General features: G+C 39.7%; 80 protein-coding genes and 1 pseudogene. 9 read left to right on the forward strand and 72 right to left on the reverse strand.

The features are described 5' to 3' along the window. Positions 1 to 141: 141 nt before the first annotated feature. Together MLD65_RS18110 and MLD65_RS11075 are read right to left on the reverse strand one after the other, a co-directional pair. On the reverse strand, positions 142 to 273 hold the full coding sequence (locus MLD65_RS18110) for a hypothetical protein (RefSeq protein WP_279326049.1): 132 nt from the start codon (positions 271 to 273) through the stop codon (positions 142 to 144). A gap of 178 nt (positions 274 to 451) precedes the next feature. Beyond that, positions 452 to 595, reverse strand: a complete 144-nt coding sequence (locus MLD65_RS11075; protein ID WP_243291933.1) for a YwzD family small protein — start codon at positions 593 to 595, stop codon at positions 452 to 454. Between the two features lie 294 nt (positions 596 to 889). On the opposite strand from MLD65_RS11075, the gene MLD65_RS11080 reads away from it, so the two are divergent. The 3 genes from MLD65_RS11080 to MLD65_RS11090 all read left to right on the forward strand — a co-directional run bounded on the left by MLD65_RS11080 (position 890) and on the right by MLD65_RS11090 (position 5,692). Then, the gene (locus MLD65_RS11080) at positions 890 to 2,506 is read left to right on the forward strand and encodes an SWIM zinc finger family protein (protein ID WP_243291934.1); all 1,617 of its coding nucleotides are present in this window, start codon (positions 890 to 892) and stop codon (positions 2,504 to 2,506) included. Further along, positions 2,499 to 5,243 (forward strand): DEAD/DEAH box helicase, encoded by a 2,745-nt coding sequence (locus MLD65_RS11085; RefSeq protein ID WP_243291935.1) that lies wholly within the window; start codon positions 2,499 to 2,501, stop codon positions 5,241 to 5,243. Before MLD65_RS11080 ends, MLD65_RS11085 begins: the two co-directional genes overlap by 8 nt. 200 nt (positions 5,244 to 5,443) lie before the next feature. After that, positions 5,444 to 5,692 carry a hypothetical protein gene (locus tag MLD65_RS11090; RefSeq protein WP_243291936.1) on the forward strand — a complete coding sequence of 83 codons (249 nt, stop codon included), beginning with the start codon at positions 5,444 to 5,446 and terminating at the stop codon, positions 5,690 to 5,692. Between the two features lie 237 nt (positions 5,693 to 5,929). Here the strand turns inward: MLD65_RS11090 and ssb are convergent, their stop codons facing one another. After that, a complete protein-coding gene (ssb, locus tag MLD65_RS11095) occupies positions 5,930 to 6,289 on the reverse strand; it encodes a single-stranded DNA-binding protein (protein ID WP_243291937.1) in 360 nt (119 codons plus the stop codon). A gap of 685 nt (positions 6,290 to 6,974) precedes the next feature. Between ssb and MLD65_RS11100 the strand changes: the two genes are divergently transcribed. Then, positions 6,975 to 7,415 carry a YwpF-like family protein gene (locus MLD65_RS11100; RefSeq protein ID WP_243291938.1) on the forward strand — a complete coding sequence of 147 codons (441 nt, stop codon included), beginning with the start codon at positions 6,975 to 6,977 and terminating at the stop codon, positions 7,413 to 7,415. Positions 7,416 to 7,500: 85 nt separating this feature from the next. On the opposite strand, the gene MLD65_RS11105 is transcribed toward MLD65_RS11100, so the two are convergent. The 11 genes from MLD65_RS11105 to spoIIQ form a co-directional block, all read right to left on the reverse strand. Beyond that, positions 7,501 to 7,764, reverse strand: a complete 264-nt coding sequence (locus MLD65_RS11105; protein ID WP_243291939.1) for a hypothetical protein — start codon at positions 7,762 to 7,764, stop codon at positions 7,501 to 7,503. 1,585 nt (positions 7,765 to 9,349) lie between these two features. Next, the gene (gene fabZ / locus MLD65_RS11110) at positions 9,350 to 9,772 is read right to left on the reverse strand and encodes a 3-hydroxyacyl-ACP dehydratase FabZ (protein ID WP_243291940.1); all 423 of its coding nucleotides are present in this window, start codon (positions 9,770 to 9,772) and stop codon (positions 9,350 to 9,352) included. A 109-nt stretch (positions 9,773 to 9,881) separates the two neighbouring features. Next, the gene (locus tag MLD65_RS11115; RefSeq protein WP_243291941.1) at positions 9,882 to 10,148 is read right to left on the reverse strand and encodes a DNA-directed RNA polymerase subunit beta; all 267 of its coding nucleotides are present in this window, start codon (positions 10,146 to 10,148) and stop codon (positions 9,882 to 9,884) included. A 68-nt stretch (positions 10,149 to 10,216) separates the two neighbouring features. Continuing rightward, positions 10,217 to 11,032, reverse strand: a complete 816-nt coding sequence (locus tag MLD65_RS11120) for a flagellar hook-basal body protein (RefSeq protein WP_243291942.1) — start codon at positions 11,030 to 11,032, stop codon at positions 10,217 to 10,219. A gap of 27 nt (positions 11,033 to 11,059) precedes the next feature. Further along, complete coding sequence (locus tag MLD65_RS11125; protein WP_243291943.1) at positions 11,060 to 11,881, reverse strand: flagellar hook-basal body protein; 822 nt, start codon at positions 11,879 to 11,881, stop codon at positions 11,060 to 11,062. Between the two features lie 313 nt (positions 11,882 to 12,194). Further along, the gene (mreB, locus tag MLD65_RS11130) at positions 12,195 to 13,196 is read right to left on the reverse strand and encodes a rod shape-determining protein (RefSeq protein WP_243291944.1); all 1,002 of its coding nucleotides are present in this window, start codon (positions 13,194 to 13,196) and stop codon (positions 12,195 to 12,197) included. Positions 13,197 to 13,349: 153 nt separating this feature from the next. After that, the gene (gene spoIIID / locus MLD65_RS11135; protein ID WP_243291945.1) at positions 13,350 to 13,625 is read right to left on the reverse strand and encodes a sporulation transcriptional regulator SpoIIID; all 276 of its coding nucleotides are present in this window, start codon (positions 13,623 to 13,625) and stop codon (positions 13,350 to 13,352) included. A 392-nt stretch (positions 13,626 to 14,017) separates the two neighbouring features. Beyond that, on the reverse strand, positions 14,018 to 14,515 hold the full coding sequence (locus MLD65_RS11140; protein WP_243291946.1) for a DoxX family protein: 498 nt from the start codon (positions 14,513 to 14,515) through the stop codon (positions 14,018 to 14,020). Positions 14,516 to 15,098: 583 nt separating this feature from the next. Then, positions 15,099 to 16,760, reverse strand: a complete 1,662-nt coding sequence (locus tag MLD65_RS11145) for a sodium:solute symporter family protein (RefSeq protein WP_243291947.1) — start codon at positions 16,758 to 16,760, stop codon at positions 15,099 to 15,101. Positions 16,761 to 16,824: 64 nt separating this feature from the next. After that, positions 16,825 to 17,127 carry a DUF4212 domain-containing protein gene (locus MLD65_RS11150; protein ID WP_243292005.1) on the reverse strand — a complete coding sequence of 101 codons (303 nt, stop codon included), beginning with the start codon at positions 17,125 to 17,127 and terminating at the stop codon, positions 16,825 to 16,827. Positions 17,128 to 18,172: 1,045 nt separating this feature from the next. Further along, the gene (spoIIQ, locus tag MLD65_RS11155; protein WP_243291948.1) at positions 18,173 to 19,003 is read right to left on the reverse strand and encodes a stage II sporulation protein SpoIIQ; all 831 of its coding nucleotides are present in this window, start codon (positions 19,001 to 19,003) and stop codon (positions 18,173 to 18,175) included. Positions 19,004 to 19,131: 128 nt separating this feature from the next. Between spoIIQ and MLD65_RS11160 the strand changes: the two genes are divergently transcribed. Then, on the forward strand, positions 19,132 to 19,542 hold the full coding sequence (locus tag MLD65_RS11160; protein WP_243291949.1) for a VanZ family protein: 411 nt from the start codon (positions 19,132 to 19,134) through the stop codon (positions 19,540 to 19,542). 64 nt (positions 19,543 to 19,606) lie between these two features. Here the strand turns inward: MLD65_RS11160 and spoIID are convergent, their stop codons facing one another. The 15 genes from spoIID to MLD65_RS11235 all read right to left on the reverse strand — a co-directional run bounded on the left by spoIID (position 19,607) and on the right by MLD65_RS11235 (position 33,784). Beyond that, positions 19,607 to 20,626, reverse strand: a complete 1,020-nt coding sequence (spoIID, locus tag MLD65_RS11165; RefSeq protein WP_243291950.1) for a stage II sporulation protein D — start codon at positions 20,624 to 20,626, stop codon at positions 19,607 to 19,609. A 340-nt stretch (positions 20,627 to 20,966) separates the two neighbouring features. Next, positions 20,967 to 22,274 (reverse strand): UDP-N-acetylglucosamine 1-carboxyvinyltransferase, encoded by a 1,308-nt coding sequence (gene murA / locus MLD65_RS11170; protein ID WP_243291951.1) that lies wholly within the window; start codon positions 22,272 to 22,274, stop codon positions 20,967 to 20,969. 32 nt (positions 22,275 to 22,306) lie between these two features. Continuing rightward, positions 22,307 to 23,050 carry a YwmB family TATA-box binding protein gene (locus MLD65_RS11175; RefSeq protein ID WP_243291952.1) on the reverse strand — a complete coding sequence of 248 codons (744 nt, stop codon included), beginning with the start codon at positions 23,048 to 23,050 and terminating at the stop codon, positions 22,307 to 22,309. An 85-nt stretch (positions 23,051 to 23,135) separates the two neighbouring features. Beyond that, complete coding sequence (locus MLD65_RS11180) at positions 23,136 to 23,369, reverse strand: DUF1146 family protein (protein WP_243291953.1); 234 nt, start codon at positions 23,367 to 23,369, stop codon at positions 23,136 to 23,138. An 83-nt stretch (positions 23,370 to 23,452) separates the two neighbouring features. Then, positions 23,453 to 24,916 (reverse strand): NADH-quinone oxidoreductase subunit NuoN, encoded by a 1,464-nt coding sequence (gene nuoN / locus MLD65_RS11185; protein ID WP_243291954.1) that lies wholly within the window; start codon positions 24,914 to 24,916, stop codon positions 23,453 to 23,455. Between the two features lie 7 nt (positions 24,917 to 24,923). Further along, positions 24,924 to 26,432 carry a complex I subunit 4 family protein gene (locus MLD65_RS11190; protein ID WP_243291955.1) on the reverse strand — a complete coding sequence of 503 codons (1,509 nt, stop codon included), beginning with the start codon at positions 26,430 to 26,432 and terminating at the stop codon, positions 24,924 to 24,926. Beyond that, positions 26,432 to 28,294 (reverse strand): NADH-quinone oxidoreductase subunit L, encoded by a 1,863-nt coding sequence (gene nuoL, locus MLD65_RS11195; RefSeq protein ID WP_243291956.1) that lies wholly within the window; start codon positions 28,292 to 28,294, stop codon positions 26,432 to 26,434. The genes MLD65_RS11190 and nuoL overlap by 1 nt, the downstream gene beginning before the upstream one ends. 24 nt (positions 28,295 to 28,318) lie before the next feature. Further along, complete coding sequence (gene nuoK / locus MLD65_RS11200) at positions 28,319 to 28,633, reverse strand: NADH-quinone oxidoreductase subunit NuoK (protein ID WP_243291957.1); 315 nt, start codon at positions 28,631 to 28,633, stop codon at positions 28,319 to 28,321. Beyond that, positions 28,630 to 29,139, reverse strand: coding sequence for an NADH-quinone oxidoreductase subunit J (locus MLD65_RS11205; RefSeq protein ID WP_243291958.1), 510 nt, complete (start codon positions 29,137 to 29,139; stop codon positions 28,630 to 28,632). Before MLD65_RS11205 ends, nuoK begins: the two co-directional genes overlap by 4 nt. Beyond that, the gene (gene nuoI, locus MLD65_RS11210) at positions 29,136 to 29,555 is read right to left on the reverse strand and encodes an NADH-quinone oxidoreductase subunit NuoI (RefSeq protein ID WP_243291959.1); all 420 of its coding nucleotides are present in this window, start codon (positions 29,553 to 29,555) and stop codon (positions 29,136 to 29,138) included. The genes MLD65_RS11205 and nuoI overlap by 4 nt, the downstream gene beginning before the upstream one ends. Positions 29,556 to 29,573: 18 nt before the next feature. Further along, on the reverse strand, positions 29,574 to 30,578 hold the full coding sequence (nuoH, locus tag MLD65_RS11215; protein ID WP_243291960.1) for an NADH-quinone oxidoreductase subunit NuoH: 1,005 nt from the start codon (positions 30,576 to 30,578) through the stop codon (positions 29,574 to 29,576). After that, positions 30,578 to 31,678 (reverse strand): NADH-quinone oxidoreductase subunit D, encoded by a 1,101-nt coding sequence (locus tag MLD65_RS11220; RefSeq protein WP_243291961.1) that lies wholly within the window; start codon positions 31,676 to 31,678, stop codon positions 30,578 to 30,580. Before MLD65_RS11220 ends, nuoH begins: the two co-directional genes overlap by 1 nt. 3 nt (positions 31,679 to 31,681) lie before the next feature. After that, positions 31,682 to 32,905 (reverse strand): NADH-quinone oxidoreductase subunit C, encoded by a 1,224-nt coding sequence (locus MLD65_RS11225; RefSeq protein WP_243291962.1) that lies wholly within the window; start codon positions 32,903 to 32,905, stop codon positions 31,682 to 31,684. 1 nt (position 32,906) lies between these two features. Then, positions 32,907 to 33,419, reverse strand: a complete 513-nt coding sequence (locus tag MLD65_RS11230; protein ID WP_243291963.1) for a NuoB/complex I 20 kDa subunit family protein — start codon at positions 33,417 to 33,419, stop codon at positions 32,907 to 32,909. Further along, on the reverse strand, positions 33,410 to 33,784 hold the full coding sequence (locus tag MLD65_RS11235; RefSeq protein ID WP_243291964.1) for an NADH-quinone oxidoreductase subunit A: 375 nt from the start codon (positions 33,782 to 33,784) through the stop codon (positions 33,410 to 33,412). The genes MLD65_RS11230 and MLD65_RS11235 overlap by 10 nt, the downstream gene beginning before the upstream one ends. A gap of 589 nt (positions 33,785 to 34,373) precedes the next feature. Between MLD65_RS11235 and MLD65_RS11240 the strand changes: the two genes are divergently transcribed. Beyond that, positions 34,374 to 35,357: an ornithine cyclodeaminase family protein gene (locus MLD65_RS11240; RefSeq protein WP_243291965.1), complete on the forward strand. Its 984-nt coding sequence runs from the start codon at positions 34,374 to 34,376 to the stop codon at positions 35,355 to 35,357. Between the two features lie 225 nt (positions 35,358 to 35,582). Here the strand turns inward: MLD65_RS11240 and MLD65_RS11245 are convergent, their stop codons facing one another. The 24 genes and pseudogenes from MLD65_RS11245 to prfA all read right to left on the reverse strand — a co-directional run bounded on the left by MLD65_RS11245 (position 35,583) and on the right by prfA (position 56,697). After that, positions 35,583 to 35,981 (reverse strand): F0F1 ATP synthase subunit epsilon, encoded by a 399-nt coding sequence (locus MLD65_RS11245; protein ID WP_243291966.1) that lies wholly within the window; start codon positions 35,979 to 35,981, stop codon positions 35,583 to 35,585. A 28-nt stretch (positions 35,982 to 36,009) separates the two neighbouring features. Continuing rightward, entirely contained in the window at positions 36,010 to 37,431 is a 1,422-nt protein-coding gene (gene atpD, locus MLD65_RS11250) for a F0F1 ATP synthase subunit beta (RefSeq protein WP_243292006.1), read from the reverse strand. Positions 37,432 to 37,465: 34 nt separating this feature from the next. Then, on the reverse strand, positions 37,466 to 38,323 hold the full coding sequence (atpG, locus tag MLD65_RS11255) for an ATP synthase F1 subunit gamma (RefSeq protein WP_243291967.1): 858 nt from the start codon (positions 38,321 to 38,323) through the stop codon (positions 37,466 to 37,468). An 86-nt stretch (positions 38,324 to 38,409) separates the two neighbouring features. Further along, positions 38,410 to 39,918 (reverse strand): F0F1 ATP synthase subunit alpha, encoded by a 1,509-nt coding sequence (atpA, locus tag MLD65_RS11260; protein WP_243291968.1) that lies wholly within the window; start codon positions 39,916 to 39,918, stop codon positions 38,410 to 38,412. A 15-nt stretch (positions 39,919 to 39,933) separates the two neighbouring features. After that, the gene (locus MLD65_RS11265) at positions 39,934 to 40,473 is read right to left on the reverse strand and encodes a F0F1 ATP synthase subunit delta (protein WP_243291969.1); all 540 of its coding nucleotides are present in this window, start codon (positions 40,471 to 40,473) and stop codon (positions 39,934 to 39,936) included. Further along, the gene (gene atpF, locus MLD65_RS11270) at positions 40,470 to 40,991 is read right to left on the reverse strand and encodes a F0F1 ATP synthase subunit B (RefSeq protein ID WP_243291970.1); all 522 of its coding nucleotides are present in this window, start codon (positions 40,989 to 40,991) and stop codon (positions 40,470 to 40,472) included. Before atpF ends, MLD65_RS11265 begins: the two co-directional genes overlap by 4 nt. A gap of 156 nt (positions 40,992 to 41,147) precedes the next feature. Continuing rightward, positions 41,148 to 41,360 carry a F0F1 ATP synthase subunit C gene (atpE, locus tag MLD65_RS11275; RefSeq protein WP_044896341.1) on the reverse strand — a complete coding sequence of 71 codons (213 nt, stop codon included), beginning with the start codon at positions 41,358 to 41,360 and terminating at the stop codon, positions 41,148 to 41,150. An 81-nt stretch (positions 41,361 to 41,441) separates the two neighbouring features. After that, a complete protein-coding gene (atpB, locus tag MLD65_RS11280) occupies positions 41,442 to 42,176 on the reverse strand; it encodes a F0F1 ATP synthase subunit A (RefSeq protein WP_243291971.1) in 735 nt (244 codons plus the stop codon). 6 nt (positions 42,177 to 42,182) lie between these two features. Further along, a complete protein-coding gene (locus MLD65_RS11285; RefSeq protein ID WP_243291972.1) occupies positions 42,183 to 42,566 on the reverse strand; it encodes an ATP synthase subunit I in 384 nt (127 codons plus the stop codon). 8 nt (positions 42,567 to 42,574) lie between these two features. Continuing rightward, complete coding sequence (locus MLD65_RS11290) at positions 42,575 to 42,796, reverse strand: AtpZ/AtpI family protein (protein WP_243291973.1); 222 nt, start codon at positions 42,794 to 42,796, stop codon at positions 42,575 to 42,577. Between the two features lie 199 nt (positions 42,797 to 42,995). After that, a complete protein-coding gene (locus tag MLD65_RS11295) occupies positions 42,996 to 45,245 on the reverse strand; it encodes a S8 family serine peptidase (protein ID WP_279326051.1) in 2,250 nt (749 codons plus the stop codon). Between the two features lie 120 nt (positions 45,246 to 45,365). Continuing rightward, positions 45,366 to 45,995 (reverse strand): uracil phosphoribosyltransferase, encoded by a 630-nt coding sequence (upp, locus tag MLD65_RS11300; RefSeq protein ID WP_243291974.1) that lies wholly within the window; start codon positions 45,993 to 45,995, stop codon positions 45,366 to 45,368. 514 nt (positions 45,996 to 46,509) lie between these two features. After that, entirely contained in the window at positions 46,510 to 47,751 is a 1,242-nt protein-coding gene (glyA, locus tag MLD65_RS11305; protein ID WP_243291975.1) for a serine hydroxymethyltransferase, read from the reverse strand. Positions 47,752 to 48,212: 461 nt separating this feature from the next. After that, positions 48,213 to 48,785 (reverse strand): TIGR01440 family protein, encoded by a 573-nt coding sequence (locus tag MLD65_RS11310; RefSeq protein WP_243291976.1) that lies wholly within the window; start codon positions 48,783 to 48,785, stop codon positions 48,213 to 48,215. 12 nt (positions 48,786 to 48,797) lie between these two features. Continuing rightward, positions 48,798 to 49,244, reverse strand: coding sequence for a ribose 5-phosphate isomerase B (rpiB, locus tag MLD65_RS11315; protein ID WP_243291977.1), 447 nt, complete (start codon positions 49,242 to 49,244; stop codon positions 48,798 to 48,800). 17 nt (positions 49,245 to 49,261) lie between these two features. After that, entirely contained in the window at positions 49,262 to 50,209 is a 948-nt protein-coding gene (locus tag MLD65_RS11320; protein ID WP_481748523.1) for a methyl-accepting chemotaxis protein, read from the reverse strand. After that, positions 50,201 to 50,395 (reverse strand): annotated as a pseudogene (locus MLD65_RS18430) (HAMP domain-containing protein); the annotation flags it as partial. The pseudogene MLD65_RS18430 and the gene MLD65_RS11320, both read right to left, overlap by 9 nt. Before the next feature lie 167 nt (positions 50,396 to 50,562). Then, positions 50,563 to 51,009, reverse strand: a complete 447-nt coding sequence (locus tag MLD65_RS11325; protein WP_243291978.1) for a low molecular weight protein arginine phosphatase — start codon at positions 51,007 to 51,009, stop codon at positions 50,563 to 50,565. 446 nt (positions 51,010 to 51,455) lie between these two features. Beyond that, on the reverse strand, positions 51,456 to 52,001 hold the full coding sequence (locus tag MLD65_RS11330; RefSeq protein ID WP_243291979.1) for a manganese efflux pump MntP: 546 nt from the start codon (positions 51,999 to 52,001) through the stop codon (positions 51,456 to 51,458). 63 nt (positions 52,002 to 52,064) lie between these two features. Further along, positions 52,065 to 53,114: an L-threonylcarbamoyladenylate synthase gene (locus tag MLD65_RS11335; RefSeq protein ID WP_243291980.1), complete on the reverse strand. Its 1,050-nt coding sequence runs from the start codon at positions 53,112 to 53,114 to the stop codon at positions 52,065 to 52,067. A 172-nt stretch (positions 53,115 to 53,286) separates the two neighbouring features. Next, positions 53,287 to 53,724, reverse strand: a complete 438-nt coding sequence (locus tag MLD65_RS11340) for a GNAT family N-acetyltransferase (protein WP_243291981.1) — start codon at positions 53,722 to 53,724, stop codon at positions 53,287 to 53,289. Positions 53,725 to 53,788: 64 nt separating this feature from the next. After that, positions 53,789 to 54,457, reverse strand: a complete 669-nt coding sequence (gene spoIIR, locus MLD65_RS11345; protein WP_243291982.1) for a stage II sporulation protein R — start codon at positions 54,455 to 54,457, stop codon at positions 53,789 to 53,791. 296 nt (positions 54,458 to 54,753) lie between these two features. Then, a complete protein-coding gene (gene prmC / locus MLD65_RS11350; protein WP_243291983.1) occupies positions 54,754 to 55,623 on the reverse strand; it encodes a peptide chain release factor N(5)-glutamine methyltransferase in 870 nt (289 codons plus the stop codon). 3 nt (positions 55,624 to 55,626) lie between these two features. Further along, complete coding sequence (gene prfA, locus MLD65_RS11355) at positions 55,627 to 56,697, reverse strand: peptide chain release factor 1 (RefSeq protein WP_243291984.1); 1,071 nt, start codon at positions 56,695 to 56,697, stop codon at positions 55,627 to 55,629. A gap of 222 nt (positions 56,698 to 56,919) precedes the next feature. Between prfA and MLD65_RS11360 the strand changes: the two genes are divergently transcribed. Beyond that, entirely contained in the window at positions 56,920 to 57,426 is a 507-nt protein-coding gene (locus MLD65_RS11360) for a MerR family transcriptional regulator (protein WP_243291985.1), read from the forward strand. Positions 57,427 to 57,452: 26 nt separating this feature from the next. Here the strand turns inward: MLD65_RS11360 and MLD65_RS11365 are convergent, their stop codons facing one another. The 9 genes from MLD65_RS11365 to MLD65_RS11405 all read right to left on the reverse strand — a co-directional run bounded on the left by MLD65_RS11365 (position 57,453) and on the right by MLD65_RS11405 (position 66,349). Then, complete coding sequence (locus MLD65_RS11365; RefSeq protein ID WP_243291986.1) at positions 57,453 to 57,878, reverse strand: hypothetical protein; 426 nt, start codon at positions 57,876 to 57,878, stop codon at positions 57,453 to 57,455. A 96-nt stretch (positions 57,879 to 57,974) separates the two neighbouring features. Then, positions 57,975 to 58,616: a thymidine kinase gene (locus MLD65_RS11370; RefSeq protein WP_243291987.1), complete on the reverse strand. Its 642-nt coding sequence runs from the start codon at positions 58,614 to 58,616 to the stop codon at positions 57,975 to 57,977. Between the two features lie 411 nt (positions 58,617 to 59,027). Next, positions 59,028 to 59,228 carry a 50S ribosomal protein L31 gene (rpmE, locus tag MLD65_RS11375; protein ID WP_243291988.1) on the reverse strand — a complete coding sequence of 67 codons (201 nt, stop codon included), beginning with the start codon at positions 59,226 to 59,228 and terminating at the stop codon, positions 59,028 to 59,030. Between the two features lie 142 nt (positions 59,229 to 59,370). Further along, a complete protein-coding gene (rho, locus tag MLD65_RS11380; protein ID WP_243291989.1) occupies positions 59,371 to 60,654 on the reverse strand; it encodes a transcription termination factor Rho in 1,284 nt (427 codons plus the stop codon). Between the two features lie 687 nt (positions 60,655 to 61,341). Then, positions 61,342 to 62,304 (reverse strand): class II fructose-bisphosphatase, encoded by a 963-nt coding sequence (gene glpX, locus MLD65_RS11385; protein WP_243291990.1) that lies wholly within the window; start codon positions 62,302 to 62,304, stop codon positions 61,342 to 61,344. Positions 62,305 to 62,336: 32 nt separating this feature from the next. Next, the gene (locus tag MLD65_RS11390; RefSeq protein ID WP_243291991.1) at positions 62,337 to 63,626 is read right to left on the reverse strand and encodes a UDP-N-acetylglucosamine 1-carboxyvinyltransferase; all 1,290 of its coding nucleotides are present in this window, start codon (positions 63,624 to 63,626) and stop codon (positions 62,337 to 62,339) included. 551 nt (positions 63,627 to 64,177) lie between these two features. Beyond that, entirely contained in the window at positions 64,178 to 64,822 is a 645-nt protein-coding gene (gene fsa, locus MLD65_RS11395) for a fructose-6-phosphate aldolase (RefSeq protein WP_243291992.1), read from the reverse strand. 113 nt (positions 64,823 to 64,935) lie between these two features. Further along, on the reverse strand, positions 64,936 to 65,796 hold the full coding sequence (locus MLD65_RS11400; RefSeq protein ID WP_243291993.1) for a class II fructose-bisphosphate aldolase: 861 nt from the start codon (positions 65,794 to 65,796) through the stop codon (positions 64,936 to 64,938). A gap of 181 nt (positions 65,797 to 65,977) precedes the next feature. Continuing rightward, positions 65,978 to 66,349 (reverse strand): response regulator, encoded by a 372-nt coding sequence (locus tag MLD65_RS11405; protein ID WP_243291994.1) that lies wholly within the window; start codon positions 66,347 to 66,349, stop codon positions 65,978 to 65,980. Between the two features lie 309 nt (positions 66,350 to 66,658). Between MLD65_RS11405 and MLD65_RS11410 the strand changes: the two genes are divergently transcribed. Then, a complete protein-coding gene (locus tag MLD65_RS11410; protein ID WP_243291995.1) occupies positions 66,659 to 67,177 on the forward strand; it encodes a DUF2529 domain-containing protein in 519 nt (172 codons plus the stop codon). A 325-nt stretch (positions 67,178 to 67,502) separates the two neighbouring features. On the opposite strand, the gene MLD65_RS11415 is transcribed toward MLD65_RS11410, so the two are convergent. The 9 genes from MLD65_RS11415 to MLD65_RS11455 form a co-directional block, all read right to left on the reverse strand. Then, positions 67,503 to 69,104, reverse strand: a complete 1,602-nt coding sequence (locus tag MLD65_RS11415; protein WP_243291996.1) for a CTP synthase — start codon at positions 69,102 to 69,104, stop codon at positions 67,503 to 67,505. Between the two features lie 413 nt (positions 69,105 to 69,517). Beyond that, positions 69,518 to 70,045, reverse strand: a complete 528-nt coding sequence (gene rpoE / locus MLD65_RS11420) for a DNA-directed RNA polymerase subunit delta (protein ID WP_243291997.1) — start codon at positions 70,043 to 70,045, stop codon at positions 69,518 to 69,520. A 296-nt stretch (positions 70,046 to 70,341) separates the two neighbouring features. Beyond that, positions 70,342 to 73,599 carry a fused isobutyryl-CoA mutase/GTPase IcmF gene (icmF, locus tag MLD65_RS11425; protein ID WP_243291998.1) on the reverse strand — a complete coding sequence of 1,086 codons (3,258 nt, stop codon included), beginning with the start codon at positions 73,597 to 73,599 and terminating at the stop codon, positions 70,342 to 70,344. Positions 73,600 to 73,662: 63 nt separating this feature from the next. Next, positions 73,663 to 74,280, reverse strand: a complete 618-nt coding sequence (locus tag MLD65_RS11430) for a TetR/AcrR family transcriptional regulator (protein ID WP_243291999.1) — start codon at positions 74,278 to 74,280, stop codon at positions 73,663 to 73,665. Positions 74,281 to 74,300: 20 nt separating this feature from the next. Further along, positions 74,301 to 75,440, reverse strand: coding sequence for an acyl-CoA dehydrogenase (locus tag MLD65_RS11435; RefSeq protein WP_243292000.1), 1,140 nt, complete (start codon positions 75,438 to 75,440; stop codon positions 74,301 to 74,303). 186 nt (positions 75,441 to 75,626) lie between these two features. Beyond that, positions 75,627 to 76,763: an acyl-CoA dehydrogenase gene (locus MLD65_RS11440; RefSeq protein WP_243292001.1), complete on the reverse strand. Its 1,137-nt coding sequence runs from the start codon at positions 76,761 to 76,763 to the stop codon at positions 75,627 to 75,629. Positions 76,764 to 76,787: 24 nt separating this feature from the next. Beyond that, entirely contained in the window at positions 76,788 to 77,639 is an 852-nt protein-coding gene (locus tag MLD65_RS11445; RefSeq protein WP_243292002.1) for a 3-hydroxybutyryl-CoA dehydrogenase, read from the reverse strand. 220 nt (positions 77,640 to 77,859) lie between these two features. Further along, complete coding sequence (locus MLD65_RS11450) at positions 77,860 to 79,038, reverse strand: acetyl-CoA C-acetyltransferase (protein ID WP_243292003.1); 1,179 nt, start codon at positions 79,036 to 79,038, stop codon at positions 77,860 to 77,862. A gap of 350 nt (positions 79,039 to 79,388) precedes the next feature. Then, entirely contained in the window at positions 79,389 to 81,503 is a 2,115-nt protein-coding gene (locus tag MLD65_RS11455) for a (Fe-S)-binding protein (RefSeq protein ID WP_243292004.1), read from the reverse strand. Between the two features lie 428 nt (positions 81,504 to 81,931). On the opposite strand from MLD65_RS11455, the gene MLD65_RS18435 reads away from it, so the two are divergent. After that, positions 81,932 to 82,132 (forward strand): sigma factor, encoded by a 201-nt coding sequence (locus MLD65_RS18435; protein ID WP_481748522.1) that lies wholly within the window; start codon positions 81,932 to 81,934, stop codon positions 82,130 to 82,132. On the opposite strand, the gene MLD65_RS11460 is transcribed toward MLD65_RS18435, so the two are convergent. Beyond that, the coding region (locus MLD65_RS11460) for a transposase (RefSeq protein WP_243292009.1) at positions 82,115 to 82,211 on the reverse strand (97 nt) is incomplete at its 5' end. The two genes, MLD65_RS18435 and MLD65_RS11460, sit on opposite strands and share 18 nt — an antisense overlap.

Raw genomic sequence — 82,211 nt, forward strand, 5'->3', positions numbered from 1 at the left:
GAGCGTGGTATTCTTTTTCATAGGGGACACCTCTTCCTTGGTTTGTTGGTTGGTACTTACATTCTACAGGAAAGGTGTCCTTTTTTGTTGTTTTTTCTGGATTTTATTGGTTAATCAACACTCGTGAAATCAGCCATTTGTTTAGAGATTTAACAAAACTGAAATGCCAGCACCGAGGATTACGGCTACTAATGGTAAAGATAAATACAAAATTTTCTTATTCCAATTTTTCTTCGCCTCTATTTCTTCCGGCGTTAACCAAGTACGGCCCAAACCCATTTACCTCCTCATTTTCTCATAGAAGGAAAACATCGATCGTTTTTTTGATGTTTACCTGTCAGGAAAATTTACACTCTTTTTGTAATATCGGCCGCACTTCGCTACTTTTAAGCGATTTTAAAGAAATAAGAAAAAAGCCACTGAAATGCCAGCGACCTTTTTCACAGTTTATTTAAGAAGCATAAACATTTTTAATTTCAAGTTCAATGAGCTTTAGCATTTCTTCTGTTGTCACATTCTTGGAAGTTTCACCTTTTTGGTAGGCGTTTAAGAGAACTTTTAATAAATCCTCTTGTTTCATCATTTTTTCTTCCATTGTCCAGAAATTCCTTTCATTTTACATTTTTAATCAAAATATACAGAAATTATACTAGATGTCGGGCTTTTTTGACAATAACCTCTTTATACCATTCGGAAAGTTGACAAATTTTCCTTCTCTTTTTTGAGAAAAAATTTACGGTATAATAAAGAAAAGCGGAATCGCCTTGATCATTGCAAAACGTAAAGACACTTTGCCTTTCCTTCTGACTAAAAGGGCTAGGCGACTTTCGCTAGATGAGAAAAACGATGGGCAACATTTTCTTTTACTTTAATAAATAGGAGCGAAAACATGCTGACTCGTGATTTGAATAAAGAGCAAGTTCTTCAGTTTGGGGAGCAAGTGCTGAATGTGTTATCTCCCGCTCAAGAAGAACATCAACAACGAATGAAAAAAGGCCTTTTGTTGTATCGCCAAGGTCTTGTTTATAACGTGAAGGTGAAGGATTCGATTGTTTCAGCAAATGTCCAGGATGTAACGCCTGTTCAAGTCGGGCTTGACTTAGATTATTTTTCACTTAGTACGTGCAGCTGTCCGAATTCTTTCCCTTGCCGCCATATGATTGCGGTTTTTTTATATGTATATGCAAGTATGGATCGTCTTGGTTCCTTCCTTAATGCTTGGAAAGAGGGAGAAGAACATAGCAAAGTCGCCCAATTAAAAAAAGCTGGACTCATAAAAAAAGCAAGTGAGCATCTCGATGATTCCTTGCAAGCTTGGTACACCTATTTTGAAGCAGAATGGGAAAAAGACATGCAACTAACACGTTCATCGCAGCAGCTTGTCCAGCATATTCACTTAAAGTTTTACCCGAAAATGAAACGAAATGTCCCGTGGAAACAAGAATTAAAGCCGATGTATTATCTCCACGCGGCCCTTTTTTCATTGAATAAAATGTTGCATTCACTTAATAAGACGCATGTGAGTGACTTTTTGTTGCACCAAATTGTTTATCCGTATGTGGATGAGTTTCGTGAAGAGATTTATGCAAATGTAGGTGCGTTAAGTCGGTTGCGAAATTCGTATTCCTTGCAAGGTTATTTCCATGAAACGATTCCGAAAATACGTGAGCTTTTAGCAAGCAGTTCGTACTTTCGTTTCGAGCGACTCGCTATTTATCGCTTTATTTGGATGCACTTATTCAACCAGCTCGAATGGGTGGAAAAAGAAAAAGCTTGGCTCGAGGAACAACTTGCGAAAGAAAACGGATCATTGGTCATCGAGTATGATATCGCGCTTCTTCACGCTTACTTCCTACAAGAAAATGATGAATATGTCACAAAACGGTTAACCGATTATGAAGCGATGATGATTCCGTATTCATTTGACTGGTTTGGTGAAATCGTTCATCAAAAGGACTGGGCGCGGTTTCAAGTATGGTCATCGTATTACGTTGATTGTATCGGGAAGTTTTTACAAGAAGAATTTACTGTTTCCATGAAGCGACAAGCCGTATCATTTTTAATTGACATGTTTGAAGAATACAGTGATAAAACAGGTGATAGCGAAACGTTTGAAAAAGCGTGTAAAATAATGCTTCCGTACAGTTATGCCGTTTACCACCTCATGTTAGTTAAAAAACAAGACTTTAAAGGGTGGCTTGAGCTTCAAGATTTATTGAAATTTCATGTGGAAGAAATGAGCACATCCATCTTGAAAGAAGTGGAAAAACAATCACCGGAAAGCTTACTTCCCCTCTTACATCGAGCGGTGGCAGCATTGATTGCCGAAAAGAAGCGCGACAGCTATAAACGTGCAGTAAAACAGTTAAAGAAGCTAAAACGTGTTTATAAAAAATTAAAAAAACCGGAAGTATGGGAAAGCTATTTTACAAACTTAGTCGAACAACATAAACGACTCCGCGCTTTCCAAGAAGAGCTGAAGAAAGGAAAGTTGTTGGATGGTTAAACTGTTAACATGTCAAATAAGTGGTGACAGACTAAAAGATTATCATTATAAACTCATAGGCTATGACGAAAGCGGAATTCCGCTCAACACAACTAAATGGACGAATCACGTATTCCTCCATCATTTGTCATCGTATTACGGGACAACGTTTGTTGATAATGAAGGATTTGCTTTAATTTTGTCGCCATGGATGGCACTGGAATTTTTTGCTCGTGACGTCACGAATTCATTCGTCCACGTTGAGATGGACGAAGCATTTCAAAAAGAGATGGACGTTGCGCCTCTCATGTTCGAAGCGATCCAAAACGGGCAATTTGCGCCTGATTTTGCCGCGTTTCAACAGGGCGAGCTCCGCTTTAAACCGCTCGATCTTTCGTTAGAAGGATTTGCCCTTGAATGGTTTTCTAGAAGTGTATTTGACGTGATCGAACGAAATCCGAAAATTCACGAAGCATGGCGTACCATTTTAGCTGAATACCCGGTTCTTGAGACGATGGACGGTCACTTTTTAGATGAGCGTGATTTTTTCGAACGAATCGGTTTGATCGTGAATCATTTGCCGTTTACAATCGGTCTCCGTTTAAATGAACCGGATTTTGACGGCGATGAGTGGAAAATTGAATTGTTTTTACGAAATCGAAAAACGGATAAAGTGATCTTTTTTGAAGGAGAACAAAGCTTACCGGCTCGTTGGAAAAAGTACTTACCAATGATCGAACGAGAGCAAGAGCGCTTTGAACAAATCGTTCCATGGCTGTCGATTCAGCATGGCGTTGCTTTATTATCAGAAGACGAAGCGTGGCGCTTTTTAACAGAAGCAAGTGAGACGTTCGTTCATATGGGAATTGAAATTCTTCTTCCTTCTTGGTGGGAAGTCGTAAGAGAAGCGAAAATGACGTTAAAGGCGAAAATGTCTCCATCTTCTCGTGGCCCATCGTTTGTCGGTATGAACAGCCTCATTGATTTTGACTGGCGCTTTGCCACAAACGGAGTCGAGTTATCTGAAGAGGAATTTTTAAAGCTCGTTGACGAAAACCGCCGACTCGTGAATTACAAAGGACAATGGATTAGAATTGATCCGGAGTTTATTCAACAAATGAAAAACGTGTTGAAGCGTGCCGAAAAAGAAGGGTTACACGTACAAGACATTTTACAACAAGAATTGATCGAACGTGAGGAAACCGTCGAAGATAGCGACGATTTACGAGCATTTGCGAATATCCAAATTGAACTGAACGCTCATATGAAAGCACTCGTTGAGCAAATGAAGAAAATCGACAATATTCCCGTTGTTCAAGTTCCGAGAAGTTTCCAAGGTGAGTTAAGGCCGTACCAGCACCAAGGTGTAAACTGGCTATTATTTTTACGTAAGTTTGGCTTTGGAGCTTGTTTAGCCGATGATATGGGGCTTGGGAAAACAATACAAATGATCACGTATTTCCTTTACGTAAAGGAACACGAAAACGTAGAAGCTCCTGCGTTAATTATCGCGCCGACATCCGTACTTGGAAACTGGCAAAAAGAGATTCAAAAGTTTGCACCTAGTTTACGTGTCAAGCTTCATTACGGATCAAACCGGAAAAAGGGGGAAGATTTTACCCCATTTGTTGAAGGAGCCGATGTGATCATTACCTCTTACGGTTTAAGTCACGCTGATTCGGATGAGCTTATCTCTATTACGTGGAGTACGATTTGTCTTGATGAAGCGCAAAATATTAAAAATGCCCATACGAAGCAGTCTCGAGCGATTCGAAAATTAAAAGGACTTCACCACATTGCCTTAACTGGCACACCGATGGAAAACCGCTTAACCGAATTGTGGGCCATTTTTGATTTCATTAATAAAGGCTATTTAGGCACGTTGCATCGCTTCCAGCAAAGGTTCGTGTCTCCGATTGAAAAAGATCGAAACGAAGCGAAAATTGACGAGTTACGGAAGCTGATTAAACCGTTCTTACTCCGCCGGACAAAACGCGATGAACAAGTGCAGCTTAACTTGCCGGATAAGCAGGAGCAAAAAGAATACATGCCACTTACCATTGAGCAAGCTTCGCTGTATGAACAGCTCGTCAAAGACACGTTTGAGCAAATGTTAGCGTTGACTGGCTTTGAGCGGAAGGCGCTTATTTTAAAAATGCTCGGGAAATTAAAGCAATTATGTAACCACCCTGCGCTATATTTAGGCGAAGAGCGGGCAACACACCTTATCGAACGCTCCCATAAGCTCGAAAAGCTTGTCGAACTTGTTCGTGCAATTCAAGAACAAGACGAAAGCTGTCTCATTTTCACCCAATATATTAAAATGGGCGACATGATGAAGGAATTGCTCGAAAAGGAATTCGACACGAAGGTGTTATTTTTAAACGGAAGCTTGTCGAAGACAGAACGCGACCGACTTGTTGAGGCATTCCAAAACCGAGAATATAACATTTTTATTTTGTCCTTAAAAGCTGGCGGAACGGGCCTTAACTTAACGGCCGCCAACCACGTCATCCATTATGACCGTTGGTGGAATCCAGCCGTTGAAAACCAAGCGACAGACCGCGCGTACCGCATCGGCCAAAAACGGTTCGTTCACGTTCATAAGCTAATCACAACGGGAACGATCGAAGAAAAAATCGACCAAATGATTGAAAAGAAACAATCCTTAAACGACGAAATTATCCAAAGCGACAACTGGATTACTGAGCTTTCTTCGGATGAGTTGAAGGAATTGTTTACATTATCGGTTGATTAGGAGGTTAAAACATGGCAAAAGAAAAGAAGTCCCCTGCTTGGGAGAAGTTTTATGAGTTGATCCAGAAAACGGTAAAGAAATAAGCCTATGCACCCGCTTTTGGCGGGTGTTTTTGTATGCAATAAAATTATTTAAACTTTCAATTTATTTAAAAATCTTGTAAAATGGTAACTAGTTAAAGCAGAAAAGGGGAATGCCTCATGGAAGTCCCATTTTATCGAAGTATGTACGTATTCTTTCATCAAGAAGTACTCCAAGTCGAATATTTCGAATATTCAAACTACACTCAAGTCGTCATTAGCAAAGAAACAAAGAAGGAATTCGTTTCAAGCAGCGCTTCAGATGTATGTCGAAAACGTGCATACCGCTTTGCACTTGAGCAGTTTAAGCAAAAAGCTGCCGCTTCTTTCGCGAATGCGAGCATTGGTTATCAACAAATTAAGATGTAAGTTTATGGATTCACACTGCTAAACGAAGTCGCAGTAAGCGAGTACAAACTGTACCATTTCAGGGGGAGATAAAGGCGACGAAATGAGGAGTTTTCTAGCCACAACCAACTATGAACAAAGTTGTACACAGGTTGCGATTTCATAAAAAAATACCAGTCATAATTATGACTGGTTCATTGTGAGGAGCAGTGGGGATGCCGATTGATTCTTTGTAATGAGGTCGTGTAATGTTGAACGCTACTCTTGCGACACTAATTCTCTTGCCCGAACTTGTGAAGGCGGTGTGCCCATAAATTGAACGGAATCTGCCAATACTTCCGTGACATAAACCCTTTTTCCTTCATTATTCTCGTAATTTCTCGTTTGGATTCTTCCTGTTACTCCTACGATAGATCCTTTTCGACAATAATTGGCCGTATTTTCAGCTGTTTTTCTCCACAATGTACAATTCACAAAATCTGTATCAATTTCACCTGCTTTATTTCGGTATTTGCGACTAACGGCTAACGTAATATTAGCAACCGCTTTGCCATCACTCGTATACCGAATATCTGGGTCGCGCGTAAGGCGGCCAACAAGTGTCACTTGATTAATCACATTGTCCCTCCTTTCATTTACAGCTTCATTGTAATCTATTTCGTAATCGTTGAAAAAAAGCGAATTTTCAATTTCTCTCTTTTATTTATTCCTGAAAATACAAATTTCGCAAACATTTTTCTTCATTTTTAGGCTCATTTTTTTTCGTTTTTTAAATTTTGAGGCCTTTTGCGATAATTTGGATAAAGTGAAACTTCATTCAATGGTTTTTTAACCGCCTAATGGCCCTTGTGACCTACAGGATGTGGGTGACACAGACGTTGCAACAGGACGTGGCTCTCTTAGTCTGTGTTCTTTATGTTTCGACCTTTACGGGCAGTTGTCCACCTTTCCTTGTTTACATTTTACTGCCCGTCCAGAGTGGGAAGAACGATCATGGAGAGGGGAAAACTTGTCCACTTCCGTAATAAGTCAGCACGATTATGGTATAATAAAGTGAAACTTCATTCAGTGGGGTTTTTTCAACCTTCACTAAATTACACAGACGTGGTCACAGGACGTAGCGTTCTTAGTTTGTGTTCTTTATACTCGGACCTTTACGGGCAGCTGTCCACCTTTCCTTGTTTACAAAATCTTGAAGTTGGGGTTTTTACTGCCCGTTCAGAGTGGGATAAAGGAACGTTCCCATTCTTTTTCAAAAAGTTGGATTTGAAAGTGAAATCATCAAAATGGTGGGGGGCAAACAGTGAAAACATTTAAGCTTGTCGGTTTAAAGATTGAACGGAAAGAACAGGAAGGCCGAATCGAAGAAATTCCTTTTGCAGATGGTCTCATTATCAATAAAGAAGACGGGGAAAATTCTTGGCTGATCGAAGCCCTTTTATCGAAACGGTATCGCTATTACTTTGAGCTAAATGCACAACACGAATCAGAACTTCGTCTCTTTGTAACGATTTCAAAGAAAAGCAACACACCTGCCCAAATCATCGCGAAAGTAAAGTCGATTACAACTCTAGAAGACCACATTTCCGTTTTGTTAGAAGGTCGGATGTACAATCTCCGTGCTGCAAAATTTGATGCAGAAAAAATTTTAAATGACCTCATTGCAACAGGATTGTCTGGAAATGAATTGTTAGACTCCTTTAAAAAGAAATTGTATAAACCTGATTCGAATTCGAAAGCATAAAGTGGTATTGAACCCCTTCACCTTAAGAGTGAGCTTTTTTACATAAGAAAGCCGTTTGCCTATATGGGAGCAAACGGCACTTTTATTATTCGTTTTCTACATCTTCTTTCGCTTCGTCCTCTACTTGATCTAAATCATCTTTCATCTCATCTTTCATATCTTCTTCTTGCTCTCGATCTGTTTCATCTACTGGTGGGAGCTCTTCTTCTGGTGTAACATCTTCATCAACACCGTTTTCTTCTATCTCATCATCTTCTGGTGGCGGTGGCTCATCATTGACATTACAACCTACCGCAAACATAGCCGCCATAAATGTACTCATGAAAACAAGTAACCATTTGTTTTTCATCGTATAATTGCTCCTTTCTATTCTCTTTTCAAGTGTAACCAATTGTTATCATTCCCAAAAGGAGACGAGACATGCATGATATATAGAGTTAATTTTAATTGTGGGAGTAAATGGGGAATCGGAGTTGTGGGGTAATTGTTGTGGCTTGGAGTTTCTTTTTTGAAATTGGGGGTTAGTTTCATGAATTGGGGTTTTCTTTCATAATTTGGGCGTTAGTTTCATGAATTGGGGTTTGCTTTCATAATTTGAGCTTTATTCTCATGAAATTGGGGTTTGCTTTCTGAACTTGCAAATCTCTTTATAATTTGGGACTGCTTTCTGATTTTGGGGGTTAGTTTCACAAATTGGGGCTTTCTTTCATAATTTGAGCTTTAGTTTCATGAATTGGGGTTTTCTTTCATAATTTGGGCTTTATTCTCATGAAATTGGGGTTTGCTTTCTGAACTTGCAAATCTCTTTATAATTTGGGACTACTTTCTGATTTTGGGGGTTAGTTTCACAAATTGGGGTTTTCTCTCAAAAATTGGGGGTTAGTTTCACGAATTGGGGTTTGCTTTCAAAAATTGGGGGGTTAGTTTCACGAATTGGGGCTTTCTTTCATAATTTGAGCTTTAGTTTCATGAATTGGGGTTTGCTTTCATAATTTGAGCTTTATTTTCATGAATTGGGGTTTGCTTTCTGAACTTGCAAATCTCTTTATAATTTGGGACTGCTTTCTGATTTTGGGGGTTAGTTTCACAAATTGGGGCTTTCTTTCAAAAATTGGGCGTTAGTTTCATGAATTGAGGTTTTCTTTCATAATTTGGGGTTTATTCTCATGAATTGGGGTTTGCTTTCTGAACTTGCGAATTTCTTTATAATTTGGGACTGCTTTCTGATTTTGGGGGTTAGTTTCACGAATTGGGGCTTTCTTTCATAATTTGAGCTTTATTTTCATGAATTGGGGTTTTCTTTCATAATTTGGGCTTTATTTTCATGAATTGGGGTTTGCTTTCTGAACTTGCAAATCTCTTTATAATTTGGGACTGCTTTCTGATTTTGGGGGTTAGTTTCACAAATTGGGGCTTCCTTTCATAATTTGAACTTTATTTTCATGAATTGGGGTTTTCTTTCATAATTTGGGCTTTATTCTCATGAAATTGGGGTTTGCTTTCTGAAATTGCGAATTTCTTTATAATTTGGGGATGCTTTCTGATTTTGGGGGTTAGTTTCACGAATTGGGGCTTTCTTTCATAATTTGAGCTTTATTTTCATGAATTGGGGCTTTCTTTCATAATTTGGGCTTTATTCTCATGAAATTGGGGTTTGCTTTCTGAAATTGCGAATTTCTTTATAATTTGGGACTGCTTTCTGAATTTGGGGGTTAGTTTCACGAATTGGGGCTTTCTTTCAAAAATTGGGGTTAGTTTCACGAATTGGGGTTTTCTTTCATAATTTGAGCTTTATTCTCATGAATTGGGGTTTGCTTTCTGAAATTGGGCCTTTCTTTTACAATTTGGGCCTAAATCCTGCTTTTTTGGGTTTTTCTCCCCGCTTTCACGAAAAAATCCCGCAGCAAGCACCACGCAGCGGGATTTTCAACTTTTTATTTAATTGCAAACATTAATTCAGCTTCACAAGCGATTTCACCGTCAACGGTTGCAACAGCTTTCCCTTTTCCGATCGGACCGCGTTGGCTAACAATTTCGATTTCTAGGCGGAGTTGGTCGCCAGGGCGAACTTGTTTTTTGAAGCGACATTTGTCGATTCCGGCAAATAATGGAAGTTTCCCTTTATTTTCTTCTTTACGAAGCATCGCGACTGCTCCAACTTGCGCTAGCGCTTCCACGATGAGTACACCTGGCATGACAGGGTAATCTGGGAAGTGGCCGTTAAAAAATTCTTCATTTGCTGTCACGTTTTTGATTCCTACCGCACGCACACCTTCTTCAATTTCGACAATGCGGTCCACTAATAAAAATGGATAGCGATGCGGGATTGTTTCTTTAATTTGTTGAATATCTAACATAGATATAGCCTCCTTATGTATAAAGTGAACTTCATTCATCTTCTTTAAGAATGGAATCAAGACAAAAGGAAGGCGATTGCATGCCTTCCCTTTAAAATAAAGTATATGACTATTCCTTTTCTTTTTCAACAAGATCGACGATATGTTGCCATGTTGACGGCTTTAACGCATCTAATGGCTTTCCATCACCTAAAACTCCGTAACCAACCATAGCACCTATTACAACACTGATGGCCATGGCAAAAACGACTAGAATGAGACGAAGCCAAATGGGAATTAAACGAATTCGGACTTTCTTTGGCTCCGTTTGCTCTTCAGTTTTTGTTTTATTCTCTTTTTTCGATTGTTCACGTATTGAAATTCGTTCCGCACTCATTCATTTAACCCCATTTCTTACGGACGTTTGTATACGGCAACAAGTTTATACGTTTAATTTGACCTTTTTTAACGTACATTATTTATTAAACCGAGCATTTGGTCACCAATTGTAATGGATTGGGCGTTCATTTGATAGGACCTTTGGGCCACTAATAAGTCCGTCATTTCCGTTGTTAATTGGACATTTGAGCTTTCAAGGGCTCCTTGTTGCACATTAATTTCTGTGCGAGCATTTCCTTCTAAATAGGTAATATATGCTGGGTTTGCTTGTGTAAATCCGTACATATTATTTCCCAAGGCAACGAGTAAATCCGGGCGGTTCATTTGAACGACACCTAACTCGGCAACTTGCGGCTCATCCCCTTCCTTTCGAGGGATGGCAGTAATGGTGCCGTTTGGAGAAATAGAAAATCCTTTTACGTCATCACGGAACGTAATCGGATGTTGATTTTCGTCGACAACTGGGTGCCCATCACTTGTAACGAGCATAAGTGTCCCATCATTCATCGGTGATAAATAAAGGGCTCCATCACGAGTATAACGGATTTCACCGTTTACATCTACTTGTAAAAATTGATTCGGTTTTGTAAAAGCAATATCAAGCTCACGATCGGTTCGTTTAATAGAACCTTGCTCATAAACTGTTTTTGTACTGAGCTTAGCTCCTGTCCCTTGCCGTATGCCGAAATCGGTTTGGCGACCGATTTCTTTTTCTTTATCCGGCTGATTGTTTAATTGTTGCTTTACGAGTTCTTGAAAGCTCGTGCTCGTTTTTTTGTAGCCATTTGTATCTAGGTTGGCCATATTATGACCAATGGTATCGATTTGCTTTTGCAGTTGATTCATCGTGTTTGTTGCTGTAATCATAGAACGAAGTAGCATTTATGAGGGCCTCCTTATTCATCCGAATTATCGAACGCGCCCAATTTCATTGACCGCTTTATCCATACTTTTGTCATACGCTTGGAGAACTTTTTGGTTTGCTTCAAACGAACGGTAAGCAGTGAGTAAATCCGTGTAAGAACTTGCGATATCAACATTTGATGTTTCTACATATCCTTGTTTTAACGTATATTGAATGGCACCATTCCCTACAGCACTTGGTAACGCTTCTTCACCGACCGTACGATACAATCCGTTTCCTTCACGTACTAAATTGCGTACATCGCTTGCAAAGCGAACATCCAATTGCTGGCCAGTTGGCTCTCCATTAACGGAAATACGTCCATCGCTCGAAAAAGCATAGTCAGATTCCGTTAATACAATGGGGCTTCCATTTGTGGATAAAACGAAGTTACCACCTAACGTTAAGCGCCCATTTTCATCGAGTGAAAAATGACCGTTTTTCGTATATTTTACTTGTCCTTCTGGTGTTTGGACGGCGTAGAAAAGCGATCCTTTTACGTTTGTCTCTTCTAAAGTTGGCACGACCTCTTCGATTAACGCTACATCGCTTTTAACCTTTGTTTCTTTTAAATCACCTTGTGTATAAAGGGGAATGATTTCTTGCAAATAAGCACCTGTATGTAAAGGACCGATTTCTTTTTGTGTAACATGACCATTCTTGTTTGTTTCAATATGTGAGAGCAGCAGTTCAGGAAAGGCACGAACAGTTCCTTGCTCCGCTTTAAAACCTGGTGTATTAGCATTGGCAATATTATTCGAAAGCATTTCTGCTCTTCGCTGTTGTGCCAACATCCCTGATGCTGCTGTATAAAATCCACGTAACAATCGTTTCACCTCATCCGCAAAATTCCGACACATTTCTCTTATTTTATTATAAAGGACTTTTTGATGATTCTCATTATAAAATTATTCGTCTCCTTGAAGAAAATGATCTTCTCTGACCTTTAATTCTACGTTCTGACATTTCATTTTAACGCTTCTTTAGATATTTTCGTCATTTTCTCAGATTTTTTTATCACTTTGTCCATTTTTTTCATCACTTTCGCTCATTTTTTTATCACTTCGTCCATTTTCCATCAAACGTCCATGATTTCAAGATTAAAAAAAGTCTGTCAGATGACAGACCCTTCAATATCTTTTAAACAAATTTTCTCTTCGGAAGCTTGTCCACGTTTTCTAGCATAATGCCTGTCCCAACTGCAACACAATGTAACGGATCTTCTGCAATGAAAACAGGTACTTTTAGTTCTTCTGCAAGTAATTGGTCAATGCCATTGAGTAATGCACCACCGCCCGTTAAGATGACACCGCGATCAATAATGTCGGCTGATAGTTCTGGTGGCGTTTTTTCTAATACGCTTTTTGCAGCTTGTACAATTGCATCTGCTGGTTCACGTAAAGCTTGCTCAATTTCTTCTGATTTGATTGTGATCGTGCGTGGTAATCCTGTCACCATATCACGGCCACGAATTTCGATTTCTTCACTTCGTGCACCTGGAAATACAGTCGCTACTTTTATTTTAATTTCTTCTGAAGTACGTTCACCAATCAGAAGCTTGTATTCTCGTTTAATGTAGTTTAAAATTTCAAAATCAAAACGATCTCCAGCCACCTTAATTGAAGAGGCGGTTACAATATCACCCATTGACAGAACGGCTACATCTGTCGTTCCACCACCAATGTCGACAACCATATTGCCGCTCGGTTGGAAAATGTCCATCCCAGCGCCAATTGCTGCAACTTTTGGCTCTTCTTCTAAAAAGATTTGTTTACCACCACTTTTTTCTGCCGCCTCTTTAATTGCTTTTCTTTCGACTGATGTAATGTTAGTCGGACAGCAAATAAGAATTCGTGGTTTTGATAGTATCCCTTTCACATTTAACTTCCCAATAAAGTGCTTAAGCATCGCTTCTGTCACTTCAAAATCCGCAATGACACCATCTTTTAATGGCCGGATTGCAACGATATTGCCAGGTGTACGACCAACCATTCGTCTTGCTTCCTCACCAACTGCTAGTACTTTCCCACTATTTTTATCAAGCGCTACTACCGATGGCTCATTTAATACAACACCCTTACCTTTAACATGGATCAGCACATTTGCTGTCCCAAGATCAATTCCAATATCTCTTGATAACATTTTTATTAAGATCCTCCTTGCCAATCAAATCGCCAATATCCAACTAGTATCCTAATTTTATATTGTAGCATAAATTTCATAAAATAGTATGATTTTGTAAATGTTTTGTAAAGATTTTTGTAACATTTTGTCGATTGGCATAGAGGATATTTTTTACTTTACAGGTTCTTCCTTCATTGATTCTTCTTTTTTGTATTTCATCTTGGTCGCTTCCCCACCACGAAGATGGCGAATAGATTTATGGTAGTCCAAAATTCTTTTCACTTCATTTGCTAGCTCGGGATTAATCTCGGGTAATCGTTCGGTTAAATCCTTATGAACAGTACTTTTGGAAACGCCAAATTCTTTCGCGATCACACGAACGGTTTTTTTCGTCTCCACGATATACTTTCCAATCTTGATTGTACGTTCTTTGATGTAATCGTGCACACCACTCGACCTCCCTAATATGGATGTGAGAAGTGTGAAATGAGACTCGCATATCCATTATTCAAAGCCATATCATAGATGTATAAAGGAATGTTGATTTCCCTACTGCGATCAAAATCTATTTTCACGATCCCTCACCTCAAACACTCTCTTTGTTAGGTTTGTAACATTTTATTAGCTTGGATGTGAATATATGCTTAAAAGTCAAGAGGGACAAGGGATTTTACACAATTTTTTTAATTTTTTAATAAAAAAGGAGAGATTCGACACATACTCTTCTCATTTTTATTTTCTGGGAAATTTGTCGAACATGTTGAAATACGTGTTCGGATTTGAATCACAAAAAAACCTAGAGAAATCTCTCCAGGCTTTTCATGATTAGTATTTAAACATTAATGAGCATGTATCTCTTTTTGATGATGGCGATAATTCCATTTATCTCGTAATATCGGTAGCACCATTCGATCAACTCCGTAGAAATAAGCGGCTGTGCCTGCAAACATTAGGAGAATAGCTACTGTATATAAAACTGGGTTTGTGCTTGTTGTACCCGCTAACATAAAATTCAAATTCATGAATGCACCGGCAAGTAATGCTGGAATCGTCATAAACCCAAGAATAAGTCCAATCCCGACGAATAGTTCGCCATACGGAATTAATATATTAAATGCACCCACGTTTGGAATGGCTACATTTTCTAAAAACGCTGCATACCAACCTTGAACAGCAGGATGGTCACCAGTTGACTTCGCAACGGCTCCCTGTAAAAACCCTGTAGCATCAAATCCACCTGTTATCTTGTGAATTCCAGACTCTAACCATTGAACACCTAACCAAATGCGAAGAATTGTCCAGATAATTGCAACCTTTGGACCTTTTAACCCGTTCATCAATGTTCATCCCCTTTACTGTTCCCTTTAGCAAAAAAAGTTTATGTAATATTTCACTTTCCTCTTTTATCATACGCTCAATCTACAAATGCGACAATACATTTGTGAAATAATTCACAAATCATTAATAATTTAATAGATCTTTAATACACGCTCATTTATCTGAACCTACTTATGTTGAGATTTATAATGAAAAACTTTTCGATGTTTTCGTGATTAAAAATATTAATTAAATCGCTTTATTTAAAAAGAATATCGTTGTTTAAGAACAAAAGCGCGAGAGCTTCGCTAAAGTAGCGTGCAAACTGTACCATTTTAGTTGGAGATAAAGGAACGTTTTAGTCGATGTTGACTTATTGTACAGATGAAATCGTTTACCAACCGCTAGACGTAAAACACGATGAACTAAGTTGTCCACAGGTTCGAAATTTATAATTTCCTTAAGCCGATGGCTTTCGCTGGACATCGAAAACTCCATTTACCCTTGAACAAAGATCCTAAAAAAAGAGACCTTCTCGTCATTTTGAAGATCTCCAGCCATAAAGATATCGTTCATCCCTCCTCTCGTCAATTCGATTGGTTTTTATGAGCTTTTTTTCGAAATATAAACTTCACCATCCTTATAAACCATTTGTTCTGGATAACGTAAGTTGATGACATCCTCTTGTAGTTGCTGAGATGGTGCAGGTGTTAAAAGCGAGACGATAACATTCGTTAAGAAGGCAGCGATGGCTCCGAAAACGCCGGCACCTGTGTCAATGATGCCTAAAATCGTCATCCCACCGTATTTCGCCGCAAAAATGTAAGCTAATGTCACAACTAAACCAACAATCATCCCCCATGTTACACCATGTTTATTCGAGCGTTTCCACCATACACCGAGCACTAATGCAGGGAAAAACGTTCCTGTTGCTAACGCAAATGCCCAAGCAACAATTTGGGTAATCACGCCTGGTGGATTTAGGGCGACAAGTCCCGCTAATACGGTTGCCGCTACAATCGAAATTCGGGCGATGGCTAATCGGTTCTCTTCTGTCGCTTTCGGATTTAAAACACGATAATAAATGTCGTGAGCAAAAGACGAGGATATGGCAATCATGAGCCCTCCCGCTGTTGATAAGGCAGCGGCCATCGCACCTGCTGCTACTAACCCGATGACAAATAAACCTAAGTTGGCAATTTCCGGTGTCGCCATGACGACAATATCATTTGATATAATCATTTCATTCCACTGTAAAATACCATCGCCGTTCGCATCTGCTAGCTGCAGCTTCCCTGTATCGATCCACGACTTTGTCCACGCTGGAAGTGCATCAAACGGCTGATTGGCGACATTTTTCATTAAAATAAAGCGAGAGAAGGCCGCATAAGCTGGTGCCGATAAATAGAGTAGTCCAATAAACAATAAAGCCCATGCACCGGACCACCGAGCCGCTTTCATCGTGGAAACGGTATAAAATCGAACAATAACGTGAGGAAGTCCTGCAGTCCCCGCCATTAAAGTAAACATAAGCGCTAAAAACTGCCACTTTGAGCTTTGTTCAAACGGGGCAAAGTATTCGGAAATGCCTAGTTGCCGGTCCAGCTCCCCCATCTCATCGATGACATGGCCGTATGAAAGCCAAGGAACCGGATTACCAGTTAACTGGAGGGACATAAAAATAATTGGTATTAAATAGGCAAGGATTAATATAATATATTGGGCCACTTGCGTCCACGTTATGCCTTTCATTCCACCAAAAGCTGAGTAAAAAGCAATAAGGACAACCCCAATCATCGTACCTACCTTCGCATCGATTTCAAACAGGCGACCAATTACCACCCCTGAACCAGATAACTGACCGATCGCATATGTAAAACTAATAATGATTGTACATATGGCCGCAATGACGCGGGCAGGATGACTTTCAAACCTATCGCCAATAAACTCAGGAACCGTATACCTCCCGTATTTACGCAATTGTGGAGCTAACAAAAACGTAAGGAGCAAGTACCCGCCTGTCCACCCCATAATATAAGCGAGTCCATCGTAACCGAGAATCATAATAGTACCCGCAAGACCGATAAATGAGGCTGCACTCATCCAATCGGCTCCGATGGCCATTCCGTTAAAGATAGGTGGTACGCCACGCCCCGCTACATAAAAATCAGATGTAGCACGGGCTTTGTTATAAACAGCGATCCCGATATAAATAGCAAACGTTACTAAAATAATTGATAAAGACACGAGAAATTGTGCATCCATGAAAGGCTTCTCCCCCTTAAATCATGACAAATATGACCGTAAGCTGTGTTGATTATCTAACACTTTAATGTTCCAAGACTTTTCCGTAACTGACCTCTTGATTCACCTCTTCATCAATCCCGTATTTGCGATCAATTCGATCACTTACTTTTGCATTGACAAATAAAAGAATAATAAAGACAACAATCGAGCCTTGTGCTCCCATAAAATAATGAAGCGGGAAACCGTTCAATGTAAACGCACTTAATTTTTCTGCAAATGCGACCATACCAAAGGAAACAATGAACCATATAACGAGGTACAATACCATATAAGCTGTTCGCTCTTTAAAATACGCATCAGCTATTTTTTTATCGATTTTTCTCAGGACGCTTCACCCTTTCAAAAATAGTTCTAGGATAAACTAAAAATAAACTTCAGAGTATCAAAAAACGGTGCAGGTACTAACGCTATTTCAACGACGAAGTAAAGAAATATGGATAGGATTGGGAATAGTAAAAAATGAGGTTTTTTGAAACGTAAGCTTAAAAATAAACTCAACCCGATGATAAAAAGAATTACATACATCATATACCATCACTCCTATTAAAAATTTTTTATTACAAGTCACCTCCAAGTTTTATTGTAATTTTACAAATTTTCTAACAATTATTATTATGAATGGACAAGCATGAAGCGTCAACAGGCTAAGCAGACTTTTCGTACTACAATTATCGACAAGATGTAAGAACAAAAGCACGAAAGCTTCACTAAAGCGGCGTACAAACTGGACCATTTTAGAAGGAGATAAAAGAAACTCTGGCAACGTTTCAGTCGATGTTGACGTAGATGTTAACGTATCGGGAAGTTTCCTAGCCGCTAACGACCGGAGCGAGACTCAAGCCAACTACGAACAAAATTGTCCACAAGTTGCGTTCTTTTTTTATGAACTTGCGGATTATTTTCATCACTTGTGGAGTTATGATCAAACCTTGAGCAAATTTGAACCTCACTTGCGGATACGCCAGAATACGCAACTTCATTCAGTGGGGGTTTAAGAGTGGGATATATTTATTAATGTAGCAATGTTTTACCTACATATTCTCAATGAAAGCGTCGCCAAACTTAAAAAACTAGTATTTTATTCTTTTTATCCATTTCTGGTAAATGACAAAGGTGAGATCCATGATAATTGCACGAGTATTAGCATTAATTGCACCACTTTTAGCAACTTTTGCACGAACTTACCCCTTAATTGCACGAATCTTAAAATAATTGCACATGTTTTTCCTATTTTGCATATTTCATCGTGTATTTGCACATAAATGTTTATAATTGCACGAACCTCTCGTACCGTAATCAATCTTTTTCCGATAAAAAATAGTCTACTCAATATATTTGAGTAGACTTATCGTTATACTTAATTTTTCCCATTAAGATGTCATTGTGTCGAGAGATGCCTCTGGTTCATTTGGTTTTGTACTAGAGTTTTCATCTTCTTTTTCATCCTCAGAAGGAGTTTCGTTTTCTTCCTCTTCGGTTTGAGTACCCTCTTCGGCAGCTTCTTTTGTTTCAGTTTCATCAGCAATACTTGTCATTGGTTTTTCCATATAGTTTAATGGATTATAGGCTTTTCCGTCTTTACGAATTTCAAAATGCGCATGGACGCCAGCTTCTTGGTTAAATTGGTTTTTACCAGCTTTTCCGATGACTTCACCTTGTTCGACTTGATCTCCCTCTTTTATATCAACATTTGCAAGGGATTGATAAACGGTGACAAGGTTGTCATCATGTTCAACTTCAACCACATAACCTAATAGCGGATCTTTTTGAGCTTTCGTCACAGTACCGCTTAAAGAAGCAACGACTTCAAACTCTTTACCATCCTCTCTCGCAAGATCAATTCCTTGGTTTTGATGATACGTATGATCATAGAGGACGAGTGCTTCTTCCTGTTCTTCACTAGATGCGTTAAAGTCATAGAAATTCGTTACGACTTTTACGGCATCTGGATCAATTGCTGGCATTTTAAAATTCTCGACAGAGCGGTTTACTTCAATTGCTGAATCGTCACGATAGGATAAATCTTGCGTATCTTCTGTATTTTCATCCATGATATCGTCACGAACAGCTTGATACCAAAGAACGGCTGTTAATATGACAGCTGCACTTAGTAAATATACTGCTGGGAAAAACCATTTTTTTCTGAAAAACTGCTGAAACTTAGCGCCTTGAGAAGTACGTTTCTTTTCTTCCTCTCTCATTGTTCATCACCTCAGCAATCATTTTGAACAAGTTTGAGAGATTCTATACATAAAATGAAAAAATTTCTTTAGTTTTTGCATTGATTTCGATTTTCATGCAAGAAATTTATATATAGGAGGCAAAAAAGTTGCGAGGGCTTTTTACAACGTTACCATTTCTATATATGGGGCTCATCTGGTTTTTATCGAGCCACCCATCTGATGCCATTGTGGAAACACCTTTTTCGTTTGATGATTTATTAAAAGAATCGCTTCACCTTGTTGAGTTTGGCATTTTGTATTGGTTATTTATTTTCATGCTTGCTTGTCACGGAAAACTTTCACAAAAGGCGAGCATGATTGTCGCTGTGATTTCTATTTTTTATGGAATAACGGACGAAGTTCATCAAGCCTTTGTCCCTTCCCGCTCTGCTACTTTTATAGACTTTGTGAAGGATACGATTGGGGTTTGGGTGTCTTTTTTCCTTGTACGAAAGTGGTATTTTGAAAAGAAGACAAGCCGACTCCGAAATTTCTTAGACGGCTTATCAAAAAATTAAAATGGTCCGTTTTTGTATTCTATTAAAAAACCTCAGTGGGAAACGAAGATCCCACCTGAGGTTTTTATTGCTTCGCTGTGTAGGTTGCTAAAAACTTCTCGGCTTCTGCGACTTCGATTCCTTTATAAAAGTACGTTACGATGTCTTTATAGTTTTTCCCTTCTTCAGCCATAAAGTTTGCACCGTATTGGCTCATGCCGATTCCGTGTCCATTTCCTTCCGTTGTGACAACGATTTGGTCTCCTTTTAACTCCATGGAGAAGTCTGTCGATTTAAGCTCTAATTTTTCCCTTACTTCTCTGCCTGTTAATTTTTTTCCATTTATGTCAACAAGGCCTACTCGCTTCCCAGGTGTCCGCTCTAATATTTTTCCAACCGACCCATCGTTCTTTAATTTGACCCCAAGCTTTTGTTCGAATTCTGAAATAGAATACACTTTGCGGTCACGAAATTTTGGTGATTTCACATCCCAAGGACTTTCAACGCTTTGTAAGTAAGGAAGGGCATCTGACCAATACGCTTCTGAATTTTCGGTGAAACCATTACTTGTAGAAAAGAAGGTTGCATCAATCGGTTGATTGTTATAGGTTAAAATTCGACCTTTCGTCGCTGCTACAGCTTCTGATATTTTTTGTATTTTCCAATCATAATCTGCTCCCCATTGTTTCTTTAACTCTTCATTATTTTTGTATACTTGATGCATTTGCGTATCGGTAACGACAGCTCCTTCTGGCACCCCTACACTTTTTCCACTTAACAGCTGTTTGACAATATACGTTCTCGCTGCTAATGCTTGTGCCTTCAATGCTTCAAGCTCAAATTCAGCGGGCATTTCCGATGCAACAACTCCAACAATATACTCTTCAAGTGGAATAGTTTCAACAACTTTTGCTTGTGAGCGATAAACGGGTATCGAGACTGGCGACTCCCCAAGTGCAACCAATTTTTTTTGATCTGTCTGCAGATCTTCCTGTAAAGTACCGGACGTTTTCTCTATAAATGGGGCCACAAGTAAACTTGGCACCATGAGAATAATAATAAAAATCGCGGCAAAGACAATCATTATTAGCTTCGTTTGCTTCATATTATAGCCCCCAATCTCATTCAATCACTTACAATACAGTCTATTTTTTAGGACAACCATTTATGACTGATTTGGATTGAAAGGCCGGAACACTTTTATGGATCGGTGAAGAAGCCGCATGTGGTGGGAGATTAAAGCATGATCTCCACTTAAAAAGTAAAAAATACTAGACTCATCAACAAACGATCTATTATAATATTTTTTGAAACCGCTTACATCACTGCCAATATATCCATTTAATTTTTTTGTATAAAATTATTCATTTATGGGGACTTTAAATATCGTGTGCAAATAAAAAAGTTAAAGTCTCCTTGTAAAAAAGGGACTTTAACCTTTATGTTTATGCATTTAAGTCTGTGACTGCTTGTTCTTGAACGATTTCTTTTACTTGTTCAGATACGCGTTCAATGTCGGCACCGAGTGCTTTTAGTTTTTGATGGAAGTTCACATATCCTCGATCAAGGTGTTTTAGTTCTGTTACGCGCGTGTAGCCGTCTGCTGCTAATCCAGCTAAAGTTAAGGCTGCCGCTGCTCGTAAGTCTGTTGCGGCAACTTCTGCACCTTGAAGGTTGCCAGGACCGTTAATGATCACAGATCGGCCTTCAATTTTAATGTCGCCGTTCATGCGTCTGAATTCTTCTACATGCATGAAGCGATTTTCGAAAACCGTTTCGGTGATCATACTCGTACCGTTTGCACGAAGTAATAATGCCATCATTTGTGATTGCATATCTGTTGGAAATCCTGGGTGTGGCATCGTTTTCAGGTCGATTGGTTTCAACACGTCTGGACCGATGACACGTAATCCATCTTCTTCCTCAATGATTTGGATACCCATTTCCTCCATTTTTGCCACTAATGATGTTAAATGTTCAGGTACAGCGCCTTTTACGAGGACATTTCCACCTGTAATGGCAGCTGCGACCATAAATGTACCAGCTTCAATGCGATCTGGAATAATTGTATGTCGAACACCCTGTAACGAGTTTACACCTTCGATACGGATTGTACCTGTGCCGGCACCACGAACTTTAGCCCCCATTGCATTCATGTAATTGGCTAAGTCGACAATTTCAGGCTCTTTCGCACAGTTTTCAATGACAGTTGTACCGTCAGCTAATACGGCTGCCATCATAATATTTTCCGTCGCTCCAACACTAGGGAAATCTAAATAAATTTTGGCACCTCGTAATCGGCCAGATACTTGAGCGTCTATAAAACCATTCCCAACTTGAATCGTTGCGCCCATTGCTTCAAAGCCTTTTAAATGCTGGTCAATCGGACGTGACCCGATGGCACATCCACCTGGTAAAGCAACGCGTGCATGACCATTACGAGCAAGAAGCGGTCCCATAACGAGGACAGACGCGCGCATTTTCCTTACATATTCAAATGGTGCTTCCGTTGAAAGCTCTCGTGATGCGTCGACCATTACTTGGTTATCTTCAAACGATACTTCTGCACCTAAATGACGAAGTACTTCGTTAATGGTATAAACATCGGAGAGCGTAGGTACATCACAAATTAAGCTTTTTCCTTCACTTGCTAACAAAGATGCAGCGATAACAGGTAAAACGGCATTTTTCGCACCTTCTACTTTTACAGTACCGTTTAACTTTCGACCGCCGCGGACGATGATTTTTTCCAAGGTATTCCCCTCCGCGTCCCAATTTCTCTATATTAATATTCAGTCGTTATGATTGGTGTTCCTACTACGACGGTAGTATTGCCGCCCAATCCTGCGTTTCGTAACGCAACTTGAATATTCATGTTGCCTTCATCCGTGGGAATGACTTGTTCCCAATCTGATGTTAAACCCGATACCGAGACAAAGTTTGATTCGGTCAATGCCTCGATCGGTTTTGCTCGAAATCTGTCTAAAATTTTTTCCGCTTGAATTTGCAAAACACCTTCCATCTTATCACTTGTATGACCTTTAACACAAGTGAAAATCTTAGCATTTCCATTCATTTTACGCAAAATTTTTTCGTTGAAATAACGGTTCAGTTCTCCCCACTTTTTTTCTTGCCAACCGTGAACAGTAGCATGATAAAGTATATACGATTGCGAGTGGCTGTTTATGGTGGTGGTTACAATTTGAAGTGTTTCATGTAAATTTAGATCGTCACGTTTGCGTTTGCCAATCCATTTTGTTACATGTTCCTCTTGGACTTGACTCCAATTATATTGACGAAACTGTTGTTGAAAAAGTTGCACATGTTTGGAAATATTTTCTTGACCTTGGATCGGCTGTTTAACATAAACGCTCCATTCATCAACTGAAATATTTTCAAGCCGTAATCCGTCCACAATGGTTTTCACATTTGTTTGATCACTCGTAGCGTCTATCATCGTTTGTTTCCCTAAAAAAGTGAGAATAAGAACAAAGACAATTATGAGTAACATCAGATCTTTTTTCTTCATTTCCGACACTTCCTCTCCTTATTTAAAAGTGTTACCGGATAAGAAGTGTCCATACTTGGAAAAAGTCGTCAAAATTAGACATGTATTAAGGAAGCAGGTAGGGAATTTGCTTGGACCAAAACAAAAAATCTAGGAAAAAATTACTAACCGTTGAACCAATCGTAATGGTTAATAATATAAGTAATAATCTCGCCTCGAAAACTCGGCCTTTTCGAATCACTTTTTCAATGGGTAATGCTTGAAGACCATACCATGTAATGACAATAAATATAAGATGCGAAACGATGCTAATTATTGCTTGTTGACCTAATGCTGCCATCCATTAGCCTCCTATTCCAAATAAGCTGCGAATCTTGTTTGTAAAAAAGAAATGAGGTAACCTCATACCTCTCAACATGTTGATCATGATACGTACAAAAGATCAAGAGCGATTTGTGGGAAAATGCCGAGTAAGATCGTAAATATCATACAAATGAAAATGACTGCCCATACCGTTTTTGACAGTTGAAAAGATTGTTCCCTTTGAGCGGGTCGGAAAAAGATTTGAACGAGTACACCAAAATAATAAACGTATGAAACGATCGTTGTAATAATCATGATAAGCGCTAAAGCGAAGTGCGCAGGATCAGTCGAAAGAGCACTTAATAATATATGAAACTTTGCAATAAAGCCGGCTGTTCCTGGTATCCCTGCCAGCGAAAGTAGAAAAACCGTCATTGCCAATGCTAAAAAAGGTGATGATTTATAAATCCCTGCAAAGGAAGAGAGATGGTGTCCTACACCTTGAATAATGGCAAACGCTCCGATGTTCATAAATATATAGGACAAAAGATAAAACCAAATCGTATCAAGATAAAAGTAAGGCGACAATGATACGAATGCGACTAATATATAGCCTGCATGTGCGATGGAAGAATACGCGAGCATTCGTTTCACATTTTGCTGCCTTAAGGCGATCACATTTCCTATGACCATCGTAAGGGCTGCAACAACCGCAATATACGGTTTTACATTCCATAAAAGCGATAAGCCGTTGTTCGTCGGTGCATTTCCGAAAATCGAGATAAACAGGCGGATGATTAAGATAAAACCGGCTGTTTTCGATACAACACTTAAAAAGGCCGTAACAGGTGTTGGTGCCCCTTCGTACACATCTGGAACCCACATATGAAACGGTACCGAGGCAATTTTAAAGCATAAACCAACGAACGAGACGAAAAAAGCTAAACCTAATACATATTGTACATTTTCCGTTCCGTTTTGTGAGAACAATAACGAAATTTCTCCTATATTTGTTGTGCCTGATAAGCCATAAATGTAACTAAACCCAAATAGCGTAATGCTTGATGCGATTCCGCCGTTAATGACATATTTCAACGCGGCTTCATTCGATTTTCCTTCACGCTTTTTAATTCCAGCTAAAATATAAGAAGATATCGACAGTAACTCTAAACCGACAAACAATGTAATCAGTTCACCACTTGAGCTCATAATCATCGCACCAAGAAGGGCTGTTAAAAATAAATAATAAAACTCACTGTAAGGAAATCGGTCATCTTTCACGTTATATCCGATGGCGAGTAACATAACAAGAGAAGCGCCGATTAATAATAAAAGTTTAAAAACTTTCGCAAAATAATCAAGGACAAATGTATCTTGTAAAATGGTCACCGTTTCTTCTTTCATCAAGAAAACAAGACTAATTGTCGCTCCTACAATTCCAATGAAGCCGAGCCAACCGAGGAGACGTCTATCTTTTTTTGACAAAAATAAGTCAAGCACTGAAAGGATGACGGCAACGCCAAGAATGATAAATTCCGGAACCATCGCTTCCCACTCATAGCTCAAAAATGTTGCAAGATCCATGCCTCATTCACCCCCCTATCCCTCTTAGCATTGTTTGGACTGTTACGATAACGGAGTCAGCCACCCACTTTGGATATACACCGAGCCCGATAATAAAAACGAGTAGTGTCATGACAGAAGCCGTCTCAACCCACTTCATATCAACCGTTTGTTTTGGACGTTCATAAGAACCGAATGTAACAGAGAGCACGGCACGAAGCATATAAGCAGCCGTTAAGATGAGACCAAGGACACCGATGAATCCGATCGTTTTATTTGCGGCAAATACACCGATAAAAGCCGTCAATTCACTTATAAAACCGGACATGCTCGGCAAGCCGAGTGAGGCCATGGCTGCGATCAGTAAAAAGCCAGAAAGCTTTGGCATGGCACCTGCGACACCGCCTAATTTTTTTAAATCGGTCGTATGAAGCCGCTCTTCCATTATATTGACGATGAAAAACAGCATCGCCGATATTAATCCATGTGACACGACTTGAAATATCGCTCCTTGCAGTCCTGCATCATTTATCGCGCCTAAGCCGAGTAAGACGATGCCCATATGGGAAACACTTGAATACGCTAAAACGAGCTTGAATTCCGTTTGTATAAGGGCTAAAAAAGCGCCAAACAACAAATTGATTAAACCTAAGATGAGAAGAAGCTGACTCACAGAAGCAAACGCCTCCGGGAAAAACCCGATTCCAAATCGAATGAGACCATATGCACCAATTTTTAATAAAATACCTGAGTGAAGCATCACAATGGCAGGGGGTGCTTGAACGTGCACCTTTAACATCCAGCGATGAAAAGGGAATATCGGTAGTTTAATGCCAAAAGCAACCAATAACGTGATCAGAAGCCATTGTTGAACCGTTGATGAAAACGGACCGCCCGCACGACTTAAAAACGTCGTTAACTCTTCGATATTCGTCGTCCCTGTTTTCGCAAAAATGGTAGCGATGACGATAAATAAAATGCCTGAACCTAAACCGTTGTAAAGTAAATAGGCATAAGCCGCTTTTTCTTTTTCGAAACCGCCCCATTTGCCGATAATAAAAAATAACGAAACGAGGGTTAGTTCAAAGAACAAGAAAAATAATACTAAGTTTTCAGCCGCAAACACACCAAGCATCCCGATGAGTAATAGAAAAAATGATCCGTAATACCCTCTTACCTTTTCTTTGATTCGAAACGAAGCAACTGCCGACAAAGTAGAAAGAAGGGCCGTAAGCCAAATCATAAGAAGTGAAAATCCATTGACACCTAGCTCATATCGAACCGAAAAGGGACGGTTATTTTCTTCTGGATAAAAGCCGAATTGCAGCCATTGTCGCGATTCCGCAATTGTCGATAAATCAAATCCTTGATGATACTTTAACAAGAGCCAGCTACTTAAAAAAAGGGATGGTAATGTTCCGAGAAACCCTAAAATCTTGACCGTTTGTTGATCCTTGTTCGGTACAAAAAATAAAAACACGATCGCAAGAAGTGGCGAAAAAATGAGGACTGTTAATAGAAAGGATGCTTGTTCCATTACCATACACCTCCTGTCAACGCGTAAATCACGAGTAATATCGCTAAACTACCAAAGGCAACGGCACCGTAAATTTGTGTCTGACCATTTTGCGCAAGTGCTCCTCTTTTCCCAAGCCATTTGACAAGACTCACGACACTGTTTGCGATTCCTTCTACAACAAATCGATCCAACCATTGTCCAATTTGTGCCGTTATCCGAACTCCGCGTACAAACGTTTTTTTATAAAAACGGTCGATAAAATATTGGTGGCCGAGAAGCTGATAAAGGTGCGGCGCTCTTGTTGACGCCCAATCTTTTGATAACAATGGTTTTTCACGATACATCGCATAGGCGAGAGCGATACCTCCTAATGAGACGACAATAGACAGGAGCACCATCCAAGCTGGACTGTCGTGATGTGTCATTTGCCATGAAACATCTGTGATTAGCCATTTTTCCAGCGGACGACCCAGTAGTGGTGAATTCAAATAACCGATGACGATAGCGAAGATCGCAAGTATACCCATTGTCCAACGCATAGACTTAGGGGATTCCTTAAGGGAATCGTCGTTTTCCTTTCTTTTCCCACCAAAGACGAGGAACACAAGACGGAACATATAAAAGGATGTGAATAACGCCGTAAGAACAGCGATGACAAATAAACCGTAATGTCCGCTTGACCAAACAGATACGAAAATTTCCTCTTTACTATAAAAGCCTGCAAATAGCGGGACACCACTTAATGATAAGGCACCGATGACAAAGAATGATGTCGTCCACTTTAATTTCTTTAAACCTCCCATTTTGTCAATGTTTTGGGTATGTACGATATGGATGACACTTCCTGCCCCTAAAAAGAGCAATGCTTTAAAAAACGCGTGTGTCGTTAAATGAAAAATACTTGCGACATAGCCAGCTGTTCCGAGCGCAAGCATCATATACCCAAGTTGACTCACCGTTGAATACGCTAGTATTCTTTTAATATCTTTTTGCGTTAAGGCGATGCTCGCGGCAAAGATCGCGGTAAACCCGCCAATACTAGCGACTGTGATGAGGGCGGTCTCACTTGCTAAAAAAATCGGATACACGTAAGCGACTAAGTACACACCTGCTGCGACCATTGTTGCGGCATGAATGAGCGCCGATACAGGCGTCGGTCCTTCCATCGCATCAGGCAGCCATGTGTGAAGCGGGAATTGCCCGGACTTTCCAATGGCTCCAATAAAAATGAGAATCGCAATGAGCGTTACCATTGAAGAAGAAACCTCTCCGTTTTGAATGCTTGTAAAGATTTCTTCATACTGAAAACTGCCAATTTGTGTGAAAAGGAGAACGATTGCGACAAAAAGACCGACATCACCAATCCGTGTCATAATAAACGCCTTTTTCGCCGCCTCTTTTGCTTTTTCCCGTTCAAAATAAAAGCCGATTAATAAAAAGGAACCAACCCCAACTAATTCCCAAAACATATAAAGCTGTAAAAAGTTTGTCGTCATCACTAATGAAAGCATAGCGAATGTAAACAAGCCAAGGTATGCATAAAAGATCGGAAAGCGGTTATTCCCTTTCATATAGCCGATCGAGTAGATATGAATAAAGAAACTAATGAGTGATACAACTAGTAGCATTAAAGCATTAAGGGCGGTTATTTGATACCCAAAAGAGATGTCCATTGTACCAATTGAAAACCATGACATTTCCGTTTGGAATGTAGGTTGATCGACTCGATCCATTAAGACGAATAGTGACAGAATCGTTGAAAGGAGCATTAGAAAGCTGGCTAGTATCCAACTTTTTTCACGTAAACTTTTCCCTAATATAAGAAGAACACAAAAGGAAGCAAGCGGAAATAAAGGGATAAGCCAAGCAATTTCCATCATCGTACATCACCTCACTCTTCACATTTAATGTTTCATTGTTTCATAGTCATTAATTTGAACCGTTTTACGCCGTCGATATATCGCAATCAATATAGCCAGTCCAACTGCTGCCTCAGCCGCAGCGATCGTCATCGTAAATAATGAGAACACTTGACCTTGCAAGGAAGGAATAGGCCCATATTTACTAAAAGCGATGAAATTCAAATTTGCTGCATTCAGCATTAATTCAATACAGATGAGGACGATGACAGTATTTCGCTTCGTCAATGCCCCGTACATTCCAATTGAAAATAACACGAGAGCTAATAGTAAATACAAGGATAAAGGAGTTGTCGTCATGGTTTCTCCTCCTTTTCTTCATCCTTTTTCGCTAAAATAATCGCCCCAACGAGCGCCACTAATAAGATGACAGAAGTCAATTCAAAAGGAATGATATAACGTGTATAAAGAAGATTCCCAATTTGTTTTGTATTATTCACATGTAAATCCGTTCCCTCTTGATGAAAATCAAGCTGATAAATACCGATATAAAACGAAATTGCAAACCCGATAATAAGAAGAAAAACGATGAACTTTTTTAATCGATTAGAAGACGTCTCTTCGTCTTGATGCTTCGTTAGCATAATGCCGAATAACATGATGACCGTAATCGCCCCAGCATAAATGAGCACTTGTACAGCTGCTACAAACTCAGCGGATAATAATACGTACAATCCAGCTAAGCTAAGAAAGGTGAAAACAAGAGCGACAACCATATGAACGACTTTCGACAATTGAAGCATAAAGAGAGCACCTAAAATCGCGATCGCCCCTAAAACGGTAAACGCCATGAACTCCCCAGTCATACTTTATTCTCCTTCCGAACATTCTCATCGTTTTCATCTAGCCATGTTAAGTCTTTAAACAGCTCATCACGGCTATATTCGGCAAGCTCAAAATTATTCGTCATGACAATGGCTTCTGTCGGGCAAACCTCTGTACATAAATCACATAAAATACAAATCTCAAAGTTAATGTCGTACGTATCAATAATTTTTCCTTTCACATTTGGATCCGGATGTTTTTTTCCCGTTAGTTGGATGCAATCGGTCGGACAAATGTTGGCACATTGGTTACAAACGATACATTTTTCTGGATAAAATTTTTGGATGCCGCGGAATCGATCGGGCATTTGAATGGGCTCATTCGGATAATCATACGTCACCTTTTTTGCCGTTAAATTTTTTAATGTATAGACAAGCCCCTTTGACAGCCCCTTCATACTTTCACCCCACTTCTTTTATTTTAAAAAGAGTTCTTTTATAAGAGCCGTAATAAAAATGTTGGCTAAGGCAATCGGTAATAATACTTTCCAGCCAAACTCCATTAATTGATCTGCACGAATTCTCGGAAACGTCACCCGAAACCAGATGAGGAAAAAGACGATAACACTAAACTTTAAGGCAAACCAAATGGCACCTGGAATAAAATCTAGAAAGAAAACAGGATGCCAACCACCGAGAAATAAAACGGTCGTTAACGAGGCCATTGCAAACAAGTACACATATTCGGAAAGCATGAAGAATGCCCAGCGAAAGCCGGAATATTCGACATGGTACCCTGCGACGAGCTCTGATTCTGCTTCAGGTAAGTCAAAGGGGGTTCTGTTTAGCTCTGCGACAGATGCAATGAGAAAAATGAGAAACCCGATAGGCTGAAGAAAAATAAACCAAACGTTAGCTTGCGCCTCGACAACGTCGATTAAGTTTAAACTGCCCGTTAATAACACGACACCGATAACCGACATCACGAGGGGGATTTCATATGAGATCATTTGTGCGGCCGCCCTCATCCCGCCAAGTAAGGCGTATTTATTGTTTGAGGCCCATCCGCCCGTCACAACCGCTATCGTCGTTAACCCCGAGATGGCGATATAGTACAGAAGACCAATGCCAAGGTCCGCAAAATGAAAAGCGTCCGTAAACGGGATTACCGCTAATACTAAAAACGCTGGGGTAAACGCGAAAATAGGTGCTAATATAAATAACGGCCGGTCTGCAGCTTTTGGAATCGTATCTTCTTTCAGAAGCAGTTTGAAAACGTCGGCAACCGTTTGTAATAACCCCCATCTCCCTCCAACTTCACTCGGGCCGTATCTCCCTTGCATAAACCCCATCACTTTCCGTTCTGCTAAAATTCCGTAAGTGACAAACCCAAGTACCATGAATAAAAAGGCTACTGCAAGTAAAAAGAACAGAAGGAAGTTCGAAACAGTGGGCACACTTTCGAGAAGGTGATTCATCATTATCCATCAACCTCCCCTAACACAATGTCAATCGCCCCTAAAATCGCGATTAAGTTAGCCATATTTTCACCTTTTAGGAGCTTCGGTAAGATTTGTAGATTATAAAACGACGGCCGTCTAAACTTGAGACGATACGGCTCTTTTTTTCCATTACTAGCAATATAGCACCCTATTTCGCCTCGTGGTGATTCAATACGTACATACGCTTCTCCTTTTGGAGGTTTAATAATTTTCGGCACTTTCGCCATAATTCGTCCTTCTTCTGGAAATTGCTCGACCGCTTGCTCTAAAATACGTAGTGACTGCTCGATTTCTTCCATTCGGCATTCATAGCGGGCATAGCAATCACCCGTCTTTCGAACAGGAATATCAAATTGAAAGCGATCATAAATGGAGTACGGATCATTTTTTCGCAAGTCAAAAGGAACACCTGTACAACGCAAGTTTGCTCCGCTTAATGAATATTGAATCGCCTCTTCCTTCGAGTACGTCCCAACCCCTTTTACGCGATTTAAAAAAATTTCATTTCCTGATACGAGATCGTGATAACCGTCTAGTTGCTTTCGCATATAAGGAATAAAGTCGCGAACTTTCTCTATCCAGCCTTCTGGCGCATCCCACTTCACACCGCCGACGCGCATATAGTTAAAGGTGAGGCGCGCCCCACTAAGCTCATTTAATAGATTAATAATCATTTCCCGTTCTCTAAAAGCATATAAAAATGGACTAACCGCACCGAGATCTAATAAATATGTTCCCCACCAAACGAGGTGGCTTGCAACTCTCCCAAGCTCCATCGCGATAACGCGTAAAAACTCCGCCTTTTCCGGAACCTCAATATTGGCCATCGTTTCAACCGCATGGCAAAGCACATAATTGTTAGTCATCGCGGCTAAATAATCCATTCGATCTGTATACGGAATAATTTGTGTGTATTGGAGGTTTTCTGCTAGCTTTTCTGTCCCACGGTGCAAATAACCTATAACCGGTGTAGCTTCTTGAATGAGTTCTCCATCAATCTTAATGACAAGCCGAAACACACCGTGTGTACTCGGGTGCTGCGGGCCAACATTTAACATCATTTCCTCCGTCCGAATCAATCGCTACACCTCCACATCAAACGGTTCATAATCTTTTCGGAGCGGATAACCGACCCAGTCATCTGGAAGTAAAATTCGCTTTAGTTCTGGGTGACCTGTAAACGTAATCCCAAGTAAGTCATAAGCCTCCCGCTCCGGCCAATTGGCACCTTCAAATAGATTTGCAACAGATTCTATTACCGGTTGCTCTCGATCAATCTTCACTTTTATGGCAACGGAATGTTGTTTTTCAAAGGAGTATAAATGGAGGTAAACTTCCATATGCGTTTCAAAGTCCGTTCCATGTAGCTCGGATAAATAGTCAAACGCTAATTCGTCATGTTGTTTAAAAAGTTGGATGACTCGCAAATAATCATCTTTTTTTACGACAAGTGTGGGAATATCTTTTGAAAGGGTATTGATGTAAGAATCCTCTAAGGCTGAATTCCCAAGATTCTTTTCCATTACGCTTTTATACAAATTTAAGAGAGGTTGATTCGGTGATGGTTTTACTTCTTTTGGCGGTTCATCTTGAGATTGTAATGCTTTTGCTTTCGCTGCCGCCGCTGCTTTCGCTTTCGCTACGGCTATTGCTTTTGCCTTTTCTTTCTCTAAATCGCTATCGGATTTGTTGGCATTCGCTTTTGCTCGTGCCGCCGCCTTCGCTTTTGCGACTGCTGCTGCTTTTTTCTTCGCGAGCTCGAGGTCTGACTCGCTTTCTTCTCCTTCCTTCGACTTTTGCTTTTTTAACGCCTCAGCTTTTGCTCGCGCCGCCGCTGCTGCTTTCTTCTTCGCGAGCTCGAGGGTGGACTCGTTTTCCCCTTCTCCCTTCGGCTTTTGTTTCTTCTGTGCTTCGGCTTTTGCCCGTGCCGCCGCTGCTGCTTTCTTTTTCGCGAGCTCGAGGGTGGACTCGTTTTCCCCTTCTCCCTTCGGCTTTTGTTTCTTCTGTGCCTCGGCTTTTGCCCGTGCTGCCGCTGCTGCTTTCTTCTTCGCGAGCTCGAGGGTGGACTCGTTTTCCCCTTCTCCCTTCGGCTTTTGTTTCTTCAACGCCTCAGCTTTCGCTCTCGCTGCAGCTGCTGCTTTCTTCTTTGCAAGCTCGAGGGTGGACTCGTTTTCCTCTTCTCCCTTCGGCTTTTGTTTCTTCTGTGCCTCGGCTTTTGCCCGTGCTGCCGCTGCTGCTTTCTTTTTCTTTTGTTCCAAATCATCCTTTTCCTCATTCGATTGCCCTGTTTTGTTTTGATCGGTCATATTACATCACCTTCTTTCCTGCCTTTGCTTCTTCACGTATTTTTCCTTTTAATTTGTTGATGCCGTAAATTAGCGCTGCTGGGTTTGGTGGGCACCCTGGAATGTATACATCGACAGGAACGATTTGATCGACCCCTTTCACAACGGCATATGACTTAATATACGGCCCCCCTGCGGTTGCACACGACCCCATGGCAATCACCCATTTTGGCTCTGGCATTTGATCATATAGCCTCCTTAATACAGGAGCCATTTTTTTCGTAACCGTTCCGGAGACAATCATGACATCGGATTGCCGCGGTGATGTGCGGAAAAACGACCCGAATCTGTCTAAATCATAATGAGATGCGCCAACACCCATCATTTCAATCGCACAACAAGCTAGTCCAAATGTTAATGGCCATAAAGAGTTACTTCTAGCCCACGCTTTTAATTGCTCTAATGTCGTTAAAAAAACACTTTGTTTTAACTCTTCCATCTCTTCTTTTGGAATTCCGGATCCATTTACATCCATTTCAACACCTTCTTTTTCCAAGCATACAGTAGTCCAATGAAGAGCATGATGACAAAAATGAGCATCTCGATAAGGGCAACAATACCTAATGATTCATAAGCAACGGCCCAAGGGTATAAAAAAACCGTTTCAACATCAAAGATGACAAAAAGCAATGCAAAGATGTAGTAACGGACATTAAATTGAATACGGGAATCATGGAAAGGCTCGATCCCACTTTCATATGTTGTTAATTTTTCTTTTGTTGGATTGTAAGGGCGTAACCATTTCCCCATTGTCAGGGCCACAACCGGTAATAAAATACCTAACAAGAGAAAGACGAAGACGATTAAATAATTATTTTGATAAACAAAAAGTGATTCCAACTGCTCGCCTCCTTATGACACGATTAATGTAATCGCTATCATTGTACCATTTTTATACATCAGCTGTCGACAGGATGAAAATGTCGAAATAGCTAGTAAAGTTTTAATAGGTTCTATTATCCATCTTATAAACAAGCCGTGCTGAATATTCTTATATTAATGAAACTATTTTAGTTATCACTTTCTCAAGTTTTTTCATCAGTTCTAGACGTTTTTCCATCACTTTCTCTATTTTTTTCATCAGTTCTAGACGTTTTTCCATCACTTTGCCGCATTTATTTATCACTTCCGATAGACATAAGACACTTATCAATAGAAAGAGCAATTTTATCTTCAATAAGTGTAGTTACTCAAACTAGACGTAAACCAACTATTATTGACAGAAAATTTTAAAATATCTAGAATGTTAAAAGAAACGAATTTAAGTGTCTCTTCAAGGTATGGGAGATTTTAGCGGGTGGCCCCCCTTAGTCACGACTACTTTACTTGTTCGTTTCCATCATTCACATGTACCAGTGCGATTTATGTCATTTCTTTAATTGCCATTCAAACACTAAAAAAGAAGAGCTTGATGAAAGGAAGTTGAAAAGTGCTCATTTTTAATGAAAAACAAATTCAGCAATTTTATAAGATAGATGATGCGATAGAGAGTGTGAAAGGCATATTGCTGGCAAAACAAGAAAATCAAGTAGAGAACCCACATCGAACCGTTCTCACATTTCCAAAATATGAAGGCTCCGCCCTATACATGCCAAGTGCGGATTTAGGAGAAGAACTGTCTGTCGTAAAAGTTGTCACGATTTTCCCACAAAATACGAAAAGGGGAAAATCAACAACACAAGGAGTCTTACTGTTGTCAGATGCTAAAAATGGCGATCACTTAGCGATGATGAACGCATCTTATTTAACAAGGCTTCGGACAGGTGCATTAACTGGTATTGCCACGCAATATTTAGCAAAAAAAGATGCACAAGTCTTAACCGTAATTGGAACTGGGGGGATGGCATTGGAACAAGTGCTAGGCGTCCTTGCTGTCCGGAACATCGAACAAATTTATTTAGTCAATCGAACGATTGAAAAAGCGCACAGGTTTGGTGAGAAACTTCATGAACATGGGATCGAACCCCCTTATGAAGTGACAAAAAATGTTTCATCAGCAGTGAGAAAAGCACACATTATTTGTTGTGCAACACGTTCCTATGAGCCAGTCTTTAATGGAGACGATTTACAACCAGGTACACATATTAATGGAGTGGGGTCATATTTACCAACAATGCGGGAAGTCGATTTAACAACCGTTTTACGAGCTTCCAAAATTGTCGTGGATGACCTGTCTGGTGTAAAAGAAGAAGCCGGTGAATTCATTTATGCAGAACGTCAAGGGAAATGGTCGTTTCAAAACATATATGGAGAGCTTCATCAACTTGTCGCAGGTGAAGCAAGTGGCCGAGAAAGTGACCAAGAAATTACTTTTTTCAAATCAGTTGGTGCCGCTTATTTTGACCTCGCATGCGCAAAAGGGGTTTATTCAAAACTTAAAGAGGATGGTGCATATACGGAGATTGAGATGTAGCAAATTTCATATGAAGGAAATCGATCATTGCACGTTTTTGGTGGTTTATTGTACCACATCTCTAGGGTTGCGCCTATTTTTCATCAGTTGCGCATTTCTTTCATAACTTGCGTGGAATTAAAATCAACTTGCGGGTTCTCCAGAGATACCCGGTATCATCTCCACCACACCCAAAATAAAAAAGGAACCTTAGCCTTAGCTTAAGGTTCCTTTTATCTATATGATTTATTTGCCTGATATGTTCAATCGGTTGATGGCACGTTGAAGTGCAAGTTCTGCACGTCTGAAATCAATGTCGTCTGCTTTTTCACGAAGGCGGCGTTCTGCACGCTCTTTCGCTGCTTTTGCACGTTGAACATCGATGCTGTCAGCTCTTTCTGCTGACTGTGCTAGGATGGTAACTTTATCAGGTCTAACTTCTAAAAAGCCTCCACTAACTGCGATGAGTTCTGTGCTGCCTCCGTTAATGAGTCTCACTGCACCAATTGAGAGTGGAGCCACCATTGGAATATGTCCTGGTAAAATTCCGAGCTCACCACTTTGAGCTTTAGCACTTACCATTTCAACTTCTGCATCGTAAACTGGGCCATCTGGAGTGACAACATTTACTTGTACTGTCTTCATGAATTGATCCTCCTCCTAGGTCCCAAAATTAAGCTTCTACGCCCATTTCCTTCGCTTTTTCAACCACTTCTTCAATGCGGCCAACTAAGCGGAACGCATCTTCAGGGATGTGGTCGTATTTTCCTTCAAGAATTTCCTTGAAGCCACGTACCGTTTCTTTTACTGGCACGTAAGAACCTGGCTGACCAGTAAACTGCTCTGCCACGTGGAAGTTTTGAGATAAGAAGAATTGAATACGACGAGCGCGATGAACGACAAGCTTATCGTCCTCAGAAAGCTCATCCATACCAAGAATCGCGATGATGTCTTGTAATTCTTTATAACGTTGTAATGTTGCTTGTACTTGACGAGCAACTTCGTAATGCTCCTGACCAACAATTTCAGGTGCAAGGGCACGAGATGTCGATGCAAGCGGGTCAACCGCAGGGTAGATACCCATCTCAGAAAGCTTACGCTCAAGGTTTGTCGTTGCATCTAAGTGAGCGAACGTTGTCGCTGGAGCTGGGTCAGTATAGTCATCGGCAGGTACGTAAATCGCTTGGATCGATGTTACGGAACCTACGTTTGTAGATGTAATACGTTCTTGTAATTGACCCATCTCTGTTGCAAGTGTCGGTTGGTAACCAACGGCAGATGGCATACGTCCAAGAAGGGCGGATACCTCAGAACCTGCCTGAGTGAAACGGAAGATGTTATCCATGAAGAATAACACGTCTTGTCCTTGCTCATCACGGAAGAATTCTGCCATTGTAAGACCTGTTAACGCAACGCGCATACGTGCTCCAGGCGGCTCATTCATCTGACCGAATACCATCGCTGTTTTCGAAATAACGCCGGAGTCTTTCATTTCGAAGTATAGGTCGTTACCTTCACGCGTACGCTCACCTACACCTGCGAATACAGAAATACCGCCGTGCTCTTGTGCGATGTTGTTAATAAGTTCCTGAATTAATACCGTTTTACCTACACCGGCACCACCGAATAGACCGATTTTTCCACCTTTAATATATGGCGCAAGAAGGTCTACTACTTTAATACCCGTTTCTAAAATTTCAACTTCTGTAGAAAGCTGCTCGAATGTTGGAGCTTGCCTATGGATTGCATCACGACGAGCTTCAGCTGGGATTGGCTCATCAAGGTCAATGTTTTCACCTAATACGTTGAAGACACGACCTAATGTAACGTCACCTACTGGTACAGAGATTGGAGCACCCGTATCTTCAACTTCCATGCCACGAGTTACACCATCAGTAGAAGCCATCGCAATAGTACGAACCGTATCGTCACCTAAATGAAGGGCAACTTCTAATGTTAAGTCAATATCGACTTCATTTTCATTACGCGCTTTATGAGAAACTTTTAGGGCGTTGTAGATTTCTGGTAGGTGTCCGCTTTCGAACTTAACGTCTACAACCGGACCCATAACTTGAGTAACGCGTCCTTTCATGATCGCTTTCCCTCCTAACTAACTTTCACAAATTTCACTATTCAAGTGCTGCTGCACCACCAACAATCTCTGTAATTTCTTGTGTGATTGCTGCTTGACGTGCACGGTTATAAGAAAGCGTAAGAGTGTTAATAAGCTCTTTCGCATTATCAGTAGCATTTTTCATTGCTGTCATACGTGCTGCATGTTCACTAGCTTTACTATCTAGTAACGCACCGTAAATTAAGCTTTCTGCATACTGTGGAAGTAATACTTCTAATATTTCTTCCGCCCCTGGCTCAAACTCATAAGATGTCATTTTATTGCTTGTCGCTATGTCTGTTAACGGAAGAAGCTTTTTCTCCGTTACATCTTGCTGAATCGCACTTACATAATGGTTGTAGTACATATAAAGTTCATCTACATGACCATCTGCAAATAATTGGACCGTTTTCATTGTAATCTCTTTAATATCAACAAAGCTTGTCTCATCACCGATCCCGACAATTTCTTCAACGACTGAAATTCCTCGTTTTTTAAAGAAATCACGACCAATTCTACCGATTGCAATAACGGTATATTCATCTTTAGATTGATGACGTTTTTGTAACGTTTGATATACCGTTCGTAATATGCTGCTATTAAACGCACCAGCAAGACCGCGATCTGATGTAATGACTAAATAACCCGTCTTTTTTACCGGACGTTTTTGTAACATCGGGTGGTTAACATCGGTGCTGCCAAGTGCAATGTTTGCTACCACCTCTTGAATTTTCTCCATGTATGGTACAAAAGCTTTTGCGTTGTTTTCTGCACGGTTTAATTTAGCCGCAGAAACCATCTCCATCGCTTTTGTAATCTGGCTTGTTTTTTTCGTTGAGGTGATTCTTGATTTAATATCACGTAAGGATGCCAAAGGTTTTCACCACCTTTATTGAAAAATAGCCGACTCATTAAAGGGGTTGTGAAAAGCGATTTTTTAGGCTTTTCACAACCAAAACATTATTCCGAAACGGCAAATGTCTTCTTAAAGCCTGTAATCGCTTTTTCCATTTTCGCATCTTCAGGAAGGTTTCCTGTCGTGCGAATTTCATTAAGAAGCTCTTTTTCGTTTTGATCTAAATATGCGAAAAATTCTTCTTCGAAACGACGAATATCTTCAACAGGAATATCATCTAATAATCCTTTTGTTAACGTGTAAAGGATCATTACTTGTTTTTCTACAGCGATCGGTTTGTTAATGCCTTGCTTTAAAACTTCAACTGTACGCGCACCACGATTTAATTTCGCTTGTGTCGCTTTATCAAGATCTGAACCGAATTGTGCGAAAGCTTCTAATTCACGATACGCAGCTAAGTCTAGACGTAACGTACCAGAAACTTTTTTCATCGCTTTAATTTGTGCTGAACCACCAACACGAGATACCGATAGACCCGCGTTTACGGCTGGACGAACACCAGAGAAGAATAAATCAGATTGCAAGAAAATCTGTCCGTCAGTGATGGAAATAACATTCGTTGGAATATATGCTGAAATGTCACCAGCTTGTGTTTCAACGAATGGTAATGCAGTTAAAGAACCTGCTCCCTTTGCATCACTTAATTTTGCTGCACGCTCTAAAAGACGAGAGTGTAAGTAGAATACATCCCCCGGGAATGCTTCACGTCCTGGTGGACGGCGTAATAATAGAGAAAGCTCACGGTATGCAGCTGCTTGCTTTGATAAATCATCGTATACAACAAGCACGTGTTTACCGTTATACATGAAGTGTTCACCCATTGTTACACCAGCGTAAGGAGCTAAGAATAACAGCGGAGCTGGTTGAGAAGCAGATGCTGTTACAACGATTGTGTAATCTAATGCACCATGCTTACGAAGCGTTTCTACTACGTTTCGAACAGTCGATTCTTTTTGTCCGATTGCAACGTAAATACAAATCATATCTTGATCTTTTTGGTTCAAGATTGTATCGATGGCAACTTGCGTTTTACCTGTTTGACGGTCACCGATAATTAACTCACGTTGACCACGACCAATTGGAATAAGTGCATCAATTGCTTTAATACCTGTTTGCAGTGGCTCATGGACAGATTTACGATCCATTACACCAGGTGCTGGACTTTCGATCGGACGCGTTTTTGTCGTTTCAATTGGGCCTAATCCATCAACTGGTTGTCCTAATGGATTTACAACACGGCCAACTAATTCTTCACCAACCGGAACTTCCATGATACGACCCGTACGACGAACTTCGTCCCCTTCACGGATATCTGTGTAAGGTCCTAAAATGACGATACCGACGTTATTTTCTTCAAGGTTTTGAGCCATACCCATAACGCCGTTTGAGAACTCAACAAGCTCACCAGCCATGACATTATCTAGGCCATGAGCACGAGCAATACCGTCACCAATTTGAATAACAGTACCAACATCACTTACTTTAATATCTGACTGATAGTTTTCAATTTGCTTTTTTATCAGCGCACTAATTTCTTCAGCTTTGATGCTCATGAGTTTCACCCCTATCTACGAACTTTTCGCAACTAATTCACGTTCAATACGTTCTAGCTTTCCGCTTACGCTACCGTCAAAAATTCGGTTACCAATACGGAGTTTCACGCCTCCGATTAAGCTTTCATCGACAACATTTTCAAGACGAAGCGATTTTTTACCGATTTTTTTGGCAAAAACGTCGGAAATAGCTTTTAACTGTTCATCATTTAGTGGACGAACGGAATAAACTGTCGCATCTTGAGTTCCTTGTTCTTCATTCGCTAGTTCTACAAAGCGGTCTGCAAGTTCAGTTACAATCTCGATGCGATGACGATCTATTAATAAAAGAAGTGTATTAACAATGTCACTTGATAAAGAAACAAATGCTTCTTGTATTAACGCTCTTTTATTCGTTAGCGATACTTTTGGATGTGTAAGTACTTGTAAGAAATCGCTATTATCTGAAAAAACTTGTTTCACAACACGTAATTCTTTTTCGAACTGATCAATGGCTTTTTTTTCTTTTGAGATTTGAAAAAGAGCGAGAGCATATCGTTTAGCTACACCCATCATAACTCTTCTCCTACCTCTTTAATGTAGTCGTTAATCAGCTTTTCTTGTTCTTTTTCATTTAATTGCTTTTCAATGACTTTAGAAGCAACTAATACAGATAATGAAGCGACTTGTTCACGTAATGCCGCAACAGCTTGCTCTTTTTCTTGCTCGATTTCTTGTCTAGCCGCCTCTTTTAAACGGTTAGCTTCAGCACGAGCTGTTTGAATAATATCTTCTTTTTGCTGTTCGCCTATCTTCTTAGCATTTTCAACAAGCTCTTGTGATTCTTGACGAGCCTTTTTCAGTAGTTCACGTTGCTCTTCTGCTAATTTTTTCACTTCTTCATGCTTTTGCTCTGCAGAACGAATTTCGTTTGCAATGTGATCTTCACGCTTCTTCATCATGCCCATTAACGGACCAAAAGCATATTTTTTGAGCAATGCTAACAAAATTAAAAATGCGATAAGCTGGAATAAAATATCTCCGCCATTAAAAGCGCCACCAGCTGCACCAAGGGCAAGGTCAAATGTTAACACGGCTTGTTTTCACTCCCTTCAAGAGTTCCATCTTAACTCAATAAGTCAACTCATATATGGATAAGAACGCGAATTAAATCGTTTTCAAATGTTTTACTTTACATAAAGGAATGGCGAAGTGTTTAATATTCTTCGCCATTAGTTGTAAACAATCATTTACGCACCAAATACCATGAATGCGATAACTACCGCGATGATTGGAATCGCCTCAACTAATGCAACCCCGATAAACATTGTTGTTTGAAGCATTCCGCGAGCTTCAGGTTGACGCGCAATACCTTCAACTGTACGAGATACGATAAGACCGTTACCAATACCAGCACCAAGTGCCGCTAAACCAATTGCAATTGCAGCTGCTAATAAATTCATGAGAAATGTCCTCCTTTTATCATTTAGAAAATATTTTTTTAAAAATAAAATGTAAATCATGAAAGCTTAGTGAATATATGATTAATGGTCATGACTCACTTTGTGTGCCATATAAACCATCGTTAACATTACGAAAATAAAGGCTTGGATGGCCCCGACGAAAATACTAAATCCTTGCCACGCTAACATTGGTACTATAGCAACAATGGTGCCGATAATACCACTACCAACGCTTTGGGCATATCCATTTGTTGCAAGACCCGCTAATAGTCCAAGTAAAATCTCACCGGCAAAAATGTTACCGTAAAGACGTAGACCAAGCGTTAATGTGTTTGCAAACTCTTCAATTATCTTTAAAGGAAATAAGAAAGGAAGTGGCCTTAAGAAATCGCGACCATATTCGCCTGCCCCTTTTAGCTTAATACCATAATAATGCGATAGGGCAACAACCATAACCGCTAACGTTAATGTAATGGTTGGATCGGCAGTTGGTGATTTCCACCATAGCTCATGTCCAACGATAACGGAAAATGGAAGTCCTAGCATGTTCGCAACGAAAATATACATTAGTAAGGTAACCCCTAATGTTAAGAAGCGACCGCCAGTTTTCCAGTCCATCGTGCTGTTGATGATGTTTCTAACAAAGTCTAATACCCACTCCATAAAGTTTTGCATTCCAGTAGGATTCATGGATAAAGTGCGGGTTGATAATACGGCGATGATGAATACAATCACACAAGAAATCGTGATCATAAGAATGTTTGCTAAGTTAAAGTGCAGACCTAAAAATTCAACGATTGGAGCTTCGTGACCCAACAGAATTCACCTCTCTTCCCAAGCTTGTCCGCGAATATAGAAAAAATAATCTATCATAATGACAACATACATTGTCATTAATCCAATAATTACACTTATAAAATGAAAGTATTCAGGGAATCTTAGTGAGATTAATACCGCTAATCCTGCTGCGGCCATTCTCGAAATTGTTCCTAAAGAACGTGCTGCCCGTCCTTCATTCATTTTATCTCGAAACTGTTTAGATTTGCGAATTAGTAACCATAAATTGTAGAGGCTAAAGCTAGTACCAAGAATGAGTCCGAGGAAAATCGTTTGATAAGAAGTAAGCCCCCACCCCAAAACATAAATAGAAAACAAATACAATATATATTTTTTGCTCCTTGCTAGTAAGTTCTCGAAAGAATACATCGTTGAATTCATTCCCCTGAGAAATAGTGTTGGACTAACCGGAGCATGGCATATATCCCTGCAGCAAGTCCGATGAGAAGGCCAATGATTAAAAAAAACGGGCTTGAATGAAAACGATCATCGAGCCATCTACCTGCAAAAATACCAATAAGTGTTGATCCGACTAATTGTGACAAAATCACAGACATTAAAGCCATTGCTTGGAGCGGATGGCGTTTGTTTTGTCGCATAATATTGAATCCTCACAACATTTATAATATAAGGATTTTTCAAGGTTTTATACACCTTTATGTAAGGATTGTGAAAACCTTATCATTTACTCCCCGTTTAGCATACAATAGCCACTATTCGATGTCAATCTGTTTCATTCTAAAAGTTTCATAAATCGACAAATGCCTTCCAATTTGTTCACATTTTTTTCACAAAATTTCAGCGACTTTTTAACAGTTTTAAATCGAGTAAAATGTCCGTCTCTAATTGATCTTCCTTCTCTCCTTTTTTCGCAAAAATGATTGCCTTATAAAGGCCTTCTGGAAGGTGTAGTTTTTCTTTTTTTATATCGATCGATCTTAAGCCCCTTTTTACATTTCGTTCCCAGTCTAAAAAGCCAATAAAACGAAGTGTGTCTGGATCGTACAATGCAATTCCAAACTCATCCGCTCCACCCGGTAAATAAAGCTCATAATGAAAGGTGTTCGCGATATCTGCTAATCCGAATTCAAACCCCATAAGTCGTGGATAGTCTGGCTCATCAGTAACAAATAAATACGGAATACGGATTTGTTGATCATCCGCTTGTACGTAGAGGGAGCCATCATATACGCCTTGATGAAACAAGCTTGGCGTAATATCCGCTGTCACCGTCACCTGCTTTTGTTCATTTGCACGTATAACGATTGTTTTAGGCAGTTTCCATTGAATGCCCTCTCGATGATCAGGCTGTAAAAATATAAATTTCTTTGGATAATTCGATTGATTATCAAGCGTTAGTGTTACTTGCTTTTGTACACGTGCGCCACTCGACTTCAATTGTCCGAATGTAATAGAGGCTGGATAAACGAGTGCCTCTGTCTGTATGGCTTTTACGACATCAATCCGTCCCGCTCCTTGCTCATAAGCTGGCAATAGGTTCCCTTCTTTACTTTTTAATGGTTTAGCACTATTCATAAGCGATGCTTTCACTTGTTCCGGCGTCCAATTTGGTCGCACTTGTTTAATTAAGGCACAAGCTCCTGCCACATGCGGTGCTGCCATACTCGTTCCTTGTAAGGCTAAATAACCACTAGGGATCGTGCTATCAATGGCAACACCTGGTGCTACAACATCCGGCTTAATATCCCATGAAGTTGTCACCGGACCTCTTGAACTGAAGTCCGCTAATGTGTCGACCTCTTTTTTATAAACTGTTTTTAACCAAGTTTGATTCTTCAAATTGTGCCGCAACCACTCTCCATCTTCTTTGGAAATCGAAGCAACTGGAATCGAAAACTCTTTTTCTAAATGACCGATAAAGCGCCCTTTTACATCATTATAAATAAGCACAGCTTTTGCACCGCGATTAATTGAATTTTGAACTTTTTCTGTAAACGATAGCTTTCCGCGTTTTAATAAAACGACTTTCCCTTGAACATCATTTGGGAAGTCCTCTTCTTCACCAAGCTTCGCATATATGATATCTTCAGAGCCTGTTAAATCCCATTCTTTCGCTCCATAAAGTGGAAGTAGCTTTATTTGTTTCCGGTATCCCGAAAGCGACAAATACGGCACTTTAATAGGCGGTGTTGATGCCCCGACAGAAATCGCTTTACTTGCTGTTCCAGGCGAACCTACAGTCCACGGTTTTGGACCGGAGTTTCCACTAGACACAACCGCGATGATCCCTTTTTCAACCGCTTTATTTAAAGCAAGACTCGTTGGCCAGTCGGGCCCATTCACATCATTCCCTAGCGATAAGTTTAAAACATCTACCTTATCTTCAATCGCTTTTTCAATGGCAGCAATGACTTGCTCAGATGTCCCCATTCCATTCGGACCTAATGCTCTGTACATAATAATGGAGGCGTCAGGGGCCATTCCTTTTAATTTACCATCTGCTGCAATAATTCCAGCTACATGTGTTCCGTGAATCGTTGCCCCAAGTTCATTCGCCTTTGTTTCCATCGGATCTGTGTCGATATCCACGAAGTCATAGCCTCCTTTGAAGCTATGGCGTAAATCTGGATGTGTATAATCGATCCCGGTATCTACAATCGCAACGGTTACACCTTTCCCTGTTAAACGCTCATTTCGTTCGTTAAAGTAACCGCGAATTTGTTCCCCACCAATAAATGGAACACTTTCTTCAATATGTGTCTCATACGTAGCGACAGGGCTTGCATGAGAAATATAAGATTCTTTCATTAATTTTTCTAGGTCCCCTCGTTTCCCTTCAACGGAAAAACCGGTAAACGCTGTTTGAAACTGATGACGTATAAGAACAGAAGGATAGCTTTGTCGAATGCGTCGCTTCACTTTTGAAAGCGGCTGATCATTCACGACGATAATCATCGCTATCCTTTCCTCTTGATCTTCTTCAGGTAATGCAGGGATGGTTGGATATTGAATAGTAGCATACGTTTGTAGTGGATAGAAGATGATGATAAACATCATAAAAAAAGAGCTTTTAACGAATGAACACATATTCTCACCTCAATCGTTAGTTTGCTCTTATCCTTGTTTTTCATGAATGAAGGCTAAATTTTTATCATTTTATCGAAATTAAAAATAAAACAGCAAGCAACGCGTGCTTGCTGTAATACTTTATTTTGTTCCAAATAAGCGGTCACCTGCATCGCCTAGTCCTGGAACAATATATCCGTGATCGTTTAATTTTTCATCTAGTGCTGCGATATAAATATCAACATCTGGGTGTTCCTTTTGCATCACTTCCACACCTTCAGGAGCTGCTACTAAGCACATAAAACGGATGTTTTTCGCACCGCGTTTCTTTAACGCATGAATCGCTTCAACAGCAGAACCTCCTGTTGCAAGCATTGGATCGACTACGATTAGTTCGCGCTCTTCTACGTCAGAAGGAAGCTTCACATAATATTCAACCGGCTTTAACGTTTCAGGGTCACGATAAAGACCAACATGACCAACTTTTGCTGCAGGGATTAATTTTAATATTCCGTCTACCATTCCTAAGCCTGCACGTAAAATAGGGATAACCCCAAGCTTTTTACCTGATAACAGTTTAGCCTTTGCTTTACTTACAGGTGTTTCAACTTCCACTTCTTCAAGTGGTAAGTCGCGTGTAATTTCAAATGCCATTAATGTAGCAACTTCGTCAACTAACTCACGAAACTCTTTTGTACCCGTATTTTTATCGCGAATATACGTTAACTTATGTTGAATTAACGGATGATCAAACACATACACTTTACCCACGCTACACATCTCCTTTTCTCTTTTGCACCTCAATCGATTGTACAGAAAAAAGAGCGTCGTTTCAACTTTTAAAAGCATTATAAAAAAGGGAGTTTTGGAAATCGTAGATAAATTGTAAACACCGTCAAGCTCATGTTTATTAAAAAAGGAAATGAATATGTTTTTTATTTGAAAGCGTTAGCAAAAAGTTCTTTCATTAAATGGGAGAGGGGCTTATAAAGGATAATTGCACGGGTTTTAGAAATAATTGCACCACTTTTGGAAACAATTGCACGAACTCGGCCTTTAATTGCACGAATCTCAAAATAATTGCACATCATTTTGTCTAATTGCATATTTCATGCATTATTTGCACATAAAGGCCTTTAATTGCACGACCTTCCCTTCATTTAACTCGTACTGATTTTGAAAAAATGCTATTCTCACCTTTCTAGAAATCATCACTTCATTCAAATTTATACGAAAACAGTCACATAAAAAGCACCCTCCATAAAGGAAGATGCTTTTCATCTTTTTAAAGGCTCGGATATAGAGAAAATTTTTCCGAAAGTGCATTTACACGATTTCTTGCTTCTTCAAGCTTTTCTTCATTCTCATGATTTTTTAATGCGAGGGAAATGATCGATCCAATTTCATCCATTTCTTCCACACCAAAACCGCGGCTAGTTACAGCTGCTGTACCGATACGAATACCGCTAGTAACAAATGGTGATTCTGGGTCATAAGGAATTGTATTTTTATTAACGGTAATGCCAATTTCATCAAGGACATGTTCAGCGACTTTACCCGTTATATTTAAATTACGCACATCAATTAAAATTAAGTGATTGTCTGTACCACCAGAGACAAGCTCAATTCCCTCTGCTGTTAATTTTTCGGCTAAGCGTTTGGCATTTGTAATAATGTTTTGTGAATAAGTTTTGAACTCATCTTGTAATGCTTCGCCAAAAGCAACAGCTTTTGCTGCAATCACATGCATTAATGGGCCACCTTGAATTCCAGGGAAAATAAACTTGTCAACTTTTTTCGCGAACTCTTCTTTACATAAAATCATACCGCCGCGTGGACCGCGTAATGTTTTATGCGTTGTCGTTGTCACAAAATGAGCATACGGAACAGGATTTTGATGTAAGCCAGAAGCAACAAGCCCTGCAATGTGAGCCATATCAACCATTAAGTAAGCTCCTACTTCATCTGCAATTTCACGGAACTTTTTGAAATCAATTTCACGTGGGTACGCGCTAGCACCTGCTACAATTAGCTTTGGTTTATGTTCAATCGCTTTTTGGCGAACATCTTCATAATTAATCAAATGTGTTTCTTGGTCGACACCGTATTCAACGAAGTTGAACTGTATACCACTAAAATTTACAGGGCTTCCGTGTGTTAAATGGCCACCGTGAGAAAGGTTCATTCCTAAAACCGTATCACCTGGCTCTAATGCTGCATAATAAACCGCCATATTTGCTTGTGAACCAGAGTGTGGCTGAACGTTTACATGTTCTGCACCGAAGATTTCTTTTGCACGATCGCGCGCGATATTTTCAACTACGTCTACATACTCACAGCCTCCGTAATAACGACGACCAGGATAACCTTCTGCATATTTGTTTGTTAACACAGATCCTTGGGCTTCCATTACGGCTTCACTAACAAAGTTTTCAGATGCGATTAGTTCAATTTTTGTACGCTGGCGTTTTAATTCATCTTGAATCGCTTGAAATACTTGTGGATCTTGGTTTTGGATATTGTTCATCGTTAAGTTCCCCTTTCTTTATATCGGTGCATGAATAGTGAGCTTGTCTTACATAAGATGCGCATAAATATGCAAGCTGTATACTGCTTCTTTTAAACCAAAACACTCGCATGAATGATTCAAAAAATTTTCACAGTTTGTACTATTACATTTTAGCATGTTTCGTTGGTCACAAAAACTTATTTTCTACGTCGTATGGTCACAACGAATGTACCCCATCATTTTTGTCCAACCGAAATAATATCTATTTTTCTTTATTTTATATAAAGATATTATTTTTTCAAGTCATTTTTACATATTCGTTCGGGATTTATGTATTTTTCGCTTTTAAAATTCATTCCTATTTATAATTATATCATTATTTACACACATTTTGTTTATAATATATTTTTTTATACGGGTTTTAACTATGTAAATAATAAAAGGCAAAATGCGTAAGAACATTTTGCCTTTCAGATGATTCACGTACACGATTCCTCTTTTTTCGTTTGTTCATATTGTGCTCGCGCGCCACCGATTAGTTTCGGTCTCGTTGTTGCTAGCGTGACGTGTGCATGACCAATTGTATTACGCGAGCAACGAACCGGGACGGCTACATGTTTTAAGTGCATTCCGATTAATGTATCGCCAATATCCATACCAGCATCCGCCTTAATAAACTCGACAACAACCGGGTCTTTCATCTGTTCAAATGCATAGGCAGCCATCGAACCACCTGCTTTCGGTACAGGGACGACCGATACAAGTTCGAACTTGTTTTTTTCCGCTACTTCGCGTTCGATAACTAATGCGCGATTTAAATGTTCACAACATTGGAAGGCCAAGTCGACACCTGTTTCTTTATGAAACTGAAATAACTCATTGTAAATCATTTCAGCAATCGTATTCGCACCGGCCGTTCCGATTCTTTCTCCGATCACTTCACTCGTGCTGCATCCAATGACAAAAAGCTGACCTTGACGGAAAGAAACTTGTTGCTTGAATTCTTGTAAAATGGAAGAGAGTTCTTCTTTCCAATCCTGTAAGTGTGACATTGTGATCGCTCCTTACAGATTCTTTTCTTCGTATTCCGTAATTTTTCCGACACGGCGCGCATGACGACCACCTTCATATTCGGTTGTAAGCCATGTTTTTGCGATTTCTATCGCTAAGCCAGGACCGATCACTCGCTCACCCATCGCTAATATATTGCTGTCATTATGCTCACGTGTAGCTTTTGCACTAAAAACATCATGAACAAGTGCACAACGAATTCCTTTTACTTTATTGGCTGCAATGCTCATGCCAATACCTGTTCCACAAATTAATATGCCGCGATCAAACTCACCACTTGCTACGCGCTCTGCAACAGGCAGCGCATAATCCGGATAGTCAACGGACGTTTCACAGTCGCACCCTACATCCTCATATTCAATATTCATCTCTTCTAGTAGCTTTCTTACTTCTTCTCTAATATTTATTCCACCGTGGTCTGATGCAAGTATAACTTTCATATAAAACCCTCCTATTATTAATACGTAAACCGTTCAATCATTTGTTTTAATTGTTCGGCACTCACTAAAAGATTTTTCGTTAAATGATGAATGTTTTCGATATTCTTCGTTTGATCTTGCACAGCACGTGTTACTTCTTGTGAGCCTGCAGATGTTTCCTCAGCAATCGCCGCTACTTCTTCCGATTGTGCTCCTGTTTGTTGAATGCCATCCATTTGCCGCTTGGCAAGACGTGAAATTTGTTTGACCGCTTCGGCAACTTGCAAGATGGACTGTCCCATTTCTTCAAGCTTTTGTTCTGTTTCTTCTCCTTTTTTCACTTCTGTTCGTGCGTCGGTTACTTGTTCACGAATTTGTAAGACGACTTCATTCACTTCATGTTGAATGTTTTGGATTAATCTTGAAATCCCTTGGACAGCCTTTGCACTTTCATCCGCTAGTTTCCGAACTTCTTGGGCAACAACAGCGAACCCTTTTCCATGTTCCCCCGCTCGCGCTGCCTCAATTGAAGCATTTAAGGCGAGTAAATTCGTTTGATCGGCAATATCCCCAACGAGTGATATAATAGATTCTACTTTTTTCGCATTCATTTCTAATCGCTGCACAACCTCTATGGACGACTCGCTTTTCTCTGCTAAATGATGAATACCGCTAATTAAAGAGTGAAACACTTTTGTGCTTTGGTCAAGTGATTGAACCATTTCATTTGATAATTGTTCTGATTTTTTTGCTTTCGTTTCGACTTCATTTGCTAATTTTACTGTATCTTCTAACGATTCTGCCGTCTCTTGAATGGATATAGCGGTTTGATCTGAACCACGTGAAATTTCTTCAATCGTGTATGTAATACTTTTCGCTTTCTGTTCTGCTTCTTCGGTTGCTAAATGAATACTTTGTACTTGTTGATTCGTATTCTCAAAATTTGTATTTATTTTTCGTACCATATCTCGTAAATTCGCTAGCATATGATTGAACGCGATACCTAAAGCTTGGATTTCATCGCTACTTCCTGATACGGGTACATCTTCTTGAATGTCTCCTTCTGCCGCCTTTTTTGCTGACTGTTCAAGGCGTTGCAACGGTTTTATGATGAATCCAGCCGCAATATAAGCTAAAATTCCAGACCATATAATGCCAAGAGAAAACGTCATAATCGTAAAAAATACTTCAGAAATATATTGCGCGACAAATTCATAGACTATGTAAATAAAAAAAGCGCTTGTAGAATATGTAATAATAGCTAAAATCGTTGTAAATAATACGAGCTTTTGACGAAGACCAAATCGATATCGCTTTCGGGCATCCACAATACTCACTTCTACTTCTCCTCCATCAATTTTTCAACAAGTTTCTCAATTTTTTTGTACAAATCTTCCCTAGTTAAGCGATATGTTTCAAGCGAACCACCAAATGGATCGATTACATCCTCTTGACGGTCGAAAACAAATTCAGATAATGTATGCGTTTTATACGATGCCTCCGGAAACTCATCGCACACCAGTTGTTTATGACTTTCTGTCATCGTTAAAATATACGTTGCCCAATCAACAAGCTCTTTAGTTAACGAAGAGGAACGGTGCTCGATATCAATTCCTTTTTCTTTTAATACTTCGATCGTATTCATCGATGCCTCACTTCCATCCATCGCAAATACACCAGCGGATCGAACATTCATTTTCCCCTCACTCATTTGACGTAAAAGCGATTCAGCCATCGGACTACGACATGTATTACCTGTACAAACAAATAAAATGTTTTGTTGCAATAGACCCACTCCTTTTTGCCCACTTTTCTTCACATATTTTTATTATAATCGAAATCCATTCATCCTCGTAATTCTTATTCGATTTAATTCATGAATTTTTCTAAATTTATGAAGGGTGGGTTGAATTGGCTACATTATGTGAGGAAGAGGTTTGGTGAAATCGCTTTCAATAATTGACTAGCTATCTTTTTAACGAATACCTCGGTGAAAAAACGCTAATTGCACGAGTTTTCACATGAATTGCACCACTTTAAGGAACAATTGCACGAGATTACTGATTAATTGCACGAATCTCTGAAATTATTGCACATGATGTTCTCTTTTTGCATTTCCTTATCCCGATTTGCATCTAATTTGGGTTAATTGCACTACTTTTCCGCTACTTCAGTCACTATACGAAGTTGTAGCCAAAAAATAAAAAACTTGGCATAACCGCCAAGTAATCTTTACATCGGTATTAATAATTTGATGCCAAAGGCGAGTAATATGCACCCACCAAGCGATTCACTATATGCACCGATCCAATTTTTTACATGTTTACCGATAAGTAATCCGCCCCATGTTAAGACCATACTGACAAAACCAAACAAAAGTATCGTTAAAATCGTTCGAGCGCCATAAATGCCTAAGCTTAAACCGACAGAAAAACTATCTAAACTAACACTTAATGAAAAAACGAATAACCCAAATCCCATTGGCGTGATTAAAGGGGTTTCATCTTGGCGAAACGATGCGATAATCATTTGGATACCTAAGATGATGAGTAAACTCCCGCCTGCATAAGTCGCGAGAAACCCTAGTTGTTCAGAAATAACCTTTCCAATCATCATCCCAGAAAGTGGCATAATCATGTGAAAAATACCGATCGTTAAACCGATATAAAAAATTTGCCTCATTCTCATTTCAATCAAACCCATTCCTAGTCCAACTGAAAATGCATCCATACCGAGCGCGAATGCCATAATCGTTAGTGTTAATAGTTCTTCTAACATAAAAAAACCTCCTTGGACACGCCTAATTCAAACTATGCGTACCCGAAGGAGATTATGACTTCTCTATTCATTTGACTCTTTAATAACGCGTTGCCCCGCTGCTTTTAACAAACGATTCATAATGGCTTGACCTACCCCGACTTTTGGAAACGATTCACTTAATAACACATCTAATGATTGTTCATTAAATGAACGGAGAGCATCATAAAGATGAGCTGCTACTGTGGATAAGTCGCTTCTTTTTCCACAAACAATGATATGGTCAGCATTATAGGAAGTTCGATGCTCTTCAGTTGTTAACACCCCTACCTTTTTACCTTGACTGCGGTATTTTTCAATGAGCGATTGTAAAAACTGTGGACTTCCTTCAACAATTGAAAGGGGGGCATCCGGTGCATAATGCGTATATTTCATTCCAGGTGATTTCGGTTTTTTTGCTTCATCTACGATATTTTTATCGTATTCTACTTTACCAATTACTTCTTCTATCTCTTCTTTGGATATGCCGCCTGGCCGTAAGATCACGGGCATTTTTTCGGTACAGTCGAGGACTGTTGACTCCACTCCGACTCCTGTCATCCCCCCATCGACAATCCCAGCGATGCGACCATGCAAGTCTTGCTCAACATGTTTAGCAAGCGTTGGACTCGGTTTTCCGGAAAGATTCGCACTAGGGGCAGCAATCGGTAGTTCGGAAGCTTTAATAAGACTAAGCGCAACAGGATGGCTTGGCATTCGAATGGCGACTGTATTTAACCCCGCTGTGACATATGTGGATAACCCCGCTTTTTTCGGCAAAATAAACGTAAGCGGCCCTGGCCAAAACGTTTCCATCAGCTTATATGCATATTCCGGTATGGAAGTAGCGATATCGTTTACTTGATGTTTGTCGGCAATGTGGACAATAAGTGGATTATCACTTGGCCGCCCTTTTGCTTCGTATATTTTTAATACCGCCTCATCTGATGTCGCATCTGCTCCTAAGCCATATACGGTTTCCGTGGGGAAGGCAACGACTTCACCACTCTTTAAAAATTGAGCAGCCTCCTGTATTGGTAAACTTTCTGAATTTACATTATCCACATTATCCACAACCCAGAACTTTGTATCCATTTTGTGTCGACTCCTTTTATTCACAACCTATTCTATCTTTTACACAATTACTATTTCGTAAAATATAAGGTTTTTCAACAAAATAAACAAGTTTTATCCACAAACTGTGGACAAAACTTGTTGTAAAAGTGGATAACTTTGTGGATATGACCACTTATCCACGATTGTACTCTCATTTTACCATAACTACTGCGGTTTCATTGTGCATCATCGTTTGAAGATGTTGATGATTCTCAATATGTTTCGGTACTTGATCGATATGAATCGGTTTAAACCCTACCAGTTTTAGAAATTCCGACGAGGCACCGGTATGTGTGACCAAATAAATCTTTTGAATATTTTTATGCTTCACGAGGAGATCGATACTTTGCCATAATGTGACGAGATGCGCTTCGTTTATGTGTTTCGACGCAACGAATGAACGCAATAATCCATCTTTCTTAATCATCTCAATCCCAATACAGCCAACAATGTCTCGTTCATCACATTCAAGCAGGACAAACTGTTCGATCATGTTTTCTATTCCATTTGTTGAAAGGCCAGCTTGTCCGATAAATTCTTTTAATGCTCCTACATCTTTTTGTTCGGCTATTCTTAACGAATAAAACATCTTTTCCCCTCCACAATCGTGTCTAGTACCCAATGTATGAGGAGAATTTTGTTTTATTCCCATTTCACGAGAATAATGTTGTAAACCATTCGACAATAAAAAACTTCACTTCTACTTCTTCTTTATCATCTTCTTCGTTTGTCACAAGGTCACTGATGACTTCAGCCTCTTTTGTTTCGTCCTCTTCGTCTTCATTTACTGTGACACCTTCTTCTAGCTCTTTCGCATCTACTGCTTCGCTATTTGAAAAATCTAAAAAACATAATGGCGGAAACAATACACACCACCAATTCGCCCCTTTTCCTTCACCTAATGTTACAAGAATCGCTTCATAGTTTCCAGCTGGATATAAATATTGACCGTAAAGCTTTGTTGGAAAAGCTACTTTATTGAAATTAACCGTAAATGGTTGTTCACTATTTTCTTCTTTTAACACCGTTTGAACAATCTCTTCAATTTCCGGTAATCGATTTTGAATTAATCGTCTTGCTTCTTCAATAGATGTCATGTTTAACACCCATTTATTGACTTCGGCATTGATTTCATCGCGAATCTTACGCTTTAGCGATTGATCCCCTTCTTGATTACTATTTGCTAAGATTCGTAGACGAATCGCTTCATCTGGGATAACGACTGTTCCATTTGCTGATACAGTCGGTGTTTGATAAGCTGTTAAAATACCACCTAATAATAATAGAAAAAGATAAATAATAACGAATAATTGTCTTTTCATCGTTCCCCTCTCCCTTCAGTTGTCATTATGGTCAAAGGGGAGGCAGCTTAAACGTTCTATTGCAAAAAATCTATTACTAGTTTATGAGAAACGATGGTTGGAAGAATCGTTTTTGCCAATCTCGTTTCAAAACAAAAAGCCGCACCGGTATCCCGGAACAGCCTATTGTAACTAAGAAAAGCATAAGCGCCTTGCTCAACCTCAGGCAAAAATGTTCTTACGACGCAAAGGCGTTTTTTGCCTTTATGGCGTCACGAGAGGACAGGCGCTGAAGCTGGACAGAACAGCGCCGTTTATTAACATTTCCTAAAACAAGTAGCAAAAACCATTCGGTCTTTTCCATTTATATCAAATACAATTTCTACTTCAGCGTCTGGCATCGATCGCTTCAATAAGCTCGCGACCGCTTCTCCTTGACCAGCTCCAACTTCAAAACCGATGAGCGCTTTTGTACCGATCACCTTCGGAATGTCTTCTGCTAACCGGCGGTAAAACGTGAGCCCATCTTGACCGCCGGCTAAAGCACGTATTGGCTCAAAATCTTTGACAATAGGGGAGAGAACTTCGACCTCTTCGTCTGGAATATACGGAGGGTTTGATACGACAATATCAACTTTCTCTCCTTTTTCAATTAATGGTGCAAGCAAATCACCTTGAATAAAGCTTACTGACGCATGGAATTGTTCCGCATTTTTTTTTGCAACGGTCAGTGATTCAGATGCGATGTCAATTCCCGTAACCTTCATCTTTTCGTTTTCACGTGCTAATGTCACGGCAATCGCGCCACTACCTGTCCCGACATCAACAACTTTTATTTCCTCACGCTCAGGAAATAGGCGATTTGTTCGATCTAAAATGCCAACGATTAATTCCTCTGTTTCCGGCCTTGGAATTAACACTTCTTTATTTACAATAAACACGCGTCCGTAAAAATGCTCGTACCCGATAATGTATTGGACAGGTATACCTTTATTCCCATGCTTCTTTACATCTTCCTGATACATTTGCCAAATGTCTTCTTCTATATCCATTCGTAAATGAGCTAGCAATTGGGCGTGGGTCATTTTTAAATGATGACAAAGTAATATTTCGGCTACTCTTTCTTCTCTTCCCGCATCAAGTAAAAAAGAAGAAGCCCATTTGAGGGCTTCATATACTTTTGGCATTTGTTACTCTCCTGCTTGTTGCAGCTTATTCGCATGATCTTCCACGATTAGGGCATCGATGACTTCATCAAGCTTCCCTTCGAGGATTTGATCAAGCTTTTGAATCGTTAATCCGATGCGGTGGTCGGTTACGCGGTTTTGCGGGAAGTTATACGTACGAATTCGTTCAGAGCGGTCTCCAGAACCGACAGCTAATTTTCTCGTTTGATCGTATTCTGCCTGTGCTTCTTGTTGGAATTTATCATAAATACGAGCACGTAGTACTTTCATCGCTTTTTCTTTATTTTTAATCTGAGACTTTTCATCTTGGCATGATACGACAATCCCAGTTGGTAAGTGTGTTAAACGAACAGCTGACATGGTCGTATTAACACTTTGACCTCCAGGGCCGCTAGAGGCAAACGTATCAACACGAATATCCTTTTCGTGAACTTCTACTTCTACTTCTTCTGCCTCTGGTAAACAAGCAACGGTTGCCGTAGAAGTGTGAATACGTCCACCTGACTCTGTCTCCGGAACGCGCTGTACACGGTGAGCACCGTTTTCAAACTTCAAACGAGAATAAGCACCTTTTCCGTTAATCATAAAGATGATTTCTTTGTAACCACCTGTTCCAGTGCTGTTTGCCTCCATCACTTCTGTCTTCCACCCTTGCGCTTCGGCATAACGGCTATACATACGATATAAATCAGCTGCAAATAACGCTGCTTCTTCACCGCCGGCAGCACCACGGATCTCCATAATAACGTTTTTGTCATCATTCGGATCTTTTGGAAGCAATAATACTTTTAAGCGTTCTGATAATTCTTCTTCGCGTGATTGTAGCTCAGATACCTCTTCTTTAACCATTTCACGCATTTCCGCATCCAGCTTTTCTTCTAGCATCGCTTTCGCATCGTTTAACTGCTCTGTAACGGATTTATATTCTCTGTAAACATCAACGGTTTCTTGTAAATCTGATTGCTCTTTCGAATATTCACGAAGCTTTTTCGGATCGTTCACAACTTCTGGATCCATTAAAAGCTGATTCAATTTCTCATAACGTTCTTCTACTGCTTGTAAACGATCTAACACGGACCTTCACCTCATATTTAATCCATAACATATTAATTATAGTATAGGGTAGGGAAACCGTCAAAAGCAAATTGTCTTCGCTGTCGATTCAACATGAATCTTTGCCGATGACAGCTATCTTTGCCGAATGAACACTTCTTTTGTCAAACAAGAAGGGACAGCCCTTTTTCCAGAGAATACGTTTATTATATGATTACATTTTGGAAAAAGGAGGTATAACAGATGAATACATCAGCAGCTGCCAAAAAACTAGGCGTCTCTCCTAAAACAGTACAGCGTTGGATTAAACAACTTGATTTACGAATTGAACGCAATGACCTCGGACATTATATGTTTTCGGAACAAGATATCAACTTGCTCCAGAACATTCATGAGCAAATTCAAAATGGTGTTGCGATAAAAGACTTAACCATTCCAGAACAAGCTAAACATGAAGATCCTGATATTCATACTTCAACTTCAGGAAATGGCCATGATCACGAAAGACTTTGGGCAAAACTAAAGTCGCTCGAGCTTATGATGTATCAAAAAGCAGATGATGTTGTTTCCTATCAACTTCTGCAGCATCGGCAGGAGATGGAAGAGTTACAAGCACGCATTGAAGAACTGGAGGCAAGAATTGTAGCACTTGAAAAAGAAAAAAGAGATGAAAAAACCGTTTCGTTTGAACCGACCGGAAAAAAAAGAATGTTTCGCAGAGGATTTATTAGCTCTATTTTTGGATTATAAAAAACCCGCTCTTGTCTGAACGAGTTTTATTCTTTTTCTTTTAATTGAACACGTATATCAAACCTTGGTAGTGCATCTTGAAACTTATCACGTAGTTGCTTCTCTTTCTTGTTTAATTCTGTTTTTGTCAAATCGTTTGACGTGAAAACCGTTACCCATGCATCATTCCCATTTGTCCACATTGATCCTAACCAATATCCCTTTTCCATGTTTAAAACATTTTCGATTTGTTCTTGGTTCTCATTTGTGTTAAGCGGACTATTTGAAATATCAACATTTGGATTTTGTTCTGAGTAATCAACATTTTTGTGTAAATTCTCTGGATTATATCCATCGGTCATTAATTTTGTTCCATAATCATCTTGATCCATGTCGCCATCTTGTGCTGCATTGTTAAAGCCACAACCAGTTAAAAGAAAAACGAACGGTAAAACAATAAAAAGTTTTCTCAAAGTCGCGGCACCTCCTTTTATTTCTTAAGGTGCCCTTTTTCTCGTTATCATCATTCTATATAAATATTGGCAGCGAAAAACCCTTATCGTTAAAAGTTAACAATAAGGGTTTTTCATTAATGCCATACCGTTCTCTAATTTGTTTTCCAGTTTCGACTGAGGGCTTCCAGGTACTTCATGATGGTGGCGACAACGGGCTTCGTACGATTCAGATGCCCCAACTAAAATAATCGGATCATGATAGGATGCTGGTTTTCCATTAATCAACCGTTGCGTACGACTTGCTGGTGATCCACATACGGAGCAAACTGCTTGCAGCTTCGTAACAGACTCTGCAATCGCCATTAATTGAGGAACAGGGCCAAACGGCTCACCACGAAAATCTTGATCTAAGCCTGCTGCAATAACGCGATATCCTTTATCCGATAAAGTTGTGACAACATCGATAATCGGTTCATCAAAAAATTGCACTTCATCAATCGCAACGATTTCTGTATCTTCTTGTACTTGTTTTAAAATATCGATTGAAGTTGAAACGGGCTTCCCTGTTACAGACGCTCCATTATGGGAAACGACCGCCTCTTCACTGTAGCGGTTATCGATTGCTGGTTTAAAAACTTGGATTTTCTGTTTCGCAAATTGCGCCCGCCTTACACGGCGAATCAATTCCTCGGACTTACCGGAAAACATACTTCCACAAATCACTTCAAGCCATCCACTTTGCTTCATTACATACATCGCTTTAAATCCCGTCTCCCTTCTCCTCGAAATATGTAACGCTCTTTTTTATAAAGTGAAACTTCATTCAGTGGGGTTTTTTCATCCCCCACTGAATGTTAGTTGAACGAATCGGACCTTTACAGGCTGTTGTCCCACACCTATCTTCTTTGCTTTACTACATAATGTTAAGGTGGGGGTCTTACTGCCCGTTAAGAGTGGGATAAAAAAGTACAAGCGTCCTTGATCATCCCCGAAAAGCAACGTTTTTACGACGAAAAGGCGCTTTTTGCCTCTAGGGGATAAGTGGCTTTCACCAGAAACCATAGACTACATAAATCCCTAAAAACTGCTGAATCTATGAAAAAACTCTTTTACGCGAAAAAAACAGGCAAGAAGTAAAAGCTTGCCTGTTTTTTAATCTGTTTTCTATTATTTAAGGCCGTATTTTTTGTTAAATCGATCGACACGTCCACCTGCATCAGCGAATTTCTGACGTCCTGTGTAGAATGGATGGCATTCAGAACAAACCTCAACGCGCACCTCTTCTTTTACAGAACCACTTTCGAATTCGTTACCGCATGCACATTTTACCATTACTTTTTTGTACTCTGGGTGAATTCCTGGTTTCATTCTTTTCATCTCCTTCCGCCCTGAATCATTTTGAAACAGAGTTATCTATTCGAAACGTGAAAGTCACGTTTCAATGTCTAATTTGCACATAAAAAAATTATAACAAGCCTTTAATTGAAATGCAAGACGACTTTATTTAACATTATAAACCTTTGTTTCCAGCACCTGCAGTTTTCCACTCATCTTTTAGTATTTCAAAAAATTCATCATTTGTTTTCGAATAACGCATCTTTTTCAAGAAACGCTCTGCAAAGTCAGGATGATCGGACATCGTTTTCCGAACCGCCCATAACATTTCCAGATGATCACGAGGAATAAGAAGCTCTTCTTTACGCGTACCTGAACGACGAATATCGATAGCAGGGAAAATACGTTTTTCCGCTAATGAACGATCGAGATGAAGCTCCATGTTTCCAGTTCCTTTAAATTCCTCATAAATAACATCATCCATACGGGAACCTGTATCAACTAAGGCGGTTGCTAAAATCGTTAAGCTACCCCCTTCTTCAATGTTCCTTGCAGCACCGAAGAAGCGTTTCGGACGATGGAAGGCGGCTGGATCGATACCACCTGATAGCGTACGACCACTTGGTGGAATGACTAAGTTATAGGCACGAGCAAGCCTTGTAATCGAGTCCATTAGAATAACAACATCTCGTTTATGCTCGACAAGGCGCATCGCTCGTTCTAAAACAAGCTCCGCCACTTTAATATGATTTTCCGGCACTTCATCAAATGTAGAGCTGACGACATCTCCATTCACAGAACGCTCAATATCCGTTACTTCTTCTGGGCGTTCGTCAATTAATAAGACGATTAATTCTGCTTCCGGGTGATTCGTTGTTATGCTGTTGGCAATTTCTTTTAACAGCATCGTTTTACCCGCTTTCGGGGGAGCAACGATTAATCCACGTTGACCAAATCCAACTGGGGCAATTAAATCCATAATTCTCGTTGATAAATTTTTTGGCCCTGTTTCTAATTTCATTTGACGGTTTGGGTATAACGGTGTTAAGCCAGGGAAGTGTACACGCTCTTTTGCTGACTCTGGATCATCTCCGTTGACCGCTTCCACATGTAACAGACCGTAATAACGTTCATTTTCCTTAGGAGGACGAACTTTTCCGGATACTTTATCACCATTTCGTAAATCGAAGCGACGAATTTGTGACGCAGAAATATAAATATCTTCGGCACTTGGCGAATAATTAATCGGACGTAAAAAACCGAATCCTTCCGATTGAATAATTTCAAGTACACCTTCCATAAAAAGAAGATCTTCCTGTTCAGCATTTGCTTTTAAAATCGCAAAAATTAGTTCTTTTTTTGTCAATTTACTGTAATAAGAAATTTTGAATTGTTTCGCTAATTCATACAACTCTTTTAGCTTCATATTTTCAAGAGTCGCAATCGAAATTTCACTCATGTCAACACCACACTTTTCTAAAAACTCATTATTTACTTAATCTTTCATTCAAAAAACAGTTACATTTTTCATCCATGTTTATCTTCGTTCGAAAAAATAGATAAAAGTGAAGGATGCGAAGGAAGCAAGAAGATCAGATGCAGATCATATATATTCTTTTTACTTTTTACGGACTCCTTTAGTTGTACCGTATTTTATTTCTTTTCGCAATAGATTTTCGAATTTTATAAAGTGAAACTTTATTCAGTGGGGGTTTTTTTCATCCCCCACTGAATGTTAGTCCCTACGGGATGACCTAAAGGCCCTTGTGACCCACAAGATGTGGGTTACACAGACGTTGCCACAGGACGTGGCGTTCTTAGTCTGTGTTCTTTATTTTCGGACCTTTACGGGCAGTTGTCCCCCACCTATCTTCTTTGCTTTACTACATAATGTTGAGGTGGGGGTCTTACTGCCCGTTAAGAGTGGGATAAAGGAACTTTTTAATAGAATGCTTTCGTACTTGTTCAATCCTTGGAGGTGAGGAAACCGTTGAAGATTCGTTTTACACAACCAAGATGAAATCGTCATTTTAGTATCCTACTAAAGAAGAGTAGTTAGGAGGAATTGTTCTTTTTATACTTTAATAAAATCTCTATCAATTTTGCTAAAGCAGGAAGAAGCTCCCACTTTAGCAACTAGCAATCATTATTTCATGACAAGATTTGGCTTTTTCTTTAATGAATGACGGCCGTCAATAAAGCGAAGGGTTCCTGATTTCGCACGCATAACAAGGGAATGAGTTGTACCAACAGTTCCTTTTAACTGAACGCCTCTTAACAGCTCTCCATCTGTCACACCTGTAGCGGCAAAGATTGCGTCATCACCTTTTACTAAGTCTTCCATTCGTAAGATTTTATTTACATCGATACCCATTTTTTTGCAGCGCTCTAGTTCTTGATCGTTTTGTGGGAGAAGCTTTCCTTGAATTTCTCCACCTAAACATTTAAGTGCAACAGCGGCTAATACACCTTCTGGAGCACCGCCTGAACCGAATAAAATATCAACACCTGTATGGTCAAATGCTGTATTAATGGCACCTGCTACATCTCCGTCGTTAATAAGCTTAATACGTGCACCTGCTTCACGTAATTGCTCGATAATATGTTGATGGCGGTCGCGATTTAACACAGTCGCAACTACGTCTTCAATATCTTTATTTTTTGCTTTTGCTACTGCTTTTACATTATCAATAATTGGTGCTTCAATATCGATACACCCAACAGCTTCTGGACCGACCGCAATTTTGTCCATATACATATCCGGTGCATGGAGCATGTTTCCATGGTCTGCTATCGCGATAACAGCTAATGCATTCCAACCACCTGAAGCTACAATATTCGTACCTTCAAGAGGATCTACCGCCACGTCCACGCGAGGGCCGTAACCAGTACCTAGCTTTTCCCCGATATAAAGCATTGGCGCTTCGTCCATTTCACCTTCACCGATGACAACCGTTCCTTTCATCGGAACAGTATCAAATACATCGCGCATTGCAGATGTTGCAGCACCGTCTGCTTCATCCTTTACGCCACGTCCCATCCAACGTGCTGAAGCTAATGCAGCCGCTTCTGTCACTCGTACTAACTCCATTGATAAGCTACGTTCCATATCATTGTCCTCCCCCAAAGTTGTTGTTCTTTTTATGAATTTTGCATTTGTTCAATTTCTTGATCTGTCATTTTTTCTCTCCAAACATTTGCCCCTAAACCGTTCAATTTCTCTTCAAGCAATGAATAGCCGCGATCAATATGTTCGAGACCTGTGATTTCCGTAATTCCATTTGCTATTAAACCAGCAGATACGAGTGCTGCTCCTGCACGAAGGTCGCTTGCTTTTACTTTAGCACCTTGTAATCTTATGGCACCAGTAATAATGGCTGATCTGCCTTCCACTTTTACGTTTGCTCCCATTCTCCGTAACTCGTCAATATGTTTGAAGCGAGAAGAATAGATCGTATCAGTCACAACGCTTGTCCCATTCGCCTTTGTTAATAAAGACGTAAATGGCTGTTGAAGGTCTGTTGGGAAGCCAGGATAAACGAGTGTTTTTATATCGACCGGTCTTAATTCCTTTTGTCCACCAACGATATAAATTTGATCATCGCTCGTTTCAACATGAATCCCCATTTCACGTAATTTGGCAATTAATGATTCTAAATGGAGTGGAATGACATTATCAACAATCAGTTCCTTCGCCATCGAAGCACCGATAATCATATATGTACCCGCTTCGATACGGTCTGGAATGATCGTATGGCGACAACCGTGAAGCTGTTCAACACCATCGATACGAATGACGTCTGTACCCGCTCCTTTAATTTTTGCACCCATACTTGTTAAAAGAGTTGCTACATCAATAATTTCAGGTTCTTTTGCTGCATTTTCAATAATCGTGCGTCCTTTCGCTAACACAGCAGCTAACATAATATTAATCGTAGCTCCTACACTGACGACATCAAGGTAAATGCGAGCGCCTATTAGCTCGTCAGCGCGTAAATAAATCGCGCCTTGTTCGTTCGTTACTTTAGCTCCTAACGCCTCAAACCCTTTTATATGTTGATCAATTGGGCGTGGCCCAAGATGACAACCTCCTGGCAAACCGATAACCGCTTTTTTAAAACGGCCAAGCATCGCCCCCATTAAATAATACGATGCACGTAATTTTTTTACTTTGCCGTTTGGAAGCGGCATTGAAATCATGTTGGCAGGGTCAACTGTAATTTCATTTTCATCATACGATACGGTGCCGCCGATTTCTTCCAGTAAATCACCTAAAATCCGCACATCAGAAATGTTTGGTAACCCTTCAATGGTCACAGGAGATTGGGCTAAAATTGTCGCTGGGATTAAAGCAACTGCACTGTTTTTTGCTCCGCTAATTCTTACTGTGCCTTTTAACGGATAACCACCTTCTACTTTTAACTTTTCCATGGTAGTCTCCCTTCTCTGCCAGAGCTTACTAAAGAAAATGAGCGCAAATTTTCTTTAGCAAACTATGTTGTTTAGTAGAAATTACCCTTTGCCAAAATAATTTCCAATATTTGATTGAAGCATACTTCTCTTTTTTATTTTTCAGTAAAGAAATGAAGTTCAGCGGGAAGCCCACACCAAAATAGTTGACCTAAAGGCTCGTGTCCCCACCGTTGCAGAGACATGCTACAAAAAGTAGCGTTCGTACCACGAGGGTTTTGAAACCTTCAAGTCTTATTAATTTTTCATCATCTGGTTGGATGACTGCTAAGAGAAGGATAAAGTGAAACTTCTATACGGGATGACCTAAAGACCGTTGTGACCTACAGGACGTAGGTTACACAGACGTGGCCACAGGATGTGGCGTCTGTGTTCTTTCCAGCTGTCTCCCACCTACCTCCTTTGCCTTACTACAAAATCTTGAGGTGGGGATCTTGCTACCCGTTAAGAGAATATTTTTAAACGAATGGATTGTCCCCATTATGAAATAGGAACAATCCATGATTCATTTATTATTTAGTAGCGTTGTTCCAGTCCGCTAAAAACTTTTCGATTCCTTGATCTGTTAATGGATGCTTAAATAATTGCATTAACACTTTATATGGTATTGTTGCAATATCTGCACCGCGAAGAGCTGCTTCTGTAACGTGTTGTGGATGACGAATGGAAGCGGCAATAATTTGCGTTTCAATGCCGTGTACACCGAAGATTTCAGCAATCTCAGAGATTAAATCAAGCCCATTTTGTCCGATATCATCTAAACGTCCTAAAAACGGTGAAACATAAGTTGCGCCAGCACGTGCAGCTAATAGCGCTTGGTTAGCACTAAAAATTAATGTGACGTTTGTTTTAATGCCTCTCTCTGAGAACGCTTTTACCGCTTTTAAGCCATCTGGAGTCATTGGAACTTTAATTGTAATATTTGGTGCAATTTTCGCTAACTCCAAACCTTCTTCAATCATTTCTTCTGCTTTTGTTGCAATAACTTCCGCACTTACAGAACCCGATACAACTTCAGTAATTTCGCGTAAACGATCATGAAATGAAACATTTTCTTTGGCTACTAAACTTGGATTCGTTGTCACACCCGCTAAAACACCAATTTCCTTAGCTTCTTTAATTTCGTTAATATTTGCTGTATCAATGAAGAATAACATCGAAATGCCTCCTACTATTTTAGAAATGTGATCGCTTTCTAAATGACAAGAAATGAAACCGCTGCTTGTATTTTGGATACAAAAGAGCGGTTCCACTCGATCATTATAAATGATTATTCTGCTTTACCAGAAGAACCGAATTCACGCATTTTTCCTTTTACGGTTTCCTTAATTGCTTCACGAGCAGGTCCTAAGTATTTACGTGGATCGTAAAGATCTGGCTTTTCAGCAAGCACTTCACGAACACGTTTTGCAGAAGCAATTTGGTTCTCAGTATTTACGTTAATTTTTGCTGTACCTAATGAAATCGCTTTTTGAATGTCCTTTGTAGGAATTCCAGTACCACCGTGTAATACTAATGGAACGCCTGTACGCTTTCCGATTTCCTCCATTTCAGCAAAACCTAAATTCGGTTCACCTTTATAAGGACCGTGTACAGAGCCTAGCGCAGGAGCAAGACAATCAATTCCTGTACGTTTCACAAGCTCTTCACACTCATTCGGGTCTGCGTAAATAACACCGTCTGCTACGACATCATCTTCTTGTCCACCAACAACACCTAACTCCGCTTCAACAGATACACCGTGGAAGTGAGCTAATTCAACAACTTTAGACGTTGTTGCAATGTTTTCTTCAAACGGATGGTGAGACGCATCGATCATAACAGATGTAAACCCAGCATGAATCGCTTTTGCACATGATTCAAAGCTTGATCCATGGTCTAAATGAATGGCAACAGGTACTGAAACGTTATATTCTTCCATTAACGCTTTAACCATACTTACAACGGTTTTAAATCCACCCATGTAGCGACCTGCACCTTCAGATACTCCTAAAATAACTGGGGACTTTTCTTCTTCAGCAGCTTGTAAAATCGCTTGTGTGAATTCTAAGTTGTTTAAGTTGAATTGACCCACTGCATAGCCGTTATTTTTTGCATTGTTCAGCATTTCTGTCATTGAAACTAAAGGCATGACAAAAAATCCTCCTTTTATGTAGCCAAATTTACGTATCGAAAAGCTAGTCTTATTTAGGCTTGACCAGAACAAACGAATGTATGTATATCTGGTTTGCTTTTCACATACATAAGGATACCAACTAATATCGATTTCGGCAACTTATCTGTTACATTCCAATATTAACATTTTGTGAAGATTAGTTTGATTTAATCGGTAAATACTTTTTAACAGCTTGACGAATATCATCGATATCAAAAGGCTTCGCAAAATGAGTGAGAGCTCCTAAATCTTTCGCTTCCTGTATCATGTCAAGCTCACCATATGCCGTCATAATAATGACACGAATTTCCGGATCAACAACCTTCATTCGTTTTAAAATTTCAATTCCGTCCATCCCTGGAATTTTCATATCTAATAAAACTAAATCAGGGGAGTGTTTCTCTAAAATTTCTAACGCTTGAAAACCACTTGCAGCTTGAAATGTTTTATATCCTTCCCTTTGAAATACTTCATTTAATAAAATTCGTATCCCATATTGGTCATCAACAATTAGTATTTTTTCATTCATACTATACACCTCTTTACGTCAAATTATTTATTTCCTAAAAGAAAAGAATAGCCCATTATGATCATCAAGTGCTTTTTAAATGGCGCTATTTATCCTCATCCTTTTCGTCTCCATTGTATTATGTTTACCAATATTATAACGTACTCCAATAACATATTCTTTATTGAAAATGAATCTCCTTCACATTCTTACCGACAATTTTTGCTATCCCCTCTAATTCAAGCTATAATGAGTAGCATAGTAGCGGGAATGATGTAGACCGATTCCATTCCCCATTATTTTCAAGTTGACATAAGGAGTTTACTCATTATGCTTAAAATTTTCACAACACAAGTTACAGGATTGATGAATCGAGTATATGAAAAGCAAGCGTACCAATTAGAGGATGGAGCTCGGCTGCTCGCACAAGCTGCCATTGGAGAGGGTACAATCTTTCTATATGGTGAAGGCGAAATGGCAGGGGTTATTTCTGAAGCGATCAATGGTTTAGAACCACTTCCTTCAGCAAAACATCTTGAACACCTTTCTGAAGTGACACATGCTGACCGTGTTCTCATTTTTAGTCGTTTTTCCAATGATCGAAAAGCAGTCGACATAGCGAAACATTTTGAGGCAGAAGGCGTACCTACTGTCGCGGTATCCGCCATTGTTCAAGAAGAAGGTGAAACGTTACAACATTTCGTTGATGTTCACATTGATACAAATCTAAAAAAGCCGTTAGTTCCAATGGATGACGGCGAAAGAACTGGGTTTCCTGCATTGTTATCGTCCTTATACATATACCACTGTTTAGCTTTAACATTACATGAGATGTTAAGTGAATATTGAGGGGAATCAAATACAATTCAAGTGAAATTTGTTAGTTAAGGATCATTGCGGATAATAAGTGCAATTATGGAAAAACAAGTGCAATTAAGCCTTTCTTGATGCAATTAAGGCCCTCTTCGTGCAATTATTTCAGAATTCGTGCAATTAAATCGCTAACTGGTGCAATTATTTCTGAATTCGTGCAATTATCCTTTAAACTGGTGCAAAAACACTTCTACATTTGAATCAATCATTTATTTTCGCGTTAAAAACTAAAAATATCCGCTTATTTTTCTTTTTCCCTATAAAAAGGACCTACCACAAGGCAGGTCCTTTTTTGAACAAATTATTTTGAATGCTTTAACGATGCTTCGACAAAGTCACGGAATAATGGTTGTGGTCTTGTCGGACGAGATGTAAACTCTGGGTGGAATTGAGATGCCACAAACCACGGATGATCTTTCACTTCAATAACTTCCACTAAACGCCCATCTGGACTTGTTCCAGAGAAGACAAATCCTGCTTCTTCCATTTGTTGACGGAATTCGTTGTTAAATTCATAGCGATGGCGGTGACGCTCATAAACAACCTCATCTTTGTAAGCATTATACGCATTCGTTTCTTTTGTAAGCTTACAAGGGTATAAACCGAGACGTAACGTTCCACCTAAATCTTCCACATCTTTTTGTTCTGGTAATAAGTCGATGATTGGATATTTTGTATTTGGATCGATTTCAGCCGAGTGCGCCCCTTCTAACCCTAGCACATGGCGGGCAAATTCAATCGATGCTACTTGCATACCTAAACAAATTCCAAAGAAAGGAACTTTTTGCTCACGCGCATATTTTGTTGCAATAATTTTCCCTTCGATGCCACGGTCTCCAAATCCTCCTGGCACTAAGACTCCATCTACATCTTTTAACAATTCATGAACGTTTTCACTCGTTACATGTTCAGCATTGATCCAGCTTATTTCGACATCAGCATCAAAAGCATATCCTGCATGGCGTAATGCTTCCACAACGGAAATGTACGCGTCTTGCAATTCAACATATTTACCGACAAGCGCAATACGTGTTTTCTTTGAAAGGTTGCATACTTTGTTAACAAGCTCTTTCCATTCTGTCATATCCGCTTCGCCGCATTTTAAATGCAAATGCTCACATACAAAATGATCTAATTTTTGATCTTGTAATGCTAACGGAACGCTGTATAACGTATCAGCATCACGAGCTTCAATTACCGCTTTCGGATCAATGTCACAGAATAAAGCAATTTTCTCCTTCATATCTTGTGAAATAGGCATTTCCGTCCGTACAACGATGACATCTGGTTGAATACCTAAGGAACGTAACTCCTTCACACTATGTTGTGTCGGCTTTGTTTTCATTTCACCAGCTGCTTTAATATAAGGCACTAATGTACAGTGGATATACATGACGTTGTTACGACCGATATCACTTTTGATTTGGCGAATGGCTTCAAGGAAAGGCAATGATTCAATATCTCCAACCGTTCCACCAATTTCGGTAATGACAACATCTGCACCTGTTTCTTTTCCTGCACGAAACACTTTATCTTTAATTTCATTCGTAATATGAGGAATGACTTGTACAGTACCACCTAAATAATCTCCACGGCGTTCTTTCTTTAATACAGTCGAATAAATTTTACCTGTTGTGACATTGCTATATTTATTTAAATTAATATCAATGAAGCGCTCGTAGTGCCCTAAGTCTAGGTCTGTTTCTGCTCCATCATCCGTCACGAATACCTCACCATGTTGGTACGGACTCATCGTCCCTGGATCCACGTTAATGTATGGATCAAACTTCTGAATCGTGACACTTAAACCACGGTTCTTCAATAAACGACCTAAAGATGCTGCGGTAATCCCTTTACCTAGTGAGGATACAACCCCACCCGTTACGAAAATGTATTTTGTCATAAATGTCCCCTCCAGTTGCTATCTAACATATAATGTGTACAAAAATAAAAAAATTAACGAGCATCGTGCCCATCAAAATGTTTTATTATTTGAGGACCAGCTCTATACCGATCAAAGCGATCGTTTTTTCTTTCTATAAAGTGAAACTTCATTCAGTGGGGGTTTTTTTCATCCCCTACTGAATGTTAGTTGAACCAATCAGACCTTTACGGGCAGTTGCAGTTATATCCCCCCACCTCAAGATTCTGTGGTAAAGCAAAGAATCTTGAGGTGGGGAGCTTACTGCCCGTTAAGATTGGGATAAAAAACAAAAAAGCTCCCTTCCACTTTGGAAAGGGAGCTTTTGATTGAAACGACCATTTTAAAGAGCCCAAGTAAAATATTAGCGAGGAAAGAGTCGAAAGTCAACCCTCTTATAAATCCTCTTCTTCGTCTTCAACATCTAATTCGTCATCTAAATCTTCTTCTTCCTCGTCTAAATCAAATTCATCATCTTCAAGAATTTCATCGTCAGAATCGAAGTCGTCATCCTCTTCTTCGTCCTCTGCATCGAAATCGTCATCCTCTTCGAACGCATCAAGGTCTTCTAAATCGATTTCTTCTTCTAAATCGTCAAGGTCGTCGCTTACCTTCTTCGCCTTTTTCTTCTTAGACTTCATAACTGGTTGCGTTTCCTCTTCGATTTGATCATATGGATACCAGCTTCTTAAGCCCCAATTGTTTTCACCGATGCAAATGAATCGTCCGTCTATATTAAGATCTGTGTAAAATTGAGCAATTCGCTCTTCAATCTCTGATTGAGTTAAATCCAATGCATGCGTGATTTCATCCATTAACTCTTTGAATGTAATCGCTTGTTTTTTTTCCGAAAGAATTAAATAGGCGACTTCAACCATGGACATTTCTTTCAGCTGCGCTGGCGAATATTGCGTTAAACTCAAGGCCTAGCACTCCTTTTCTGAAATATTTCATCTATATTCAAAATTAAAGGGATTGGCATTGCCTTTCGAAAAAAAAGAAAACAAAATAAGTTCAGTATGTAAGAAAGCTTTATAGGCAAGACCATCCCTTAAATGTGACAACTGTTAGCATACCTATCATTATAAACAATATTAACAGCTTTATGCTACATTATTTGATTAAAAATAAAAATTCTTTATTAACGTTCTACGTCCTAAATTATTCTTTCCAATCAAAAAAAGAAGGGAAAGGCATTTGGATGCCCATCCCACATTTGTTACATATTCCGACGGTATTGTCCCCCTACTTCGTACAGCGCTTTCGTAATTTGTCCGAGGCTTGCCACTTTTACCGTTTCCATTAGTTCAGCAAAAATGTTTCCGTTAGATACAGCCGTTTTCTTTAGCTTTTCTAACGCTGCTTCTACTTTGTCCTCATGCTCTTTTTGGAATTTTCGCAAATTGTGAATTTGTAATTCTTTCTCCTCATTCGATGCACGAGCTAGCTCCATATTATCGACTTCCTCCTCACTTGGAGGGTTCGGATTTAAGTACGTATTGACACCGATAATTGGAAGCTCACCTGTATGTTTTTTCATTTCGTAATACATCGATTCATCTTGAATTTTACCTCGTTGATATTGAGACTCCATCGCTCCTAAGACGCCGCCACGTTCATTAATGCGATCGAACTCTTTTAATACAGCTTCTTCAACAAGATCCGTTAATTCTTCAATAATAAAGGAACCTTGAAGCGGATTTTCGTTTTTCGTTAATCCATGCTCCTTCGTAATAATCATTTGAATCGCCATTGCTCTTCGAACCGATTCCTCAGTTGGTGTTGTAATCGCTTCATCATAAGCATTTGTATGAAGGGAGTTACAGTTATCGTGTAACGCCATTAGCGCTTGTAGCGTTGTGCGAATATCATTAAAGTCAATCTCCTGAGCGTGAAGCGATCTACCAGAAGTTTGCACGTGATATTTCAGTTTTTGGCTACGTTCATTCGCTCCATATTTATCGCGCATAACTGTTGCCCAAATGCGACGAGCGACACGTCCAATAACGGTATATTCAGGGTCTAAACCGTTGCTAAAGAAGAATGATAAATTTGGTGCAAAGTCGTCAATGTTCATACCGCGACTTAAATAGTATTCTACATACGTAAAGCCATTCGCTAATGTAAAGGCAAGCTGAGAGATTGGATTTGCCCCGGCTTCTGCAATATGATAACCGGATATGGAAACAGAATAATAGTTTCTGACTTTATTGTTAATAAAGTATTCTTGAATATCCCCCATCATTCTTAGCGCAAATTCTGTTGAGAAAATACACGTATTTTGTCCTTGGTCTTCTTTTAAAATATCTGCTTGCACTGTTCCACGAACGGTTTGCAATGTTTGGACTTTTACCTCTTCATATTCTTCGCTTGTTAATTTTCGCCCTAACTCTGCTTCTTTTTTCTCGACTTGCTGATGAATCGCTGTATTCATAAACAATGCTAAAATAATTGGCGCAGGCCCGTTAATCGTCATCGATACAGACGTAGACGGATCACATAAATCAAAGCCTTTATAGAGCTTTTTCATATCATCTAACGTACAAACGTTTACGCCACTTTCACCAATTTTCCCAAAAATATCTGGACGATAATCTGGATCTTCCCCATACAGTGTCACAGAGTCAAACGCTGTACTTAAGCGTTTAGCTGTATCATCTTTTGATAAATAATGGAATCGTTTATTTGTCCGTTCAGGCGTTCCTTCTCCCGCAAATTGACGCTTCGGATCTTCCCCTTCCCGTTTGAAAGGAAATACCCCTGCTGTATATGGGAACGAGCCCGGGACATTTTCACGGTAAACCCACTTTAAAATTTCACCATAATCTTTATATTTTGGTAAAACGACTTTTGGAATATCAATTCCAGAAAGTGATTTCGTTTTTAATTTTGTTCGAATTTCTCGTCCGCGAATAATCGTAACGAACTCATCTTTAGCATATGTCTCTTTCGTTTCTTCCCAATGGGCAAGAATGTTTTTTGATTCTGGCGTTAATTTTTCTTCTAAACGCTCTTTCATTGCTTTTAAAGAGGCTAGCACTTCTCCATTGCTTTCTGATTCGTTTACTGTCTCTATTGTTCCTTCAATTTGGAATAAACGACGGGCAATTTCGACTTGCTCCTCGGCTTTTTTATGATAATTTCTTACCGTTTCTGTAATTTCACGTAAATAATAACGACGTTCTGGAGGAATGATTAAGTTTTGTTTTTCTACGTCTTTTACAGATGGTAATGAAGACGTCCATCCTTTATTCGCTTTTTCGTTAATAAGCGATAAGAGTGCATTGAACAATGTGTTTGTTCCTGGATCGTTAAATTGGCTCGCAATTGTTCCATAGACTGGCATTTCGTCAAGTTCTTTATCAAATAGCATATGGCTTCTTTGATACTGCTTCTGTACTTGACGTTTTGCATCTTCGGAGCCTTTCTTTTCAAATTTATTAATAACGATTAAATCTGCAAAGTCAATCATATCGATTTTTTCGAGCTGGGACGGTGCTCCGAATTCACTTGTCATCACATACATGGCGATGTCACAAATGTTGCGAATTTCGGCATCTCCTTGCCCGATTCCGCTCGTCTCAACGATAACGAGATCATAATTAGCCGCTTTTACAATATCAATAGAATCTTTGATCGCAAGGGATAATTCAGATCGAGACTGACGCGTCGCTAAACTTCGCATATAAACGCGTTCATTAAAGATTGAATTCATACGAATTCGGTCTCCAAGTAGTGCCCCGCCTGTTTTTTGTTTCGTTGGGTCAATGGAAATAATAGCGATGTTAATATCTGTCACTTCATTTAAGAAACGACGAATGAGCTCATCCGTTAAAGAGCTTTTCCCTGCTCCACCTGTACCTGTAATACCAATAACCGGTGCTTTTGATGGTACATCTTTTAATTGAGTGAGCACTTGTTCGACCGTTGCTGCCGCCTCGTCATTCGCAAATAGTCTCGTTTCAGCAAGTGTTATTAACTGGGCAACCGCTTTTATATCCCCTTCTTTTACTTGCTCTAACGCTTTCTTTGGATCATTGATTGTTAAAAAGTCACACTCTTCAAGCATCATGTTAATCATGCCTTGTAAACCGTTACGTCTACCATCTTCTGGTGAGAATATTCTGGCAATTCCGTATTCATGTAACTCTTTTATTTCTCTCGGAATGATAACGCCGCCGCCACCTCCAAAAATACGGATGTGAGACGCGCCTCGTTCCTTTAAAAGGTCATACATATATTTAAAATATTCGACGTGTCCACCTTGATAGGATGAAATCGCAATTCCTTGCACATCCTCTTGAATTGCAGCGTTTACAATTTCTTCAACCGATCGATTGTGACCGAGGTGAATAACTTCTGCACCACTCGACTGTAAGATTCGTCTCATGATGTTAATTGATGCATCATGTCCGTCAAATAAACTAGAAGCTGTCACAAATCGAACTGCATGTTTTGGCCGATAAATATGTGCCATTCCCCATCCCCCTTGAATGTTCTTAGTTATTGATCATGTTTTTTTCATCTGTAGTCATTAACGTCAACAAATTCCTTTTAAAATGAAATTTGTTTGCAGAACAATATACTCTTCTAGTGAATACGTTTTCTGTAATGCCCAGCGTCTAAATGCCCACATTTGCCCCTTTACAAAAATGTTATGGGCACATAAACGCTGTTCTGATTTCGTTAAATCAATTTCCCCTTTGTTTACACAACCTTCAATAATTTGCTCGAACATGCCAACCATTTCGAGCTCCTTTTTTAAAACGTAAGGGAGCGCATCCTTTGAAAGCGACTTCACTTCTTGATACATGACAAGTACTTCGTCTTGCATTTCATCGACTACTCGGAAATAATTTGCAATTGCACGCTTCAAGCTTTCAACCGTTCCTTGCTTCATATCAAGCTCTTGTTCTAAACGCTCCCTTACTTCATCATAAATCGTGTCACAAACAAGATATAAGATATCCTCTTTTTGGCGAATGTACTCATATAGGGTTCCGATACTAAATCCTGCTGCTCTTGCTATTTCTCTCGTCGTTGTGCGGTGAAATCCTTTTTCTTTAAATAAGTTCACCGCACCTTTGACCATTTGATTTCTTCTCTTCTCTATTAACCTTTCATCCTTTACAGATGCAGGTACTTGCCTCTTCCCCATAAATCACCACCGATATCCCTTTATTTTGTTAACATTCTCGAAATAACAAGACGTTGAATTTCTTGTGTTCCTTCGTAAATTTGCGTAATTTTTGCATCGCGCATAAAGCGTTCGACCGGATAGTCTTTCGTATACCCATAGCCACCAAACACTTGAACTGCTTCAGTTGTTACTTTCATCGCGATATCTCCCGCATATAATTTAGACATCGCTGACTCTTTTCCATACGGTAAGCCTTCCGATTCAAGCCATGCCGCTTGATACGTTAATAAGCGTGCTGCTTCCACTTGTGTCGCCATATCCGCGATCTTAAAACCAATTCCTTGATTTGCTGCAATGGGCTTACCGAATTGATGACGTTCTTTTGCGTAATGAACTGCCGCATCCAGTGCACCTTGAGCAATACCGACTGCTTGTGCTGCAATTCCATTCCGTCCACCATCTAACGTCATCATGGCAACTTTAAAGCCATCTCCTTCTTGACCGAGTAAATTTTCTTTCGGTACGATGCAGTCTTCAAAAATAATTTCAGTTGTTGGAGATGAACGAATGCCGAGCTTTTTCTCTTTTTTCCCAACTGAGAAGCCTTTGAAGTCTTTTTCGACAATAAAAGCACTCGTTCCTTTATGTTTAGAAGAAGGATCGGTTAACGCAAACACTACATAGTAGTCCGCGATTCCACCATTTGTGATAAAGATTTTCGAACCGTTTAAAACGTAATGATCTCCTTCTAATCGAGCCGTCGTTTTCATCGCACCCGCATCTGAACCAGATCCAGGTTCTGTTAAACCATATGCACCAATTTTTTCCCCTTGTGCCATCGGACGTAAATATTTTTGTTTTTGTTCTTCAGATCCAAATTTAAAAATTGGCCATCCTGCTAAAGAAGTATGTGCAGATAACGTCACCCCTGTTGACGCACAAACGCGTGACAACTCTTCAACGGCAATAACATAAGCTAAGTAGTCGCTTCCGATTCCACCGTACTCTTCTGGCCACGGTATACCCGTTAAACCGAGCTCGGCCATTTTGTTAAAAATCTCCATGTCGAAACGTTCTTCTTCATCCCGTTCAGCAGCTGTTGGTGCCACTTCATTTTGCGCAAAGTCGCGCACCATTTTTCGTAACATCTCATGTTCTTCACTAAGTTTAAAGTTCATCTTCCCATCCCCCAAATTAAATGTATGATTAAATGAAACCCCTTTATTCAAAAAAGCGCAAGGCGCCCGCCTATCGGCGACAAGCCGGCTTGTGACCTCGAGCCGATGACGCCTTGCGCTAGACACTAAAAACTCATGCAAAACTTTATATTTATAGAAAATCAGATCTAATTGACAAATTTCCCCTTATTTCATCAATTGTTTACTAATGACAAGTCGTTGTATTTCGCTTGTTCCCTCGTAAATTTGACAAACTTTTGCGTCTCTGAAAAATTTCTCAACAGGATATTCTTTTGTATATCCATACCCACCATAGATTTGAATCGCTTCTGTTGATACATCCATAGCTGCTTGTGAAGCAAATAATTTCGCCATGGATGCTTCTTTTCCACAAGAAAGTCCGTTTTGACGTAAATAAGCTGCTTGGTAGGTTAGTAGTTTTGCTGCTTCTACTTGTGTAGCCATATCCGCTAGTTTAAAGGCAATTCCTTGATTTTTTGCAATGGGCTTACCGAATTGATGACGTTCTTTTGCATAGTCGGTCGCATGTTCTAAAGCGGCTTGAGCGATCCCGAGTGATTGAGCAGCAATTCCAATTCGTCCAACATCTAAGTTTGCCATGGCAATTTTAAATCCTTGACCTTCTTCACCGAGTAAGTTCTCTTTCGGTACGAGTGCATCTTCAAACGTAATTTGAACCGTTCTTGAACCGTGAAGCCCCATCTTATGCTCATCTTTTCCGATGATAAATCCTGGTGTATCTTTTTCCACGATAAAGGCAGAAACCCCTTTACTACGTTCTCCTTCACCAGTGCGTGCGAAAACGATATACGTATCTGCCTCTCCACCATTTGTAATGAAAACTTTCGAGCCGTTTAATTTATAGTAATCTCCTTCTTTAACAGCACGCGTTTTTAAGCTTGCAGCATCCGACCCTGCGCTTGGTTCTGTTAAACAGAAAGCCCCTAAATATTCACCAGAAGCAAGCTTTGGTACGTATTTTTTCTTTTGTTCCTCCGTACCAAAATAAAGAATTGGATTCGTTCCAACTGATGTATGAACAGATAAAATGACCCCAATCGTTGCACTTACACGTGATAGTTCATGAATGGCAATAATATAGGAGGTGAAGTCCATTCCAGATCCGCCGTACTCTTCCGGAATTGGAATCCCCATTAAGCCAAGTTCCCCCATCTTTTTTAAGATCTCTCTAGGAAACTCGCCCTCTTCCATTCTTTCAACAAATGGGACAATTTCACTTTCCGCAAAATCGCGCACCATTTTTCGCATCATTTCCTGTTCTTCTGTGAAGCGTAAGTTCATCTCATCCATCTCCCTTTGTTGTTGTTACTCGTATGTGTAGAAACCTTTACCTGTTTTCTTGCCGAGCCATCCTGCTTTCACATATTTTCTAAGTAATGGACATGGGCGATACTTATCATCACCAAATCCTTCATGAAGGATTTCCATTATGTAGAGACATGTATCTAAACCAATAAAGTCCGCTAATGTTAATGGACCCATCGGATGGTTCATCCCAAGTTTCATCACTTCGTCTACCGCTTCCGGTGTTGCGACCCCTTCGTAAACCGTATAAATCGCTTCGTTAATCATCGGCATTAAAACACGGTTGGATACAAAGCCAGGAAAATCATTCACTTCAACTGGCACTTTGTTCAATTTCTTTGTCATATCTTCTATAACTGCGTAAGTTTCGTCAGTCGTTGCTAAACCGCGAATAATCTCGACTAATTTCATGACTGGAACAGGATTCATAAAGTGCATGCCGATTACTTTCTCCGGTCGGGTTGTAGCAGCTGCAATTTCTGTAATTGGAAGTGAAGACGTGTTTGATGCTAAAATGACATGTTCTTTTGTGATTTCATCTAACTGTTTAAAAATCTTTGTTTTAATTTCCATATTTTCAACAGCAGCTTCAATACATAAGTCCACATCACTTGCATCCTCTAATGAAGTCGAAGGATTAAGGCGCGCGAGAATTTCACTTTTCTCTCCATCCGTCATGCGACCTTTTTCTACTTGTCTCGTTAAATTTTTCGTTATAATTTGCATTCCTCTTTGGACAAATTCCTCTTTTAAATCATTGAGGACAACGTCAAGCCCTGCTTGAGCACACACTTGTGCAATACCTGAACCCATTTGTCCAGCACCAATCACCATTACTTTTTGTACATTCATGAATCATCCATCCCCTTTGTATCTTTTTATTAACCTGGGCTGCTTTCGCAAGTTTTGTTGCTTATTGAACAAAGCGATCATTTTTAGTCTCCTTGTAGCTTTACAAGGTGAGAGATCAGAGGTGGGAGTAGAAGCAACCGGGATTCACCGATTGCCTCTTATCTATACATTCTCACTTTTTCAAACCGCAACAATCTTATAGCCTCAATCTATTAAAAGATTAAACTTGTACTAAGACAGCATCACCTTGGCCGCCACCGCTACAAATAGAGGCAATTCCAAGCCCGCCGCCGCGACGTTTTAACTCATAAATGAGCGTCATTAATATTCGTGCACCACTTGCCCCAATTGGATGCCCGATCGCAACAGCTCCACCATTTACATTAATTTTCTCTGGATCTAATCCTGCGATTTCTTTACTTGCTAAAGCAACTGCTGCGAACGCTTCGTTAATTTCAAAAAGGTCAATGTCTTCAACCTTTTTGCCTGTTTTTCGTAATAGTTCATTGATAACTAATCCTGGTGTTTTCGGGAAGTCTTTCGCCTCAACCGCAATGGCTGTATGGCCTAAAATCGTTGCTAGTGGTGTTTTCCCTTCTTTTTCTGCACGCTCTTCACTCATTAACACAAGGGCTCCAGCTCCGTCATTCACCCCAGGAGCATTACCAGCTGTAATCGTGCCGTCATGGTTAAAAACAGGGGCTAGTTGAGATAGTCGTTCATAGGAAGTATCTTTTCTTGGTGATTCATCGACTTCAACGACAATGCTTGCCCCTTTTCGCTTTGGTACTTCAACAGCAACAATCTCTTCTTGAAGCTTCCCTGATTCGGTTGCAGCAATTGCTCGTTCATGGCTGCGAAGTGCCCACTTGTCTTGTTCTTCTCTTGAGATGTTTAATTCCTTCGCTGTATCATTTCCGTATGTCCCCATATGAACACCTTTAAAGCTACATGTTAATCCGTCATGAACCATGGCATCTTTCACTTCACCATGACCTAATCGTAAGCCCCATCGCGCTTTCGGTAACAAGTATGGAGCATTACTCATCGATTCCATGCCCCCCGCTACAATTAAATCTTCATCACCAGTACGAATGATTTGATCCGCTAATGTAACACTGCGAAGACCGGAAGCACAAACTTTATTAACCGTCTCTGTTTTGACATGCCATGGGATTCCTGCCTCACGTGCAGCTTGACGTGACGTAATTTGTCCTTGTCCCGCTTGCAACACATGCCCTAAAATGACTTCTTGTACTTCTTCTGGTGCAACTCCAGCTCGTTTTAATGCTTCTTTCACAACTATTCCACCTAGTTGCGGCGCAGTAAAAGAACTTAACGCTCCACCAAATTTTCCAAAAGGAGTTCTCGCAGCACTTACGATTACCGTTTTTCCCATCATCATTCTCCCCTTTGTTAAAATGAAATTTAAATTACATGAATCCTTTAAACGACTGAACGCTCGCTCGACCTTTGACAACAAAATATTAACAGACATTCATTAATATTCTGTATATAGCAAATATTCTCCTGCTTCTTTTTAATATTATTTAAAGGAAGAGGTGCTCCCCCTTCCTTTTTTAAATCAGACACCATCGGCCCGAGCTCGCAATTGGGGTTCATTAAGTATTTCTTATAATATTTAGTTGAAGGAAACCGTTATTTTCCATATCTTTGAATCATTGAAATCGGCGAATTCGTCGATTTCAATGATTCTGACCTCTGAACAAATTACGTTAGCGCTTTTTTCTATGACACTAAGTTTTTCGGTTGTTCTCCGAAGACCGCTTTTTCTAGAAGCTCGGCAACATCATACGTTTGAACGTTTTCTTCAACCTCTTTTGCTTTCGTACCATCACTTAACATCGTTAAGCAATAAGGACATCCAGAACTAATAACACTCGGGTTCACAGCTAATGCTTGTTCTGTTCGGGCAACGTTTATGCGGCTACCTGTATCCTCTTCCATCCACATAAGACCGCCACCAGCTCCACAGCACATACCTGTTTCGCGGTTTCGTTCGATCTCAACGAGATTGACACCTGGAATCGCTTTTAAAATTTCACGCGGCGGCTCATATACTTCATTATATCGGCCTAAATAACATGAATCATGGAACGTTATCGTTTCATTTACTTCGTGTTTCGGTGTTAACTTTCCTTCTTTCACAAGCTCTGCAAGCAATTCTGTATGGTGATAAACTTCTGCTTCTAAACCAAAGTCCGGATACTCGTTTTTAAAGATGTTGTAAGCATGTGGATCAATGGTCACAATTTTTTGTACGCCAATCTTTTCGAATTCTGCAATGTTTTTCGCCGCTAAATCTTGGAATAAAAATTCATTTCCTAATCGACGCGGCGTATCTCCAGAGTTCTTTTCTTTATTGCCTAATATCGCGAATTTCACACCCGCTTCATTTAAAAGCTTGGCAAATGAGAGGGCAATCTTTTGGCTTCGATTATCAAAAGATCCCATTGACCCTACCCAGAATAAATAGTCAAACTCTTCTCCTTCTTTTTGAAGTTCTTTTACTGTTGGAACATGTACATCTTCACGAATCTCACGCCATTTTTCACGTTCACGACGGTTTAACCCCCATGGATTTCCTTGACGTTCAATATTTTGCATGGCTCTTTGTGCGTCTGCATCCATTTTTCCTTCTGTTAGTACGAGATAACGGCGTAGATCAATGATTTTATCAACATGTTCGTTCATAACTGGACATTGATCTTCACAATTTCGGCACGATGTACATGCCCAAATCTCTTCCTCTGTAATGACATCGCCAATTAAGCTGGGGTTGTAGTCAATCGTTGCAGCCACTTCTTGCCCACCAGCTGAGGCAGCCATCGTTGCTAACTGATTTCCCTTTGTATGTGAAAAAGCGAATGTCGGAACCCACGGCTGCTTCGAAGTTACAACTGCCCCTTTTTCTGTTAAATGGTCACGAAGCTTGACGATTAAATCCATTGGTGAAAGGATTTTCCCTGTCCCCGTAGCTGGACACATATTTGTACAACGTCCACATTCGACACATGCATATAAATCAATTAACTGTGTTTGCGTAAAATCTTCAATCTTTCCAACCCCAAACGACTCTTGCGTCTCATCCTCAAAGTCAATCTTTTCTAACTTACCAGGATTTGAAAGGCGACTAAAGTACACATTGGCTGGTCCTGCAATTAAGTGAGCATGCTTGGACTGTGGTACATACACTAAAAATGTTAATAGTATTAATAAGTGAATCCACCAAGAAACGTAAAAAATAACCGTAGCCCCTGTCTTTCCGACAAAACCTAAAAGAAATGCAAAGGATGAAGCAATCGGTTCGCTCCACGTTAAGTCATGGTTATGCCAAATAATATTCATGCCATTTCCTAATAAGACAGAAAGCATTAACCCACCAATAAAAATGAGAACAAGTCCTGATTTAAATCCCCTTTTTAATCGGACAAGCTTTTCAATATATCTGCGATAAAATGCGACAACAACTGCAATTAAAATGGAAAATGTAACAATTTCTTGGAAAAACGTAAACAATGGATAGAGAGGGCCAAGCGGTAGATGAGCATCTGGTACTATTCCTTTGATGATGAAATCAATGGCCCCGAATTGAACAAGAATGAATCCGTAGAAGAAGACGACATGGACCCAGCCCATTTTTTTATCTTTTAACAATTTCTTCTGACCAAAAACATTAACCTTAATTCTTTCTAATCTTTCTTTTACCTTTCCATCAAACTCGACTTTTTTACCGAGCTTAATATAGGCGATTCGCGTTCGGATTAAGTAAACAAATAAGGACACACCGTAAGCGGTCACAAGTAAGAACGCAATGAGATTCACCCATAACAGCGTATTCATAATACTCCCCCATTCCCCCAGTTGTCACGAAAATTCGTAACCCATAAAATATTCAGAAATGTTCCTTACTTCTATTATATAATGAATGAGCATTCAGTCAACGTTTTTTCTCACAATTCATAATCTATTTGGATAATGGAATTTTTAAACAGCAAAGCAAGCTCATTTTAATTTCTTGCGACCATTCTTTCTCATTTTTATATTGTTAATTTCAAAAAGACTCCTATTTGGAGTCTTTTTTTCGAAACTTTCCGTCATTCAACATCGTAAAAGATACTATCCATTTTTCTACTTTCCATTTACATTTTTCCAAATTTTAAATACTATTTCTTTATGTGTGTTAAAAAAGGAATTATTTTCAAAAAACCGAAAATTACCGGAACTATTTGACTCTAGCATTCGTCAATTAGGTAGAAAGGAGCAGGCAGATGGGAAATGTCGATATTGATATTGTAAAGGTCATAAAGACACATCGGCCACATATCGAAAATACGGTCAGAAAAACAGTGAAAAACCCGTCTCTTGTCGATGATATTGTGCAAGATGTATGTATAAAAATATATAATTATTTCCAAAATTATGGCTCATCACCAAAAGTCGGGGGTGACAAATTAGCACCCTGTTTCTAGGCGGATACGCAAGAATAAATGTTTATCATTTCGATAGCCATATCCTCTCCGTTTGATGAGTTTTATTTTATTATTTGTC

It is taken from the genome of Bacillus sp. FJAT-47783 (genome assembly GCF_022808615.1).
Classification (GTDB): domain Bacteria; phylum Bacillota; class Bacilli; order Bacillales; family Aeribacillaceae; genus Bacillus_BZ.

Excerpts from the sequence above, each read along its gene's own strand:
- MLD65_RS11075 (WP_243291933.1), bottom strand. The coding sequence starts at position 595 with ATGGAAGAAAAAATGATGAAACAAGAGGATTTATTAAAAGTTCTCTTA.
- MLD65_RS11080 (WP_243291934.1), top strand. The coding sequence starts at position 890 with ATGCTGACTCGTGATTTGAATAAAGAGCAAGTTCTTCAGTTTGGGGAG.
- MLD65_RS11085 (WP_243291935.1), top strand. The coding sequence starts at position 2,499 with ATGGTTAAACTGTTAACATGTCAAATAAGTGGTGACAGACTAAAAGAT.
- MLD65_RS11090 (WP_243291936.1), top strand. The coding sequence starts at position 5,444 with ATGGAAGTCCCATTTTATCGAAGTATGTACGTATTCTTTCATCAAGAA.
- MLD65_RS11105 (WP_243291939.1), bottom strand. The coding sequence starts at position 7,764 with ATGAAAAACAAATGGTTACTTGTTTTCATGAGTACATTTATGGCGGCT.
- fabZ (WP_243291940.1), bottom strand. The coding sequence starts at position 9,772 with ATGTTAGATATTCAACAAATTAAAGAAACAATCCCGCATCGCTATCCA.
- MLD65_RS11115 (WP_243291941.1), bottom strand. The coding sequence starts at position 10,148 with ATGAGTGCGGAACGAATTTCAATACGTGAACAATCGAAAAAAGAGAAT.
- MLD65_RS11120 (WP_243291942.1), bottom strand. The coding sequence starts at position 11,032 with ATGCTACTTCGTTCTATGATTACAGCAACAAACACGATGAATCAACTG.
- mreB (WP_243291944.1), bottom strand. The coding sequence starts at position 13,196 with ATGTTATCAAGAGATATTGGAATTGATCTTGGGACAGCAAATGTGCTG.
- MLD65_RS11140 (WP_243291946.1), bottom strand. The coding sequence starts at position 14,515 with ATGAACGGGTTAAAAGGTCCAAAGGTTGCAATTATCTGGACAATTCTT.
- MLD65_RS11145 (WP_243291947.1), bottom strand. The coding sequence starts at position 16,760 with ATGGATGCACAATTTCTCGTGTCTTTATCAATTATTTTAGTAACGTTT.
- spoIIQ (WP_243291948.1), bottom strand. The coding sequence starts at position 19,003 with ATGAGAGAGGAAGAAAAGAAACGTACTTCTCAAGGCGCTAAGTTTCAG.
- spoIID (WP_243291950.1), bottom strand. The coding sequence starts at position 20,626 with ATGAAGCAAACGAAGCTAATAATGATTGTCTTTGCCGCGATTTTTATT.
- MLD65_RS11175 (WP_243291952.1), bottom strand. The coding sequence starts at position 23,050 with ATGAAGAAAAAAGATCTGATGTTACTCATAATTGTCTTTGTTCTTATT.
- MLD65_RS11180 (WP_243291953.1), bottom strand. The coding sequence starts at position 23,369 with ATGGCAGCATTAGGTCAACAAGCAATAATTAGCATCGTTTCGCATCTT.
- nuoN (WP_243291954.1), bottom strand. The coding sequence starts at position 24,916 with ATGGATCTTGCAACATTTTTGAGCTATGAGTGGGAAGCGATGGTTCCG.
- MLD65_RS11190 (WP_243291955.1), bottom strand. The coding sequence starts at position 26,432 with ATGGAACAAGCATCCTTTCTATTAACAGTCCTCATTTTTTCGCCACTT.
- nuoL (WP_243291956.1), bottom strand. The coding sequence starts at position 28,294 with ATGATGGAAATTGCTTGGCTTATCCCTTTATTTCCGCTTGCTTCCTTT.
- nuoK (WP_243291957.1), bottom strand. The coding sequence starts at position 28,633 with ATGACGACAACTCCTTTATCCTTGTATTTACTATTAGCTCTCGTGTTA.
- MLD65_RS11205 (WP_243291958.1), bottom strand. The coding sequence starts at position 29,139 with ATGACTGGGGAGTTCATGGCGTTTACCGTTTTAGGGGCGATCGCGATT.
- nuoI (WP_243291959.1), bottom strand. The coding sequence starts at position 29,555 with ATGAAGGGGCTGTCAAAGGGGCTTGTCTATACATTAAAAAATTTAACG.
- nuoH (WP_243291960.1), bottom strand. The coding sequence starts at position 30,578 with ATGATGAATCACCTTCTCGAAAGTGTGCCCACTGTTTCGAACTTCCTT.
- MLD65_RS11225 (WP_243291962.1), bottom strand. The coding sequence starts at position 32,905 with ATGACCGATCAAAACAAAACAGGGCAATCGAATGAGGAAAAGGATGAT.
- MLD65_RS11230 (WP_243291963.1), bottom strand. The coding sequence starts at position 33,419 with ATGGATGTAAATGGATCCGGAATTCCAAAAGAAGAGATGGAAGAGTTA.
- MLD65_RS11245 (WP_243291966.1), bottom strand. The coding sequence starts at position 35,981 with ATGAAGACAGTACAAGTAAATGTTGTCACTCCAGATGGCCCAGTTTAC.
- atpA (WP_243291968.1), bottom strand. The coding sequence starts at position 39,918 with ATGAGCATCAAAGCTGAAGAAATTAGTGCGCTGATAAAAAAGCAAATT.
- MLD65_RS11265 (WP_243291969.1), bottom strand. The coding sequence starts at position 40,473 with ATGATGGGTGTAGCTAAACGATATGCTCTCGCTCTTTTTCAAATCTCA.
- atpE (WP_044896341.1), bottom strand. The coding sequence starts at position 41,360 with ATGAATTTATTAGCAGCTGCAATTGCAATTGGTTTAGCGGCACTTGGT.
- MLD65_RS11285 (WP_243291972.1), bottom strand. The coding sequence starts at position 42,566 with ATGTATTCTTTCGAGAACTTACTAGCAAGGAGCAAAAAATATATATTG.
- MLD65_RS11290 (WP_243291973.1), bottom strand. The coding sequence starts at position 42,796 with ATGCGACAAAACAAACGCCATCCGCTCCAAGCAATGGCTTTAATGTCT.
- MLD65_RS11295 (WP_279326051.1), bottom strand. The coding sequence starts at position 45,245 with ATGTGTTCATTCGTTAAAAGCTCTTTTTTTATGATGTTTATCATCATC.
- glyA (WP_243291975.1), bottom strand. The coding sequence starts at position 47,751 with ATGAACAATATCCAAAACCAAGATCCACAAGTATTTCAAGCGATTCAA.
- MLD65_RS11310 (WP_243291976.1), bottom strand. The coding sequence starts at position 48,785 with ATGTCACACTTACAGGATTGGAAAGAAGAACTCTCTTCCATTTTACAA.
- rpiB (WP_243291977.1), bottom strand. The coding sequence starts at position 49,244 with ATGAAAGTTATACTTGCATCAGACCACGGTGGAATAAATATTAGAGAA.
- MLD65_RS11320 (WP_481748523.1), bottom strand. The coding sequence starts at position 50,209 with ATGCTAGCGAATTTACGAGATATGGTACGAAAAATAAATACAAATTTT.
- MLD65_RS11330 (WP_243291979.1), bottom strand. The coding sequence starts at position 52,001 with ATGTTAGAAGAACTATTAACACTAACGATTATGGCATTCGCGCTCGGT.
- MLD65_RS11335 (WP_243291980.1), bottom strand. The coding sequence starts at position 53,114 with ATGGATACAAAGTTCTGGGTTGTGGATAATGTGGATAATGTAAATTCA.
- MLD65_RS11340 (WP_243291981.1), bottom strand. The coding sequence starts at position 53,724 with ATGTTTTATTCGTTAAGAATAGCCGAACAAAAAGATGTAGGAGCATTA.
- spoIIR (WP_243291982.1), bottom strand. The coding sequence starts at position 54,457 with ATGAAAAGACAATTATTCGTTATTATTTATCTTTTTCTATTATTATTA.
- prmC (WP_243291983.1), bottom strand. The coding sequence starts at position 55,623 with ATGCCAAAAGTATATGAAGCCCTCAAATGGGCTTCTTCTTTTTTACTT.
- MLD65_RS11360 (WP_243291985.1), top strand. The coding sequence starts at position 56,920 with ATGAATACATCAGCAGCTGCCAAAAAACTAGGCGTCTCTCCTAAAACA.
- MLD65_RS11370 (WP_243291987.1), bottom strand. The coding sequence starts at position 58,616 with ATGTATGTAATGAAGCAAAGTGGATGGCTTGAAGTGATTTGTGGAAGT.
- rpmE (WP_243291988.1), bottom strand. The coding sequence starts at position 59,228 with ATGAAACCAGGAATTCACCCAGAGTACAAAAAAGTAATGGTAAAATGT.
- rho (WP_243291989.1), bottom strand. The coding sequence starts at position 60,654 with ATGAGTGAAATTTCGATTGCGACTCTTGAAAATATGAAGCTAAAAGAG.
- glpX (WP_243291990.1), bottom strand. The coding sequence starts at position 62,304 with ATGGAACGTAGCTTATCAATGGAGTTAGTACGAGTGACAGAAGCGGCT.
- MLD65_RS11390 (WP_243291991.1), bottom strand. The coding sequence starts at position 63,626 with ATGGAAAAGTTAAAAGTAGAAGGTGGTTATCCGTTAAAAGGCACAGTA.
- fsa (WP_243291992.1), bottom strand. The coding sequence starts at position 64,822 with ATGTTATTCTTCATTGATACAGCAAATATTAACGAAATTAAAGAAGCT.
- MLD65_RS11400 (WP_243291993.1), bottom strand. The coding sequence starts at position 65,796 with ATGCCTTTAGTTTCAATGACAGAAATGCTGAACAATGCAAAAAATAAC.
- MLD65_RS11405 (WP_243291994.1), bottom strand. The coding sequence starts at position 66,349 with ATGAATGAAAAAATACTAATTGTTGATGACCAATATGGGATACGAATT.
- MLD65_RS11410 (WP_243291995.1), top strand. The coding sequence starts at position 66,659 with ATGCTTAAAATTTTCACAACACAAGTTACAGGATTGATGAATCGAGTA.
- MLD65_RS11415 (WP_243291996.1), bottom strand. The coding sequence starts at position 69,104 with ATGACAAAATACATTTTCGTAACGGGTGGGGTTGTATCCTCACTAGGT.
- icmF (WP_243291998.1), bottom strand. The coding sequence starts at position 73,599 with ATGGCACATATTTATCGGCCAAAACATGCAGTTCGATTTGTGACAGCT.
- MLD65_RS11430 (WP_243291999.1), bottom strand. The coding sequence starts at position 74,280 with ATGGGGAAGAGGCAAGTACCTGCATCTGTAAAGGATGAAAGGTTAATA.
- MLD65_RS11435 (WP_243292000.1), bottom strand. The coding sequence starts at position 75,440 with ATGAACTTTAAACTTAGTGAAGAACATGAGATGTTACGAAAAATGGTG.
- MLD65_RS11440 (WP_243292001.1), bottom strand. The coding sequence starts at position 76,763 with ATGAACTTACGCTTCACAGAAGAACAGGAAATGATGCGAAAAATGGTG.
- MLD65_RS11445 (WP_243292002.1), bottom strand. The coding sequence starts at position 77,639 with ATGAATGTACAAAAAGTAATGGTGATTGGTGCTGGACAAATGGGTTCA.
- MLD65_RS11450 (WP_243292003.1), bottom strand. The coding sequence starts at position 79,038 with ATGGGAAAAACGGTAATCGTAAGTGCTGCGAGAACTCCTTTTGGAAAA.
- MLD65_RS11455 (WP_243292004.1), bottom strand. The coding sequence starts at position 81,503 with ATGAATACGCTGTTATGGGTGAATCTCATTGCGTTCTTACTTGTGACC.
- MLD65_RS18435 (WP_481748522.1), top strand. The coding sequence starts at position 81,932 with ATGGGAAATGTCGATATTGATATTGTAAAGGTCATAAAGACACATCGG.